Consider the following 115343-nt stretch of genomic DNA (forward strand, 5'->3'; position numbering starts at 1 on the left):
TAACGACCCGACCAATGAGATTACGGATGTTAACGACAACGGCGACGGTACAACAACGATTACCGATGTAAACGGTGGAACCGTAACGGTCGACAATGATGGAGTGGATAATGTTGATGATGCGGACAACGACCCGACCAATGAAATAACCGATGTCAATGACAACGGCGACGGCACAACGACCATCACCGATGTGAACGGCGGAACCGTAACGGTCGACAATGACGGAGTCGATAATGTGGACGATGCCGATAACGACCCGACCAATGAGATTACGGATGTTAACGACAACGGCGACGGTACAACAACGATTACCGATGTAAACGGTGGAACCGTAACGGTCGACAATGACGGGGTCGATAACGTGGACGATGCGGACAACGATCCGACCAATGAGATTACCGATGTTAACGATAATGGAGACGGCACCACGACCATCACCGATGTAAATGGTGGAACCGTAACGGTTGACAATGATGGAATTGATAACGTGGACGATGCGGACAACGACCCAACGAACGAGATTACCGATGTTGACGATAATGGTGATGGCACAACGACCATCACCGATGTAAATGGTGGAACCGTAACAGTGGACAATGACGGAGTCGATAATGTTGACGATGCGGACAACGACCCGACCAATGAATATAATACTGGAAGTGGGATTACCGCGGGTAGCCTTGAGCTGACCGATGGTGGAGGAACAGAATCTGTAGATTTAATCAGTGGTGATGCCAACAATGATATTGCTTTTGGATCTGACGGAGCACTTTATTTAAATGTAGCATCCGTAACCATTTCAGAGACGATTACCACATTGGCGGATAATGGCGATGGTAGTTTTACATATACGAACGAGAACGGAGCCCCCGTTTCTTTTCAGGCATCTACTATTACCGATAATGGTGATGGAACATCGACAATCAACCTTGCCGATGGCGGAACCGTAACGGTGGACAATGATGGGGTCGACAACGTGGACGACGCGGACAACGACCCGACCAATGAAATAGAGTTGCCAACAGGAGGAAATAATGGTCAAGTACTGTCGACAGATGGTACAGGTACATATTCTTGGATTGATCCAGATACAGGCCCTCAAGGTCCGCAAGGAGAAGTTGGTCCTCAAGGCCCGCAGGGAGATGCCGGAGCAACAGGCACACAGGGTCCACAGGGTGACGTAGGTCCCCAAGGCCCACAAGGAGATACCGGAGCAACAGGAGCACAAGGTCCGCAAGGTGAAGTTGGCCCACAAGGTCCGCAGGGAGATACCGGTGCAACAGGAGCCCAAGGTCCACAAGGCCCACAGGGAGATACAGGAGCAACCGGAGCTCAAGGTCCGCAAGGAGAAGTTGGTCCTCAAGGTCCTCAAGGTGATACCGGAGCAACAGGAGCACAAGGTCCACAAGGCCCACAGGGTGAGGTAGGTCCTCAAGGTCCGCAAGGAGAAACAGGCCCACAAGGTCCACAAGGTGAAGTTGGCCCACAAGGCCCGCAGGGAGATACCGGTGCAACAGGAGCCCAAGGTCCACAAGGTGAAGTTGGCCCACAAGGCCCGCAGGGAGATACCGGTGCAACAGGAGCCCAAGGTCCACAAGGTGAAGTTGGTCCACAAGGCCCACAAGGTGATACCGGAGCAACGGGAGCGCAAGGTCCACAAGGTGAAGTTGGCCCACAAGGTCCACAGGGAGATACTGGAGCAACCGGAGCGCAAGGTCCGCAAGGAGAAGTCGGTCCTCAAGGTCCACAAGGAGATACCGGAGCAACGGGAGCGCAAGGTCCGCAAGGAGATACCGGAGCAACAGGAGCCCAGGGTCCACAGGGTGACGTAGGTCCCCAAGGCCCACAAGGTGAAGTCGGTCCTCAAGGTCCACAGGGAGATACAGGAGCAACAGGAGCTCAAGGAGAAGTTGGTCCACAGGGTCCTCAAGGTGATACCGGAGCAACAGGAGCACAAGGTCCGCAAGGTGAAGTTGGTCCACAGGGTCCTCAAGGTGATACCGGAGCAACAGGAGCACAAGGTCCGCAAGGAGAAGTTGGTCCTCAAGGTCCACAAGGAGATACGGGAGAAACAGGTCCCCAAGGCCCACAAGGAGATACCGGTGCAACAGGAGCCCAAGGTCCGCAAGGAGATACCGGAGCAACCGGAGCACAAGGAGATACGGGAGCAACAGGAGCGCAAGGTCCGCAAGGTGAAGTTGGCCCACAAGGTCCACAAGGAGATACAGGAGCACAAGGTCCGCAAGGAGAAACAGGTCCACAAGGTCCACAAGGTCCACAGGGAGATACCGGAGCAACCGGAGCGCAAGGTCCACAAGGAGAAGTTGGTCCACAAGGCCCACAAGGAGATACGGGAGCAACAGGAGCCCAAGGTCCACAAGGAGAAACAGGTCCACAAGGTGATACCGGAGCACAAGGTCCACAAGGTGACGTAGGTCCCCAAGGCCCACAAGGAGATACCGGAGCAACAGGAGCAACCGGAGCTCAAGGTCCGCAGGGAGATACCGGAGCAACCGGAGCACAAGGTCCACAAGGTGAAACAGGTCCACAAGGTCCACAAGGTGAAGTTGGTCCTCAAGGTCCACAGGGAGATACCGGTGCAACAGGAGCCCAAGGTCCACAAGGAGAAGTTGGCCCGCAAGGTCCGCAGGGAGATGTAGGTCCAGCAGGTGATCCAGCAACGGATGACCAAACATTATCATCCAATGGCAATGCAGGTCATATAGCCATCTCTGGTGGGAACGCAATTACCTTAAATGTGAACGATGCGGATTCAGACCCAGGAAACGAATACAATACAGCTTTTGGAGTTGTTGGAAACAACCTAAGGCTAACTGATGGTGGAGGAAACCTAAATGTTCCTTTATCCGATATAGGTTCAGATGACCAATTTGATGACGAAGTTCCCTTAAGAACACCAATTGATGTTGATGAGGGTGGTGAAGCTTCTCCGACCGCCGAGACCAATGTACAAGAGGTGATTAATGCAATCGCTCCGATAACATCAAAGGCAGCTAGAATATTCTACCCGCCGTCAATTGCTGTAGATGCTTCAACTAATGGCACATTTACAATTGACCTTTATGCTCAATATATTGCGCAATATGGTAGTCCAACAGTAGCTAGTGCCGGTGCGCCTGCTGCGCTTCCTACTTATGGTGCGACTGAATTGTATTATTACGTTACGTACGCAGATCCAACAGTATTTAATACGGGAAGCATGATTATTAATGGCGATGGAGAGTTGACCTATGAGATAATCGGGCAACCAGCGGACTATAATGCATTGATTAATGTAGTCTTTATGGTGAAATAATATATAAATAGCTCAAGACCGATTTGAAAGCCACCTTAACATATAAATCCCTATTCCTCGGTGTCGTTTTTACGATGCTTGGGATTTTTGTTTCCCAAGCGCAATTTTTATTACAAGCCCCTAGTGCAGGTGATGAGACAAATTATCGCTGGTACGAGGCTACCGACCCTAGCACGGTCTTGGGTACCGACTCATTTTATGAGGCTTCTGAGCGTGGGGTTTACTATGCTACTTATGATGGTACGCTTTGTGGCAAAAATGCAACGGGCTATTTTATCATTACGAATTGCAATTCACCTTACAATGAGGTGACCTTAGATATTACTAGAAACCCGATACCTCCAGGAGCCACACTTACTTGGGTACCATCTGTTTCTGGAAATCAGAATAGTCCTACTGTTATTGCAACTCAAACGGTTATGAAATACACGGCTACGATTAATAAAGCTGGCAATAGCAAGAGCCTTCCGAACTTTACGGTTGTTTGTATCGATGAATCGGCAACCTTGGTTGATGATCTGGTGAGTACTGATGAAGATTTGCCTGTAATTGTTAATGTATATGACAATGATTCAGACTTGCCCAATTCAGGTTCTCTGAATATTTCAAGTAATCCGGATAACGGTAGCGTAACAATCGATAATAATGGTACGCCCAACGACCCTACTGATGATATAGTTACCTATACTCCGAACCCGAACTACAACGGGTCCGACTCTTTCAATTATACGGTGTGCAATACGTTTGGCGACTGTAGTACGGCCACGGTGAATGTGGATGTGAGGCCAATAGTAGACGCTATTGACGATGCCATTGCGACTACTGAAAATACCTCTATAGACATCGCTATTTTAGCTAATGATAATGATGTTCCTTCAAACGGTTCGCTTTCGGTGGATCGTTCTTCAAATGGTAGTGTAGTAATTGACGATGCAGGTACCCCAAATGACCCTTCCGATGATACACTAACATATACCCCTGACGATAACTATGTTGGGGCGGATACTTTTACCTATACACTATGTGATAGCCTATCAAACTGTAGTACGGCAACTGTTACTATTGTGGTTACGAATGCTGTTGATTTAGATGCAGATGACGACGGAATTCTTGACAATTTTGAAGATCTGAACCTTGATGGGGATAATGATCCATCTACCAACCCAACAGATAACGATGGTGATGGCATTGCAGATTATTTAGATATCGATAGTGACAATGATGGTATACCTGACAATGTAGAAGCACAATCTACCATAGGATATTTAGCCCCAAGTGGTCAAGACTTAAATGCTAATGGGTTGGATGATGCCTATGAAGCCAGTGGTAATTTAGGAATCATTCCTGAAGATACCGATGGTGATGGTCTTCCTGATTATGTAGATGAAGATAGTGATAATGATAATATTCCTGATAGAATAGAGGCCCATGACCACGATCAAGATGGTATACCCGAATTTGTCTTAATTGGATCTGATAAAGACAATGATGGTCTTGATGACGGCTATGAAGGTGAAACTGTTATTGACCGTGATGTTAACGATGAAATAGACGACCCTTATAATGACTTACCTAATACCGACGGTGATGGCGAATCGAATTATCGAGATACCGACGACGACGACGACGGAATCGAGAGTAAAAATGAAGATATAAACATCGATGGAGATTATTCAAATGATGATAGTGATAATGATGGCATTCCTGAATACTTGGAGCCGAACCGCGAAGAAGAGCAGATTGAAGTATTTAATGTAATTACACCCAATGGTGACGGAGTACATGATGTTTTGACTATTTCAGGTCTGGAGAATTATCCTGATAATTCCATACACATTTATAATAGATGGGGAGTCATTGTGTACAGTACTCAAGCATACAATACTCAAGGAAATACCTTTGATGGTACTTCAGAGGGTAGAGTTACGGTCGATGTAGACCGAAAACTGCCCGTAGGTACTTACTTCTATATTTTAGAGTACAAAACCGATAATGGAGAAACTAAAAATTTATCCGGATATATTTATTTAAACCGATAGTAAGAATGAAGACCCCGAATCTAAATATCATTACAAATAAATTATTGCTGTTCGTTATAGTATTGACTGCCGGATTAAATCAATTGACCGCCCAGCAAGACGCACAATATACGCAGTACATGTACAACACTGTGAGTGTAAACCCGGGGTATGCGGGGTCACGGGGCAACCTTAGTGTTGCGGCCCTGCACCGATCACAATGGATCGGTCTTGATGGAGCGCCCATTACTCAAACCTTTAATGTGCATTCTCCGATCGGGTATCGAGGGGTCGGATTAGGCTTGTCGATTGTTAACGATAAAATCGGACCAACTTCCGAGACATACTTCGATATTGATTTCTCGTATACGATATATACCTCTAATGAGGGTAGGTTAAGTTTCGGATTAAAAGCTTCGGCCCATTTATTGGATGTTCGATTTTCAGAGCTGAATCAAATTGCTCCAGATAACAGCTTACAAAATGATATAGACAATCAATTTTCGCCAAATTTCGGAGCTGGTATTTATTATCATAATGAAAGATTTTATGCTGGTATTTCGGTTCCTAGAATTTTACAGACCAAACATTTTCAAGAAGGTCCGGCACCTTCTACAGCCAAAGAGCAGATGAATTTTTATCTAATAACTGGCTATGTTTGGGATTTAAGTTCAAACTTCAAGTTTAAACCAACAATTTTGTCAAAACTAGTTCAGGGAGCCCCTTTACAAGTAGACTTGTCGGCCAACTTTATGTTGAACGAGAAATTTATTCTAGGTGCGGCCTATCGTTGGGATGCCGCCTATAGCGGAATGTTCGGTTTCAATGTCTCTAATAAGTTTCTTATCGGTATAGCCTATGATCGAGAAATAACCGAATTAGGTAATGCCGTATATAACGACGGCTCTTTCGAAGTCATATTTCGATACGACTTTATATCGACTCAGGGCAATTTAAAATCTCCTCGGTTCTTCTAAAAATTTATTAGCTTCTATTTGTATTTAATAGGATGATTCTAAGTATAAAGTAAGGTGCTTAAAGTCATAGCAGTTGATTGATGGCATCAATATATAAACTAATGGGAAGTATGATAATGATTTGTAGTTTATCCCGTTTGTCAATCCCATTGTCTATATAGGGATTTCCTTACTTTCTTTTAAAGCGCTTTGAGAGTGCTCCAAGGCGATAAATATGTACGTATAACGTATATTCTCCCGTTTGGGCAAGTATGAAATTATCTTTGCATCAGAATAGGTCCCAAATCTATTCCATGCATATATAAACGCTTAGCTCATGAAGAGTACCTACACTTTAGTTACCTATTTTAGAATTATATTTTTTCTTGGTGTAACCTTATTCACGACAGTTCAGCTTTTAGGCCAGGCCAATTCGATTAGAACGGGCGTAACCTTCAATTGGGCAGATACGCAGGCTACTGTAAGTGATGCTGCTAACCTACAATCTATTAGCATTGACGGGGTTGAGTATAGTACTTTCGTTGTGCCTTCAACTTACGAGATGACCAGGGTAGGCCCAGGCGGTGATGGCGAAAATAATATATGGTTGAATGGTTCTCGAGTTGTGAGTGGCAGCGATGACCCAAATTGGGAATCTGGGGCGTTAAACGCCTATCAGTCGCTAAATTTAAATCATTATTTTCAATCGGATAGTACGGGAGATAATTTCTGTGGAGACTACACGGTTCTTGCTACGACCAATGCTCAAATGCAGACCATTTCTTATAACCCCGGTATACCATCGAACCCCGATGGAGTCATTGCCATTACTGAACGGGGCGGTAACAATTGTATGTATGTTGAGTTGCACGGCATGCCAGCAGGTGGTGGGGCGGAACAATTACTGGGTAGAACATTTGTTCGAAATGAGACTAATCTGACCGGTGTGCTACCTCAAGCTGCACCCACGGCGAATAGCGATTATTGGAGTAGTGGTAGAAATAACGAGAACAATCAAATAATTGGTGTAGCCTTATATGAGTTATCTGAGCTTGCCCCGGTGGGCTCCATTATAACCTCTATCAGATATATGGGAGCAACGACTGATCATGGCGACGGAAAGTTCTTTTTGATGCAGACCTATGCTGAAGATGACAGTTTACGAATAAAATTAGATCGTGAGGGCAATGGTGATATTGCCGCCAACGATTTGGTGCCAGATGGTAGTACCTATACATTGACTTCAGGCCCATCCAACGGAACATTGATTTTTAATTCCAATGGAAATTTCAACTATATACCCAATGCCGGTTTTACGGGTAACGATACCTTTGAATATGAAGTTTGTCTGCCAGCACCCAATACAGGGGTGTGCGATACCGGTACGGCTATCATCGTGATTAAATTAGAAGCAATTTTCGATAGTGCAAATGTGGTGAACAACTCAACCGACAATAGTATCAATGTTCTTCAAAACGATAATTTTGGTAGTGCTGGCCCAAGACCGAATAATGCCATTACTAATTTCACTTTGCCTACTAATGGAACGATAGCTTTACAGGATAATGGTACTATAAACGATTCTTTTGATGACTATTTTACTTATACGCCGAATACCGATTTCGTCGGTACTGATTTTTTCAGCTACGAAATTACCGATGCCAGTGGTAGCACAGATATAACTTCTGTTTATATCACCACTGATTATGATACGGATAACGATTTAGTGGACAATAGAACAGATTTAGATGATGATAATGATGGTATTATAGATGGTGACGAGTCATTGGATTGTATTGATGATGATTATTTTGCATGGGAGTTTAACGCCCCAGTAGGCACAAGGGAAAGTGATTTTGTTCAGAACCCATCGATTAATTCATGGCTTATTTCGAATACAGGTAGTATCTCTACGGGTATAGGTATAGATGGTAATTCACCTGCCTCAGAATTACAGATCAGTAATATTGATGCAATTACCTATGAAGAAGCAGTGTTACAAAATGAATATGTAGAGGTCGATTTTACAACGGCAGACGGATTAATAAACCCGGTAATAGAGCGTATTGGTCTAAATTGGTTTCAAAATTCTGATGGAACCACTGTGGGCCATTCGTATGATGTGGCCCTTGAGATTTCTAATGATGGTTTTGTTACATCTATGTCTTTGTATTCTGATATCCGAATTCATTATCCTTCAGACGGGGTTTCTGAATTTTTTGATATAATGCCTTCAGGTTCTCAATTTAATTTAGAGGAAAATACTACTTATACTTTACGGGTCTATACTTACAATCAACAGAATGATGGTAACGTAGCTTATTCTGTATTTGATGACTTTACAGTACGGGTTTCTAGTTGTCAAGAACAAAATAGCGATAGTGACGGTATTGCCGACCATTTAGATTTAGATAGTGATAATGATGGTTGTGGCGATGCCATAGAGGCTGGCCATGAAGATGCTGATGGCGATTTATATTTGGGGAGTTCTCCAATTTCGGTAAATGTAGATGGATTGGTTCTAGGTCAAGGAGGTTACAGTGGTTCGTCAGATTCAGTGGTAACCCCAAATGGGGTAGCGGTGACGATAAATTCTTCTCCCAACGACCAACAAATACCAATCGCCGGGAATGCTATTTTTTCGGCAAACGTAAGCGGTTCTACGCTTTCCTATGTGTGGGAAGTAAGCACTGATTCCGGTACTTGGAGCCAGATAGCGAATGGCGGAATTTATGCCGGTGCGAACACGACTGAACTCTCGTTGTCAAATGTTCCGGTAACAGAAAGCGGAAATCAATATAGATTGGTAGCGACAAGTGCAGATAATCTCTGCCAACCTATTGCGGTGTCAGATAGTGCCATTTTAATTGTTGGAGAGGGTTCACCCGACACTCTAGATAGCGATGGTGATGGAATTACCGATAGTTTCGAAGACTTGAATTTAGATGGTGACGATAATCCGGCAACAAACCCAACCAATTCCGATAACGATGAATATCCTGATTATTTAGATATCGATAGTGATAATGATGGTATACCTGATAATGTAGAGGCCCAGACTACTTCAGATTACATTCCTCCCAGTAATCGAGATGAAAATGATAATGGATTAGATGATGCCTATGAAAATGATGGTATGCAGGGGCTGATACCTGTTAATTCAGATGGTGAAGATATGCCCGATTATTTGGATCTTGATAGTGACAACGATAATATTTTAGATTCTATCGAGGCACACGATCATAATCACGATGGCATACCCGATGTAGTATTTATTGGATCTGATAAAGATGATGATGGGCTTGATGATGGCTATGAAGGTGAAGAAATGATAGATGTTGACATCAATGATGAAATTGACAATCCAATACTTGATTTGCCGAACACTGATGGTGATGAAGAATCAGATTATCGAGATATTGACGATGATGGTGATGGTATTATGAGTAGAGATGAAGATGCCAATACTGATGGTGATTATTCTAATGACGATGAAAATGGAAATGGAAGACCTGATTACTTAGAGGCCCCATATACAGATGTAATTGTATACAACGTAGTAACTCCTAATGGAGATAACTTACACGATTACTTGACCATCACAGGTTTGGATGAGCGACCTGAAAATCATTTGCAGATATACAATCGATGGGGCATTTTGCTTTACGAAACCGAATCATACGACACATCTGGTAATCAATTTATAGGTATGACATCTGATCAGCTGTCGGAAGGTGTTGAAGAAAGACTTCCTTCAGGTACTTACTTTTATCTCTTTAATTACGAAGATACCGACGGTACACATAAAATGCTCAAAGGTTACCTCTACCTTAACTAGTTGTAGAGAGATATACTGCTTTAGATGTTGTTACAGGCCATTAACTATATTTTATAGTCCTCTTTTTATATTACTTGCTCAAAGGTGTTATTTTTGTGTAAAGCGCATTCTATGCGTTTTACTAAACAATTGCATTTGAAAGAAGAACAAGTAATCTTGGTAGACCAAGAAGATAATCAAATAGGCACTATGCCTAAAATGGAAGCCCATGAAAAGGCGCTTTTACATCGGGCTTTTTCCGTTTTTATTATGAACGGTAAGGGTGAGACCATGCTTCAGCAAAGGGCGGCACACAAATATCACTCTCCTTTATTATGGACCAATACCTGTTGTAGTCATCAAAGGGAAGGTGAACTTAATATTGAGGCGGGTAAGAGAAGGTTACAAGAAGAAATGGGGTTCGTAGCAGAACTTAAAGAACTATTTTCTTTTACGTATAAGGCCGCCTTTGATAACGGACTTACCGAGCATGAATTTGACCATGTTATGATGGGCGACTTTGAGGGCGAACCCAATATTAATCCTGATGAGGTCGCCGATTGGAAATGGATGAGGCCAGAAGACATCAAGTCTGATATGCAGAACAATCCTGAAATATATACAGAATGGTTCAAAATCATATTTGAAAAATTTTATAGTTATATTTCTCAAAAACCACTGGGCGATGAAGGTTAAAGTAAGTAGGAAAGCACATTTTAATGCGGCCCATCGTCTGTATCGAAAAGACTGGGAGCCTGAAAAGAACGATGCTGTTTTTGGTAAATGTAACAACCCTAATTTTCATGGTCATAATTACGAACTTATTGTAAGTGTAACTGGTGAAATAAATAAAGAAACGGGCTTTGTTATTGACATGAAGGTTTTAAAAGATTTGATCAAGAATGAAATTGAAGATGCCCTAGACCACAAAAATTTAAATGTTGAGGTACCAGAATTTCAAGATTTAAACCCAACTGCAGAAAATATTGCGATAGTTATCTGGCGTAAACTTAGACCTCATATTGACAATACCAAAGAAATCGAGGTAATCCTTTATGAGACCCCTCGAAACTTTGTTACATTTTCCGGTTAGCTTATGGGACTAAAAGTGGGTGACGAAATACCTGATTTTACATTGATCGATCAGTTCGGTAAAGTATTCGACAGTGCAAATTTTAAGGGTAAAAAACCGATGGTCATCTATTTCTACCCGAAAGACGATACTCCCGGCTGTACGAAAGAAGCATGTTCCTTTAGAGATAGCTATGAGCAGTTTAAAGATTTGGGTGTCGAGGTGATCGGTATCAGTTCAGACGACCAAAAAAGTCATTATAATTTTGCCGAAAAATATAAGCTTCCCTTTACCTTGCTCGCAGATAATAATAAAGTAGTGCGCAAAGCGTTTAATGTAGGAAAAAGTTTACTAATACTTCCTGGAAGGGAAACCTATGTTGTAGATTCAAAAGGAAAAATAATCATGGTTTTCAATAGCATGGGTGCTTCAGCGCACATTAGAGAAGCATTGAAGGCCATACAATCAATCAAACTATGATCTTTTACCCCTTAAAATTTCAACCAATACTCAAAGAACGTCTATGGGGCGGCACAAAATTAAAAGATGTATTGGGTAAACCGATCGAAAATGATATAACTGGCGAGAGCTGGGAACTATCTACGGTGTCTGGTGATATCTCCGTAGTCTCGAATGGTGAGCTATCAGGAAAATCTTTGCAAGAACTTATTGAAGAATTTCCGGAGCAGTTGCTGGGTAAGAGTGTTTTTGAAAGGTTCGGCACCGATTTTCCTATTCTTATCAAGTTCATCGATGCCAAAAAAGACCTTTCGATACAATTACATCCGAACGATGAGTTGGCCAAAGAACGGCATAACTCTTTTGGCAAAACTGAAATGTGGTATGTGATGGATGCCGATAATGATGCCGAGCTAATAGTCGGTTTCAATAAAGATGTTACGAAAGAGGAATATGCCAATAGCTTAGAGAACGATACATTGTTAGAACTTCTCAATTACGAGAAGGTTAATGAGGGAGATACTTTTTTTATTAATACCGGAAAAATCCATGCCATTGGTGCAGGCGTTTTATTGGCAGAAATACAACAGACTTCAGATATCACCTATCGAGTGTTTGATTTTAATAGGAAGGATAAAAACGGTAATCTACGGGAGTTGCATACAGATTTGGCACTAGATGCTATTGATTATTTAAAGAAAGACGATTTCAAGGTAAATTATTCGAATACGAAGGATAAGGTGAACGATATGGTCGAGTGCCCTTATTTCAAGACAAATTTTCTAGATTTGTCGCAAGACTTGATACTAGATATCAAGCAAAGAGATTCTTTTACAATTTACATGTGTGTAGGTGGTTCTGCTATGATTACAAACGACTTTGGTTCTGTAGATATAGAAAAAGGTCAAACTACGTTGGTAGCTGCCGCATCTGAATCGATTACAATCAAGACAGAAGGTGCCAAGTTATTGGAGGTAACTATTTAGAGTTGGTACCGTTGATCAAATGATTTAAAAAAAGGCTATTTTTGCAAAAAATAAATCCATATTATGGCAAGTGTAAGAGAATTAAAAAAAGATATCAATAATGTACTTGGCGATATCATCGAAGCGGTATATATCGTTGATGCGGCAAATAATAATCAAGAGTCTAAAGAGGGAGCCAAAATTATCGATGAGGCCATTGAAACTTTTGACGTTTTAATTGAGAAGGTTAATAATAAGAAAGTAGATAACAGAAAAAGCCACCTAAAAGAGGTACGCCAAGAATTGGAAACTAAGGCCAACGGTCTCGCTGAAAAGGTTAATAACCTCGGATAGTGTAGTTACCCGAATTTTGAATAAAAAAATCCCGTTATTAAACGGGATTTTTTTATTTCTTCACATTTTCTAAATGTTCTTTTAAGAGGGTGCCATATTTCGACTCGGCCACTTCAGGTGAAAGTGAATTGTAAATAGAATCTAAGTATATAACATTCGCATCAGATACATCGTTTAGAGCGATAAAAGGTGCTATATATGAATTCTTGTTGTTAAGGGCAAAGTTCAAGGCAAATGCATAACCTCGTTTTAGGTTTCTGTCACTAAGATCCTGCAGCGAATCTAACTGTAATGAATCTAATGGAACTTCTGGGTTACGGGCAATTTGCATAAGTTCGAGATTCTTCATGTTAAATCGCGACATTGTCTTTTGGTACTCTTTCAATTTTTTTTGAGTTTCAGAACCTTCGATTTTTGGGTTCATATCAAAAGTGTTCCATGAAGTGTTAATAGTTATAGTACCAGGTTCACCAAAAAAAGTAATTCTATCGTTGATATCGTTGGCATCTTCTTTCTTAAGGTAGAGGTAAAAAATTTCCGGACTCTCTAATTCGGTTTCAAAGTTGAATGTACCATCACCATCAACCTGCACCGAATCTATGGTTGTCAAGGTTGAATCTGGTATATGTTGTAGGTAGAGTGTACCTTTTTTGAGCCCCTTGACATTGCCGTTCACGATCATCATATTGGCATTGTTTCCTCCACAGGAAATCATTAAAAAAAGAATGGCACTTAAGAAGAATAGGTTTTTCATTTTATTTTTTTGGTGGCGCAAATATCCTAAAAAAAATCATTTTAACTGATGGTCGGCAGTTATAGTTTTGAAGCAACTTCCATAAGATAGGCACAAAGTAGGGCACCCCCAGTACCGACAACATAGCCAAAGACAGCTAACAATACACCAACAGAGGTCAATGACGGGTGAAATTCCGCGGCCACCACTGGTGCCGAAGCGGCCCCGCCTACGTTGGCTTGACTGCCAACCGCCAAGAAAAAATAAGGAGCTTTTATAAGTTTGGCCACCAATATCAATAAGCCGGCATGTATAGTAATCCAAATAAAGCCTATTGCGATAAGGCCGGGGTTTTCTAAAACTTTGCCCAAATCCATTTTCATACCTATGGTTGCCACTAGAATATAAATGAACATTCCGCCGATTTTACTGGCCCCTGCACCTTCGTAGTTTTTGGCCTTGGTAAATGATAATGAAATACCAACTACGGTAGCGATTACCACCATCCAAAAGAAACTGGAGCCTAAAAATGATAGAAAACTTTTCTTGTCACTGACGCTGTCGAATGTTGAAGTAAGAAAATTACTGATGTGATTTCCGAAAAAATGGGCTATTCCGGTCGCCGTAAAGGCAAAGAACAACATCATCATGTAATCTTTGAGCGTGGGAACCCTAGTAATTTTCTCGGCAAAAGCGGTAACCTTTACTTTTAGGGTTTCGATAGCGCTGGTATCTGCCCTGAGCCATTTATCGATACGCTTTGTTTTACCTACTCCGAGAAGAATAACGGCCATCCATACATTGGCAACTACTATATCGACCAACACCATGCCACCATATTTTTCAGGGTTGTACCTGAATATTTCTAGCATGGCCGCTTGATTGGCGCCACCACCGATCCAACTGCCGGCAATGGTTGCAAGTCCGCGCCAAATAGCATCAAAATCGTTGCCACCAACAGTTTCAGGTGAAAATATAGACACAATTAAAATGGCTATAGGCCCACCGATTATTATGCCTACGCTACCGGTCAAAAACATAATAAGCGCTTTTGACCCCAAATTGGAGATGGCCTTCAAGTCGATACTTAAAGTCATGAGAACCAATGCAGCGGGCAAAAGATATCTGCTAGCTACAAAATAAAGATTCGACGACTCATCGGAAATTATGCCTGAACTGGCCAATATCGCAGGCAATAAATAGCACATTAGAACAGCAGGCACTATTGAATAAAACTTTTTCCAGAACCCTTTGGTAATTGAGGAAGTATAAAATATGAAGCCTAGACATAGAGTTAATAAACCAAATACTACGGTGTCGTCGGTAATTAGGGGTTCTATCATAAAACGGACTTGCTTTTTACCAAATATAGTTAAAATACAAGATGCTCCTTTATAAAGCTGGCTACCCCATGTTCTGTGTTGGCAAGAGTAACTTCATTGGCAATAGTTTTGACTTCTTCTCTTGCATTGCCCACGGCCACACCTAAACCTGTATGTTGTAGCATCTCTATGTCGTTATAATTGTCACCGAAAGAGATGACATCCGAAAGCTCTTCATCATCTTTTAACAATAATTTTATCGCAGTAAGTTTTGAAACTGATTTTGGCGCAATTTCAATTAAGGTATCGTTTGAACGGTAAAGATTTAAATCTTCTGAAAATCGCTCTTCTAAAATAGGGAATATGGCATCTGAAGTATTCTTGGTACCCATAAGCATTATTTTATGTGCACCTAGTTCTCTAGACTGCCAGTCTGCTAGGGTGTCTTTAGTAGCTCTAAATACAGGTGTGGTTTGCGTATATCTAATTTCTTTACGTACGCGCTCGCTGTTCTCTTCAACATACCATTCATTACCATGGTATAGGCCCAATTTTATAGAGTGAACCATGGCCAAAGCATATACCTCGTTTAAAAAGGGAATAGTTATTTCAGCGGATGCGATTTTATTTTCACCGTCTAGTACCAATGCGCCATTATAACAGATCAAAGGTTGGTTTTCGATTCCCAGCCTACGTTGAAGATAGGTCATTGCACGGGGCATTCTTGCAGACACAAGAACAACCCTTACCTGACTTTTAATTCTATTGATTTCGGCTATAGTAAAATCAGATACATCGCTTTTTGAAGAAAGTAAGGTGCCGTCTAAATCGGAGCAAAGTATTTTATATTTCAATGATTTCAAGCTTTGAATGAGAACACAAAAATAAGAATTGAAAAGGGTTCGACCTAGTTCGAAACTTATTAGGGTGCAGAGTTGCGACCTTTGAATTGTTTTTTTCTTTTCTTATCAGGATTCTTGAACAAACGTTTGAAAAAGCCATCACGTTTGACCGGTTCGCAGTCTAGCATTTCGAGAACGAGGGGATCCGGTTTTTTAAATTGAGCTTTTGTTATGTAATTATATGAAGGATGCTTGTTCATTTCTTGCATAAATTTTGCAAAAATCGGTAACGCCGCACTTGCACCTTGGCCTAAACTGGTACTTCTAAAACCAATTTCGTGATTATCGAGCCCAACCCAGGTTACATGAACCAGTTCTGGGGTTAAGGCGACGAACCAGGCATCCTTATTATTTTGGGTAGTTCCCGTTTTACCCGCAATGGCATTATTCAATTTGTAAGTACCGCGAATGCGTGAAGCGGTACCTTTGTCGATTGTCGACTTCATCATCTCGACCATGATTTGCCGTGTCTGTTCTGAGAAGGCAGTTTCAACCGCCCGCTTGGGCTCGAATTTAACCAAAAGAGAATCTTTTTGGTCAGAAATAGAATTAATCAAATAAGGTAAAACAGCGCGCCCATTGTTCATATAGCTCGCATAGGCCCCTGCCAGTTCATTGAGGTATATTTCTCCCGTACCCAAAGCCAGTGAAGGCTCTTCTGGTAACTTGGTGAAAATGCCCATATTTTTAGCCATGGCAATTACATTGTTTATCCCCGTTTTCTCCATGACTTTTACCGCAACGGTATTCACGGAGTTGCTCAAGGCTTGCTCCATAGAATAGTTGAGGTAAGCTTCATCTTTTTCGCCAGAATTTCCTGGTGACCAACCCTTTAGGTTTTCATATTCTACTTCTTCCGCAGAAAAATAAGTGCAAGGTTCAATACCGGTTTCTAAGGCTGCGGTATACACCAAAGGCTTAAATGTCGAACCCACTTGTCTTTTACTCTGAGCGACGTGATCATATTTAAAGTGTTCAAAATCTACACCACCTATCCAAGTTTTTACAGCCCCAGTTTTAGGTTCAATGGCCAATGAGCCGGTATTGAGAAATTTCATATAATGTTTCAAACTATCAATAGAGCTGGCCTGAATAGTTTTTTTACCCTCCCAATCGACCAAAATCATCTTTTTCTTTTGGTTGAGCGAGTCCATAATTTGCTTTTCATCAAGACCGGAAGCGCTTAATTTTTTATAGATGCTTGATTGTTTGATCAGTTTATCGATCAATTTTTTATTGGTAGCCCAAGGCGCACTTTTTCCATAGCTTTTCTCGAAGCGTTCTTGAAGCGATTTCATATGATCTCTCATGGCTTTTTCGGCCCAGAATTGCATATTGTAATCAAGGGTGGTATAGATTTTTAGACCTGAGGTATAGATGTTGTACTCGTTACCTTCTTCTCGCTGCTCCTTGGTCCATTTTAGTAATTTCTTTCTTACCTCTTCCCTGAAATAGGGCGCCAATCCATCGTTATTATCGTACTCACGATAGTTTAGGGTCAACGGTAAATTAATTAAACTATCTTTTTGATTCTCAGGTAGCATTTCATTTTTGTGCATTGATGCCAAGACCAAATTTCTACGGTCCAAGCTTCTTTCAGGAAAAACCCTAGGGTTATACCCGTAGGTCGCCTTGAGCATGCCAACCAAAACGGCCGCCTCTTCAAGTTTTAAATCTTGAGTTTTTTTATTAAAAAACTTGAGTGAAGCACTTTCAATGCCAAAAGTATTGTCGCCAAATGAAACGGTATTTAAATAGTGCCCTAAAATTTCTTGCTTAGAGTAAATTTTTTCAATGCGCTTGGCAATGAACATTTCCTTAAGTTTATCGACTACAATATTGGTTTGCTTACGGTCTCTTCTAGGGTATAGGTTTTTGGCCAATTGTTGTGTAAGGGTACTTCCTCCACCTGCTGATTGATCTTGCATTAAAATGGTCTTTAACGCTACTCTACCCAAACTTTGGTAATCGATACCAGAATGTTCGTGGAAACGCTCATCTTCTATGGCCACTAATGCATTGAGTACGTTTTCTGGAATATCATCAAAGTCAATCGGTTGCCTATCGAAAAGATAGTATTTACCAATAAGCATGCTATCTGCAGTATAAACTTCAGATGCTCTCTGATATTGAAAATCGGAAAGGTCCTCTTTAGAAGGCAACTTGCCCCATAGCCCCCAGTTTACGCTCATTATGAAAACTACGGAGAAAATGAAAAGACCGACTACGGATAATATGCCAATTCTTAAAAACCTATTTTTTATTCCTTTTAGTATCAATACACAGATTTTAAGGCTTGCAATATCAAATTAAAAAATGAAAACGGAGTGCTCCTTAACATTAGATTAAACCACAATGGCTACATTTGACGACAAATTAGTGGTATGAAAAGAATAGCTTTCTTATTGATTTTTATCTCAAATTTCATTTTGGCAAATGATGGTGACTGGTCTAAGACCGGCCATAGGGCTGTTGGTCAAATTGCTGAAAAGCACCTTTCAAGAAAAGCCAAGAGAGCTATTAAAGAATTATTGAACGGCAGAAGTCTGGCCACGGTTTCGAATTTTGCAGATGATATTAAGTCTGATACGGCCTACCGAAAGTTCGGCCCTTGGCACTATGTGAATTTTCCGGCAGATAAGAAATATACGGATGTCAAGCCCAGTGAGCAGGGTGATATTATTATTGGTATAGAAAAATGCATCGAAATCGTAGGGGATGAAAATAGAACAACTGCCGATAAGGCCTTCTATCTTAAAATGTTGGTGCATTTAATGGGTGATCTTCATCAACCTATGCACGTTGGCCGATCGGAAGATAGGGGAGGCAATGATATTCAATTGCAATGGTTCAATGAAGGTACCAACCTTCATCGGGTTTGGGATAGCCATATGATAAACGATTATGGTATGAGTTACACCGAACTTTCTGCCTCGTTACCCAAGTTAAGTAAAGAAAGGGTCAGCTTGATTCAAAAAGGCAGTATTTATGAATGGGTAGAAGAGAGTCAAGATATTGCCAATGAGGTATATGATTCGGTAGAGGCCGGTGAAAAATTATATTACCGATATAGTTATGACTGGTGGAGTACTGTTGAGAAACAGCTTCAAAAGGGTGGAATACGGTTGGCCAAAGTTCTCAACGAAGTTTTTTCTTGAATAGACATACATAATTATAGGCTACACAACAATTTATCTGATAAAAATAAAATTTGAACGAATAGATGTACTTTGGAACACGTTTTGAAGTTATATTAATAAGAAGTTCAGTATGAGTATATTAATGGTATCGCCCGCTTATTAAAGACAGTACGGTTCTTCAGAAAAAAATATGGGCCAAGAAAAACGACCTCTTTCTAAGAGGTCGTTTTTTTATTTTATGATTCTAAAGGTCAGGTTTATGCGTTCGTCAAGAATTCTAGATGTTTTGGGTATTTGGTGTAACCAGTATTTCTGTGTTTTGCCCGACATGATCAATAAACTACCGGATTCCAATAGTAATTTGTACCGCTGAGCTTTGCAAGCCCTGTGTTTGAGATGAAAAAATCGTTCCTGACCTAAAGAAACAGAAGCTATAATCGGGTTTTTTCCCAATTCTTTCTCATTATCGGCATGCCAGCCATTGCTGTCTTTGCCATTTCTATATAGATTTATTAGACAAGTAGTAAAATCAACATTACAATGTTTATCTACTTTATTTTTTATTTTTAAAAGTTCACTGGAGAAAGTATGGGGTCTCATCGTAATATGAGAATAAGAATAACTCTTATTGTTGTTACCGTATAGTGCGGTAAGTCTAGGTTGTAAATATTCTTTTCCGAACACCTGAATTTTGTCTTGTTGCCAGCGCACCGTACTTCGTAAACATTTAAATAGCAAGTCAGCTTCATCACTACTAAAAAAATTTGGGTAGTAGTGTATAGTACTATCGACCAATTTTAAATCATTTTCTGTCGGTAAAAGCCGTTGCATTAATGTAGAACATTTTTTAACTCGTTTCTATACTCAGAGGGGTTTTGGCCCGTGAATGCCTTGAACTGTTTATTGAAATGCGAAAAGTTGTTAAAACCACTTTCCATACAAACTTCAGTTATACTCATAGGCTGTTCGGCCAATAGTTTTGAAGCATGCACCAATCTATACTCGTTCACAAATTGAACAAAAGTCTTATTAGTGATTTTTTTAAAGTATCGGCAAAACGAAGGTACTGTCATACTAACTAAAGATGCAATCTCATCTAAAGTAATTTCTTCTTTGAAATTGCTCTTCACATGATTAAAGACAATATTGATTCGATCATTGTCTTTGACCTCGGTTTCCATAGAGAAGCCTTCAGCGTTTAAAATCTTGAAATTTTTTGAAACCGCCAACTCGTTCAAGATATTTAGTATAGAAAGCAATCGCTGAAAATCGGTTTGGTATTCTAAAATGAGCAATTTCTCACCTAGCTTTCTTTTGGTCTTACCGGAGAAGGCAATACCTCCTTTAGCAATTTCGAACAAATTCTGAATGTTCTTCATTTCAGGAATCTTAAAGAAATCGTTTCCTAAAAAATCTTGCTTCATTTGTATAACCGTCTCCGATTCATTTCCGGTGAGCTTATCTGTAAAGCCACAATGTGGTAAATTACTACCTATTAATATAAGGTCACCGTTAGAGTAATACGAAACGTGGCTACCTATTTGTCTCTTACCAGAACCACCGTTTACATGCACTAATTCAATTTCGGGGTGGTAGTGCCAAATACTTTGTTTATTGTTTTTTGTGGCATCGAACTTCTGATAAGTATAAGAATGCCCAAAACTTGGCTCTATGGCCTCAAAAGCTGGCTTCTGAGAAAGGGAGATTTTCTTTTCCATAATGCAAATTTACAATAGCCCTAAAGAGCTAATCTTTGCAAAATTAACCAAAAAATGTTCAAAATTACCCTTTAATGAATAAGTGTTTATTCGCCATGTTAAAATAGCACATAAATAGGAAAAGTGTGTAGTAGTGAGGTGGGGTATTCGGTGGTATGTTTGTATCAGATTATTAACCAAACCTGTTGAGAGACTGGTTTAAAAACAAAATGTCATGAAAAAAGTATTTAGAACAGCAGCAATGATCGCCCTTATGTTCGGAACAATGACAGCTTCGGCCAGCGAAGGGAAATTAAGCCTTATTACCAACGAGAACACCAAAAGTGTAGTATTTGAACTGGAAGCAGATGCCGGTAAGACTACCATTAAACTTTTAGATAAAGAAAGTAACGTAATTTATTACGAAACTGTTGAGAAAGTTGGATATGCCAAAAAGTTTGACCTTCAAAACTTGAAAGATGGTCAGTACTATTTCTTGACTGACGATTCATTAAGAACCACTACCTATACTATTGATGTTGACGGTTCAAGTATTTCTATTCTTGATAAGAAAGAAGATACTAAGCCAGTTTACAGAAAAAAAGAGGGAGTTATATATTTCAACCATTTGAACCTTGATAAAAATAAGGTGAACGTTGATGTATTCGATAGTAGTAACCGCTTGGTTTTCTCTCAAGAATGGAAAGATACCATGGTTGTAGAAAAAGTTTTCAACTTCAAGACAGCTTTTAAAGATGTTTATACAGTTGTAGTTACCGATGGTAAAAAATCTTATTACGAAACTATTAGTGTAAAATAGTTGTTAAAATAGTAGTTTAAGTTGAGTTGAGTTAAGAGCCCCGCTGGTATTGCACCACGGGGCTTTTGAATTTTATAGGTAAGCAAACGCCCAGTACATTAATAAGAATTGTAATGGTAATCTAACCAACAACAGCCACTTGGGTAAGCCCATAGATGCTTTAGGGTCGCTTAGCATATAAAGGTGTACGGGTAAAAATGCAAAGAGCATTAAAATAATACTATAGAGAGCATAATTTTTTGTTGTTGTAAAGAGCATGGCCAAACCAAGTGAGATTTCTATAATACCACTTAGAATTACCAAAATTTTCGGATTCGGTAGGTAATTAGGTATTATTCGTTTATAAGTTCTTGGTTTTATAAAATGGTTAATTCCTGCAAGTACGTATAGTGTGGCCATTAGATAATAATGCCAAGATTCGTTCAAGTTCATAAAAATTTAAGTTTGCGTACTTAGGTTTTTTATAGAAAAATCAATTCTATAATTCAGCTCACCAAAATGTTCGAAAGCTTATAGGTGTTTTTGTAATTTATCTTTTTTGTATTGTGGTACTGAAGGGTTTGCCATAAATATATTTAGTAATTCTTTCGGTTTTTCTTTAAGATACAAAAGTTGATAGAACTGGTAAACGGTAAGTTCGTTTATTGATTCTTCGATTAATTCCATTTGATCACCTTTACGTACTTTATCTTCTTCTAGAATACGAACATAAGTACCAGGGTGGCCATGGTCGATAAATTCTTTTAAAATTTTTTGATTGTCGAAACGCACGCCTAGTTTATAACAAGGTTCACGGGGTTGAGATACTTGAACGAGTGCCGAACCTATTCTATAAATATTGCCGACGCGTATTTGCTTTTCGTCTAAACCTTCTACAGTAAGATTTTCACCGAACATACCCCAATCCCATTCAAGTTTTGGATACAGATTTTTCCAGTAGGGGTAGTGCAAGGTCGAAAAAAGATAGCAGGCTTTATTTTTACCGCCATGATGCACCCTGTCGATGATTGTGTCTTGGCCCACATCTTCTTTTCTAAGATAAATTGACTCTTCTACGGGATATTTAAAAATTCCAGTTTTTTCTTCTTTTCCGTTCCAGGTAAATGTTACCGGGTTTCCGATATTTGTTGAAATAATATGCATTCTCAAAGATAGCGAAGTCCGTTTTGAGTAGCAATGAAAATTTCATATCTCGATGAAGCAGAGCGTGCATTCTACTTTTGTAATCTCATCTTTCTTTGAGCACAGAAATTATTTGCTCATCACAAGTAATATAAAAAGATTTGAACTCCATAATATTTAGATATAGGGGTAAATCACCGATATTCTCTAAATCTTGAACCTTAGATTCGTTTGCGGCATTTATAAAAAATGTATCACCTTCGTTAAATTTATATAGGTTAATACTACCATCTTCACATCTAGATATAGAAAGACCTATACCCATTGATACAAGATTGTAGTTATTGATGATTTTCCTAAAACCCATTCTTTCTCCCGGTTGTAGAAAGATTTCCCATATACGTAGTGAATCATTCTCAAATAGAAGTGATTGGCCCAAATCAGTGGAGATTTGCTCTTCCTTAAGTTCATTTAGCTTTGAAGTTTCCCAAGATGTAAAATTTCCGGAGGCATTTATTTCCTGATATATCATTTTGACCACGGTTTGATTAGTATTAAAATAACTAAACTTGTTGTAGTTAAAAGGCTACAATATTAATGTCAAAGATGAGAATAATCTTTTATCTGAACAATTTCGATTAATTTGTAATTTATTGTTAATTAAGTATTTGCAATCAAAATCGATTATAAAACGTTTGCGTTTTAGATTTTTAGCTCATCTGTTGAATAATCTTTACATTATGCTCAAACAAGAGCACAATAATTATCATTTTCGAATTTGCCTATCAAAACTTCATAGTTGTTGGTAAAGGCCTTTAATTTTGTACTATTTACTTTGATATATGATAAAATACGAAATATTTTAATAGTAAGGTATTTAAGTTGGTTTGTTCGAGCTATGATATTTATCACATTGGTATCAAATAATGTTTTATTTGCTATGATTTGATGACCTAAATAAAATAGGGTATCTGATTTAAATTTTTGAGTGTTAAAGAGATAGAAAAGATAAAATTTAGTTTACTATCCTATAATTAAAAGTTGAATCTCTTGTCAGTTACCATAGGCTATAAATGTTGAAAAAAAATATATACATTTATCGCTATGGCTTTATTAACATTTTTAATATTTACGGGTTTCGTTGCTTTTTATGCAACCTATAAGCTCAGAAAAGATAAACTCGATACTCAAGACGGCTATTTTCTCGGCGGTCGTTCTTTAACGGGCATTGTAATCGCTGGATCACTTCTGCTCACGAATATCTCTACTGAGCATTTAGTAGGGCTCAATGGTTCTGCCTATCGAAACGGAGCGATAATAATAGCTTGGGAGGTGACTTCGGCCATAGCCTTGGTAATCGCCGCGCTTTACTTTGCGCCTCGATATTTAAAGATGGGGCTCACCACAATACCGGAGTTTCTCGAAAAGAGATTTGATGGGCTTACGCGAACACTTATAGCCGTCTTGCTGATTTTTTCATTCGTGGCAACCTTATTACCGATTGTACTATATACTGGGGCTTTGAATATTGAGGCCATTTTCGAGATTTCTAGCCTCCTCGATGTCAGTCAAGAGCGAGGTATTTGGATAACGATTTTGATAGTGGGTGTGATAGGCGCTATTTATGCCATTTTTGGAGGTTTGAAAATGGTAGCTTATACCGATACTATTAATGGATTTGGTCTATTGGTCGCTGGTTTATTGGTGCCCATTCTAGCTTTGTTAAGTATTGGTGATGGTAACGTATTTACCGGTTTCAGTGAGGTGTTCGACAATGCACCCGAAAAATTTAATGTGATAAGTGACGAGCCCGGAGTAGGCGAAGGGGCACGTAAGGCTATATTGCCATTCGAGGTGCTTTTTACCGGTTTCATGCTCAATCAAATTTACTTTTGGTGTATGCACCAGTCTATTATTCAAAGGGTTTTGGGGGCCGTGAACCTTAAAGAGGCACAAAAAGGGCTTCTCTTTACGGGATTGTTAAAAATACTGGTACCCATGGTAGTGGTTCTTCCGGGGCTTATCGGCTATTATTATTTTGGTGATAGTTTATATGCCAACCCCGATAGCGTATACCCATTATTGGTCAAAAAGGTACTGCCCTTATGGCTCACAGGTTTTTTTGTAGCCGTAATGATGGGCGCCATTCTAAGTACGTTCAATAGTGCGCTCAATAGTGCCGCTACTCTTTTCAGTTTGGGTATTTATAAGCGCTACATTAATAAAAATACAAGTGATAAAAAGCTGGTGATCATGGGAAAATGGACATCAGCCTTGTTGGCCGTTTTCGCAATAGGTATTGCACCGTTCGTGGCGAATGCACCAGAAGGCCTATATCAGCTTTTACAGCAGTTGAACGGAATTTTCTTTATTCCTATAGCAAGTGTTATTATTGCTGGATTTTTGTTCCCGAAGGTATCTGCAGGTGGTGCCAAAATAGGACTACTTTTCGGGTTGGTCTTTTATGTGATTATGGACCATGTAATCCAAGTAAACTTGCATTTTATCCATATTTGGGGAATAGAATTTGTGCTAAACATTATCGTGATGCATATTGCATCTGCACTAATGCAAAAAGAAGAACGATTTATAATGAAAGATGCCGGTGTTTTAGACTTAAAGCCCTGGAAATATGCCAAGCACTTTAGTGCTGTACTCGTACTTTTTGCAATTATTTTGTACATTGTACTGGGAAATGTGTGATTTTAACACTTTAAACGTTATTAGCATACAATAAAACTAAACTCACAGTAAACTTGAAACAACTCTAATGGAAAAGACTTTCAGAAATTATGAGGCCGTAGATGTAAAGGCTGCGGTGAAGGAGCATTATCGAAAAATGAGAACCAATCAAACAGTGGATTATGTGCAAAGAATGCACAAGAAATATTTGAAGTTCGATAAACCAATGCCCTTATTCGAAGCTATGGCCCACTTGAACAAATTGATAGATGTTAGTGATCCTGACCTTGATTTGCCGAATGTTCAGCATTTGATTCAAAGTGCAGAAGCGATCAGGGCAGATAATAGACCTGATTGGATGCAGTTGACCGGACTCATACATGATTTAGGTAAGGTGATGTTTATGTGGGGTAGCGATGAAGATGGAACCAGTCAAGATGAACAATGGGGTACGGTAGGCGATGTGTTCGTAGTAGGTTGTAAACTACCCGATACATGTGTTTATCCAGAGTTTAACAAGCTTAATGCTGATATGTCGAACCCTGAATACAATACTACGACAGGTATATATGAAGAAGGCTGCGGATTGGATAATCTAGATTTGGCATGGGGCCATGATGAGTATTTATATCGAGTGCTGGCTAATCACAAAGAGAATACCTTGCCAGAAGAAGCCATGGTAATGATAAGGTATCATTCTTTTTACCCTTGGCATACAGGCGGAAGCTATAAAGAGCTGTTGAATAAAAAAGATGAAAAGTACCTGCAGATTATAAAAGATTTCAATAAATACGACCTGTATACTAAATCTCAAAAAATTTATGATTTAGAAGATGTGATTGATTATTACAAGCCCATAGCAGATAAGTATTTAGGCACAGGCCCTATTTACTGGTAGGCGAAAGTTAGTAGAATTAAAAAAAGCTCCAAAAAATTATTTTTGGAGCTTTTTAGTTGGACTAGATGGCCGATTACTTCACCATCTCATAACTTCGATTGATAAAGTCTGTCAACTCTTCACCTTTTAAAAGCCCTTTGGAAAGCTTTGCCAAATCAATTGATTGATTGATCAAACGTTCACGCTTTTTCGCGGTCTTAGTATTAAGAATTTCACTTACCAATTCATGATTGGTATTAACAACGATGTTGTACATATCTGGCATATTGCCCATACCGAACATTCCACCGCCACCTGTCTGCTGCATTTCTTTCATTCTTCTCATGAATTCAGGCTCGGTGATAATAAACGGTGAAGAACCACTGTCCATAGCTTCTAGCTGAACGGTATAGCTCTTGTCGTCAATCACCTCTTCTAAACTGGTTTTGAGCTTTTCTTTTTCCTCATCTGATAATTTAGATATCTGGGTATCTTCTTTTTTAATAAGGTTGTCTATATGGTCGGCATCCACACGGGCAAAAGAAATTTTTTCTTTAGAAGTTTCAAGTTTTTGCATTAGATGGCCAATAATGGGCGAGTCTAATAACAAAACCTCATAACCTTTGGCTTTCGCCGCCTCGATATAGCTGTGTTGAGATTCTTTGTCAGAAGTATAAAGAATTACCGTCTTTTCGTCTTTATCGGTCTGATTATCTTTAATTTTTTCCTGTAATTCTTCAAAAGTGAAATTTTTACCATCAACGGTTGGGTATAGTGCAAATTTGTCAGCTTTTTCAAAGAACTTATCTTCAGAAAGCATACCGTACTCGATAACTATTTTAATGTCGTTCCATTTTTGCTCAAAATCTTCTCGATTGTTTTTGAACAATGAACTCAATTTATCGGCAACTTTTCGAGTGATATAAGAAGAAATTTTCTTTACGGCACCGTCGGCCTGTAGGTATGAACGAGAAACGTTTAACGGAATATCTGGCGAATCAATGACTCCACGAAGCATCGTCAAGAATTCAGGTACGATACCCTCTACGTTATCGGTAACGAAAACTTGGTTTTGATATAGCTGAATTTTATCTTTTTGAACATTGAGATCGTTGGTCAATTTCGGGAAGTAAAGAATACCGGTTAAATTGAACGGATAATCAACATTAAGATGAATGTGAAAAAGAGGCTCTTCGAACTGCATTGGGTACAGTTCTCTATAAAACCTTTTATAGTCATCTTCCTCCAGGTCTGTAGGTTGCTTGGTCCATGCTGGGTTAGGGTTGTTGATGATGTTATCGACTTCTTGGGTCGGTGCCGGATCATCTTCTTTAGCATCTTCCGGTTTAGGAAGCGTTTCTGTTTTCATGCCAAATTTAATGGGTATGGGCATGAACTTGTTGTATTTGCTTAATAATTCGCTAATACGGTTCTCTTCTAAAAACTCGGTAGAGTCATCGGCAATATGCAGAATTATTTCAGTACCTCGCTCTTCTTTCTCACCTTTGGTCAAAGTGAATTCTGGTGATCCGTCACAACTCCAATATACGGCCTCGGAACCTTCTTTGAAGCTTTTGGTTATAATTTCAACCTTGTGGGCAACCATAAAGGCAGAGTAAAAACCTAGTCCGAAATGACCTATGATTCCAGCATCTTTGGCCCCGTCTTCATATTTGTTCAAAAACTCTTCGGCACCCGAAAATGCAACTTCGTTAATATATTTTTCGACTTCGTCTTCGGTCATTCCTATCCCTTGATCGATGACATGAAGCTTTTTAGCATCTTTATCGATCTTCACTTCGATTCTAGGGCTGCCGTATTCGACCTTAGCTTCGCCAATAGCAGTTAAATGCTTTAATTTTAATGTGGCATCTGTGCCATTCGAAATAAGTTCCCTTAGAAAAATCTCATGATCACTGTACAAAAATTTCTTGATCAGTGGAAAAATATTATCTACTGAAACGTTGATTTTACCTGTTGCCATAAATTATACTTTTAATGTCTCTATGGAGACGTTATATATGTTTTTGGTTAATAACATCCATAAGTGGATTTACCTCTTCATTGGTGATATCTCTTGAAGTCAAAAAAAATACCACATAAGTATATGGTGACAAACTGACATCTTTTATCAGGCGTTTGTAATGATTGAATTTTAAGTAAGATTACTTTGTTTAATAATTTTTGTTTTTTATTAAACAAATTATTAATTTCGATGGGGGTTATAGAAAATTGCTATGAAAAAGTTTATTCTATACCGCACTACGAACAAATAGTTAGGTTATTTAAGAACGTGCCCTCTAAATGAGGGCATGTTTTTTATATAAAATTAAATTCTGCCACCGACCCATTTGAATCTTATATTCTACTTGTTAAAAATTGACTATCTCATATTGTAGTGAAGAAATCATTTGAACGGTCTCGACAGCGTACCGTAAAATAACTATCTTGGCATACATTAATTACGAATTTAATAGTAATTCTTATCTACTTTTGTATTTCTTTATTTGTATTCATGTAAATAGAAGATTGTTTTACGAATACATCGGAAAGAGATGAACTAAATTTTTTGTATAATTATAGATTATGTACAACTCAAAAATTACAGGGCTCGGTTATTATGTTCCAGATAATGTCGTATCGAACGATGATTTATCAAAAATCATGGATACAAACGATGAATGGATTCAAGAACGAACCGGAATTAAGGAAAGAAGGCATGTGGTTCCCGAACAAGACACGACTACAAGTATGGGGGTCAAAGCTGCGAAAGTAGCAATAGAAAGAGCTGGTATAGATAAAGATGACATCGATTTTATTGTATTTGCCACATTAAGTCCTGATTATTATTTTCCAGGTCCGGGGGTTTTGGTACAACGTGACCTAGGTATAAAGACAGTTGGTGCTTTAGATGTTAGAAATCAGTGTTCGGGCTTTGTTTATGCACTATCTGTTGCAGATCAGTACATAAAAAGTGGTATGTACAAAAATATTTTGGTTATTGGTTCCGAGTTGCATTCAAGAGGTCTTGATATGACAACTAGAGGTAGGGCCGTATCAGTAATTTTTGGTGATGGTGCCGGTGCTGCGGTCCTAAGCCGTGAAGAAGATACGACCAAGGGTGTGCTATCTACACATTTACATTCTGAAGGTCAGCATGCAGAAGAACTCTCGTTGATTGCACCGGGCATGGGTAAGCGATGGGTGACCGATATATTAGAGGAAAATGACCCTCAAGACGAATCGTACTACCCGCATATGAATGGTCAATTTGTTTTTAAGAATGCTGTAGTTCGTTTTAGTGAGGTTATTTTAGAAGGATTGAAGGCCAACAACCTTCAGCCAACGGATATCGATTTATTGGTGCCACATCAAGCTAACTTGAGAATTTCTCAATTTATTCAGAAACAATTTGGTTTAGCTGACGATCAGGTTTTTAATAACATAATGAAGTACGGTAATACTACGGCAGCATCTATACCAATAGCTTTGACAGAGGCTTGGGAAGCCGGTAAAATTAAAAGCGGAGACTTGGTGGTTCTGGCAGCATTTGGCAGTGGTTTCACATGGGGTAGCGCTATCATAAAGTGGTAGAAAGTATAGAACACAAAACCCCGATGTCTCCATCGGGGTTTCTGTCATTGACTCCACTATACTAAACACTAACCATTAACTATAAATTATAGCTTCATCAACAACTTTTATCATATGGTTTCAACTATAGCCTATTATTATTAGACGATGGTGAATCTTAAAAGTTACAAATATTCGTAAACTTTAACATACCTCTATATAGATGAAAAAAACACTTGTTCTTGGCGCCTCCCTAAAACAAAATCGTTATAGTAACCTTGCTGTGAACCGTCTTGTAGAGCATAATATTGATACTGTAGCATTTGGTCTGAAGGAAGGTAAAATCAGAGACATACAAATAAAGACCAATTTTGATGATTTTCAAAATGTTCATACTATTACTTTATATATTGGTGCAAAGCGTCAGCCTGAATATATCGACAAAATCTTACAACTGAAACCAAAGCGCGTTATTTTCAATCCAGGAACTGAGAACCCAGAATTTTATAAAAAACTCGCAGAAAATGGGATCAAGGCAGAGGTCGCCTGTACTTTGGTACTTTTAGCAACCGGCCAGTATTAAATTCTCTGACAGAAGAATCAGTACGATTTTTCGCATCAAAGTTTAACATTTGAAGTTCTCTCATTCTCAAAATTCTATTAGTCCTTTTTTCGAATGAACCATAAACCTATGAAGGTTAATAGCCCATTGATGGGTAGTAGTTCATAGCCAATTTGATATCCGCCCAGTGCATCTGAAGGTATTGATGCAATAGCATAGATTAAAATAACTACGAATACGGCTACAAGCCATACATACCGGTCTTTTAATTGATATTTGGTGAAAATTCCGAAAGTGAACAAGCCTAATAAAGGGCCGTAAGTGTAGGTTGCCACCTGTAATAGGCCGTCTATGACATTGGTGTCTAGAATATGCTTGAACAAGATTACTACCAATATAAGTAAAAGACTCATTGCTACATGAGTGGTTTTTCTAATCTTTTTTTGGCTCGCTTCGGGTCTTCTTTCGATACCTAAAAAATCGACACAAAATGAGGTGGTCAACGATGTTAAGGCACTATCGGCGCTGCTGTAAGCGGCAGCGATCAAGCCTAGCATAAATGTTATGGCCACCACGATACCCAATCCACTATTTAAAGCTATTTCAGGAAAAAGTAAATCTGATTTTGCTTGACCGTTCATTAAAGGTGTAGCAATATTGAATTTATCGGCATAGATGAAAAGCAACGCTCCCAACAATAGAAAGATAAAATTGACAATTACTAAAACAAGACTAAGTGAGACTACGTTCTTCTGTGCATCTTTTAATGAGCGACATGTTAAATTCTTCTGCATCATATCTTGGTCAAGACCTGTCATACAAATGGTAATGAACATACCTCCTAAAAATGATTTGACAAAATGGGTCTTTCCGAAGAAATCATCGAAGAATATCATTTTACTGTACTGCTTTAATTCATTAGAACCTAAAAATTCAGAAACGGTCCAATCAAGTTTTTGGTTGATAAAATAAATAGATAGTCCGACAGATAGAAGCATGAATGTGGTTTGTAAGGTATCCGTCCATACAATAGTTTTGATTCCGCCCCTAAATGTATATATCCATATTAACAAAATAGAGAGTATAACAGTTACTTCAAACCGTACACCGAGGTCATCAAAAACAAATTGTTGTAGTACAATGGCAACCAGAAATAATCGAAAAGATGCTCCAAGAACACGAGAGATAAAAAAAGACACCGCTCCTACCTTATAACTTACCGTACCGAAACGTTTTTCAAGGTATTCGTAAATCGAGGTCACATTTAGATTATAGTAAATGGGGAGTAGTACATAGGCGATTACAAGATAACCGGCTAGATAGCCAAAAACTACTTGCATGTAACTGAACTCAGAAGTGGCGACCCAACCAGGCACCGAAATAAAGGTTACTCCCGATAGCGACGCGCCGACCATGCCAAAAGCCACAAGGTACCAAGGTGATGACTTGCCTGCTTTGAAAAAGTCCACATTAGAATCATTTTTTCCAGTGAAATAGGAAATTAATAAGAGCAGTAAAAAATAGGCTCCAATTAGAATAAGAATGTGGATGGCGGTCATGAAACTTTAATTTCGCCACAAATTACGAAAAGTTGAATAGTAAAATTTACTAATGAATAATTGAAATCTTAAAAGAAGTACCTGTTAAATTCCAAATTCATAAAAATGCATCCTCCATGTATTTTATCGATTAATCACAACTTTTTAACGATAATTTAACGTGTTGATAGGTATCGTAGCAGAGGAGAAATACTACATTCACATGTTAATTTATGTTAACGTTAACTAAAAAGAAACTAAATTATGAGGGGAACAATCTTAAAAAGCTTTCTGCTTGTCGGGGCATTTTTATGTTATGGCATCAGTATGGCGCAAACAGTAAGTGGAAACGTTTCAGATGAGACCGGCCCGTTAGCCGGTGCGAACGTTTTAGTAAAAGGTACCACTAATGGTACCCAGACCGATTTTGATGGTAACTATACCATATCGAATGTAGGCGGAGACGCTACAATAGTATTCAGTTATATTGGATACAAGTCTTCAGAAATTCAAGTAAACGACAGGTCCGAAATCGATGTAGTTCTTCAGCAAGACGCTTCTGAACTAGAGGAAGTAGTGCTTATTGGTTACGGTAGTCAGAGAAAGTCTGACCTTACCGGTGCAGTAGGGCAGGTCGATGCTGATGAGCTTCAAGAAAGACCGGTACAATCGTTGAACCAATCGCTGGCCGGTAGAATTGCCGGTGTTCAGGTAAATACCAACTCAGGTCGTCCGGGAGGTAAAACCAATGTAAGGATCAGGGGGTTCAGTTCGATTAATTCTTCGAACAATCCACTTTATGTAGTCGATGGGGTGCAATTACCTCAGGGAAACTTAGATCAATATAGTTCTGCAATAGATTTTTTAAATCCGAATGACGTCGTGTCCATTGAGGTATTAAAAGATGCTTCTTCGACGGCAATTTATGGGGCCCGAGGGGCGAATGGGGTTATTTTAGTAACAACAAAGAGAGGTCGTGCCGGCCAAGGTCGAATAAGCTACAGTGTAGAATACAATGTCAAAGAGTTCGGCCCTAATAGAGCTGAAGTTTTAAATTCTGAAGAATATTTAAGGGTAGAACAGCTATCTTGGGAAAATACACAAAAATTCGACCCTGAAGGATGGGCCAATGGCAACTATGCGCAATACGAGCCTAGATTGAAAAGGGCCGACCCCTTAATTGCACCATTATTCGATAGTAATGGTAATGCCCTTTATGACACGAACTGGGCAAAAGAGGTACAGCAACATAGATTGTCTCAAAATCATCAGTTGGGCTTTTCTGGAGGTAATGAGAGAACCACCTACGCACTTTCTATGGGAATCAATGATGAACAGGGATTATTGAAAAACACCTATCTAAAACGTTATTCCGGTAGGTTTTCAATCGATGATCAAATTAAAGAGTGGGTCAAAATCGGCGGTACATTAAGTTATAATTATCAAACGGAAAATTTGGCCGACACAAATGATCAGGTACCACGAAGAATGGTAGAAGATTTTCCGTTTCTACCGGTTCGCTATCCTGCGGGTCACCCTAGGGAAGGTATTTTTGCAGACAACAGAGATTATCCCTTTGCCGAGGGTACATTTAGTTCGGTTCACCGCCTAGATGGCCAACAGTATATTCTAAATACCCAGACCGCATCGGGTAGTGCATATTCCAATATCAGCTTTACCGATGAACTTCAAATGCGATCAGTGGTCGGTGCAAATGTTATTACTCAAGAAAACCCGGAATTTCGTGATGCTACTTTGGCAGGCAACAGTCAGGCTTTTGCGTCTTCAAGTAGCAATAAAGAGATTTTCTGGTCTATTGAAAACTACCTGACCTACGATAAACAAATAAACGAGAACAACTCATTAACGGCTTTGTTAGGTCTATCTTGGCAGCAAACGAACTCTTTTTTCTTTAATGCCGAGGCCAATAATTTTCCTACTGATTACTTTGAATATAATAACCTTGGGGCAGGTTCCAACAATATTCGGGTGGGTTCAAATTCTGAAAGAGAAGCATTGAACTCTTACTTTGGTAGAGTTAATTATAACCTACACGGCAAGTATCTTTTCACCGTTACGGGTAGGGCAGATGGTTCCTCGAAATTTGGAGACAACAATAAGTTTTCTTTCTTTCCTTCTGCGGCGGTTGCTTGGAGAATTTCTGATGAAAACTTTTTGGTTGACAGCGAAACCATATCGAACCTAAAGTTAAGAACGAGTTACGGTTTAACAGGTAATTCTGAAATCGCCCCATACAGTTCCTTGTCATTATTAGGTTCGGATTATCAGACCATTTGGGGAGGTAGTTTAGTTGGAGGCACAGGGTTGAATAGACTGGAAAACCCAGATTTAAAATGGGAGAAAACAGCACAGTACGATGTAGGTCTCGAAGTCGGCCTGTTCAATAACCGTATAGGTATTGAAGCGGATGTATATTATAGAAAGACTACCGATATGCTGTTAGATGCTCCGGTGCCGAATACTTCGGGTTATACTACTATAAAGAGAAATGTAGGCTCTATGGAAAATAAGGGGCTTGAAATTTCGCTAAATACGGTTAATGTAAACTTAGACGATTTTAATTGGACTACAAATTTCAATATTACAATGAATCGTAATAAGGTGCTTTCGCTTGCCACGCCTTCCGATATTTTTGGGGTAGGGGGGCCTGGTATAACCAATCCCACAAACGTAATTCGTATTGGTGAACCTGTCGGTTCATTCTGGGGGCTTACGCGATTGGGCGTGTGGGGTACAGATGAGGCGGAAGAAGCTGCCAGTTTTGTCAGTTATAGAAATGGTTTGACCTTATTGCCTGGAGATATTAAGTATAAAGATTTCAACGGTGATAAAATCATCAATGATGAAGACCGAACAATTATAGGTAATGGCTATCCTACAGCTTCCGGTAGTTTTATTAATAATTTCACTTATAAAGGATTGGATCTAACTGTTGATCTTCAATACTCATGGGGTAACGATGTGATGGATATGAACCTTCACTCCAGTGAAGACCGACAGGCTTTGGCCAACAGTTATAGAACTGTACTTAATGCGTGGACCCCTGATAACCAAAATACTATGATTGCTCAAGTGCGTGATACTCGTGCAGGGTATGTGACCACTGTAGATTCTCATTGGATTAAAGATGGCTCATTTCTAAGAGGTCGAAATCTAATCTTGGGCTATTCTTTTCAACCCCAATTGTTGGAGAGATTGTATTTGAACAAATTAAGAATTTATGCCTCGACACAAAACTTCTTTTTATGGGTAGACGATGAATTGATCGGGGATCCTGAAGTAACGCCTATACGCGGTAATGAAGGTAGTAATGTATTTTCACAAGGTATGAAATGGCACGAGTACCCGAGGTCTACCACGTTTGTATTAGGTCTTCAGGTGGGTATTTAACAAATCAAAAAAGAAAAGATATTATGAAAATAAATATAAAATATTTTACAACGAAAACTATGGGGCTAGTTGCCCTGTTCTTAGGAGCCGTAAGTTGTTCTGATTTTCTAGATGAGCAAGACCCTTCTAATTTACAACCAACAAGTTTTTATACAACAGCTACTCATGCAGAAGCCGCCATAGCCGCTGTATATGCCGATGCGAGATTTATTGGTGATGGGGCCGGTATATTCTCTTCTAACTGGCAATTTTTGATGGCTCCTACAGGAACCACAACAACGGAGACCGCGCAAAACTCTGATTTAAACAACCTGTATTCGCTATCTTTTGACGACAACACCTTGCATATTAGAAATTGGTGGCGCGGTATCTATAAAGTAATCGCGAATGCGAATTTAGTACTGGAGAATGTTCCCGGTATAGATATGGACGATGCCCAGAAGAACCAAGTTTTAGGCGAAGCGAAATTTTTAAGGGCATGGGCCTACTTTTATGCTGTTCGTATTTGGGGTGATGTGCCATTGATAACTGCTCCTCAGAAGAGTGCTGAATCTGAAGACTTTTTCCCTACTAGGGCATCTCAACAAGAAGTTTATACGCTAATCGTATCTGATTTATTGGAAGCAGAGAACGCAGGATTGCCATGGACCAATGATTCTGGCCGTGTATCACAATCGGCAGTTAAAACTTTGTTGTCGAAAGTATATCTAACGATGGCAGGTGCACCGATCAACGAAACGGCACGGTATGCAGATGCAGCTGCCAAGGCGAAAGAAGTTATTGATAACGCCGGTCCACTTCGTTTGTTCGATACCTATAATGAAGTACATCTTGAGACTCTAAATAATATGGGAGAACATATTTTTAGCTTACAGTACAACGATTTAGTCGCGGGCAATCCTATGGGTAATATGTTTCCTAATTTTCAACCGGTAACCTATCGGGGTCCGTCAGGTACAGGTAGTACTATACCCGATATCGATTTTTATAATTCTTTTGAAGATGGCGACCTAAGAAAAGAAAATCAGGAAGGTTGGTTTTATACAAGTTATTTCGAAAATGGTAGTGGAGATTCCATTAACCTGGGCAAACCTTATATTTTCAAGCATTTTAATGTGATTGCCAATGGTAGTCAAGGAGTAGAGGGCACTGCAAAGGATAATTTAAACCTGCCAATTTTTAGATATGCAGAGGTGCTTCTGATTTATGCGGAAGCTGAAAACGCGGTTAATGGACCAGGGCAAGAGGCGTATGATGCCCTTAAGGCTATAAGAGATAGAGCTGAGTTAGACACGCCCGCATTAGGCTCGTTTAACCAACAATCTTTTCAGGAAGCAGTTTGGACGGAAAGATGGCATGAACTCTGTTTTGAAATGAAAGTTTGGTTCGATATGGTACGCCTGAGAAAGGTGTACAATAGTACGACGGGAGGCTTTGATGATTTTATAGGGCATGTTAACCTGAATTCAGATCAGGCGTTACAAGAGAAGCATTTGTTGTTCCCCTTACCGGAACAAGAAATTATCAATAGTCCTAATCTGACACAAAACACGGGTTACTAGACTTTCTTTTAATCACTTCTAAAGAAAGGTTTCTCAATTGATATCAAAAAAGCGGGGCAATGCCCCGCTTTTCTATTTTAAGAACGTTGGTGTAGATAGTAAAATCTCTTCCATGAATATAAGAACACATATAAAATTGTAATTTTGTTTCGAAAATTGACGAAATGGATTTTTCCTCCAAACTTCTTGAAAATGCAGTTTATGAAATGTCGCAGTTGCCCGGTATCGGTAAACGTACGGCATTGCGATTGGTGTTGCATTTGCTAAAACAGCCTCAAGATCAAACTACTAGATTGGTGTCGGCCTTAGAAAATTTGAGAAGTGAGATTAAATTCTGTGAAAATTGCCACAATATATCTGATTTACCCATATGTGAGATTTGTTCAAACCCCCGGCGCGATAAAAGTTTGGTGTGTGTAGTTGAAGATATTCGAGATGTAATGGCTATCGAAAATACGAGTCAGTATAAAGGACTTTACCACGTTTTAGGCGGTAAAATTTCACCGATGGAAGGAGTTGGTCCGCAAGATTTGACTATTTCTTCTTTGGTGGGTAAAGTCAAGCAGGGTGAAGTGAAAGAACTTATTTTTGCATTAAGTTCAACAATGGAGGGCGATACGACCAATTTTTATATCTATAAACAATTGGAAGGGCATGAGGTGAATACATCGACTATAGCAAGAGGTATAGCCGTTGGAGATGAATTAGAATATGCCGATGAGGTTACTTTAGGAAGGAGTATCTTGAACAGGATTCCTTTCGAGAATTCTTTAAAAGCAAATTAACGAATGCGGTAAATGTAATACACTGCTAGTTTTTTTAGTATTTTTGCAGCAAAATTCAAATATTACAAGTATAAAATAGGAATATGTCAAAATTTGAACTGAAATTACCACGCATGGGTGAAAGTGTTGCTGAGGCCACCTTAACAACATGGCTCAAAGAGATCGGTGATACCATTGAATTAGATGAGCCTATTTTTGAAATAGCTACCGATAAAGTCGATTCTGAGGTACCCAGTGAGGTCGAAGGTGTTCTCGTTGAAAAACTGTTCGAGGTTGATGATGTTGTCAAAGTGGGGCAGACCGTTGCTATCATTGAGACTGATGGTACAACTGAAGATGTGAGTGAAGGTGATGAACACAGTAGCGAAAAGTCTTCTGCCGCCGAGGCGACTGCCGCTGTTGCAGAAAGGGTCGAAGTGGCTAAAGAAGTAGTGTCTTCGCCCGTTCGTAAAGAACAAGGTACGAACGGCACAGAAAGATTTTATTCCCCCTTGGTAAAAAATATTGCAAAGCAAGAAGGTATCTCTGTACAGCAATTAGATTCTATACAAGGTACAGGCAAAGAAGGCAGGGTAACCAAAAACGATATTCTGGCCTATGTTGAAAACGGACAGACAGAGACCGCTGTGGCAAAAGCTCCTATTGAGCATACAAAAGAAAAGGAGATTTCTTCTGTTGTTCCTGAAAAGAAAGAGCAGAAAGAATCGAATGTATCCGCTAACTCTAATACCACCAATGGTGAGGTTATTGAAATGACCCGCATGGGCAAGTTGATAGCCAAACACATGTCGGATAGTGTTTCTACCTCGGCGCATGTGCAAAGTTTCATAGAAGTAGATGTTACCAATATCGTCAATTGGCGTAATTCGGTAAAAAGTGATTTTGAGAAGCGTGAAGGTGAAAAGTTGACGTTCACCCCAATCTTTATGGAAGCTGTAGCCAAGGCATTAAAGAAGTATCCCATGATGAATATTTCTGTTCTTGGTGACAAAGTCATAAAAAAGAAAAATATAAACATCGGTATGGCGGCAGCTTTACCAGATGGTAATCTGATAGTTCCCGTGATTAAAAATGCCGACCAGCTCAATCTGGTAGGTATGGCCAAAGTAATTAATGATTTGGCCGACAGGGCGAGAAGTAATAATCTAAAACCCGATGAGGTTCAAGAGGGTACGTATACCGTTACGAACGTAGGAACTTTTGGTAGCGTATTTGGTACGCCTATCATCAATCAACCGCAGGTAGGTATTTTGGCATTGGGTGCCATTAGAAAAATTCCTTCTGTCATAGAAACTAAAGAAGGTGATTTTATAGGTATTCGAAGTAAAATGTATTTATCACATAGTTATGACCATAGGGTGGTGAACGGAGCATTGGGAAGCATGTTCGTAAAAGCGGTTGCCGATTATTTGGAAGCGTGGGATACTGAAAGAGAAGTGTGAAAAATCGCGTTAAATAGAGAATAATATAATTGTAAATTGATTATCAGCTTTTTGGCTATTGAATTTTAGGCGAAAAGCTGATTTTATTTTGATTTTCCCGATTAACAATTTTCTAACAAAATTTTATACCTGTAGAAATTAACTTTGGTGCTTACCGACCAAAAAATGCCAAAAAACCGAACTTACCTATTCAAGGGTTTCCTTGTTAGCTTCGTTAATTGCTCTTTATTTTTAGCAACTTCATTAATCTTGGCCCAAGAAGAAGTCGATAAAAAAGCTCCCATGCGTCTTTTTATCGACTGCAACTGCGATAAGAACTTTCTAAGGCAAGAAATTAAATATGTGGGTCACGTTCGGGATCAAGCTCAAGCTAATATAAAGCTGTTCATATACGATATTACCAATGGTAGCGGTGGTCGAACCTTTGATTTAGAATTTGAAGGAAAGGGTGATTACAAAAATATTTCGAATAGATTATCCTATGACACTACTGCAAACATGACTTCTGATGAGGTCAGAAAAGGGTTGTTGAAAAAGGTACAGTCGGGTCTTCTAGAATATGTTCTCAAGTCAGGTCTGGCAGATGATATCACATATACGGTCAACCAAAGCGGTATGACCGAAGTACAAGAAATTGATTTTACAGATCCTTGGAACAACTGGATTTTTGAAGTCTTTGGCTCCGCTGATCTGGGGAGAGAGTCAAGTAGAAAAGATTTTAAATATAGGTTGGGTTTTGAAAGTGATCATGTGACCGAAAATTGGCGTATAAGAACCGATTTGGGGCTGTTCAAATCAGATAGTGAATATGAAACCGATGGCGTAATCTATACAAGTGAAAGGTTTCGATATTTTGCAGATGGTAGCATCGTGCGAAGTCTTTCCGACCATTGGTCTACAGGTATTTTTACAGGTTTGAGACACGATACCTTTACTAATTTAGATTTTAGGTATTATTTGCAACCTGCAATCGAGTTTAACATCTACCCCTATAAAGAGGTGCTTAGGCGTGAGATAGTTTTCGCTTATAAAATCGGTTATTTTCACAATGATTACATAGAAACTACGATTTTCGACAAATTAGAAGAGGGTGTTTATAACCATTCTTTAGATATGCAAGTGCGTTACCGTCAACAATGGGGCAATTTATATGCGAGAATAATTGGTTCGTCATTTCTTAGTGATTTCAGTAAGAACCGATTACAACTGAACAGTAATGTTAATGTTCGGCTATTAAAGGGTCTTGCCGTTCGCTTTGCAAGTAGATATGAAATTATCAGAGATCAAATTAATCTGCCTGGTGGAGATGCCTCGATCGAAGATGTGCTACTGCAACAAAAGCAGATTGCGACTGCCTATCAACTTGGTTTTAGTGTGGGTTTAAGTTATACTTTCGGTTCGGCGTTCAACAATATTATCAATACCAGATTATAGAGGAACGGTTTACCGATTAAATGGGGTTTCATTTTTCCTATTTAGTGTAAAACCTATCTTTGCAGAAAACTACCTATTGCTATGGAGCTTAATTTATCAAGGCCGATTTGCTTTTTTGATTTGGAAACGACCGGAACCAATGTCGCAAAAGACCGAATCGTAGAAATATCAATTTTGAAAATTTTTCCGAACGGTAATAAAGAAAGTAAAACTTGGTTGGTAAACCCCGAAATGGAAATACCTGCCGAAGTGGTCGCCATTCATGGTATCTCCAATGAAAAAGTGGCCAATGAGCCTACTTTTAAAGAACTTTCAAAAGAAGTTTACCAGATGATCAAAGACTGCGATTTAGGTGGTTTTAATTCCGATCGTTTCGATATTCCGCTACTCGCCGAAGAATTGCTTCGTGCCGAGGTTGATTTTGATATGAAACGAATGGTTTCTATCGACGTACAGACCATATTTCATAAAATGGAGAAAAGAACCTTGGGGGCGGCCTATAAGTTTTACTGTGGAAAAGAGTTGACCGATGCCCATAGTGCCGAAGCGGACACGCAAGCTACTTACGAAGTGTTGTTATCACAATTAGACAGATATCCTGACCTTGAAAATAATGTCAAAAAATTAGCCGAATTTTCAACGCACAGACAATTTGCAGATTTTGCCGGTTTTCTAGGTTACGATAAAGAGGGCAACGAAACATTTGCGTTTGGTAAACACAAGGGTAAAAAGGTTCTTGATGTGCTAGATAAAGAACCGGGCTACTTCGGGTGGATTTTAAATGCCGATTTCCCCCTTTACACCAAAAAAGTGTTGACCCAGATTAAGTTGAGTCAGTTCAGCGGAAAATTGGGTTGATTTTTAAAGGTCTGTATACTACCGTTAATAGTCTAAAAACTTTATATGAAACTAATTTGTATCGGTCGAAATTATACCGAGCACATAGAAGAATTGAATAATGAGCGGCCAGACGAACCTGTGGTTTTTATAAAGCCTGATTCGGCCATATTACCGAACGAACAAGATTTTTATATTCCTGATTTTTCCGATGATGTACATTATGAAGTCGAGCTCCTTGTAAAAATTAATAAGGTGGGTAAACATATCGAAGAAAGGTTTGCGCACAAGTATTATGACGAAGTCGGATTGGGTATAGATTTTACCGCAAGAGATTTGCAGTCTCAGCTAAAGCAAAAGGGGCTTCCATGGGAAAAAGCAAAAGGTTTTGATGGTTCTGCGGTGATAGGAAAGTGGTTGTCGAAGAATAATTTAGATAGTATTGACGATATAAATTTTTCTCTTTTTAAGAACGGCGATGAGGTTCAGAAGGGGAGTACCAAGCTCATGTTATGGAAGATAGATGAGTTAATTGCCTATGTTTCTAAATTTTTCACACTTAAAAAAGGGGATGTCATATTTACAGGAACACCTGCCGGTGTTGGAAGAATACAGGCAAATGACTATCTTTCGGGTATGATGGAAGGGCATGAACTCTTTCATATAAATGTAAAATAATGATTTACAATCTTGATAAAATCAATGAAATGGCGGAAGGGGATGAAGATTTCATCAATTCTGTAATTTCTGTTTTTCTTGAAGAGGTACCCCAGGATCTTGAAGAATTAGAAAGTGCCTTAGAACAGCATAACCACGACAGGGTTTATAAATTGGCGCACAAGATAAAGCCCAATGTTGATTTGTTGGGCATGGAGCAAACTCGGGCCATTGCGCTACAAATGGAAACCTTGGGTAAGAACAAGGCTAGTATGTCAGATATTAAGCAGGTTTTTCCGTTGTTGAAGAAAGACATTCATCAAGTCGTAGTCGAACTTCAAAATGATTTTAATCTCTAATTTACTTATTAGTTGTTCTAAAGATTTTTGAATGAACACATTTCTAGCTGAGATTATCACTGTCGGTGATGAGATTCTTATCGGTCAGATAGTTGATACCAATTCGGCATTTATTGCCAAAGAATTAAACAAAATCGGTATCTCGGTATACCAAATAACGTCTGTTCAAGATGATAGACAACATATGTTGCAGGCCTTCGATGAAGCGCGCCAGCGTGCTCAGTTGGTTATCGTAACAGGTGGTTTAGGGCCTACTAAAGATGATATTACCAAAACAACATTCTGCGAGTTCTTTAATGATGAGCTCATTCAAAATGATGAGGTCTTAGAAAATGTAGAGCAGTTGTTCAAAAAGCATATTAGCAATACCCCAATTTCTGATATCAACCGCAAGCAAGCACTAGTTCCCTCAAAAGCTCACGTTCTTCAGAACTTATACGGCACAGCTCCGGGAATGTGGATGCAACAAGACGGGGTAGTCTTTGTTTCTCTGCCGGGGGTTCCGTTCGAGATGAAGAATTTGATGACCGATAAGGTATTGCCAAAGATTGTCGCAGAATTTAAACGGCCGTATATTCTTCATAAAACCTTGGTGACCTATGGTATGGGAGAGAGCTCCATAGCCGGTCGATTAGAGGCTTGGGAAGACAATCTTCCACCCTATATAAAATTGGCTTACTTGCCGAGTCTTGGTAAGGTGAGGTTGCGATTATCGGCCAAGGGACCAGATCGTGAACAACTCGAAGATGCAGTTGAAAGGGAATCTCTTAAATTGCATGAACTTATAAAAGATATCTTGTACGGTATCGAAGATGAAGAAACCTTAGAGCAGGTAGTGGCCAAATTGTTGACGCAGAGAAATATGACCTTGGCAACCGCTGAAAGCTGTACCGGAGGTAGAATAGCGGAACAAATAACTGCATTGCCAGGTGCATCTGCCTATTATAAGGGAACGGTAGTAAGCTATTCTACGGAGGTTAAAATCGATGTTCTTAAGGTTCAAAGAGATGCAATCAACGAACATTCTGTGGTTAGTGCTGAGATTGCCGTTCAAATGGCCGAAAGCGTGAAGCATTTGATGCAGTCCCATTTTGCGATTGCCACAACGGGCAATGCAGGCCCTTCGAAAGGCGATTCCGATGCTGATATAGGAACGGTCTACATAGCAATAGCCACTCCAAAAGACATAGTGGTCGAAAAATTCAGCATGGGAAACCATCGGGAAAGAATCGTGCAAAAGACCGTACACAAGGCCTTGGAGATGTTGCAAAAAGAAATTTTAAAATTCTGAAATATTCTTTTGTCTGTCCCATAAAAATGATATAAATTTGCACCCTGTTTAAAGAAAAATCAGCGCAATGTCAAAAGTTTGTGAAATTACGGGTAAGAGAGCGATGTTCGGAAACAACGTTTCGTTTTCCATCAACAAGACCAAAAGAAGGTTCAACGTTAATTTATCTAAGAAGCGTTTTTATATTCCTGAAGAAGATCGTTGGGTGACGCTTAAGGTTTCTGCAAAGGCGTTGAAAATAATCAACAAAAGAGGGGTTTCTGCAGTTTTGAAAGAAGCTAGAGCGCAGGGATTGGTAAAATAAGCTAGACTACTACAATGGCAAAGAAAGGAAATAGAATTCAGGTTATTTTAGAGTGCACAGAGCACAAAGATTCTGGTAAACCAGGTACTTCAAGGTACATAACTACCAAGAACAAAAAGAATACTCCTGAAAGAATGGAGATTAAAAAATTCAACCCCATTCTTAAGAGAATGACGGTTCATAAAGAAATTAAGTAAGAACGCTTCTGCGATACGTAGAACGCTATAAAATAAATTAGTCATGGCAAAGAAGACGGTAGCAAGTTTACAGACAAGTTCAAAAAGACTGACAAAAGCCATTAAAATGGTGAAATCGCCAAAAAGTGGTGCTTATACTTTCGTAGAGTCTGTTATGGCTCCAGAAGCTGTAAGTGAATGGTTAGCTAAAAAATAACTTTTGCTAAGAAATTCAAAGCCTCTTTCGAAAGAAAGGGGCTTTTTTTTGCTTTATATTGTAAAAACAGGAGGGGCAAGTACTTATGAACTTGACGCTGACTTTCTTATATTTACACCTACCAATTAAAGAACGATGAGCTTATTCAAAAATATATTCTCTTCCAAAAAAAAGGAAACTTTAGATAAAGGGCTTGAAAAATCAAAAACTTCATTCTTTTCTAAATTAGGTAAGGCCGTTGCCGGTAAGTCTAAGGTCGATGACGATGTTCTTGATAATTTAGAAGAGGTTCTTGTAAGTTCAGATGTTGGCGTTAATACTACGCTGAAAATTATTGAAAGAATAGAAGCTCGGGTTGCCAAAGATAAATATTTGGGTACCGAAGAGCTGAATGTAATTCTTCGTGAAGAAATAGCAGGTCTCTTGTCTGAAACCAATGTGGGCGAAGAAACAGATTATACCGTTCCCATAGATAAGAAACCCTATGTGATTATGGTAGTTGGGGTAAATGGTGTGGGTAAGACTACTACGATAGGCAAGTTGGCGCATCAATATAAAAAACAAGGTCTCAAAGTAGTTTTAGGTGCTGCAGATACTTTTCGGGCCGCTGCAATAGATCAATTGCAGGTATGGGCCGACAGGGTAGATGTACCGATCGTCAAACAGAAAATGGGAAGTGATCCGGCATCCGTGGCTTTTGATACTTTAAGTTCAGCCGTGAATCAAGATGCAGATGTCGTTATTATAGATACCGCAGGCCGTTTGCATAATAAAGTTAATTTAATGAACGAATTAACGAAAGTGAAGCGGGTAATGCAGAAAGTGGTTGAGAATACGCCACATGATGTTTTGTTGGTCTTGGATGGTTCTACCGGGCAAAATGCATTTGAACAGGCAAAGCAGTTTACCAAGGCTACCGAGGTTACATCTTTGGCCGTTACAAAATTAGACGGTACGGCAAAAGGGGGAGTGGTAATCGGTATCTCGGACCAATTTCAAATACCTGTAAAATTTATTGGGGTTGGTGAAGGTATTGAAGACTTACAGGTCTTCAACAAGCACGAGTTTGTCGATTCATTTTTTGGATAACTCTAGATTCAGTCTTTATCGGTTATAGAACTGATTCGTTCCCATAATGTTTCATCAAAACTAGAAGGCCCTAATTGGCTTGCTCCCGTATCGTCTCCAAATCGTACTACAACCAATTTTTGACTGGGAACCACATATAGTTTTTGGTCAAAAGCGCCTAAGCCTGCTATTAAATCGTCAGGAGCGTTATTTATTAGTTTTCCGTTAAATTCTAATTCAGAGCTAGGTGCGCGGTAGGTATCTTTTCCGTTAAGCCACCAAAGATATCCGTAAGCAGGGTTCAATTCTTGAGAGGTATTTGTCATATTTGTGAAATACTCAGTATCCTCTAGAATCGGTGTTCCGTTCCAGTTGCCTTGGTTCAGAGCAAGTAATCCGTATCTGGCCATACTTCTAATATCACTGAAAAATAAGTTGTTGTAGCCAACTTTTACCCATTGGCCTGTCATTCCTATTTTACTTCCGATACGGTCTTTAAAGTAATCTTTAAAATTTATATTAGTAGCATTGCTCAAAACTTGGTCGAGCAAGGTATAAGGGGCATTATGATAGTACCAAGTTGTGCCGGGTTCGTTGAGGTAGGTGAGGCATTCGGGATCGTAGCAAAATATTTCATCGGTATAATCGAGCCCGCTGGTCATGGTCAATTGGTTTCTAACGGTTATATTTTGTTCTTGTTCGATAGTCATCGATGACCACCCTTCGCCTAAGAAATCAGATGTTGGATCTTCGATATTTAAAAAGCCTTCTTCTTGCGCTATCCCTACCATCATCGCGGTCAAGGTCTTGGCGGCAGAGTTCCAGGTGTGGTTCGAATCTTTATTGAACTCTCCAAAATACCATTCTACGGCAATTTTTCCGTTCTTTAAGATTATAAAAGCATCTGTGCCGTTACCTTCCAATAAATCATAGAGTGGCTGTTCTTCCATTTCGTTCCAATCAAGAGTTTCAAAAGTTATCTCCTCCCAGATATCAGCATCGGTAGGTGGAAAATATAGACCTTCCTCCGTTGGTTCTGGTTCTTCCGTAGGTTGAGGGTTTTCCATATCTTCAGGAACAATAACTTCTTCACTATCACTATTTGCATCCGAAGAACAAGAAACTGTAAACGAAAAGAGAAGACTTATTAAAAAATAAATAGAATTCTTCATAAGGTGATGTATTTCCATTTTGGTTGGTTATACATAAGGTTTAACGTTAAAAAGCAAGAAATCGTCTTAAATGTGCCTTGATACTATATTCAAGTCGTATTTTTGCATCCCAATAAAATAAAATGCGCACTAAATCCCTTAAAACAAACCGAATCAACGTGGTAACCCTAGGTTGCTCGAAGAATCTATACGACTCAGAAGTGCTCATGGGGCAGTTGCGAGCCAATGATAAGGATGTTGTTCACGAGGAAGATGGTAATGTAGTGGTTATCAACACTTGCGGATTTATTGCCAATGCTAAAGAAGAAAGCGTTAATACCATTTTGGAATATGTTCAAAAGAAGGAAGCTGGTGAAGTAGATAAGGTGTTTGTAACTGGTTGTTTAAGTGAGCGTTATAAGCCGGACTTGCAGGCAGAGATTCCGAATGTTGATGAATATTTCGGTACGAGCGAACTGCCAAATCTATTGAAAGCACTTGGTGCCGATTACAAGCACGAATTGATTGGTGAGCGATTGACCACGACGCCGAAAAACTACGCTTATCTTAAAATAGCCGAAGGTTGTGACCGGCCTTGTTCTTTTTGTGCGATTCCGTTAATGAGAGGTAAGCACAAAAGTAAGCCCATAGAAGAATTGGTCACCGAAGCTGAAAAATTGGCCACAAAGGGTGTAAAAGAACTGATTTTAATAGCGCAAGATCTCACGTATTACGGATTAGACCTTTATAAGAAGAGAAATTTGGCCGAATTATTGGAGAACCTGGTCAAAGTTGAAGGTATAGAGTGGATTAGATTACATTATGCTTTTCCTACCGGTTTTCCTGTCGATGTGCTCGATGTGATGAATAAAGAACCCAAGGTCTGCAATTACATTGATATACCTCTGCAACATATTTCCGATAGGATCTTAAAAAGTATGCGAAGAGGTACTACCCAAGAAAAAACGACCAAGTTATTACGTGAGTTTAGGGCGACTGTACCTGAAATGACCATTAGAACCACTTTGATTGTTGGTTATCCTGGGGAAACCGAAGAAGATTTTCAGACTTTAAAGCAATGGGTATCCGATATGCGCTTCGAACGCCTCGGCTGTTTCACCTATAGCCATGAAGAAAATACGCATGCCTTTAATTTAGAGGATGACGTTCCTGAGGAAGTAAAACAGGAGCGAGCCAATGAAATAATGGAAATTCAATCACAAATCTCTTGGGAACTTAACCAAGAAAAGATGGGTAAGACCTTTCGATGTATGATCGATAGAAAAGAAGGAAATTATTTTGTCGGTCGTACTGAGTTCGACTCGCCCGATGTCGATAATGAGGTATTGATAGACGCTACCAAATATTATTTGAAACAAGGTGATTTTGCCAATATTCGAATTTATGAGGCTGCCGATTTTGACCTTTACGGAGAACCGGTCTAAACGAATCTATCTTCGTTCTTGCTATTCGGGTTGAAGTTGAAACCTAATAGGACCCCACAAATGGTTGTCATTCTTATGCTTCAAAATTATTCATTACTTTAGGGGGAATCAACTTATGCTTTTCTACTAAGGTTTTTTCTTTGGCAGAAGGGCCAAACTACTTCCTTTAGATGAATGACCTGAGAATTGAAAATATTGAACTTTTCAAGGTGCCGCCTAGATGGCTATTTCTAAAAATTACTACTAAAAACGGACTGATCGGTTGGGGTGAACCAGTCATTGAAGGCAAAGCCTCTACTGTCGAAGCTTGCGTTAATGAACTTTCAAAGTTTATTATCGGTCGTTCCGCAAACGATATCGAAGACATTTGGCAAACACTTTATGCCGGAGGTTTTTATAGGGGCGGTCCTATTTTGATGAGCGCACTTTCCGGTATAGACCAAGCGTTGTGGGATATTAAAGGGAAACACTTGAATGTTCCGGTTTATGAACTATTGGGCGGTGCCGTTAGAAAGAAGATGAAAATGTACTGCTGGATCGGGGGTGATCACCCTGAGGTCGTTCTTGAACAAGCCAGGGAGAAAGTGTCTCAGGGATTCAAAGCCGTAAAAATGAACGCTACAGGTGCATTTACATGGATCGATTCCCTCGATAAAATAAAAACCGTTTCCAATAATATCAGATTACTACGCGAAGAATTTGGTGATAGCCTCGATATTGGTCTAGATTTTCACGGTCGTATTCATAAGGGTATGGTCAAAAGACTGATTGATGAACTGGCTCCCTATTATCCTATGTTTATCGAAGAACCTGTTCTGAGCAACAATAACGAGGCGCTAGATCATATTTATCCCTATACCTCGATTCCTATTGCTACGGGAGAGCGCATGTTTTCCCGTTGGGATTTCAAACAACTGTTACACCGTGGAACTGTCGATATTATTCAACCCGATTTGAGTCATGCCGGCGGTATTTCTGAGGTACGAAGAATTGCCTCGATGGCAGAAGCTTACGATGTGGCCCTGGCACCGCACTGCCCTTTGGGCCCTGTAGCTTTGGCTTCTTGCCTTCATGTAGATTTTACTTCAATCAATGCATTTATTCAAGAAAGTAGTTTAGGTATTCATTACAACCAAGGTTTTGACTTGTTGCATTATATGGATAATCCGGAAGTATTTGAACTCACTGATGGATATATAAACTTACTTGACAAACCTGGATTGGGAGTTGAAATTAATGAAGAGAAATTGAGGGAAGGTCAAAAAATCGGTCATGACTGGAACAATCCGATATGGAGGAATGAAGACGGTAGCTTTGCAGAGTGGTAAACCACCCGTTTCATTGATAGTATTTTTTTAAAAATAATTCAACTGAAGATATGATTTATGTAATTGCCCTTGTATTGGCCCTGACCTTTATAGTTGTTGGTATCGTTCGCTGGAAAATTCATCCATTTTTTGTTCTGCTTTTGGCAGCCGTTGCATACGGCTTTATTACAGGTATGAAGGTAGAGCAGATTATATCTTCTATTAATGACGGTTTCGGAAGTATCATGGGAAAAATCGGGCTTATCATTTTTTTCGGTGTGGCTATTGGTACCATCTTGGAAAAATCTGGAGGTGCGATGGTTATTGCGAGTCGCATGATAAAACTGATAGGGGAGAAGTCTATTCATTTAGCAATGATGTTAACCGGTTATTTGCTATCTATTCCCGTATTTGCCGATAGTGCGTTTATCATCATGAATTCATTAAATAAAGCGCTCTCCGATAAAGCTAAAGTGTCTTATGCGGGTACAACTGCTGCCTTGGCCTTGGGCCTAACGGCCACGCACGTTATGGTGCCACCAACTCCGGGGCCTATTGCCGCCGCCGGTATTTTAAATGCCGATTTGGGCAGTGTTATTCTATGGGGCCTTATCATTAGCTCGCTCTCGCTTATCAGTTGTTATTTCTTTGCAACAAAAATTGCTGCTAGAGTTAATGTTCCCATTCAAATGGCAACTTCTTCAGACGCCTTGCATAAACCCAAACTACGTTTGTCCCTTTTATGTATTGCTGTACCTATCGTGTTAATTGTTTTGAAATCGGTTTTTGATTACCCTGAGCTACAATTGACGGGTTCGTCCGTTTATCCGGTAATAGCTTTTATTGGCAGCCCTGTAATCGCTCTTTTAATAGGTGTAATCCTGTCTTTATTATTACCTGAAAAATTAGATGAAAAAGTATACTCGGCAACCGGCTGGTTGGGCGATGCTGTTCGAATAGCAGCGCCCATTATATTGATTACTGGCGCTGGGGGAATTTTTGGAGCCATGCTTCAGAATTCAGGAATTGCCGACTTGATAACCGATAGTTTTTCGGGCATGTCAATAGGCCTCTTTTTTCCGTTTTTGTTGGCGGCATGCCTAAAGACTACTCAAGGTTCTTCCACTGTGGCCTTGATTACAACTGCATCCATAGTTGCTCCCATGATGCCTGCCTTGGGTTTAGAGGATGCTTTTATGAAAACAATGACAGTTTTGGCAATAGGGGCGGGTTCTACGGTAGTTTCACATGCAAATGATAGCTTTTTTTGGGTATTGACTCAACTTACGGGCATGGATGTCAAACAGGGCAACCAGGTACAGACAGTCGGTACCTTAGTTCTTGGTACTACCGCGATTTCTTTAATATATATTGTTTCAAAAATTATGATGTGAATTAATCAAAGTTCGCATCAATGCTATTTATAGTTAATTGAAATGTCAATCTTCTAAAATCATAAATATGAAAAAGTTAGGTGTGTTAATGGTTTTTTCGGTTTTTAATTTAGGGTTGTTTTCCCAAGAAATGAAACAGAACTCTAGAATAGAGATTCTAGATGAAGAAGCATTACAATTGATTGACAAAGATGCCGATATTGTAATAGTTGCCGATGGTTTTAAATGGACGGAGGGACCCTTATATGTTGAAGATGGTGATTACCTTTTGTTTTCCGATATTCCGAACAATACGGTTTTTAAGCTTGATTCTGAAGGTCAACTATCGGAGTATCTTAAACCTTCTGGATATTCAGGAAATGATGAATACGGTGACGAACCCGGCTCGAATGGTTTGCTGTTAAGTTCGAATGGCGAGCTTATACTAATGCAACATGGCAACAGACAAGTGGCTAGAATGAAGGGGGCGTTGACCTCACCTAAAGCAGAATACGAGACTCTTATGGATAAATATCAAGGGAAACGGTTGAATAGCCCCAATGATGGTGTTTTCGATGCTGAGGGTAATCTCTATTTTACCGATCCACCATACGGTCTTCCCAAGAAAATGGAAGACCCGAACAAAGAGTTGGATTTTCAAGGTTTATATTGCTTAAAGAAGAATGGAGAGATTATTCTTGTTGATAAACTTTCCCGGCCCAATGGGGTGGCACTTTCTAACGATGGGTCAAAACTCTACGTGGCGGTGTCCAATCCAGACCATGCGGTTTGGTACGAATATGATGTTCTTGAAGCAGGGAAAGCCGTTAACAAGCGAATTTTTTATAATGTAACCGAACTTATCGGAAAGCAGGGAGAACAAGGGCTACCCGATGGAATGAAAGTGCATAGCAAAGATTTTATTTTTGCTACAGGCCCCGGCGGAGTTTGGATTTTTAATTTGGAAGGAAAGGCGTTAGCACGAATTCACACAGGGGAAAAAACTGCAAACTGCACTTTTGATTCAAATGAGAAGTGGCTGTTTATGACTGCTGATGATTTTATTTTAAAGGTAGGCCTGAAGTAAACCTTTACTATGCCATATCTTCCTCATTAGCTACTTTAATAACCACATTGCCCGTTTTTTGACCTGAGGCTACATAGTCATAGGCTTCAATGATTGCATCAAAAGAGTAGGTTCGGTCTATTACCGCAGTAAATCTGCCTTCTCTGATGAGTTGCTTAATTAGTTTAAGACTTTGCTTAATTTTTCTTGGTACTGGAAACTTAACCCTTTTTCCATCCATTAGTGGAGTGGTAAGTGATAACCATACATTGGAGCCGTACGGCCCTAGTTCTGATGAGATATAAATGCCTTTTGGTTTAAGCAATAGCTTACACTTTGAGAAAGTGCTCTTTCCCACGGTATCAAATATAAAATCATAGGTATCTGAAACTTTAGTGAAATCTTCTTTTGTATAATCAATGACTCGGGTTGCTCCTAACGATTCTATCAACGCTATATTTTTAGTGTTAGCCGTTGCCGTTACTTCCAAACCTTCGTTTCGCAATAACTGAACGACTGCACTACCAATGGCACCTGTTGCTCCGTTGACCAAAACTTTTTGACCTTTAAGCAGTTTCACTTTATATATGAAGTTTAAAGCATAGTGGGCGCCTTCACAACTAGCTGCTGCCGATTCATAGCTTAATCCGTTCGGTATATGAACTATGCCCGCCCCTTCATCGATTGAAAGGTATTCTGCGTGTGAACTGAGAATTTCATCATTAAACCCAAAAACCTTGTCGCCAACATTCAAAGTGCTGACGTTCGACCCCTTTTTAATTATTTCTCCAGCAAAATCTGTACCTGGCACTTGATTTTTAGGCCTGAATATACCAGTGAATAGGCGACTGACGAAATAGCGGGCAGTAACCAGGCCTTCGTCAGTTCTATTGACTGTTGTGGCGTAAACTTTGACGAGAATCTCATTTTCTTTGGGAAGGGGGTTATCAACATCTTTCAATTTAAAGATTGATGAAGGTTTGCCATAGTTCTCATAAGTCAGGGCTTTCATACTCTTTATATTTATAAGTATGACGCCTATGCAGTTGTAATGTTACTGAACTACTGACTAATTACCATTGTAAGTATTTCGGTATCTCCCGTGCTCATTTTTAATCTGAGATAGTAAATACCACTGCTCAAAGTTGAGACTGGTACTTGGTAATCGCCCATGGAGTTAATGGTAAAATGAAATGAGTTTAACAGCTTTCCGGTAGAATCATGTACGTTTAGTTCCGAAATATAAATCTCCGCAGGTTGATTGATGAGTAAAACTCTGGCACTTCCGTTTTGGGCGGGATTAACTTCGAGAATTATATCTGGTTCACCATTTACTATTTCTTCTAAATCAGTAACCGTAATAGTAATTTGAGTCGTATCCGACATATTATTGGAATCGGTAACGGTCAGAGAAACCTGATAGGTGCCAACTGTATCGAATAGGTAAGTTGGGTTTGTTTCCGATGAATTATCCTCATTTCCAAAATCCCATAAATAGCTTAAAACACCCTCACTACTCATTGATTCTGTTCCGTTAAACTGAACTTCCAGTGGTGTTGGGCCACTCACTATATCCGCTGTCGCTTTTGCAATTGGCACTTCCGTTACAACCATTTCCGGATTTACGGTAACCGTAACCTCGTCGGAGGCAGTTTTGTTCTCGTCATCGGTTACCGTTAATCGGAAAATGTATTCCCCTTCAATCAAGTTGCTTGCTGAAAGGTCTTTTGTATCTTCGTTGGATAAGGAAGAGTTGTTCGGTCCACTGACTTGTGTCCAAAGAAAATCTACCGATCCACCATCTGGGTCGTTCCCCGAACCGTTTAACGTAATAGAGTTCGTTGGAAGGGTAATCGATTGGTCTGCTCCAGCATCGGCAGTCGGTTCTTCGGTCATAACTATTCCCGGATTTACGGTAACCGTAACCTCGTCGGAGGCGGTTGTGTTCTCGTCATCGGTCACCGTTAATCGGAAAATATATTCCCCTTCTATCAAGTTGCTTGCCGAAAGGTCTTTTGTGTCTTCGTTGGATAATAAGGAGTTGTCAGGTCCGCTTACTTGCGTCCAAAGAAAATCTACCGATCCACTATCCGGGTCGTTACCCGAACCGTTTAGGGTAATATTGTTCGTTGGAAGGGTAATCGATTGGTCTTCTCCAGCATCGGCAGTCGGTTCTTCGGTTATTACTATTCCCGGATTTACGGTAACCGTAACCTCGTCGGAGGCAGTTTTGTTCTCGTCATCGGTCACCGTTAATCGGAAAATGTATTCCCCTTCAATCAAGTTGTTTGCCGAAAGGTCTTTTGTGTCTTCGTTGGATAGAGATGAGTTGTTCGGTCCACTGACTTGTGTCCAAAGAAAATCTACCGATCCACCATCTGGGTCGTTGCCCGAACCGTTTAACGTAATATTGTTCGTTGGAAGGGTAATCGATTGGTCCGCTCCAGCATCGGCAGTCGGTTCTTCCGTTACAACTATTTCCGGATTTACGGTAACCGTAACCTCGTCGGAGGCAGTTGTGTTTTCGTCATCGGTCACCGTTAATCGGAAAATGTATTCCCCCTCTATCAAATTGCTCGCAGAAAGGTCTTTTGTATTTTGGTTGGATAGGGATGAGGTGTTGGGCCCACTAATTTGCGTCCATAGAAAATCTACCGATCCACCATCCGGGTCGTTACCCGAACCGTTTAACGTAATATTGTTCGTTGGAAGGGTAATGGATTGATTATTTCCGGCGCTAACAGTAGGTGGGTCATTGCTGGTAGTTTGCGTGGTGTTCTCAAAAATTCGGGGGATAATGTTATCCCATCCTATTGAAACTATGTCAAAGTCTCCATCATTATCAATATCTACTACTCTTGCCCCATCGTGATGATCAAACCCTGTGCCTCCCCCATTAATGGTATGGCGAATAAAATTCCCAGAGTCGCACAAGTCATTTTCAAAGGTAATCAGGCGGTTGTTTCCTTTCCATTCACCTACAGTAATATCATCATCACCGTCTTTATCGATGTCTTCGGCAAACACGCTCAAACTACCTCTAATATCTGAGGCAAGTAAGTGTTTGGTCCAGTTTTGTGAAGAGTTGGATGGATTCTCCCACCAAGCAAACTCCATTCTAGCGGCAGTTGTCGAATTTCCCGTCAATTGTCCCACAGCGGCATCGAGGTCACCATCTCCATCGAAATCAGATAGTTGTACCCTGTCTGGGGTGGTGGCGTAATCTATACCCGTATTAATGGTGGTCCAGGTACCATTTCCGTTGTTGCGCAACCAATTTTTCGATTGAAATAAATCGAGATCTCCGTCATTATCAATATCCCCTTTTTGAAGGTCTTCGCCCAAAGAACTGTTACTAATATTTTCAATAGGCCACTGGGTGTTAACCGGGTCTGCAGGTACTGTCAGCATTTGTACCGGAGAATTGGTAGATTCTGCTCCGTTCCAGTTAATCGCTATTTGATAGGTGCCATTGTCCTGAAAATCGTCCCCTGCGATTCCCGCAATAAAAGGCTCATGATAGCTTGTGTCTCCTGAAGGTATATTGTTATGAATCGTAAAACTGCCCGATCCATTGTTCTCAGCCCAAACTAAGTCAGACCCTCTGTAAGTGCCAGTAGTCCCTAAAAGATCAAGGTCGCCATCACCATCAAAATCATGAATGTGGGCCATGTTATTAAATGTGGCTCCTATGGTATTTCTAACCCAATTACCAGATGCCGACCCCGGGTTGCGATACCACCAAGCGCCCGTAACGATATCTTTGCGACCGTCACCATCAATATCAAAATCGGCATATATATAAACCAAGCGATAAGAAAATTCACTGCTCTCTAACTGATGTACCTGCCACTGGTCTGGGAAGGGGGTAGAGTTACATTGCGCCCCAATTTGAAAAAAAGAAAAAAGCGCAAAGCCTAGCATTAGAAAGTCTATGCCTCTTTTGAAAAATGTAAAATCTGAAATAATGGAATGAAGAAGTGGATTGGAAAAATACCTGTTTTTCATTTTCAAGCTTTTACGAGGGGGCAATACTACCATATTTTGACGGTTCTAAAAATGTAACTGGACAAGAATGACCATTAAAGCGATAAAGCGCTATTGTAGTATATACGTTAGGTAAGTAAAAATTGTTGGGCACTAATTCACCAAAAATAGAGCGTTTGCAAAGATGAGCTTGCCGTTCTCCCAAAACCCTCGAAATAAAGGGTTGTCGACCATATATATAACTTGGCCTTGACCATAATTTTCTACCCCGAAGATTAGGGTCTCCTGAATGTTTTTCTGCGCCTCACTACCGGCAAAACCTGAAACAGGCACAGTGCTTTGGCCATCTAAAAAAGCAACGGTTCCGCTTTCTAAATAGTCAAAGGCATCATTTCCTAATTTAAGGGAAAAGTAGGTGTCTGGATACCCGAAAGCTAAGGGGTGGGTATTATCAAGCTTACTTTTAAAAATAGCCCCTGTAATCGCCTGTTTGATTTGCTCCCTTTGATTTCCTTCAAAGTATGCAATGGCTGAACTACTGTCTTTTTGAATTACTTTGCTTCTAAGTCCGAATGTCTTGCCGGCGGCAAAGGTTTTCAGTGCTCCTCCCATGGCTATGAGCTTGCCTCCTTGATCGACCCATTTTTTGATTTTTTCTATATTGGTTTTCTCTAGAAACTTGGAGTAATGCTCACCATCGGGTAAGATGAGTACTTCATAATCAGAAAGGTTGATACTGTCGAAATAATAATTTTCTAGTACAGTAATCGGGTAGTTCAATTGCTGTTCGAAAAAATGCCATACTTCACCAAAACGAAGGGTAGATGTGGGTTCTCCGGAAAGTACGGCTATTTTAATGTTTTCGATAACCTTTACTGAGCCAGAACCAAAATCTTTACCTGCCTCAACGAAACCTGTGGTTGTTGAAGTTAGTTTCTTTGAATGTTCTTCTGAGATTTTAAAAAGTACTTGATGAAAATCGTCTTTCTGTAAGTTGTCCGCTTGCGTTATTATGAGCGTGCCACGCTGATATTTCTTGTTATCTAGAACAAAGGGTTGGGTCGAATAGCGAACGCGAATATTCTCTTTCAATAGGTCGGTCAAAAATTGGGCATCGCTAAAGCTGTTCCATTTGGCCAAATAGGCAAACGTGTTATTGTCAAAAGTTGTATTGGTAATGGTATCGTTTTTATCGTCTGTCGTATAGGCTACTTTTGATTCAGAAGCAAGGGCATCTAAGCCGTATGCATACGGAAGCGACCATGCGGTTATATCATAGGTTAGCGAATCGCTTAATTTGGCATTGGGCTCAAACAAAACTTTCACCAAGGTTCCCTTTTTTTGGTCGACAGGTACCACTAAACTATGTTTGGATGTTTTTAAACTTCCGTTTTTTCCATCTGTGTATAAAAAACCTTTCGCCGAACTGTTGGTAGCCCAACCATATTCAATTTCATGCTGCTTCAATAAATTGGTCAATGATTTAATTTTGTCCGTATCTCCGTTTAGCACATAACTCTTATGTTTATAATTTTTCTCCCTATGAAATTTCTCAAATTCCACATTTAATTTTTTAGAATTATTTGCCGCTATTTCTATGGTAGACAGTCCTGTGGTATGATGATGTTCAATTCTATCTTTAAGTGTGAGCGTGTCGCCAATACCGGTAACGATGGCCAGACCGGCACGGCCACTGCCCCCTTGTTCATAGGTCATGCCTATGCTGCCATTATAGGTAGGGAAGGTGTCGCCGTAGCTAGGGTAGAGCAGGTCAAAAACTTCTTTGGTAAAATAGAACCAGCCTTTGGCATCGAAATATTTAGCGTGGTTTTTGCCAACGGTAACTTGAAATTCACGCTGAAAATCAGTGATGACCTCATGAAAAGGTTCTGCTGCAGGGGCAAAATAGTAGGGGCTATCTACTGACTGTTCATGAAAATCTACATGAATATGCGGTAGCCACTTGTTGTACACTTTAATTCTTTGTTGACTTTCCTTTTGGGTAAGCCATGCCCAATCACGGTTTAAATCGAACATATAATGGTTGGCCCTACCGTTCAGCCAAGGTTCGTGATGTTCTTTGCTGTTGGGGTCGAGCTGATGAGGTGTATTTTTAAATTGATTGTACCAATTTACATAGCGCTCTCTTCCATCGGGGTTTACGCAGGGGTCAACGATTATGAGCGTATTTTCGAGATACTTGTTTTTCTTGGTTAAGATTTCATGCACGGTTTGCATTGATGCTTCTGTACTCACACTTTCATTGCCGTGTACATTATAGCTCATCCAAACAATCGCAACTTCAGGACTGCCCTTTCCTTCGCGGTTGTCAAGATGGGCCTGTCTGATGTTTTCTATGTTAGAGATGTTCTCCGCTGAAGAGATGTAGGTCAAATAAAGAGGGCGGCCTTCATACGTTTCTCCGTATTGTTGAAGCTGTACGCGTCGACTGTCGGCTTTTGCGAGATGTTGGTAATAATCTGTTACACGATGGAAAGGAGTGAATTTAGTACCTAATTCGTAACCTAAAAATTGAGAAGGTGATTTTAAATCTTGACCTAGGGAGGTTAGGCTATAAATGCTAAGGCAGAAAAATAGAAAAATTCTTAAATGCATATGATTGAGTGCGTAGAGTAGTCTAATGTGTATCTCAAATTTAATTATTCTATGCGAGGTTTGCGCTGTTTCATCCATAATATGATCATTAATCGGATGAACGTATTAACGAATTTTTAGGACGCCCAAATTGGGAAGAGTTTTATATTTACACCTCTATGAATATTGACTGTCTACCTTTCGACCGAACAGGGTACTTTACCGATTTTATTTGCGATTATATTGCCCAAAAAGAGGAGGTTAAGCCTTTTTATAACAGATTTCCGAACTTAGAAAATTTTGAGGATCAGTTAAAAGAAAAGGCAACCCACTTTCCTGACGCTCATCGCGAAGTGCTCTACTCGGTCTTGCAAGAACAGTATAAGGGTTTTGAGGTAAGTGAAGAGACGAACATCCATCTTAAAAAATTAAAGGAGCCTATTACATTTACAGTGGTAACGGGGCATCAGTTAAATCTTTTTACCGGACCGCTTTATTTTCTTTATAAAATTATATCGACTATCAACTTGACGGTCGAGCTGAAAAAAGCTTATCCAAAATATAACTACGTGCCGGTTTATTGGATGGCTACGGAAGATCATGATTTCGAGGAAATCAATTACTTCAATTTTAAGGGAAAGAAAATACAGTGGAACCCTGAGGATGATAGGTCAGGTGCGGTTGGTCATTTTGACACGGATGGCTTAAAGGAAGTTTTCGAAATTTTCGCATCACAATTAGGCACCACAATTCAAGCCCAAGAACTTAAAGATCTTTTTGAAGAAGCATATCTAGAACATCGTAGTTTGGCCGATGCAACTAGATTTTTGGCTAACGAACTATTTGGAAATCAAGGCCTTGTTGTGGTAGATGGAGATAGTCGTGAGCTGAAAAAGCTTTTGGTGCCCTATGCCAAGAAAGACATTTTAGAGCATGTAGCACATAAAGTGGTCGAAGAGACTATTTCAAAAATAGAAGAAGCGAGTTTTGGATACACGATTCAGGTGAATCCTCGTGAAATCAACTACTTTTATCTTAAAGATGGTTTACGGGGGAGATTAATCAAGCAAGAGGGTTCATTCTTTGTGCTTGATACCGAAATAAGCTTTTCTAGAGAAGAGTTGATCGAGGAGTTAGAAAAACACCCTGAGCGATTTTCGCCGAATGTTATTGCCCGGCCTTTATACCAAGAAGTGATACTGCCAAACCTTTGTTATATCGGCGGCGGTGGCGAAATAGCCTATTGGCTAGAACTGAAATCAATGTTCGAGACAATGCAAGTACCTTTTCCTATATTATTATTGCGAAATTCGGCTTTGGTCATAACTGAAAAGCAAGGTGGCAAATTGAAAAAGATGAATCTTTCAGTTGCGGATCTGTTCATGAAGCAGAGTAGTTTTATCAACAAGAAAATTCGAGAAATATCAAATATCGATATTGATTTTGGGCCTCAGAAAAGGCATCTAGAAGAGCAGTTTGAAACACTTTATGATCTAGCTGAAAAAACCGATAAATCGTTCTTGGGCGCAGTCAAGGCTCAGGAAGTAAAGCAAAAAAAAGGACTCGATAATCTAGAAAAACGTTTATTAAAGGCCCAGAAGCGAAAACTTGAAGATCAAGTATTAAGAATGACCGAAATACAGAACGAGTTATTCCCTAATCAATCTTTACAAGAGCGAAACCTTAATTTTTCTGAGTTGTACTTAGAAATGGGCGATAAGTTAATTCCAATGTTAGGGGATGCTTTGAAACCCCTAAGTCATGAATTTGCCATAATCAAAGTCTAAGCGTGTTTTAAGGCACCATAAACTTACCTTCCCAAGAACCGTTTTCTTTTAAGAAACTGGCTCGTATATGGTTCGGACGCTTTAGTTTGAGATATTCTATCTTGTGGGGCTCTATTTCAACGGGGCAAAAATAATTTTTGTCAGCGAGGTACTCAACTTCATCAGGGTTGTCAATGAAAGTACCCGGAGCAAGATGAGTGGTGTAATCTTTTTTATTGTTTTCCGGTACTTCTGCCCATAAGCCTTTTATTCGTTGCGGGTCATTCAGAGCACTTGCTCTGCCTACAATTTTAATTTGAAGAAGTTTTTCAGGGTTATAAAATAATAGACTAGCCTTATTGTTCTTTTTGATTTCGAGTACCTTCTGTGAGCGTTTATCGGTGTAGAATATAGGGTTTAATTCAGCTGATATATGACGTAGAACCACCGTTCGCATTTGAGGAGAATTTTTAGTCTCGACAGAAGCAAAAGTGCAAAATCGAAAGGGATGCCCTTTTTGAGTCACTCCCAGCATTAATTCCTCTTTTAAATCTTCCCAGAGTTTGTCGGTCATAAATAGTATGTTTAAAGTAAAATTAAAAAAACCTAGTGAACAGGGTAGGGTATTTTGTGACAACGGTGTTATAAATATAAATTGCTATGAAGAAGAGTCAATCTTTGAATTAGTTTATGTGTTTAGGTTGGTTTTTTGATTTTGATGTAAAGCCTGGGTTTGGTAGCCCGGGCTTTTTTTGTTTTTAGTAACTAGTTGATTCTAATATTTGAACCTTGCTTTCCTTTTGTAATTCTTCATTTTATAATTCTTCATTTTTCTCTTATCCTTCAATTAAATTTCGTGCTGTTTGGCATTGGCATTGCATTTGTTTTTTTCTCCCATCTCTGCGACATAGTTCGCCTTAAAAACATAAAAAATTATGCATTTTGTATTTTGTAGGAATTAGTTTAAAAAACTTAATACCAGATTTTTAAATATATTTATATAAAGTTATACTTGTCTATATGTGAAAGCTAATTTTATTGTTTTTTTTTAGTTGGTTTTATTGCTTTTTCTATTTTTATTTTATCATTATATAGATGTTTAAATCTTAAAAATCACAGAGCCGAGTTGTTAATTTCGAAGTCTGCTGTATGATTTTTGCAATACTTTTTTTAGATATCGGTTTTTGATGATAATTGTTGAAAACACATAATAAATATGTCGAAGTAGGCTTTTTGAAATTTTGGAAATAACTATTTTTGCCCATGCAAAACAACGTCCTAATTTTAGACTTCGGGTCTCAATACACACAACTCATCGCTAGAAGGGTAAGAGAGCTGAATATTTTCTGTGAAATCAAACCATATAACAAGCTGCCTGATGACTTATCAAAGTATAAGGCTGTCATACTTTCGGGGTCTCCGTTTTCAGTAAGGGCCGAAGATGCTCCCCATCCTGATTTGTTACAAATTAAGGGTAAAGTACCTTTATTGGCTGTTTGCTACGGTGCACAGTATTTAGCACATTTCGGTGGTGGTAATGTTGCACCTTCCAATACTAGGGAGTACGGCCGGGCAAATCTTTCTTTTATTAAGCCTGATGAAGTTTTTTTCAAGTCTATTTCCGAGGGCAGCCAGGTTTGGATGAGCCATAGCGACACTATTCAAAAACTGCCTGATGGGGCTGTTGTTTTGGCAAGTACGCACGATGTTGAGAACGCAGCGTATAAAATTGAAAATGAGAACACTTATGCGATTCAATTTCATCCAGAGGTTTATCACTCAAAAGATGGTAAACAGTTGCTTGAAAACTTCTTGGTGAACATTGCGGGTATAGAACAAACTTGGACGCCCGATGCATTTGTAGATATCACTGTAGCAGAATTAAAAAATAAAATAGGTGATGATAAAGTAATCTTAGGGCTCTCGGGCGGGGTCGACTCAACAGTGGCTGCCGTTCTTTTGCACAAGGCTATCGATAAGAACTTACACTGTATTTTCGTCAATAACGGTCTGCTTCGAAAAAATGAATTCGAAGAAGTTCTTGACCAATATAAAGATATGGGTCTAAATGTCAAAGGTGTCGATGCTTCGGCACGCTTTTTGGACGCTCTGAAAGGAGAAAGCGATCCCGAGAAAAAACGCAAAATTATCGGTAGGGTATTTATTGAGGTATTCGATGATGAGGCACACTTGGTAGAAGACGCCAAATGGCTTGCACAGGGTACCATATACCCTGATGTAATTGAATCGGTTTCGGCTACAGGCGGACCGTCAGCGACCATAAAAAGTCACCATAACGTAGGAGGGTTACCCGATTTTATGAAGTTGAAAGTGGTTGAGCCACTTAAGATGTTGTTCAAAGATGAGGTAAGAAGAGTAGGTAGAAGTATGGCAATTGGTGATGAGCGCTTAGGGCGTCACCCTTTTCCCGGTCCAGGGTTGGCCATTCGAATTTTGGGCGACATAACCCCTGAAAAGGTGGCCATTTTACAAGAAGTAGATTATATTTTTATTAAGGGTTTACGAGATTGGGGACTTTACGACAAGGTTTGGCAGGCCGGAGCGATGCTTTTGCCCGTAAATAGTGTGGGGGTCATGGGTGATGAACGAACTTATGAAAAATGTGTAGCTTTACGTGCGGTAGAAAGTACCGATGGTATGACTGCTGATTGGGTTAATCTACCTTATGAATTTCTCCAAAAAACATCAAACGATATTATCAATAAAGTACCGGGTGTGAACAGAGTAGTGTATGACATTAGCTCAAAACCACCTGCAACTATAGAATGGGAATAAAATGAACCGATTTTTCAAGAATATTGCTGTACTTCTTTTACTGGTTTCGGTAAGTGGCTGTAAAGCACAAAAATTTACTACACACTCTGTACAGAAGGGAGAGACTTTGGAAAGTATCGCCAAAGACTACAATGTCACTCAGTATTCCATCTTGCAATTGAATAAAGAAATTAAGCAAGGTGACGCTTTACGGGCGAATACTATTTTAGTTTTACCAAAATCAACAGGTAATGCTGTTTCAGATTCACGGCCGAGTACGGGTGGTAATTCAAAAGCTCCTGTGGCAACCCAGGAAGAACCGATTGGCTTTACTTCGCACAATGTTCGAAAGAGGGAGACTTTATATGGAATAGCGAAACGTTTCAATATTACCGAAGAAGATATTAAAAAGTACAATACAGAATTATATTCAAGTCCGCTTAAAAAGAAAATGACCTTGAAAATTCCTCAGTACAGAAGAACAGAAATTGCTGAGGTTAATGAGGGAGATTTTGAAACCTATACGGTTGCCCCAAAAGAGACCCGTTGGAGTATTGCGCATAAATACGGTATTACTGTAGATAGCCTATTGGTTTTGAATCCAGAGCTTTCAAAAGCGAACAATTACCTTGCTTCCGGTCAAGAATTAAAAATGCCCAAGTTACCGGGCAGTACGGTCGATAACCAAAAGACCCAACTTTACCTTTCGTATACCGTACCCCCCAAAATGAACTTCTTTCAACTGAAACAGAAGTACGGTGTTGAACCTGATGAAATTGTGCGTTTGAATCCTGAGATTACGGAGCGCGGTGGTCTAAAAGAGGGGATGGTTATTCGTATTCCGCAACAAAAATTTGATGCGGGCGACGTGAATACCGATAATTACAATTTTTATGAGGTAAAGCCCAAGCAGACCGAGTTTTCTCTAACAAGAAAGTTCGGCGTTTCCTATGAGGAATTATTAAAGCTAAATCCGGATTTAAGGGAAGGATTAAAAGCGGGTATGGTTCTAAAATTACCCAAGAGTCAAGAGGGAGATTTTGAAGTGCGTAATTCACTGGTGCTCGATAAAATTAATCTGGTAGACAGCGTTAACCGCCAAAATAGGCCAAAGCTTATGTTTTTGCTGCCTTTTCGATTAGATAGGTTAGATTTAGAAGATAAATCGGAAGTGGCTAGTGTTATCGATAAAAGAAACAGTCTTAAATATAGCCTAGGTCTTTATTCAGGTGCGTTAGTGGCCATAGACTCTATTGCCGACCTTGGCATATCGGTAGATGTGAAAACTTTCGATAATGAACTTAAACTGGCTAGGACCAAAGAGATACTGCAAAAAGAGAATCTGGCCAATGTAAGTGCAATAGTAGGGCCTTTAGACCTGGCATCTTTAAAAGAGACGGCGGTTCGTGCCAATGGCAAACAAGTGCCGGTTATAGCTCCCATACCTGCGGAAAGTGACCTTAGCTTGTCCAATGTATTTTATTCCTATACTCCTCCGAAGGTTTTAAGGGAGCACATGATGGATTATTTAGCTGATAAATTTGAAAATCAGAATATAGTTATAATCGCAGATTCGGCCCACGCCGCTGTACGTGATTCTATTTTGTATCGTTTTCCTGATGCGAAAGTTGCCGAGGTAGCTGAAGAAGAGAAAAATATCGGGGTGAATATCGAAAAGTTAAGACAACTACTCTCCGATGAGGAAGAGAATTGGGTGTTTTTAGAAACCAAGAACTTTAAGTTGGTGTCTAGTGTGACTTCGATTTTAAACTCTTTTCAAAACTCGTTGATGGATATTGATAAGCCTCAACGAGGTAAAATTAAGTTGCAAATGTTCACGACGAACCAAAATAGTGCTTTCGAGAACGATGTTATTTCTAACACACATTTGAGCAATATCAAGTTCACCTACCCTTCCGTATATAAAATGCCGGATAGTAATTCATTTTCAAAAAGATATGAAAAGCGCTTCGGAAGTTTACCCGATCGTTATGCAGTTCGCGGATTTGATCTGACTTTTGATCTATTACTTAAGTTGGCTTACAAGAACAACCTGATGGAAGCTTCAAAATTTGTCGGTGAAACGGCATACTCAGGCAATAAGTTCGATTATGAAAGAAATGGTGCTTCAGGTTACTCTAATCGTTCATCATATATCATGACGATTGAAGATTTACGAATTAAAGAGGCGCAATAAAGAGCACGTCATTCTAAATTATTTATATGACATCAAAAATCACTTATACCGGAGAGTTAAGAACGACTTGCGAGCATGTTCGGTCGGGTAGCACCTTCATAACCGATGCGCCCGTTGACAATAATGGTTTGGGTCAGGCATTTTCCCCTACAGATACGGTTGCCACGAGTTTAGGTAGTTGTATGTTGACGATGATGGGTATCAAGTCGAAAGGTTTAGGTCTTGATTTAAAAGATTCGGTGGTTGAAATTACCAAGCATATGGCTGCAGATCCGAGAAGAATTTCTAAAATAGAGGCCAAGCTTATTTTGCCTTCGGGAGTTTCAGAAAAAAATAGAAAAATTTTAGAACACACGGCAAACACTTGCCCGGTATTGTATAGCCTTCACCCCGACATCGAAAAGGTAATTACGTTCGACTGGAAACTTTAGGTCGGTTTGGTTCAATTTTTGAAGTGGTTTTGCAAATGAATCACCAATAGTTTTTGATGGGGTTCTCTAATTCATAAATTGAATGCTTTTCAGATTTTTTATAGGGATGTTTTTTTTCTTGATGACGCTGTCGATCGGGGCGCAAGAAGAAACCATACCCTGGAGTGCAGATAGAAAATTGCAATGGTCAGACTTTAAAGGAGATTACCTGAAGACCGAATGGGCCGCAGCCACAACGGCAAGCAGCATAAGCTACAAATTTTCCACATTTGCAAGGGGCGGACAATTATACGTCGACTTTGAAATAGGATGCGAATTTTACCCTCAGAAATCGTGGTACCGACCAGATTTGGTAGATTCAGTGATTTTGAGTCATGAGCAACTGCACTTCGATATCGCCGAATTGCATGCTAGAAAGATGAAGAAACGACTCGCGGAAACGCAATTCACGACTGATATTAAAGAGGAAGTCAAGAAAATATATAAAGAGGTCTTGAAAGAACTTTATATATTTCAGAATAAATATGATAGGGAGACTAACTTTTCAAGAGATCGACAGAAACAATTGTTCTGGAATAAAATGATTGCCGAGGCATTGTTCGAAACGAAAGAACCTTCCCCATAAATTAATAATGAGAAAGGTTCTTTTGATTTAGGCTTACTTTTTTAAAACCTAAAGGAAGCACCTATGGTCAAGTAAGCGGCGCCATAACCGGCTTCGGCAAAACCTGCAAAACTTTCTGAAAAGTACCACCGACCTCCGACAAATGCGCCTGCTCCTGGTCGGCTTCTATAATCGCTGTAATCATCACCGCCGTAGATTCTAAACGATACCATTGCACCCCCGTAAACGTCAAGATTGTCGATGTCAAACCCCGTATAATGGTATGCACCTCTAACACCAACGGTGGTGTACGACCAGCTATAGTTATCGTTAAAGAAGGTATCGTCGTAACTGAACCTTTTATATCCGATATAACCTCCTAGGCTTACCACACCGGGCCCAGGTACATCCCAAATGCCACGTTCGTAACTTACACTAAATACAGGACTTTGATTCGATAGACTTCCTCCGTAATAATAACCACCAAAACCAATACCGGCATTAATGACGTTAGTGCCTTGACTAAATTCTTGGGCTTGGGTAAACGAAAGGGTTAAAAAAGTAATTGCTAGATAGATAATTGATTTTTTCATGTTGATTGTTCTAATTTAGAATATGTTGATGAATTGTTTTAGCAAATATATATGCAAAATGTGTGTTAGATTATATCATCGATTGTATTTGTTCGCGACCTTACTGCCACCTAATAGTTCCATCAAGTGTAAGTATAACCCCAGTTTCAGTATTCGAGACCGTGGTGCTATCAAAAACCATTTCTTTCTCTTCAAAGTTGATGTTGTAGGCTTCTCCACAATCGGTGAATGTACCCCCTGGTGGAACGGAACAACCAAACCTGTATTCAACACTGTCAATAAAGATTACCATCGAAATGTCTTTTACTACACCATCATCTGAAAGTGTGTCTAGGTCGTCACCTCCGATGAGAACAAAACCTTTGTTAAAGTTTTTTGGATCCGGACCCTCTTCGGTAATTGGTGTGTTTTCATCAGTTAATATAACCGATTTCGTAGTGCCTGTTAAATCTGCGCGTCCGACAGCTATATGGGCCACTTCAAGGCTAGTGCCAACATCTGACGTTTCATCGCCCGTCAACGTTATAGTGCCTAATATATCCGTGGAATTTTCTTCTCCCACCTCATCTTCTTCATCTTCTTCGTTTTCTTCCTGCTCTTCCTCAGGCTCTTGTTCTACTTCCTCTTCCTCAATTTCAGGCTCTTCTTCCATCGGTACTTCTGTTTCAACCGGTGTTACGGGTGAATCATCAGGCGATTCGCCATCGGAGCATGAGGTTGGTAGTGAAGTCAAAAGGATTAGAGCGAATAAGGCCAGCCAGGGTGTTTTCATGAATTTAATGAGATAAGAATATTTCTAATTTAATCATCTGAACAGTTATCTCTGTAAAACTCAAGTTGTGCTCTATCTTCTGCATCAATGAATTCACTACATCGTTTTAAAATCTTATCAATATCTGAACTTATTTCGGAGCAGTCTTTGTCTTCACGATCATACTCTTCATCAATTTTTATCAAAAGCTCGGCGCAGTCTAATGCATCAAGCGTGTCTTTGGCATCATCTACGATATCACAGCTTGAAATTATAAAATTGGCAGTAGTAGCTAAAAGAAGTAGTTTGATGTTTTTCATGTGTGTTGGTGGTGTTAGGGTTATTTATGTTGAATTTGCAGAGGAATATCCGTAAATATACCCTCGGTTACTAAATACTCCAATCCGGTTTCTTCATCAATGGCGGTATAATTAAATATGCCGGATATTATTTGTTTGTCGTAGTCAATTTTGTTGATTTTTAAATAAACTTCTTCATTGGTGTCGGTCATTAATGGTTCTACACCCCAATTTTCTTCGTCATAATGATTTACGCTGCCTTGTATGCCCTCATCAAATAAATTATCTTGATCATGAATTGTGCTATACTCCGTACCAACAAGAAATTTATCTAAATCGAGAAATGATATAAACAATGAAATAGTGAATCCCTTTTCTGGTTTATATCGAGTAATTTTAAATCCAATCAGATAAAAGAATACATACTCTGTGTCGGGGTAATTTTCTATTACGGCCTTAACTTGTATAATTTCAGAAATTAAATCTGTAGCCTCATAGTTGTTGGTCTCAAAATCTTCACCATTAATTTTGGCAGTCATTTTACCAGTTACGGTAACCTCGTCTTCATCATTATCAGATTCATCCGTTTCTTCGTTTGAGCTATCATTTTGGTTTTCTTCTCCTTCACTTTCTTGATCATGGTCATCTGATTTTGAGTCTACGATTTCCTCTCCAAAAACATCTTCAAGATGATTTTCTACAGCACTTTTAGAGCAAGCAGATAGAAGTATAAGTAGAAAAATAAGATTTCTTGTAAGAAGAAGAAATGGTTTTAGACATTTCATGGTTTATGGGTTAGGGTTGGTCGAATGAAAGTACTTCTAAAAAATCGCTCGACCCATATCTATTTATTGAATGGGATATATGGTTGATAACCGTAACACTTGCATTATGGAACGTTAAATCGTACCATTTTTGATTTACATTGGGGACAGAAATTCAGATAACTTTAATAATCTTTAACGGATTATAGTTTTCTGTAGTGGGAATAGTTAAATTTATACTCCCCCGATTAAATAGACACAATTCTTTTGCGTATGAAATTTAGTTGGGTTCCCCTGATTTTATTGATATCATTCCAGACTTTTTCCCAACAACGGCAAATAGATTCCATTAGGCAAGTCTTAGATCTTCATTCCCAAGAAGACTCGTTAAGATTATCTCTACTAAACGAGTTGGCTTATCTTCATTATTCAATAGATCCTGAAGCAGGGCTGAAAATAGGCGATAGTGCCTTGGCATTGGCTTCTCTTTTGAAAGATTCTACAGGTCTGGCCACGGCCTATTCTTATAAGGGTCATAACTATAGTGCTTTAGGAGTAGATTCGATGGCCTTGGAAATGTACGATATCGCGCTAAACCTCAAAAGATTAAAAAAGGATAGAGTAGGTGAGGCACGCCTAATTTATAATAAAGGTCTAGTGTATTTCAATCAATCGGATTATCGTAGAGCGAACGACTGTAATAAAAGGGCATACGAGGTGTTCAAGGTTGAAAAGGATAGTTTTTTAATGGCGAAAATGTTGAACAGTATGGGGATTAACCATATGTACCTTTCGCAATATACACAGTCACTAGACTCTTATTTAGAAGCCAAGAATATTTATGAAGATCTACAACTAACTGATGATTTGGAGTATGTGAACATCAATTCGAATATAGGATTATTATATGCGCACCTTGAGAAATTCGAGTTGTCGGAAGAATTTCAAAAATATGCCTTAGCAGGATATAAAAAGCAAGGTTTTAAGGTCGGTGAGGCCAATGCCCTTACGAATTTGGGGCGTTTGAAAACGGAAAATGGTAAAGAAAAAGAAGCCATAGCACTCTACGAAAATGCTTTCAAGATTATGGAAGAAATTCATGACCGCAGAGGTCAGGCCAGTGCTCTTACTAATATTGGCATAGCCCATGTATCGCTTAAATCATTCAAAGAGGCTATATCTTTTTTTAAAAGAACCCAAAAAATTTATGAGAACCTGAACAATCACAATAACCTTGCAATTGTTCATCAGAATCTAGGGGATTGTTATCTTAATTTAGAAGGTACTTTAAATCTTGAGCAGGCTGAAAAGCACTATAGGGCCTCTTTAGAATACGCGCTAGAAGTTCACAATTTAAGTTTGCAATACAATGCTTTTGAAGGGCTTTCAGAAGTGCAAAAAGCTAAGGGTGATTTTGAAGATGCCTTAGAAAGCAAATCAATGGCAATTGTGGTTCGAGATAGTTTCAATTCTACGGAAAAGAGAGAAGAGATAGCTCGTTTAGAGGCTGAATATAAGTATGAGGGGGAGAAGGCTTCACTACAGGCCGATTTTGAAAAAAAACAGGCTCTATCTATAGCTGAGGTAAGGCAACAGCGATTGATCAATAAATTAATTCTGTTCAGTGCCTTGATTTTTTTACTGACCGCTTTGGTCGCATTTATTCTATATAAGAAACGTAGTGATGCCGTAGCCGAAAAGAAATTGGCTGAATTTAAGGCCAAGGTCGCAGAAACTGAATTAAAGGCCTTACGCTCACAGATGAATCCACATTTTATTTTTAATTCGTTAAATTCTATTAGGGAATATATGGCTACGAATGATAAGAATAGGGCTGAAACCTATTTATTAAAGTTTGCAAAATTGACAAGGGCCATTCTAGAAAATTCAGAAAAAAAATGGATAACCCTAAAGCAAGATTTGGAACTCATGAAAATTTATATCGATATCGAGGCCATGCGCTTGAACCATTCTTTAGAGTATTCAATTCTAGTAGATGATGAGGTAGATGCAGAAAATACCTTGGTGCCCCCAATGCTATTGCAACCTTTTATCGAAAATAGTATTTGGCATGGTATTGCCAAGAAAAACAATAATGGCAGGGTCGATATTAAGGTAAAGGCCGATGGTGATTTCTTGATATGTTCGGTAGATGATGATGGCGTGGGCCGCCAAAAGAAAATCGATACCATAAAGACCAATAATTCAATGGGTTTAAAAATAACCAAGAATAGACTAGAGATTATGAATCAATTAAAGAATAAAAACGGCAGTTTTCAAGTGCATGATAAAGAGTTCGGTACTCGAGTAGAGGTGAAATTGCCTTTAGAACTTCAATTTTAGATTTATATGTTGAAAGCAATTATTGTAGATGATGAGCAACATTGCATTGAAGCTCTCGAAAGATTAATACTTCAGAATAAGGTAAATATCGATTTAAAGGCTTCTGTTTCAGAGGTGGAGGAAGCAATAAAAGCTATCGAACTTTATGATCCAGATGTGGTTTTTTTAGATGTACACCTTAGAGATGGCACTGGTTTTGATTTGTTGAGGCAACTTGGGCATATCGACTTTTATATCGTTTTTACGACAGCTTATGAAGAGTATGCGGTCAATGCCTTTAAATATTCGGCCTTTGATTATTTGTTAAAGCCAATCGATCCCGAAGAATTTCAAGAAACTATTAATAGACTACATGAAAAAAGAAATGAAGAAAGTCACTCTAAACGGTTAGAAGTGCTGTTTCATAATTTTCAAAGCAAGTTTGAAGGAATTAAAAAAATTGCCATCCCCACTATAAGAGATTATACTTTTTTGAATATACCAGATATCGTTAGATGTGAATCTGATGGCAATTACACCAAGATATTTTCATTAAAGGGTAGAAAGCTCACCTCTACGAGAACCCTGAAATACTTTGAAGATTTTCTAGGTGATATTCAGTTCTTTCGAATTCATAAATCTCATTATGTTAACTTGACCCATGTAGAAAAATATATAAAAGGAAAGGGTGGGTATGTAGTTATGTCTGACGGAACAACTCTGGAAGTGGCGGTAAGACGAAAAGAAGAATTCTTGAAAAGACTGAGCTATTAACGTCAAATTTAATACTCTATAAAACTCAAGAAATTCTTCTTTTCATGCTTGATCCAATATTGTTCTAAACATCACAAATAGTAACCCCTTCTTTTAGGGCAGCTATCTTATCGTCCCAAGTGGGAATAAATTCTTGGGCCACGTAACCCTTAAAGCCAGTATCTAAAATGGCTTTCATTATGGCTGGGTAAAATAACTCTTGGGTATCATTAATTTCGTTACGACCGGGGTTACCGCCCGTGTGGTAGTGACCGAAGTATTGATGATAGTCTTGTATATTTCTGATGATATCACCTTCCATAATTTGCATATGGTAAATATCATAGAGCAGTTTAAAGTTATCGGAGCCTATTTGCTTACAAAGTTCTACGCCCCAAGCACTGGTATCGCACATGTAGTCGGCGTGGTCTACTTTAGAGTTCAATAGTTCCATTTGTATAACAACACCATGTTTCTCGGCATCTGGCATGATTTGTTTGAGGCCTTCAGCACAGTTTTTGAGTCCGACTTCATCATCCATGCCATTGCGGTTTCCGCTAAAACAGATTAGGTTGGTGTAACCCGCTTCGGCTACTAGGGGTATTACCCTTTTGTAATCGGCTATAAGTTCTTCATGTAGTTTAGGGTCGTTCCATCCTTCGAGAATTCCTTTTCCCGCACCCCAGCACATTGAGGCGTGAATGCCATATTTTTTCATGATAGGCCAATCTTCAGGGCCGGTAAGGTCCATCGCCTTTATACCGAGTTCATTGAGATTCTTGAGAAATTCTTCCATCGGAATCTTACTATAGCACCATCTGCAAACACTATGATTAATGTTTCCCTTTAACTTTTCGGTAGTTTCATCAGAGGTGGTCGCCATAGCATTTGTACTTTTGCATGCGACGAGACCAACTGATGCTGCAGCGGAGGTACTAATGAATTTTCTTCGTTCCATATTCTATAAATGTTAAACTTTTTAAAGATATATATTTAGTTTTAATAATGGATGTATCCCCGGATAAACAAAAACTAATTGAACTGGCGCACTATAAAATGCCCTTCGGAAAGTTCAAGAACAGATATTTGGTCGACCTACCCGAACCTTACTTGGTCTGGTTCAAACAAAACGGATTTCCTGATGGAAAGTTAGGATTTTTACTGCAATCGATGTTGGAAATAAAGGTAAACGGACTAGAGCCTTTGGTGAGAAAAATTCAAAAAGATTTTCCACGCCATAAACTGTGATATCTTTAGGCAATTTGTATCTTTGTGCCCCGTAACAAAGAACCCCATTATGTCTCAGACAAAGTATATTTTCGTTACGGGAGGTGTTACTTCTTCTCTAGGGAAAGGTATTATAGCCGCATCGCTCGCCAAATTGCTACAGGCTCGTGGCTACAAGACCACCATTCAAAAACTGGATCCGTATATCAACGTAGACCCTGGTACTCTAAACCCGTACGAACACGGCGAATGCTATGTTACCGACGATGGTGCCGAAACAGATCTCGACCTTGGTCATTACGAACGGTTTCTTAATGTGAGGACTTCACAGGCCAATAATGTAACTACAGGTAGAATTTACCAAAGCGTAATCGAAAAAGAACGCCGTGGTGAGTTTTTGGGCAAGACCGTGCAAGTAGTGCCCCATATTACCAATGAAATAAAAGAACGTGTTCAGGTTTTGGGCAATAGCGGTGAATATGATATCGTTATTACCGAAATCGGGGGTACCGTGGGTGATATCGAGTCGCTACCCTATATTGAAGCGGTAAGACAGTTACTTTGGGAGCTTGGTGAAAACAATGCAATTGTAATTCATTTGACCTTGGTTCCATTTTTATCTGCTGCCGGTGAACTAAAGACCAAGCCAACACAGCACTCCGTAAAAACTCTAATGGAAAGTGGTATCAAGGCCGATATTTTGGTCTGCCGTACCGAGCATCAAATTTCAGATGAGATAAAAGATAAACTGGCACTTTTCTGTAACGTTAAGCGCGAAGCGGTCATACAATCGATAGATGCCTCGACCATTTACGATGTGCCTATTTTGATGCAAGAAGAAGGGTTAGATAAGGTAGTGCTACAAAAATTAGCTTTGCCTAATATATCTGAACCTAACCTAACACGGTGGAGCCAATTCTTAGAAAAACATAAAAACCCGCAACATGAAGTTTCTATCGGTCTTGTGGGTAAGTATGTCGAGTTGCAAGATTCGTACAAGTCGATTCTTGAATCGTTCATTCACGCAGGTGCTGCCAACGAGGTCAGAGTGAATATCAGATCAATTCACTCAGAACACTTGTCCGATAGTAATTTGCAGAACAAGCTTAAAGGTTTAGATGGCATTTTGGTCGCCCCTGGGTTTGGAGAAAGGGGTATCGAGGGTAAAGTGAATGCGGTTCGTTATGCCCGTGAAAACGGGATTCCGTTTTTAGGTATTTGTTTGGGCATGCAAATGGCGGTGATCGAGTATGCCAGAAATGTACTTGGGTTGAAAGATGCCAATTCTACCGAAATGAACGGTAATTCTGAAAATCCGGTCATTAATTTGATGGAAGAGCAAAAGAACATCACCAATAAAGGCGGTACCATGCGTTTGGGCGCTTGGGACTGTGAACTTGAAGATGGCAGTTTGGCGAAAGAAGTTTATGATGGGGCCACTGAAATATCAGAGCGGCATCGTCACCGCTATGAGTTCAATAATGAGTATAAATCTACTTTAGAAAATGCCGGTCTCAAAGCAACGGGTATCAATAAAGCCACAGGTTTGGTCGAGATAGTCGAATTGGCGAACCACCCTTGGTTTGTCGGTGTTCAGTACCACCCTGAATATAAGAGCACCGTGGCAAACCCACACCCCCTGTTTGTCAGCTTTATAAAAGCGGCTCTGGCATACAAAAAGAAACAAACTAATGCCACTATGGCATAAACATGGTTTTTGGGCATATATTTGCAGATTGCCACTCACAAACCAATACATAGTTGTAAGCCTTTTTCAATCAGAGGCTTAAGTAATTAAATTTCAATGGAAGAAAAAAAGTTTGATATCAACTCCATCATCGGCTTCGTGCTGATTTTTGGAATACTAATCTTCATGTTTTATCAAAACAGGCCAACGCCTGAAGAACTTGAAGCACAAAAGGCAGAACAAGAGCGTGTAACGCAAGAGGAGGAGGCCAATACCCTTCAGAGTAATGATAGCCCTGAAGAAGCAACTATCAATTTGCAAGATTCTACGGCCGTAGCCAATTATAAGAATAAGCTCGGGGCATTTGGTTTTACCCAGCCGAACGATAAAATCACCAAGTTAGAAAATGATTTGGTGTCGCTTGAAATTAGTAACAAGGGCGGTCAAATCGTAGAGGCGCGTATGAAGCAATTTCATACCTATGATTCCATTCCGGTGTATTTGGTCAAAGATGGCAATGCCGCATTCGGCTTGAATTTCACGACCTCGGATAATAGGGTTTTGAATACCAAAGACCTTTATTTTGAACCTTCACTGACCGAAAGCAACGGTAACCAAGTACTTTCGATGAAAGCTAAGGCGGGGCCTAGTTCTTTTCTTGAGTATCGATACGAAATGAAAGAAGACGATTATCTCGTTGATTTTACCATACGTTCCCAGGGTCTTAACGGTGTAATTGATGGCAGTAGGCCCGTAGAGCTAGAATGGTCTCTTAAAGGCTTTCGTCATGATCAGAGTGTAGAGTACGAAAATCGCTATACCGAGCTGACTTATAATTACGAAGATGATAAAATCGATTATTTGTCGGTTAGCAGTGATGATGAAGAAACAGAAGAAGACGTCAAATGGCTTTCTTATAAACAGCATTTTTTCAGCTCTATTCTGGCCACTAACAAAGGTAACTTTAAAACTGTTGATTTCAGTTCAAAAAATTTGGTCGAAGAAGAGAGTAAAGAGACCAAGTATACCAAGTCGTTCCGTTCGGTAATACCTCTAGAAGTAGTAGGTGGTGAATTGGTGCAAAATATGCATTGGTATTATGGCCCTACTGATATCAAGGTTTTAGAGCAGTACGAAGAATTAGGGCTTGACGATTCAATTTCCTTCGGATGGGGTATTTTCGGTTGGTTGAACCGTTACGTGTTCACACCTTTCTATACCTTTCTAAGTTCGTTCTTGCCCTTTGGTCTCGCAATTGTGGTCATGACTATTTTAGTTAGGTTGGCCATGTCTCCCGCTACGTACAAGTCGTATTTGTCACAGGCAAAGATGAAAGTTTTGAGACCTGAAATCAACGAGCTGAACGAAAAGTATAAAGACAATGCCATGAAAAAGCAGCAAGAGACCATGAAGCTGTATGGTAAAGCGGGTGTAAGCCCTATGAGCGGTTGTGTGCCAGCTGTTTTACAGATGCCTATTTTCTACGCCTTGTTTATGTTTTTCCCAACCTCTTTTGCCTTAAGACAAAAATCGTTCTTATGGGCCGAAGATCTTTCATCATACGATACCATTGCTGAGTTGCCTTTCAGTATACCGTTTTATGGTGACCACATCAGTCTTTTCCCGATTTTGGCTTCTGTGGCTATATTCTTTTATATGACGATGACTACCGGGCAGAACATGCCACAACAGCCGGGTATGCCCAACATGAAGTTTATCATGTATTTAATGCCGGTAATGATGTTATTTTTCTTTAATAACTATGCGAGTGGCTTGAGTTTATATTATTTTGTCTCAAACCTGATTACCATTGGTATTATGTTGGTCATTAAGAACTTTATACTTGATAACGATAAGATTCATGCTCAAATTCAAGAGAATAAGAAAAAGCCAAAAAAGGAGAATAAGTTCCAGAAGAAAATGAGGGAGATGATGGAAGAAGCGGAACGTCAAAAAAAGACAGGTAAATAATAAATTAAAGTAGCGTTTAATACAAAAGTAAAAACCCCGATAATTTCTTGTCGGGGTTTTTTAGCATTAGTTAGGTTGGTTTGGTAAGATTTGGGACCGTAAAGATGCGACACAAGAAGGCTATAAAAAAAAGAGAGTTGTCAAGAGCATTAATTTGTATGCTAACTCAGAATAATTAGTGGTTAGCATTTAAGTGATTCGTTGCAAGCCATTTTAGAGAACGGTTTTATACCTAGTAAGATGCAACAAGGCCGCTCAAATTAGCGGCCTTGTTCATACTATAATTGTAGTGGGAATTAATTCTCTGTATTCGGAATCAGAACCATATCTATGGCATGTACAACTCCATTGATGGCTTGTACAATTGCCTTGACAATAGCAGTGCCCATATTTCCGGCACCGTCAGTTATGGTAAAAGATCCATCAGTCTCTGTAAAGCTTACCGTATCGCCCTCTAAAGTTGCAGGAGACACCAGGCCGTCACTTAAATCTCCTGATACAATATTCGCTTCGGCAATCACGTGGTGGTTCAATACCGCTGTTAAAGTTTCGCCTTCAGGCACTTCATCCAAAGCTTCAAATGCACTATTAATCGGTGCGAATACGGTGAAAGGTGTATTGTCGGTGGTAGAACTCAATACCGATACAAAGTCGGGCTGGCCTTCGGCGGTAAGTGCGCCTACTAAGCTCGAGAAATTTTCACTATCGGCTACCGCAAAAGTGACCACTGTAGGCAGGTCGATTACGGTATCAACAGCATGAATGATACCATTGGTAGTTACCACATCGCTTATAATTACGCTACTTTGTCCGTTCAATTGTACACCATCGTCAACATTTACGTAGATACTTAAATTATCTCCGTCTTCATTGGTCGCTGCAGTATTGGCGTACATGTTCGATAAATCAGCTGCTGCTAACGATGAACCGGCAATTACGTGATTGGCCAATATCATATTCAAATCGTTAGAATTAGAGTTTTCAAAAGATGTGAATGCTTCGTTTGTAGGAGCGAATACCGTAAACATCTGCTCGCCATCACTTAATAAATCGGTAAAAGTGGTATTATCCTCCATAGTAAGGGCACTCACTAGTTCTGAGAAGTTGGCATTGTAAACGGCATGGTCAACAATGTTAGGTAAGCCTATTACTTGATCGACAATATGAACTACTCCGTTAGAAGCATCAACATCTGCGGTGGCTACGGTAGCACCGTTTATTTTTACGCCGTCTGTAGTATCGACATAAAGGCTGATATTCATCTCATTTACTCCGGCAGTGGACAATGAACTTACGTAGGTCGTCGATAAATCACCGGACATAAGGTCGCCCGATACCACGTGGTTTAATAATACCTGTTCTAGTACATCATCAGGTATGTCTTCTAACGAGCCAAAATTGTTATCTGCCAGAAAGGCCTCAAAGGCTGCGTTTGTAGGAGCAAAAACTGTAAACGGACCATCACCTTGCAAGGTTTCGACCAATTCAGCTTCTGTAAGCGCATCGACCAAGATGCTCAAATCTGCCGTAGCAACGGCTAAATCAACAATTGTTGATTGTTGTTCTTCTACTTCTTCCTGTTCTTCCATTTCTTCTTCCATTTCAGGATTGTTGATGGTTACGCCATTGTCGTCATCACTACAAGAGACCACAAAGAACAAGAGAAGGGCGAACGGGATCATGAATTTAATTGTGCTGAGTTTCATAATATTTCAATTATTAGTTAATAGTTTATAGAAAGCATTTCATTATAAAACGATTTTACTACGTATTTGAGTTAGCAATTTAGATGCACTTACAAAAAGTGTTTAACTTATTTGAAAAAAAGTTGAACATTTTTAAAACGAGAATATAGGAGAAGTGTTATAATTGTGCTTTTGATCCTCACAGTTTTGTGCAATCTTTAAGTAGGTTTTATGCTTAAATTTAATACGTGCTAAAGTTGTCTGTTATCACCAGTCATCTCAAATGAAATAATATATAGCTGAAGAGCACAGTTAGCTAATTCATATATCAAATTTGAATGATATAACACCAATACGCTTAAATAATATTGGGTTGTAAATAATTATGTGTTGGCTCCCATAGTATAGTACAGATGAATAGTAGAAATAAAGATATATTAGTAGGTGGCATATTTTTAACTCTGACAATTACGTTCATTGTGATTTCAATGACCTACAAACCTTTCTTTGATTGGGTTTTTGAACGACACCATAACCAATGGAGTTGGTATCTAAGACCATTATTTTTACTTCCATTTTGCTATTTCGCTTATAAGAAAAGCTTTGCTGGAATGATGCTCTCCATTTTTGCCTTATTCACAAGTATGTTTTGGTTTCCAAAGCCCGAAATTGTGAGTAAAAACGTAATAGATTTTTTAGAATTTGAGAAAGAGTATCTCCACGGCGAATGGAACTTGAGCAAAATACTACTGTCCTTCACAATTCCTATTTCATTTATTGCTTTAGGATTGGCTTTTTGGAAACGAAGTTTAATAATGAGCATTGCAGTAGTACTTCTTATGGCAACAGGTAAAATGGTGTGGAGTATTCAAAATGCGGGTGAGTCAGGAAAATCAATATTGATACCAGCAATTCTTGGCTTATTGATTTGTTGTGGTCTAATTTTCTATGGATTTAAAAGGTTGGAAAAAAAATAATTAAATTCCAATACTGTATATAGCAAATAAGGCTTTAAGTGATTTTTGAAAGTATAGTGCTCTCTATAAACACCACCTAGTCGTTAGATTACCCCATTGGGAAATATTTAAAAATTTATCCCTTAAGGATGAATAATTTAAAACAAAATAGAGCGCTTGGCTACGAGCACATACGGAAACGAAAATGTTTCCTTACTGCCCTACTTGCTATCGCCGCGCTATGCCAGATTGCAATGGCTTTAGGGTAAGGGACCATCATATTTTTATCACCTTCAGGCGCCATCGAGGAAAACTGTACATATCAACAGCTATATGCAATATGGTGTGCTTATTTGTATTTTTCCTTTTGACGTACCTTGTCGGTACGACAAACAAAAATAAAAACGCACGACTACATATAGCCCTGCGTTATGCGTAAGCTGAAAAAAATCCGTGGTTAACAACTGACATAATAAAACTATCTGATTTGGCTTGTGAAAAGCCTAATTTGACTACATAAAAATATAAGTGTTATTTGAACTTTGTGGCTCACAAAAAACGTAATCAAATGAAAATAACGCTTACAAGTTCATTAGGAAATATCGGAAAAAGACTTGCTGAAAACCTAATCAAAAAAGGTCACGAAGTAACAATTATAAGTCACTCAGTAAATCGAAAAACGGAAATTGAAAGTATTAATGGGATACCGCAAATAGGCTCTTTACTTGATTTGGACTTTTTAGTTTCTACTTTTTCTGGTGCAGATGCTGTTTTCTTAATGAATCCACCTGACTACACACAACCTGATATTCGTGAATATTACAGACAAACAAGTGCTAATTTTGCAAAAGCGATTGAAAAAACAGGAGTTTACAGAGTTGTACTTTTAAGTAGTTTTGGAGGACATTTAAATTATGGAACAGGTCCAATATTAGGTTCTCATTTTTCTGAAGAAATCATTAAACAAATACCGAAAATAAGTCTGACGATTTTAAGACCAACCTATTTTTACTATAATCTCAATAACTATATTGATATGATAAAATACACAGGTCAAATTTTAGCCAATTACGGTACTACTAAATTCCCACTTGTATCGCCAAAAGACATTGCAGAGGTGGCAACTTACGAATTGGAAAGTAGTAAAAGTAACTTATTTAGATATATAGCAAGTTCGGAACACACAGGACAGGAAATTGCTACGGCGTTAGGTCAAAAAATTGGAAAACCAGATTTGAAGTGGACAATTGTGTCAGACGAAGACATAAAAAAAGGAATGGAACAGAATGGAATACCTACTAATATAGCCAGTCTGTTTACTGAAATGTATCGCAGTCTAGAGAATGGTCGTCTGACTGAAAACTACGACAACAATAAACCTGCAAAAATGGGTGATCAGAGTCTTTTGGACTTTGGGAGTGAATTTGCCACTTTGTTCAATAAATAAAGTCGTAAATGTCAAAAAAAATTGTTCATATCAATAGTATTAGCGCATACCATAAAGTCAATAATCTCTCCAGCCCACAACATCCCTTAGTGAGCGTGATTAATTTTGAGGATATTAAACACAAAGCTGGTACTTCTATAAATTTAACTCACGGTTTTTATTGCATCGCATTGAAACGTTTGTACGCAGGTAAAATGAGATATGGACAACAAGAGTATGACTTTGACGAAGGCGTTCTGGCATTTGTAGCACCAAATCAAGTTATGTCTATTGAAGTCGAAAATGCAAACGAACTACACCATTCTGGATGGTTACTTATATTCCATCCAGATTTTTTGTGGAATACAGCTTTGGTTAACAAAATTAAAAATTATGACTTTTTTGAATACCAGCTAAACGAGGCATTGCATCTTTCCGAAAAAGAGGAAAAAATGCTTATTCGGATTATGGAAGATATCTATCAGGAGTACAACTCAATTATTGATAACTTTAGTCAAGACGTAATTATTTCCCATTTAGAGCTTTTACTAACGTATTCAAAACGGTTTTATCAACGTCAATTTATTACGCGCAAAAAGTCTAACCACAAAATTTTGGAACAATTTGAATTTACTTTAAATGATTTCTTAAAAGATGAAGTGTTAAAACTTTATGGCTTACCGACAGTTGAAAAAATAGCTAATCAATTGAATCTATCCCCAAATTACTTAACAAGGCTTTTAAAAACAATCGCAGGAAAAAGCACACAGTCTTTTATACACGAAAAAATAATAAAACTGGCAAAGGAAAAACTATCAACTACAGAACTGTCCGTTAATGAAATAGCATACGAATTAGGATTTGAACATCCACAATCTTTTGGAAAATTATTCAAAAAAAAAACAGAAATGACACCATTAGAGTTTAGAAAAAGCTATAATTGAATTTGGTTGAAAAAACTGAACATGTTAAGCCAGCGCATAACAACGGCTCCTATGAAAAGCCCTAGTCCAGTTCTCCAAAGTTAATATTTAATTTTTTAATTACCTCATAATGTTGTTTTTGGGGTGTTGAACCGTTGATAATTCCGATAGGATTATCAATCATTCAACACCTATATAACTTGCTCCGCATCCTATTTGCGATACACCTGTTTTATTAGGGTTTACCGGCATCTGTATAATCATAAATTATAATAGACCTGATCACTTGCTATAAAGATGTGATTTCAACTTATCGAATCACCCACGTTGTTTTGTGGTACGGGTCTCACTACTATTCTGTGAGCTTTGTTATTGTTCCTTGATCTTTGTCCTATTCCAATACACCTATAGCGTAAGGCGTTCCCGCCCTTTGCGATTCCGTGAATCACCACTTCGATAAACTCAGCACAGGCTTCGGGCCTTGTCAGATTACATGGGCCGTAGGATAAGTGGACTATTTTCCGGAACCGCTGTCATGGCTCAACTACTCGACATATCAACCGCTATATGCAATCTGGTGTGCTTCTTTGTATTTTACTTTTTTATGTACCTTGTCGGTACGACAAACTAAAATAAAAACGCACGACTACACATAGCCCTGCGTTACCTACCAGAAAACCGTACAAATAATATAATACGAAAATCAATCAACCTTTTTGCCATTTGACAAATTCCCAATAAAATGCAATGACAACCTTTGTGACTATGGACAAATTAATAAACTACCTGTTGGAATTTGGGCAGTTAAATCAACAGCAAATTGACTTGATAAAGGGAAAAATACAGGTATTGGAGTTGAAAAAGGGCGATTACTTTTCCGAAGCAGGAAAAATACCAAAACAAGTAGCTTTTATTGAAGAAGGTATTTTACGGGTATGTTACTATAACAGCCAAGGGGATGAAATCACCAAATACTTTATTGATGAAAACAATTTTGCAGTGGACATAAACAGCTTCAATCAAAAAATTCCCTCTTCAGAATATGTACAGGCTGTAACAGATTGTACACTACTAGTATTTTCTACAGAATCACTCAACGATTTGTCAGCTACTATTATTCAATGGGACGGTATTATAAATAAAATAACCGAAAAAGCATTGGTTGAAAAGGTAAATAAACTAAGCCCCATGCTAGCCGAAGATGCTACAACTAGGTATCTAAATTTTATTGAAAAGTTTCCGAGTTTAGCCAACAGAATTCCGCTTTCCTATCTCGCTTCTTATTTAGGAATCACGCAATCATCGTTAAGCAGGATTCGAAAAAGCATCTGAAAAGAGGACCGAAGGCTTTCGGTACGAATTCCATGTAACCCTAAAATGAATTAAATATACATGAATTCATTATTTGCCAAATGGCAAAAGTTTTTGCTTTTGAAGTGCTGAGCTTTGCTTCATCATTTTAATAGAAAACAAAAAATATGGATTCAATTATTATTACAGGTGCAACCAGTGGAATTGGCTTTGAGTGTGCTTTACAAATGGCCCGGATGGCCAAAAACGAACAAATTATCATTGCTGCCAGAAACATGAATGCAGGGCAAGAAGTAAGGGAAAAAATAAAGGCCCAAACAGGACATAAAGACTTAAAATGTTTGGAATTGGATTTGGCTTCTTTAGCATCTATCCGAAAGTTCTCTGAATCTTTTGCCAAAGAAAAAAACAACTCCATTTCTATTTTGATAAATAATGCAGGAGTACAAAATATTGGCGAAACACAATATACGGCAGATGGATTTGAGCAAACATTTGGTGTAAATCATTTAGGTGCATTTGCCTTGACGATGCAATTACTTCCTTTTATGAAAAATGACGGGCACATAACATTTACATCTAGCGAAACACACGACCCAGCACTTAAAACTCCAATAGAACCCCCAATGTATACCAGTGTTCAAGAGCTTGCTTTCCCAAAAGAAACTTCCGAAAAAACGAACACAGTTGGACAAAGGAGGTATTCTACTTCAAAATTGTGTAACATAATGACCACTTATGAATTACAAGAGCAATTAAAAAGCACAAACATTAGGGTAAATGCCTATGACCCAGGATTAACACCAGGTACAGGGCTCGCCAGAACTTACACACCTGTTATGCGATTTTTATGGAAAAACGTATTCCCTATTTTGACCCTATTAAAAAGCAATATCCATACACCGGCTCAAGCAGGAAGAAATTTAGCAAAACTTGCTTATTCTGAAAAGCACAAAAACTTAAAGGGAATTTATTTCTCGGATGGGAAAGTTGTTAAAACATCTATTGATTCTTATAACAAGGTTTTTCAAAAAGACCTGTGGAAGGGGAGCCTTGAACTTACAAAAACCAAATTTAACAAAAAAATATAAAGGAATTTCTGAAAAAAATGGTAGCAGGTAACAAAGAACTGAGGTAAAAAGCAAACAAATTCTTCTTTGATCTGAAACCATACTTTTCTAGGCCCATAGATTCTAAAATCGGTTTCTTTGAGCTTTTTTCATTCGATTCATCTTCTATTTATCCAGGCAATACGGAAACATAAGTTTCGTCATAGGGCCTTCCGGACTTTGCAATGGCAAAGGACTGTTTAAGCAGTTTGTTGGCCACTGCTATCAATGCCAATTTCTTGCCCTTCCCCATGTTCACAATCCGCTCATAGACCTCCCTGCATGCCCTTTTGTGCCTGCAGCGTTAAAGGAATATAGAAACAATAGATTGCGGAGCTTTCTATTGCAGACCTTGCTTATCCGGGCTCTACCTCTTACACTGCTCCCCGACTCACGTATCGTTGGGGTTATACCGACATAACTACACAGCTGAGATGCCGACCTTGCCATAGCCAATGCCGTTAACACCAAATAAGAACACCCCTCCAAAAAATACATGCGTTCTACTTAATTTAACATCCCTAAAAAAATAAAACTACTTGCGTAGTTAAATGGCTTCATATATATTTGTAGTCAAATAACTTCATAATGAAATTAAGAAGAGACATATTTCAGGCAATTTCCGATCCGACAAGACGAGCGATACTCGTTCTATTAACTTCACAAGCCATGACTGCAGGGGCAATTGCAGAGAATTTTGATGCAGCACGACCTACCATTTCAAAGCACATTCAAATTTTGAACGAGTGCGAACTGGTTGAAGCTACCCCACAAGGGCGAGAAATATATTATGAGCTGAAAATCGAAAAAATGAAAGAAATAGATAAATGGTTGGAACAGTTCAGAAAAATTTGGGAAGATCGATTCGACCAACTTGACAATTTATTATTAAAACTTAAAAACAATAAAAATGAAAAGTAATCTGCAATTCGACTTTACTGTGAACAAAAAAAACAACACGGTTCATGTTCAACGTGAGTTTGACGCAAGTCTTGAATTGGTTTGGGAAGCATGGACAAATCCGGAAATACTCGACCAATGGTGGGCACCAAAACCCTATCAAACTAAAACCAAATCAATGGATTTTAGAGAAGGCGGCAGTTGGCTTTACCAAATGTATAACACACAAAGTGAAAAACAACAAGAATGTCATTGGTGTAAAAATGACTATCTCAAAATTGTCAATCAATCAATGTTTTCGGGCTTAGACGCATTTTGTGATGAAAATGGAACAGTTAACCAAGAGATGCCCAGAACACAATGGACAAATGTCTTCACGGAAAATGTTGATACAACACTGGTAACGATTACAGCAACCTATGAAAGTCTTTCAGACCTAGAGAAAATTATTGAAATGGGCTTTAAAGAAGGATTTACAATGGCAATGGAAAATCTTGACCAATATTTAGAAGCGCAATTTCAATTAAGAAAACAAAATAAGCCCAACAACAAATCTAGGGTAACCACTTATTTAAATTTTTCTGGAAACACAGAAGAGGCATTTATTTTCTACAAATCAGTTTTTAAAACTAATTTTATAGGTAATGGCATTCAACGTTTCGGTGATATCCCTGCTGATGCAGCATATCCACCAGTTTCAAATGTCATCAAGAACATGGTACTACACGTAGAGCTTCCCATTCTTGGTGGACACATTTTGATGGGAACAGATGCCCCGAAAGAAATGGGTTTTACGCTCAAACAAGGAAACAACATGCACATTTGTCTTGAACCCGAAACAAGAGAAGAAGCAGACAGACTTTTTAATGAACTCTCTGTTGAAGGCAATGTTACTATGCCAATGGCAGATATGTTTTTTGGCTCTTATTTTGGAGAATTTTCCGATAAATATGGTATTAACTGGATGATTAACTATCAAAACAAAAACTAATGAAAAAGACAATAATTTTTATTGTAAGCCTGCTTTTTGGACTTATGTTCATAAACGCAGGGCTAAATAAGTTTCTAAATTACATGCCAATGCCTGATGACCTGCCCGAGAAAATGATTAAGGTAATGACCGCATTTATGGAAATAAACTGGCTTATGCCATTGGTTGGTTTTGTTGAGATTCTTGGCGGAATATTATTTATTGTTCCGAAAACAAGAGCGCTGGGTGCAATTGTGATTTTTCCAATAATGATAGGCATACTTCTAACAAACATTTTTTATGCACCCAGTGGATTACCTATCGCTATACTATTGCTTTTAATTGATATTTGGGTAATGTATGAGAATAGAGGTAAATATTTATCATTGGTGAAATAAAAACTACTGATGACACCGTGTATAAACGTTGCTAGTAATTGCAAAAATGAGAGGTCGGTACTTGTTTACAAAAATCGCCAAATTTTCAAATTTCGCTTTTCGAATAGAAAAGTAAAAACAAAAAATAAAAATTCAGTTTGTGTTCATCTGAAAAGTAACTGCTTATTTTCGGCGCTACGTTTCATACAAAAACCGCAATGCCCAATCTAATCCAATCAGAATATGACAGCTAAAAGATTTTTATTTATACTCTTTTTTGTTTCAGTAAATCAATTCGGTTTCTCTCAAGCAAATAATGTTGAGTCTTACTACGTGCCTGCTGTCAATGGAACCAAGTTGGCTATCGATGTTTACTTCCCAGATAATTATAAAAATAGAAAACTTCCTGTGCTCTTTGAATTTACCCGATACTGGAGGGGCAAAGAAGACCCGAAAACAGGAACGCCAATTGCTTCACTCGGAAAAGTTGACAAGAACTTTCTTGACCATGATTACATCCTCGCAAAAGTTGATGTCAGGGGAACAGGTGCTTCATATGGAGTTCGGACAGGAGAATACACGCCTACAGAAGTTAAAGATGCTTGGTACATTGTTGATTGGGTCGTGAACCAACCATGGTCTAATGGTAAAGTCGGTGCCTATGGCACCTCTTACTCTGGTACAACGGCCGAACTTTTATGTGCTATCCAACACCCAGCCATTAAAGCGGTTATACCTGGGTGGTCAGATTTTGACGTATATGAAAGCCCAAGTCGACCCTATGGAATGCTTGCCACAAGTTTTATAGCGGCATGGAGTCAATATGTTAATTGGTTGGACCAAAATTCCGTGGAGAATCTCGGTGCTAGTGTGAGGCGTGTGGGTGAAGATTTTCCAATAGATGCAATCAAAGAACATAAAAACAACCCAATTGTATTAGAAGCCCTGACTGCAGCACCATACAAAGATTCCAAATTTGGGGATTTTAAATTCGAAGAACTTGACCCCGTGCATTGGAAAAAGGAAATTTCAGAATCAAATGTACCCATGCTCGTTCTTACAAGTTGGTTGGACGCTGGTACGGCAGAGGGTACTTTATTGCGATTGCAACATTTTGATAATCCGCAGAAAGTAGTCATGATGCCAACTTCACATGGCGGAGGTTCTCATGCCAGCCCTTTTATTGTTTCCGATAAAATGGTAGATCCTGTTCCTTCGGCTAATGAACAACTTAAACTTCGATTGGACTTCTTTGACCATTACCTAAAAGAAAAAGACAAAGGAGTAGAGGATTGGCCGACCATTAAGTACTATAATTTTGGAGAAGAATCGTTTAAACAATCTGATATTTGGCCGCCCGAGAACCAAGAAAGAATTAAATACTATTTAAATGCCGACGGAAAATTAGATAATTTAGAACCTGATGAACCTCAGGGTATGGATAAATATCTGGTTGACTTTTCGGTAAGTACGGGCACAAACAATAGATGGACAACCCAAATGGGAAAACCAATTCTTAACCTTGATAATCGCAATGCTGCCGATTCTTTAATGCTAACGTATACGACCACACCTCTTAAAGAATCGCTTCAAATCACAGGAACACCGGTAATTTCTCTTAGTCTGTCGTCTACACACCAAGAAGGGGGCATTTTTGTCTACTTAGAAGATGTTGACCCAGATGGAAAAAGCAGATATATCACAGAAGGAGGGCTTTTGCTCGAACACCGAAAATTAGCTAAAAATGATATGTTGGATAAGATACCGTATCATTCATTTAAGAAGTCGGATGCATCACCTATGCCCATTGATGAAATTGAAGAAGTTAGCTTTAAATTGCATCCAACATCTATTCTCATCAAGAAAGGACATGCTATAAGAATTGCGCTTGCTGGAGCGGATAAGGATACGTTTAACAAAGTTCCGACCGAAGGAATACCAACTTTGAGTATTTATAGGAATAAAACATACCTATCATTTTTAGAATTACCAATAATTAAATAAAACATGTGCATAATGCCGTATAAAATTAGTTGCCAGTACGAGCCTTCTTTGGAACTTGCTGCGGATTTTCAAAGTTGGTGTGTACTTGCAAGGTTGAGTGCTAAACCACTAGCCAAAGCCGTTACCTACAACCTCTAAAGATCAACCGAGTTGATAAAACGAAAAGTATTTGTTACATCAGTTTTTATTATTGGAACGATTTTATTGATTTCTTGTAATAAAAAAATAGTAAGTCCGTCTCATTTCAATGCGAAAACAGACTCAAAAACTGCCCGAAAAAAGCCTTATTTAATCTTAATTTCCCTTGATGGTTTGAGATGGGATTATGTGGAAAAATATCAGCCTCCAAATTTGAGTGCCTTCATTAAAAATGGTGTTAAGGCAGAATCATTGATACCCTCGTTTCCAACCAAAACATTTCCAAACCATTATACCATTGCTACTGGGCTTTATCCTGACAGGCATGGGATCATAGGAAATATATTTTATGATTATAAGAAAGACACGCTTTTTAATAAAAGAAGTCCGGGAATGGCAGAAGATGGAAGCTTTTATGGAGGTTCACCGATTTGGGTAGAGGCAAATAAGGCAAATATTGTAACTGCCAGTTATTTCTTTGTAGGTACAGAAGCAGCTATTCAAGGAATACGACCTACATACTATTATACATTTGATAGTAGCGTCACAAATGATGAAAAAGTCGACCAAGCAATACATTGGTTGAACTTGAAAGAGAAATCCAGACCACATTTTATTACATTATATTTTGGTGATATGGATAAAGTTGGACACGATTACGGTACTAATGATGACGAGAAACTGAAAACGGCATTGTTTGAATTAGATAAGAATTTAGGCGATTTATTTGAAGCAATTTCGGAAACCGGTCTTCCTGTAAATATGATGATAGTCTCTGATCATGGCATGGGAAACCAGTCTACCAACAAAATAATACCAATAGATGCTATCGAAAACGATGACTTGTTCATGACAATTGAAAATGGTACTATAGTAAATATTCATCCGAAAAAAGATGTTGAAATAGATTCTGTACTACAGTATTTAAAAAATAAGGAAACTAATTTCAAAGCTTATAAAACTGAAAATGTACCAGGTTTTGAGTACATCCCAAAAAATAAAAACTGGGGTGCAATACAGTTAATCCCGGATTACGGTTATCATTTTTGGAATCAAAAACGCAAAGACGCTCTTATCGAAGAGGGTGTTACAACCTTTGGAGTTCATGGTTATGATAGCAAATACAAAGAAATGCATGGGATATTTTATGCTAATGGACCTGCCTTTAAAAATGGTTATGAAATACCTTCGATAAAAAACATTCATCTCTATCCATTAATGTGTAGGATATTACGAATAGAAATCCCAAAATTAATTGATGGAGATATAAATCAAATCGAAAGCGTTTTGAAAGAATAATATACAAACAAGAAGAGTAAATAAGGGCAGCAGGTAACACAAACTAAATACAAAATGGGCTGAGTTTTTAAACACATCGTTTCCGTATTTTGCGGAGCATTTAGCCAAGCATAAAATAATATTTTTAGGCATTTTATAATAGGAACACCATGTTAATCTAAATCATTAAAATTCAATTATTTATGATATTTTTAATTTAAGTCTAAAAAATTTAATAGTTTAGATATTTTAATAAAGCAAGTTAGTTCCCCTAGTATTTGTTGGCAGATACATTATTCCCCCATTTGTTGTAAAATAACCAATTGAGTAGAATAATAACCAATACCTATATATTATGAGAACAATTAAGAAGATTATGCTTTTTACGCTTGCTGCACTTTTCACTCCGTCAATCTTTAGCGCACAAGAAATTTCAGCTACTATGGAGTTCGAGAACGCCGAAACCAATGTGGCCACCGTATCGAATTACGTAAATGCACTTCAAAACGAAGATCTGCAAACTATGGTAGCACAATTAGCAGATGATGCAAAAATCTATGGATTAACTGGAGGTTTTTCAAACGAAATGAACCCCACACAGTTATCTGAATATTATAAGGAAAGTTTCGCAACCACTAAACATACGATTGACAAAAACACCTCATATGCACCCATAAAAGTAACTGGTGGAATAAACGAGGGCGAGTGGGTCATGGTTTGGACTACCGATACCATTAGCCATAAAGAAACAGGTCAAGAGATTGCGATACCCGCCCAGGTAACCTGTTTTTTAAAAAATGGTAAAATTGCGATGATGGCCCATTATTACGATCAATTGAATGTGATGACGTCTATGGGCTACACACTACAACCCCCTTCGGGGAAATAAATAAACTTTTCCTATTTATTTTTAAACCCAGAAATTTTTTCTGGGTTTTGCTTTTAACATATGATCGTCTGCACGGTCTTTAACAGATTTTACAAAGGTAAAATTAGCAGGAAAACTGGCCATAGCACCGGTAACCGTTGCACCAGTACTTGATCTCTTAAAAAATTGAACGGTTGTGAGACTCTTCACGAGGCTTTTCGATTTTATACAGGTATTAGCAGTCTCATCTTTGAGGGGCTATCAGGACCATTTCAGAGTGTGTAGATCGTAGGATGAGAAACCATCAACTATTTAGCACTTTCAGGTGCCATCGAGGAAAAATGTGCAAATCAATGCCCATTGGCGTTCTGGCGTGCTCCCCTGTATTTCCGTTTTTACGTACCTTAGGGTACGTCAACAAAAATTCAACCACATGGGTATACATGGCCCTGCGTTGTACGGCAATTTTATACCTGCATATATGAAAATTAACGATATGATTATAAAACATGGCATGATTAGACACTTCTTCTTGCTTGGATTAAGCCTCATCTTGACTCTTAATTCTTGTCAATCAAACCAAAAGAATAAGACTGAAAATCAATTGGAGGCAAATGACAATATTGATAGTACAGCCAAGGCAGAAACAGTAGAAGAATCAAAACAGGCAGATACCGATACATTAACTGTGCAAGACGGGCAATTAGAGGATGAACGTTCCCAGAGTCATATAAAGCTCGATTTTGCAAAAGCTATAGTTCATATTAATGATACATCCCAAGTGCGATTGATTGATGAAATCTGTGCGATTTCAGTGATTCCAGATACATCATGGATTAATAAAAAACAATTAGAAATGGGCGATAATTGGGATGAAGTCGTTAGTGACAATCAATATTATGAGCAGGTGGCTATTGATACGTTAGAAAAACTAGATATTCCAACATTTTACGCACCGAGAGAGAAAAGATATATCAGATTAATTAAGGCGGACGAGTCTGACTTTACTATTGATTTGACGAAAATGGAAAAAGCTTGGGGTTTGATTTTATTCAACGGAAATGACAACCCAGTTTTATGGAGTGGTACTGAGATTGATGCCGAATTAAAAGAAATATATAAAAAGTAAACACCGTTCATACACAACTTAAGACAATTGGGGTTCTGCGGTTTGCGAGTATTTGTTTTTCAAATCAACTATTCCCATGGCAGACACGAACATGCTTCAAAACTCCGACCGATTCCAATTATAAAACGTTACCGCGCTCGGGTGGTAATAAAAAATCACCACAAGTAACTGTAAAACAAGGCATTGAGTTCAATAACAAAAATTCAATCGTATGACTTCACATAGTACAGCACTGCCATTCATTGGCATCAAACTGAACGGAAACAATAATTGAACCAAATGAGAAACCTAAAACATCTATTAATTCTGACCTCGGTAATGCTTTTCTCTTCTTTGGCAAAGCCGATTTTTGCACAGGAAAGTGACTTCATCAAAGAATATCTAGAACGATTGGAAAAATCGAAGGAATATTTAATTCTTATAGCGGAAACGATGCCAGAAAATAAATATGAATTTAAGGCAACCTCTGAATCAATGAGTTTTGCGGAGAATTTAATGCATATTGCGTGGGCGATGGATTGGCACAGTGAATCATTAATGGGAGGGCGTGAAGCGAGAGATTGGGAAACCGATACAGAACTAAAGGTCGATGAAAAGTCGAAGAAAGAGATGATTGCAAAAATCAGTGAGACATTTGACAAAACGATAGAGTTCATTGCAAATTTTGACCCGAATAGACTTGAAGAAAGATTGGACTATTTTGGTGCGGACAGAACAAAAAGGCAGATTTTGTTATTGCTTGCTGACCATATAACCCATCATAGAGGGCAAATGCTTGTTTATATGCGACTTAATGGACTTCAACCACCTAGATATGTTTTATATCAATAAATTAAATAGATGCCGCAAGATTATGTTCTCACGATAGATCCATTGAATATAGTTAAAAACTTATGGCAAAAGAAAATATCGAAATACATGAAACAGCGTTCATGACTTCTACTTTCAGGTCTATGGACGAAAGTTTAAGTCAAGACAATTTTGCGAGATTGTGGCAAAACCCAAAAACGGGAAAGTGGGTCGATAAATATCTTGACCAAGTTTCTTCTGAGGAATCTTATACTCATTGCCTTAGAAACAGATACTTCTTAAAGGTAATAAGAAATTTGGTGCAAAGACAAGAAATTCAAGTATTGATAAATTTTGGAAGTGGGTTTAGCATGTATCCTTTTTTATTGAATGAAAGTTTGATTCACATAGAAATCGATAAGCCTGAAATAGTTGATTTCAAGAAGGATAAAATCCAAAATTGGCAAAAGGAAAATATACTGCCAAAAAGAAATATTCATTTTATCGGTGTTGATTTTAGCAAAAATTACGAAGAGGAATTATTATCGAAAATTAATGCTATAAAGGTCAATATGTCGAGTTTCATTCTGGTCGAAGGGGTTCTGTTTTTTTTAAATAGAAAAGAAACGGATAATTTATTTACCTTTTTTAATGCAATTCAACAAAATGGAGATTATATAGGCAGTGCTTCGTTTCAGGAAACAATAAAGGAAACTCAAGCTTTTAAAAATTTATTGAGTTTTATGAACCAAAATGTTTCAAAGACCAGCGAAAGTGCTTGTCAAACTGTCGAAGACAACTATTACCGCTGCCAGAAAAACTATAAATTGATTGACCATCAAGACTATTTTAGCCTTTCAAAAAAGTATGGGAACAAGGTAAGACAAGCTAAAGAGTTGATTTTAAACGAAAATTTCTATTTGCTCAAAAAGATTTAGCACAGAGCTTTCCACTATTTCGAGTAGCCGCTAAATATCCATGCTTTAAGAGACGGTCTTACTGTAGCCTTCCCCTAATAAGAAAGCCTTCACCCGAAATAATGTAACTATTTTTTTACGATAAGATTTTTCCTATATTTAGACTGTAATCCTTTGGATTAAAAACTCTCCCCCCAGCATATCAAATTAGCAACCATATGATTATATGTTGATTATTTTGAAATACAAAACACCAGAATTTTAGATTTGGATAGTACCAAAATACAGACGCATAGATATTGAGGAGTTTGAGGTATCTAAGTGTTGTGCGTAATTTGAACAAAAAAAATGAAATTTAAACCAATAATAGTTCTAATTATTTTAATCGTACCACTTTTGATTTACGTCTTATTTAAAGATAGTATTAAACCAATTTGGAACGAATTTGATACAATATTTACTATTTCTTCTTATTCGATTTCGGTAATTCTTTTACTATATAATCTTAACTTAAAATTTCATTTTGCAATTAACCGAATTTTTCAATGGTTTAAGCAAGACCATACTTTTTGGAGGTTTTCATATTTTATTGAGCAAGAAAATGAATTTGACAAAATTCTATTTATAAAAAATTTAAAAAGATTGAATATTTCAATAAACAAAGAATATGAGGATTTTATTGAGTTTATCTATAAAGACAGCTACTTATTCAGATTGCAAATCACAAATAATGAAACTTCTAGAATAAATTTATTTTCAACTAGGTTAATAGTACCGACTAAAAGAATAAAACCTACAATAAACGAATTAATTGAGGTTACTGAAGTAATTGAAAACTCATTGAGTTCAATCATTAGTGATTCCAAAAAATTTGATTTGATTATCGAATATCCTAAAACAAGTCCTTTTTACAGTTATTGGATAAAAAAATTACCAGAACAATCAATTTATAATTTTAACTTTTCTATTAGAATTCCAAACAATGAGAATATTGTAAGTGTCAATAAAAATCAATTAATAATAAAATCTAACTCAATAAATAAGCTTTTTGACACAACCAAAGATTATTTGAGTTTACAAATTGAGATATGAATACATACAGATTAGTAAATATTTTAAAGTTTCCTAGTATTCATACAGGTCAAGAAAGGCATAAAAATTATAATTTGACACTTCCTGGATTTACAGAGGAAAAACAAACTTCCATTCGAAACATAGCTACTGCATATCACGGGTTTGAGTATTACGAAATAGAGCACGAAATGCTTATTAAGGATAAAGGATTAGCTTTTGGTTTTGTTGACAATCAACCCGTAAAAATGGAACTTAATGGATACAAAAAAACTTTTACGGTTAAAATGTATTGCAATCCAGAAGAAGGATATGCATATTTATGTGAGAGCAGTAATGTAATCAAAGATTTACTTAGGACTTTTAAAAAGGATTCCTCATTAGGGATTGAGTTAAAAGAAATAGAATTAGACCTTAACCAATTACATAAACATACTGAACAATATACAGGTGCTTGGTTTAAAGGAGTAAGTTCAAGAGTGTCTTCGTCAGCACTTTTTGGAGCTGATTTAAAAAATGAACCTCTATTTGAACAATTGAAAAATGATGGCGCTGATTTATCCAGTATAACAATTCCCTACAAAGGTATGCAAATACAAATGAGTAAAAATGGCGGAATTAGTTCGCATCAAAATCTAAAAGATGTGAAAAATCAACTAGCATTAATTAAACAAATTAAAGAAGAAATATTAAATCATCTTATTGAATAAAGAACTACGCCCACCTATGGCTCCTATAAAAGGCCTTATTCAATTTCTTTAAATTCAATTTCACCCCATTTCAACCTCAACCGAAAATTCCCCAAGAATCCTTAATTTTGCCTTTTAATTCTAACGCAATGAAAAAGGTAGTTGTTGGGCTTTCCGGAGGTGTAGATTCAAGCGTAACCGCTTATCTCTTAAAAGAGCAGGGGTATGATGTAATCGGCCTTTTTATGAAAAATTGGCACGATGATTCCGTGACTATTTCTGAAGAATGCCCCTGGTTGGAGGATAGTAACGATGCACTAATCGTTGCGGAGAAGTTGGGCATTCCTTTTCAAACGGTTGATTTAAGCGAGCAGTATAAAGAACGTATCGTAGATTATATGTTCGATGAATACCAAAAGGGGAGAACCCCAAACCCCGATGTGCTCTGTAACCGTGAGATTAAGTTCGATGTCTTCATGAAGATAGCACTTCAATTGGGGGCCGATTACGTAGCTACGGGCCATTATTGTCGAAAAGGTATTTTGACCAATGCTAATGGAGAAGAGACTTTTCAGTTGTTGGCGGGTGTAGATGGCAATAAGGATCAATCGTACTTTTTATGTCAATTATCGCAGGAGCAGTTGTCACGTACACTTTTTCCGATAGGGGAGTTGACCAAACCCGAAGTACGTAAAATCGCTGCAGATAATGATTTGATAACAGCAGATAAAAAAGACTCACAAGGGCTTTGTTTTATCGGGAAGGTAAGACTTCCTGAATTTTTACAGCAGAAATTGAAGCCCAAAAAGGGAGTAATCGTTGAAGTACCATCTGAAACGGCCCAATATCAAAAAGAAACACCCCAATTTCTTTCCAAGGTAGATGAGTTGGCTTTTAATGCTACCAAACCCGTCTACCATATAGAGGATGGGAAGATTGTAGGCATGCATCAAGGGGCTCATTATTTTACAAAAGGGCAACGCAAAGGTTTGGATGTTGGTGGTACAAAAGAACCGCTATTTGTGATTGAAACCGATGTCGATGAGAATGTAATTTATACCGGTCAAGGCAAGTCGCATCCTGGGTTGTATCGCAGAACCCTTTTCGTAAACGATGATGAACTGCATTGGGTACGAACCGATTTGGCTTTGCAGGTAGATGGACAGATGGAGGTGATGGCACGCATTCGATACCGTCAACCGCTACAAAAAGCCACTTTATACAAAATTGATGGGGGCATGTACGTAGATTTTGAAGAAAAACAATCTGCCATTACAGAAGGGCAGTTTGTAGCCTGGTACCAGGGCGATGAGCTTTTGGGTTCGGGAGTGATCGCTTAAGGTTAGACGATAACACCTCGAACGTAGTCTAGAGGTCATTTTGGATATTTAAAACCGATTGGTGTCCCCTCGAGCGCAGTCGAGAGGTTATTGTTTCACAGTTTGATGAGGTCTCGACTCCGCTCGACCAGACATTTTTTGGTCATCAAGTTTGTGCAGTTATTTTGTAATTTCCCAGAACTGATTGCTGTCGCCTCGAGCGCAGTCGAGAGGTTATTGTTTCACAGTTTGATGAGGTCTCGACTCCGCTCGACCTGACATTTTTTGGTCATCAGGTTTGTGCAGTTATTTTGTAATTTCCCAGAACTGATTGCTGCCGCCTCGAGCGTAGTCGAGAGGTATTGTTTTTTACCCAATTTGCGGAGGTCTCGACTCCGCTCGACCTGACAAGTATTTTCACGTAAATAAAATTTTTACCCATGCCCAATAAAATCACTGAACTTTTTGAAATTGAATACCCGATTGTTCAGGCGGGTATGGTCTGGGCCAGTGGTTGGCGATTGGCTTCGGCGGTTTCCAATGCAGGCGGATTGGGTGTTTTGGGTGCGGGAAGCATGTATCCCGAAGTTTTACGGGAACACATACATAAATGTCAGCAGGCGACCACGAAACCTTTTGGAGTCAATGTGCCTATGCTTTATCCTGACGTGGATAAACTGATGGCGATTATTGTAGAACTCGGGGTTAAAATAGTCTTTACTTCCGCAGGAAATCCTAAAAAATGGACTTCTTTTTTACAGGATAAGGGCATTACGGTGGTGCACGTGGTAAGTAGTGTGAAGTTCGCCCAAAAGGCAGAAGAGGCAGGTGTAAATGCTATAGTGGCCGAGGGTTTTGAAGCTGGTGGACACAACGGTAGGGATGAAACAACGACCTTGACCCTCATACCGGCTGTGAAGGAAAAAATTAAAATTCCCTTGATTGCGGCAGGTGGAATAGCTACCGGAAGAGGCATATTGGCTACCATGATTTTAGGTGCTGATGGCGTGCAGGTGGGCAGTCGATTTGTCGCCAGCCAAGAAGCTTCTTCCCACGACCTTTTCAAGCAAAAGATTATTGAAGCGAAAGAGGGTGACACCCATTTGACACTTAAAGAATTGGCTCCCGTTCGATTGCTAAAGAATAAGTTCTATGAGGATGTTCAACAGACTTACGCCCAGGGTGCATCTATTGAAGAGCTTAAAAATATATTGGGAAAGGGGCGTGCCAAACGCGGAATGTTCGAGGGTGATATGGAAGAGGGTGAACTTGAAATCGGTCAGGTATCCTCAATAATTAACGACATCAAACCAGCTGCCACTATCGTAGCCGATTTGATGTCGGAATTTAATTTGGCCAAAAAGGAAACTGCTGGCTTATGAGGCCGGTTCTTGTTTTTGCCCAGAAAGAAACTCGATCAAATCTCGTAACTCTCTTTTTGTAATCATTTTTCCCATGGCGGGCATTGCTGATGGCATGTTTTCACGCTTATCGATTCGTGAAATGGGAATTTCTAACGGTTCGGCATCATTGGTTCTTAAGATCAACTCGTGCTCATTTTCTTGTTCTAGAAGTCCGTTTACTACTTGCCCATCTTTCAAGGTCAACGAAACACTACCATAACCCGGGGCCAATCTTTTACTTGGTTCGATTAGAGATTCAAGAATCTGCTCTCTTGTAAGAATGTTTCCGATATTCTCTAACGGAGGGCCAACATTACCCCCTGCGCCACCAATAGCATGGCAACGGGTACACTGTGCGGTGGGATTGTTGTTAAAAACTCTAGAACCCGCTCTATAGTTGCCACCTACCAAAGTTTCTTTGAAGGCTTCTGTAGAATTTCCGTCGCCTTTCAATTCTTCCATTTGGGCGATAAGTGGTTCCGATTCTGTGCTTTGTACAGCCTCGATAAGGTCGAGTATCACACTCTGGTCCAATTTTTTGCTTTTGGCCTGAGCAATTAGACCTTCTAGTACATCGCCACTTTTCTCAAGTGGTAATTCACCTAGTACCCCTAACATTCTTTGCTGCTCACGTACCGAACCGCTCTTGAATATGGGGTTGACCACATTGGGTAAATTTTCTTTTGAGATGTCTAAATGTGGAATAAGACCTACTGCTGTAGTACGAACTGCCACGTCATTATCTTTCATTCCCAATTGCATGGCACCCTCGATTTTATCGAATTCCAACTCTCCCAATGCCTTCAAAATTTCGGAACGTACCTCTGGAGATTTATTCGATTTCATGATGGCATACAGCTTATCGTTGTAGCTATCAACTCCTAAATTTGCCAATGTCTTGGAAATACCGATCAAGATTTCCGGATTTCTATCTTCTATAAAGTCCGGTATATCTTTTTCAATTTTCTCTTTTACAGTATTGACCTCTCTTTTGATTTCGCCTCTATATCTACCATCTACACGGTCAAGAACAGATGGCTCAGCCCAAGTTCCGATTGTGGCCAAGGCCTCACCCCGTAAGGCATTCGAAATATCCTGTCTCTTGGCAAAAGCGATCAAATTTTCAAGTTCTTTATCGCCACCAACACGTAGGGCTGCATTGATAGCCCTTCGTTGCAACGGCTCTGAAGTAAATTCTTTTGAGTTGAGCATTGCTGCCAAGTCTGGAAGCGCCTCTTCAATAGACCAGTCATCGTTAATCGCCCTTGCCGCTTCCGTTACGATATATTCGTCTTTGTCGTTCAAGAACATTTTAACTTGTTCATTCTCTAATCTTCTAAGTACGAGTACTGCGGCAATACGTAAGCTTTTATTCTCGTTGTCTGCTAAGGCAACTAAAGGTTCGGTTTTTCCTATTCGGGTCAAAGCGAGTACACCTGCATGTCTTAAATAAAGATCTTCGTCATTATTTTCGGCAATCATATCCAATAGTGGTTGAATGGCTGCATCATGCTTGATTCTGCCCAACGCTTGAGCTGCAAAAAACTTGACCCTGGCATTCTCGCTTTTCAATAAAGAAATGAAGCTTGAACCACCTTCACTGTATTTTACATCACCTAAAACCTTTAGGGCCTGGGCGGTTATTTCCTTGTCATTATCATTAAGAAGATTCATTAAAACCGTGGCTTTATCGATATCTTCTGCGGCAAGTTGCCCAATACCCCATATGGCATGAATTCGGGCCATTTGATTTTTATCGGTTTTGGCAGTTTCTTCAAGTGCCTTAAATCCGTCAGAGCCATTTTTCACCAATTGAAATTGGGCTCTTTTGCGAATTCGCATATCTGGGTAGGCGAGAAGCTCAACCAATTTTTCAGTCGATTGTTCCGCATAATCGAGCACCATAAGCTTTTCGGTCTCTTTTCGTTGGGCCTCCAAATCGTCTTTGCCATCGGCAACATCCAATTTCCAGACTCGACCGTAATTTTTTGTTCCCCATCCATTGATCCAATCTGCCAAATATAACGCGCCATCAGGGCCGAACTGTATACCTGTTGGCAATACACCGCTCAGAATACTTTGGTCGGTATCAAGCTCAAAAGATGCGCCCTTAGGCTTTAAATCGAAAGACCAAATGTTCGAGCGATCGGGATTACCGACAAATTCTACCAAGAAGAATTTATCTAACCAATCTTTACCGAGAGCTGTGCCCGGGTTATAAATCATACCCGTGGGGCCATTATGAAAATTTTGAATAGGTGGAATGATATAGGCAGCCTGACCTTCCCAACGCGGAACATAAAGTTTCTCGTCCATCCAGACGCTATAACCATTATTCTTGTCGTCGGTATACTTACCATATTGCCAATTGGCGCGCCACCCTGCATCGGAACCCTCAACAATATGCACTAAACGTTCGCTTTCACCGGCATGGTCTCCATCATTATCAGAAGAAATAATGTTTCCGTAGGCATCGAAAACAAATTCATGGGTATTTCTAAGTCCTCTTGCAAAAACCTCGAAGTTGCTACCATCAGGGTTGCTACGTACAATAACCCCTTGGTTAGGGTATTTGTGTTTTTCGCCATCTACTGTAGTCAGGTTGGCACCGATATCACCAATGCCCCAATAAATCTTGCCATCTGGGCCTTCAATCGCGCCCGACATACCGTGACCACCAAAACCGATGTGTACCGCAAAACCATTGGCTATCGAAGTTTTTTCATCTAGAACCAAATCGTCATTGGTGTCGGTCAAGCGCCACATATCTGGGCCTACACCTACAAAAACATCTTCGTCACGTACCAAAAGAGCTCCGGCAACATCTGTGATTTCATCATTGAAATCTTCTAAAATTCGAGTGGCTTTATCGGCAATTCCGTTGTCATTACTATCTTCAAGCATCCAGACTTCTTCCTTTTCTACGGCAAGGTCTTTCCAGTCATGGCTGCCATCTCCATTTAAATCTTTTAGCCATTCGTTCTCCTCACTTTTTTCAGGTGCGAAAGTTTGATGAAGAAATTCTCTTCGATCTTCAGGAGATTCAAGTGCGATGGAGGGCGTCATCCAATCTCTATATCCCCTAATATCAAATTCAGAATTTTTTTGTCTGTTGGTACGGGTTAGGTAAACCCTACCATACTTGTCCATTTGCATGGCAATCGGGTCGGGAGCCAAAGAATCGGAAGCCCATAGGCTTAGTTCAAGGCCCTCCGCAACTTTAGGAGTGATGCTTTCAAGAATCTCTTTAGCCCTTGACACTTCGGTCAGCGAGTCTTCACGAATAACTAGTGGAGATTCTTTTGGTTTTTCGGGTTTTGAATCACATGAGGCTAATAGTAGAAATAAGGCGCTAATAGATAGCAGATAGTTGAGTCTGGTGGTAATTCTCATTGAATTGAATTTGGTTTTTGAATGCACTTAGCCGATAAAAATAGGGAATTCTTTAGAGATAGTTCGAGTTTTCGACAACGTTATCGTTAATCTGCTTGCTGGGCAGAAATGGCCCTCACGATCATCATGGCCTTATCAAATTGATCTGTGTGAACAAATACTTCTAATGCACCATCGACATTTGCCGCAAAACCCGCCAATCTAGCAGATTCCGATTCATCTTTTATCACCGCTTTTATATCAACTTCTTGTAGTTTAGCCTCAATTCGCTGTACAGTAAATCGGTTGCCTGAATAAATTTTCTTAAAGCTTGAATCCATAACTTCTATACCATTTTAGTTGAAGTATTAAGATAGGAAATAGCTTTCAGGTTTGTCAAAATTATTTTGACTCAAATGAACTTGTATAAGTATTCTCTGCCTTGGGTATTCTTTCGTTTTTATCAAAGTTATAGGGGCAAGATTGAAAGTAGTCTTGAATACTAAACTTACGGTCTTCAAAGTGCTCTTGAAGAATTTTAAAATGTTGTACACGGTCTAAACGAAAGGCCCTGTATTCGTTTCTAAGGTGGCACCATGCAATTAAAATCCATTTTTGGTCGGTGGAGAAAAAAGAATAAGGTTCAATTTTACGAAACGATATATGAGTGTCGTTCGCTTTTCTATAATTGATTTCTACGTAATTAAGATGGGTTATGGCCAACTGCAATTCAGATAGTGCATTGCTGGCAATTTCTTCTTGCGGTCTAGAGAATACATGGATTTTAGTATTCAATATTTCGCTTTTTTCAAGAATTGTAGATCTAAACACCGATTTAATCTTAATCAAGGCTTCTTCAAAATCATTGACAAATGAAGAATCTTTACTCTTATTCACTAAATGTTGGGCGGTAATCAGGGCGTTGGCCTGTTTTTCGGTGAATTGAACGGGTGCTACGGTATAGCCTTCCATTAAAGAATAGCCTCTTCCTTCGATGGTCATTACAGGTACGCCAGACTCTATGAGTTTTTGAATGTCGCGATAAATAGTGCGAATGCTAACATTGTATTTATCGGATAATTCGCTTGCCGTTAAAATGCGTCTCGATTTTAACAAGGTGAGTATACTGATAAGTCTTGAGAGTTGAGACATAATCTTTAAAGGTAAGAAACTGGTTGAAGTTATAAACCATCATCTTAGGTACTTTCGTTTGAATTCGAAATGTACCTAAGATGGGTTGAGGTGCCTTATAAAACTAGTTCCAAGAATGGAAAGCAATTTTATTGCCCTCCGTATCGAGAAAATGGGCCATATAGCCGTTTTCACCGATATCGGTTTTAGGAATAAGTACTTTACCCCCCGCTTTTTCTACACGAGCCAAAGGAGTAGCAAGGTTGTCACCACCGTTTAAATAGACCGTTACACCTTCGTCAGATGGTTCGGCACCATTCATTTGCATTATGGCACCTCCGACTTTATTATTGTCGGAGTCATAAGGGAAAACCCCGTATTTGCTATCGGGCATAGGAATCTCATTAATTTCTACAGCTAATACTGTAGCGTAAAACGATTTTGCCCTCTCGAAATTTTTGACCGGAATTTCGAACCAGTTAATTGCATTGGTCATGATGTTATGTTTTTAAGATTAAACTTGACACAAAGATATTTTGACCAATGACAGAACATGTCAGGGGTGGTTTTAAGAATGAAAAATCTATTGAAGATTCAAGAATCAGCAGTTCTTCAGTCTTTCTTCTGACTGAAAAGCCATTCTAATTTACCGGGTGTCTCATCAACTTTTCGCCAAACATCATGGCCTACCCCTTCAAATTCGAAATATTTGGGTCTGCCTCCGACCTGTCGCATACCTTCTATCATGTCTCGGGAAAGTTGCACGGGAACATTCGAATCTTCTTCGCCATGAAAGGCCCAAACGGGAATGTTCGCCATATTTTTGGCATGTTCGGGGTTTCCGCCACCACAAATAGGTATGGCCGCAGCAAATAGATCGGGGCGGGTACCCGCCAGATGCCACGATCCGAACCCACCTAAAGAAACCCCCATCACATAGCGTCGCTTTGCGTCTATTTTATATTTCTGTTCCAATTCGGCTATTGCCCCTAAAACCAGACCATCTATTTTCGGATAGTTGGGAATGCCCCCAAAACTAGACCCGGGAGGAGCCTGTGGAACAAAAATAAAGGTCGGATACTTTTCTCGGTTTTTGGGCTCGGAAAGTGTTTGGGCAAGCTCAGATGTGGCTATCTGAATGATATTCTCGGTTCCGTTGCCACCGCCATGATGTAAGCAGACAGCTAGCGGATATGCTTGATCGGGATTATAATTTTTAGGTTTAAGCAAGCGATACGGAAGCTTTGCGCCCGTACTATCGATAAATATATGTGGCTCGAATGGAGAAGCAAGCTTTTTTTGCCATTCAGAAGGAGTCTTATTCCGTAAATTATTTGAGCTATAGTCATGCAAAAGGTTTATGGTGGGTATAAACACTAAAATTGCTATAAATAGCAAAGAAATCTTTAAAATTGGTGAAGGGCCTATTTTCTGTTCTTCTACATCCTTTAATTCATCGTTGAAATTCAAGATAAAGGGAAGCGGAGTGAGCCAAAGGAAAACGAGAATTATACCATGTACCTCGTCTAAAGAACGCCTTAAATCAAAGTCTTTTAGATTAAGGCTCCAAATAAAAGTTATCGTAAGTGCAATTCCGATAAGAAAGATAAATATACCGGCAACTTTCAGCCAATACTTTTCGCGGGCCTTTGAAAATAATAAACTGATACCAAAAAGTAGAAAAGACAATAGAACGATAATATAGGCCGATATGAATCGACCTTCAAGCCTTTGTTCCGTAAGCATAAAATAGTTGACTACTAAAAACCAAAAGCTCGCTAGACCTAATAAAATAGTGGCTAGAAAGGCTACGTAATATTTTTTATGAAAGTAATAGAAGACTAAACAAAATAGACCGGTAAAATAAATGGCACCTGATGTTAACAACCAAATGGGATAACTCTCTAGATATTTTGTAATAATACCCCCTTGTGTAAGTGCAATGCTCAGGCAAAAATTTAATATTACCGAAACAGACAAAAAAAATGTGGCCAGTAGATAAAATGTTCTGTTCAGTTGGCCTATGCGCATATTACATTTAGATAATATCTTGTCTAGTTATGGTCATTGGCATAATGTTCTTTTAAAACATCTTCGCCAAAGTCATTTTCAAAATCACGAACCACGGTGTGCACATGGTTATTATTGTTCTGTGTATTATCATATTCAATTAATAGGGTAGGGCCCTGAATACTATAATAATGTCCCTCACCGCGTTCAAGACTTCCCGCCCACGCAAATGATAACTGTTGCATTCCACCTTTATCGATATTCTCTTTAAAGGTCTTTGAAAATTTTGCTTCAAAATTATCTAAATACAGTTGTAAAAGTGTTTTGAAGGCTTCTTGTTGTTCTGAATTCAATTCAGAATATTTTATTCCCGAATGACCTAATTTTGAGGCCTCACTATGATTACTGGTAAACATATCGTAAGGCGCCTTTTCGGAAAATTGGGCCACTTTTAGTTGTTCAGGAGTAAGCGAATTTACTAGGGCATAACCTAAATCGGTCTCTTTTTTTAAGACCTCATGACCTTTTTGTTCTCCTTCGAGCACCTTGCCGGGGTTAGAACCTAGAAAGAAAGGAGTACTAGATACAAGAGTGCCTTCAGATGCGACGAAATTCAGTGATATATGATGACCTTCAAAACGCCAGCCCCAAAATTGGTCTTGAGCTGGTTTGCCAAAAATCCAGAAATGATAGTTCAACGCATCTCGCTTTGCTGAACCGTCAGGCATTTTTGGATCGTTCTCCAATACCAATAAGATATTTTCCAACTCCATAATTTCTTGAGTCTTTTTGTAGGCCTCAGAACTTATCGAGGCACGAAGCAAGGCTAGGGCAGCAGTTTGCTGTTCTTCGTTGTATTCTTTTAAAGTCGATCCTTTTCTGTATACAGGAGTGTAATAAAATTTCTCACGCTCTTCTGAGGTAAGTTCGAATACCGTCTTCTTTTGTAGTTCGGGTGATAAAGTTTCTAAGAAAGTTTCTGCCAGTAGATGAAGCTCTTGCCCGTTAACTCCAGAATAAAAAAATAGTTGAACTATTAAAAGTGGTATAAACTTGATTTTCATAAGTTGGAAGGTATTACTTTTTAAGCGCTAAAAGGTACTAAAAACTAATCAATTAGTTATTGTTGCCTTAGACCAAAATAGTTGGGGGCAATGCCATAATTAGATTAGAAAACGTTACTTATAAATTACTTTAAATATCGATGGCCCTATTGTATTGCAATAGATTTAGCTTAGGCCGCTCGACCAATTCCAACATATCGGTATAACCGGCTCTTTTAAAGTTTCGCAGTAATTTCGCAAAGCGGTTTCCGCTTGTAATAAGCTTCAATTGATACTCTTCACACTTAATATTAATACGGGTCTCTGAAATTTTGTATTCTGATGGGTAGACTTTTAAGTGTCTTGATATCCTATTCGGAATTCCTAATTTTGATAAAATGAACATAGGGGAGAGGTAAAAGGTATCTACAATTTCTTTGCCCCTAATAATTGTAATTGATTCAATTTCATTTTTGAGAATTGGAATGATAGTATCATTTTCGGTAAAATTGCCGACAACCATAACCCCTTGAGGTAGTATTTCTAGATTACATTTGGTTTGTCTCAATAAAAAATCAGTTTTATGCTGCTTGTTCTTAAAATCGACAAGTCTAAAATTTGATTTTTGCTTTCGCCCTATCAGCTTAGATAGAAATCTTAAATTGCCCGACTGTTTGCTAGATAAGCCTTTCATTTTCATGAGTTAGGTTTAGTTCTGTGATTTGATAGAAACGGCAACTTTGTACCTTTAGGGGATGGCTAATTTATAGATTAATAATTAATTTTTTTCTCCATTTTGGGTAATCTGAAGGTCGAAAGAAAAAAGGTGAGTGTGTACTTAATCGATTGAGTAGCGGTATTTTCAGGGGCAGTTTACCTCGAGACCATGGCAAAAAGTTATTAACAAATTCAATAATTACGATATTCTGTAAATCTCGATTGTATTTTTAAAATATTCGAAAGTTATTGGTTGTAGTGTTGGAGTGGTTTGTTCGTAACGTGCAAAAACCTATAATATATTAGATAAGGCCCCTTGCCTTAATTTCTAGATACTTATTGATGGTCTTTAGGGTAAGGTTTGCCGGTTTGGTAAGTATGGTTTGAATTCCGTATTTCTGAAGCTCTTTTTGCATAAGTTGTTTTTCAAAAGAAAACTTTTCGGCGACGGACTTATGATAGATATCTTGAATATCTTCTGTATCACTTGTAATTAGGTCCTCGAGCTCTGTATTTTCAAAAAATATGACTACCAAAACATGTTTTTTAGCTAGAGCAAGTAAGTAAGGTAGCTGCCTTCTAAGAGCAGAAATATGTTCGAAATTAGTGTAGAAAAGAAGTAGACTTCTGTGGCTTACCTTCCTTTTTACATGTCCATAAAGCAGTCCGAAATCAGAATCGGTGAAAGAGGTATCGATGCCGTATAGCTTTTCAAGTATGGTATTTAGATGTGTTATCTTTTGAACTGCGGGCAAATGGGTTTCAATACCTTTTGAAAATGTTATCAAGCCGGTTTTGTCGTGCCGTTTTAAGGCTACGTTCGAGAATGCCAAGGTAGAATTAATCGCATAGTCCAGCAATTTAAGGTCGTTAAAGGGCATTTTCATGACACGCCCAGTATCGATTATCGAATATACAGGTTGCGATTTTTCATCTTGATATTGATTGACCATCAAATTATTTTGTTTTGCGGTCGCTTTCCAGTTTACGGTACGAATGTCGTCACCTGATACATATTCTTTTATCTGTTCAAACTCTTGGGTTTGCCCGATGCGACGCATTTTTTTGAGTCCCATTTCGGTCAAATGGTTGCTGATGGCCAGAAAATCGTACTGTTGCATCTGAATGATGCTCGGGTAGACCGGTACTGTTCGATATTTCTCAAAAGCATATTTACGCTTAATTATTTTTAAGGGGGAAGAGGCGAACACAATGAGACTGCCGAAATGATACTCACCACGTTCGACCGGTCTTAGACTATACTCAAATTGGTAATCTTCATTTTTGTCAAGAACACTTCGATGTTCAAAATCCCTTTTCTGAAATTGAACCGGTAATTCATCGATAATACTTACATAGGTCTTGAAATTATAGCTTGAGCGGTAATTTACTTTTAGGGGGTTGTAATCGCTATTGGAGAGCTTTTTTGGCAGTACTCTTTTGGCCATTATAGCCGAATGGGGCCGGTAAAGCAAATAGATATCGAATAAGAATAGGGAGAAGAGCAGAAGTGTCAATAACCAAGAAATGGGATATATGACCGGAAACCAATACGACAAAACGAAACTAGCCGCAAGAACGGCTATATATCTAAAAAACGTATTATGTATGTAAAACGATTTTAGAAACTTCATGTATCAACGAGGAATTTCTACCGATTCTGTGATCATTTGAATAACGCTCTCTGGGGTCATGCCTTCCATCTCACGTTCTGGGGTCAAGATGACCCGGTGGTTTAGTACAGGGGCCAAGGCATTTTTAATATCTTGGGGTATAACAAAATCACGACCGTTTATGGCCGCAAAAGCTTTTGCGGCATTCAATGTCGCTATAGAAGCCCTAGGAGAGCCGCCGAGATACAAATGGGGGTGATTGCGCGTTTTTGTTATAATTTCCGCTATGTATTTTATAATCTTTTCTTCAACGATTACTTCTTGAATTTTGGATTTGAACTCAGCAAGTTCTTCAGTATTTAAAATGCCATGTATCGTATCTTGAGGTTTGACCCCTTTTCTTTCATGATGACTTTGAATTATTTTCACCTCGTCTTCAAGTGATGGATAGTCGACTTTTATTTTAAATAGAAAGCGATCTAATTGTGCTTCAGGTAGTGCGTAGGTGCCTTCTTGTTCTATGGGATTTTGGGTGGCGAGCACCATAAAAGGGGCTTCCATGGTATAGGTATGCCCATCCATAGTAATTTGACGTTCTTCCATAGTTTCAAAAAGGGCGGCTTGGGTTTTGGCGGGTGACCTATTGATTTCGTCAATAAGTACTATGTTCGAAAAGATCGGACCTTTTTTATATTCAAATTCAGAGGTTTTTGTACTGAAGATAGAAGTACCTAAGATATCGCTAGGCATAAGGTCGGGCGTGAATTGAATACGACTGAAATCGGTCTTTAAAGTTTTGGCGAACAGCTTGGCGGTTACCGTTTTTGCAATACCTGGTACACCTTCTATTAGAACGTGGCCATCGACCAAAAGAGCGACAATCAACAGCTCGATAAAGTTTTCTTGACCTACAATGACTTGACCAAGTTCTTGCTTAATATTAGCTACCGCCGCCTTTAGGCCTTCTAGGTCTATACGGTTATTAAAATTTAGGTCTTCGTTAGAAGCTTCATTATTTTCCATGGGCTTGCTTTTTAAATTTTTCTATGGATGAATTCAGTTTTTGAAGTTCATCGTTTGAGGTATTTTCTCGATTTCTCAAGTGTTCGATAAATGAAAAAAGTTTCTCTATTTCTTCAGGGCTATGAGAGCTTCTAGCCGCTAGGTTATGATAAAACTCTTTTTCGTTTCCTATAGAGCCCAAATAGAATTTAGACCGTATGTACTCCATAAAATAATCGATTTTATGTTCGGCCATCGCTTTGCTATCGCCCTTTTCATAATACATGTCGGCGATGGTTCGGGTAAATGCCAAAGTCTGGTTCTTTAAAGGTAGAACCACGGGAATCGGTCTTTGCTTTCTCTTTCCTTGGAACACGATATAGAGTACAACACCTATAAGTACCAGATAATAAGCCCATTTGAATTCTTTCGTATTCAGAAAAATGTACATGGGAGAGGTATAGACCGATTTGCCCGATTTATAGTAATTGTCTATATAAATGGTTCGTGAAGAATCAAGATAGGAGAGTAATCCGGCAGTATAATTTCTATTCTCTTCCTTTAAGATAAAATAATTGGTAAAAGCCTTCGGGAAAGTGCTTAAAATCACCTCACCTTCACCATAAGAACGTTTGATGACATTATAGAATTTTTCGGTCTTTATTTCATCTTCATCGGTGTTGGTCATAGTACCGATGATAGTCATTGGAACATCCCCTTGATTCTGAAAATAGGTTGCGTAGTTATCTTTTTCAAATAAATACTCTTTTTGCGGATTCAAAAGCGGATTAACCAATTGATGCTTATGTGAGTACATATGATCCAAACCACTGTAAAGCCTTTCGTTTTTTAGCTCGAGAGTATCTAAAAGTTTTTCTTCAAAATTATCAGCGGAAATAAATAGGCGGTTTCCTTCAGAAACCCAGTCCAACAGATTATAGAGTTCGGTTTCACCGAATTCTATTTGGTCGTTGACAAAAAAATAGGTGCCCTTTGCGTCTGAATTATCGTTCAAAAATTCGAATGGTGGTATGTTTACCTCTTTTGTTTTATCGCCAAATAGTTGCTGGAGTATATCGTTTAAAACCACTGTGCCATAGGGAATCTTGTGTTTCGACACATAAGAAGGAAACCAATTGACTTCTTTAGGCTTGGTGTACTGCATCAGCATAAGCAGCCCTACGGTCAGAACCATAATTACGATATATACGCCACCTTTTTTACCCATTGGATTCTAAGTTGAGTTTTAGGCTTTGAAATTCTTTTTCGGCTCTCTGAAATTTACTTTCGTCTATTGCAAAATCACCATACCAGATATAATCGTATAAACGGGTGATTTTAGAAAACTGTTGTTTCAAATTTTCGAGTTCGATTTCTTTTAGATAGTCGTTATTGGTCTTTTGAAGCTCCCATACGATCAGGTCTTTTTCACTGAGCAGTCTTAAGACGTAGAGGTAATAGTACCTTATTGCCAATCTAAAATTTTTGGTGGCAACGGCATCATTGATTAACTTTTGAATATTTTCATTTTTGATGATATGCTCTTCCTCTGACAGGTTGACCAGATTTTTAGAACCTTTGGTATGTTTTAGATTGTTAGCATTAAGTTTTAAAAAGAATTTAATCAGCAAATAAATAAGTAAGATTAATAAAAGGTAGGGTACTAATTCTAAAAACATAGATAGAAAGCCGGAGGCTTTTTCCATGCCGAAAATACTTTCAAAAACACGGAGCAATACATTGCCCAGCCAAGCCGTAAAATCATTCCACCAAGTGGGGTCAGAGGTTACGATTTCATAATTGAAATCTGGATCAATCCTATACTTTTGTAAATCCGCATTTGTAATTTCCTGAATTTCTAGAGTAACCTCGTCATAAGAGACGGTCGTCGAATCTTGCTGACCATATAAGGGTGCCAGCAAAAAAAAAGCTATATAAAATACGAAGAGCGGTAAGCGCATAAAGGTTATTCGGTTCCTCCTAAATTTTTGATACGTTCGTAAGTGCCCGTGAAATTCTTTTTTTCGTTTAAATCGAAATAAATCAGAACACTGGCCACCATAGTAATAATATTCAAAAGAAATTGAGCCAGTGTACTAATACTGCCTAAAAGTATCGATATAGGGTCGGCGGTTGTAAAATTTTCAGCATCGATTTCTCCTGAGAGAATACCCATTTTTGCATAATTATAAATCGTTGCAGGTATAGCGAATGCTAAACTGGCTACATAAACAATAATACCGACGACAAAGAGGGCTGCGAAAGTGTTCCACCAATGGTCTTTTACCAAATTAAAACTATAGCTGAACGCATCCGATACATTTTTTTGGCTGAAAACCATAATACTAAACGATAATACCAAGGGAACATAGAGATATACCCCAGGAATAATACAGAACATAAAACCGACCCCTACACATAGACCTACTAAAATACCCAAGCCGATAAAAGACCAAAAAGAAGCATAGACCTCTTTTTTGACTGTATCAAAAACGACATTACCGTTGTTGTTCGAATATGATTTGATGTAATGCAGGGTGGTTGACTGGGCAAGTACATAAGTCGCTATTATTGAAAGTACGAATGCAGCGCCGATAGCAAAAAGTAAAAAGACGTTGACAACTTCGTTTGAAGACGTTATGCTAAAATTGAAAAAGTCTCCGACTTTGTACATGTAAAGCCCATAACAGATAAGCATCACTACTAAATACGGACCAATAATCTTGAAAAATGTAGTAAAAAAAGGCTTGAACTCATTACGTAGAAAAGCGAATGTATCTGAAAGTATTTCCCCTAAATCACGTTGCTTTTTAAATTCAATATATTGTTTCATTCTATATCAGTTGTTTAGAACGGATGTTTTCAGTAATGGACAAAACGTCTTATTGACCACATCTTTATTATTTAATAGGCTCTAGGGCTTTAGACCTTGTATTCTTCTATGAAGCCGTCGTGGATATATAACGTAGTAATAAAGAATTAGTACGAGTGAGCATAAAATTATTAAGATGGCCAAAAAGTCTGGCATTTCGGTATGTCGTGTAACAAAACCTTCAAGAAAGCCAGCTATGATGAAGAACGGCACGGTACTCAGCATAATTTTTAACCCGTCTTTGACTCCTCTTTTAAAAGATTCAAGTCTTGTATATGTGCCTGGAAATAGCATGCCATTGGCTAAAACCAAGCCAGCGCAGCCGGCAATAATAATAACCGATATCTCGATAGTACCATGAATCCATATAGTTCGGGCAGATTCCCACAGTAGTCCTTTTTCATAAAAGAAGTATTGAAAACTACCCATCATTATGCCATTGCGCATCATTACGTACAAGGTGCCGATACCCAATAAAATGCCCATGGCAAAGGCCATTAACGCTACTCTTATGTTGTTGATAGTAATGCCCAAGAACATATTGAATTCACCCATTTGTTTGTACACCGCCATGGGGTCACCTTTTTCGATGTTTTCCAAAGTCATATTCACATAGCCATCGCCTAAAATGGAACGAACAAAATCACCCTCGTTGGCCGAAGAAAAAGCACCTACCAACGAAAAGAAAAGAAATACCAAAAAAGAAATGAGCAGTTCACGTTGGTAACCGAAAAAGAGTAGGGGAAACTCTGTTTTCCAGAACTCGACAATACGGTTTTTCGGTTCTCGTTTTGTTTTATAGATTTTTTGGTGGGCCTCAGAAGCGAGAGTGTTCAAATAGAACTCGGTGTTGCTACCAGAATAAAAGGTTTTGGCGAAGCTAAGATGGTCGGTAATCTCAATATAGAGATCAGACAATTTATCTGGTGAAAGCGTCGTTTTGTTTGACAGGGCATTTTCAAAAGTAGCCCATTTGTCTTTATTTTGCTTTACAAAGGCGGCCTCGCGCATGCATACCGGGTTAGTACCCAAAGAAACAAAACTATGGAACAATTTCAAATAGAAACTGCCCAAAATATCACTATCGACCAGAATACGGCACACTTGGGAGACCGCATGGTGGCGTATCTTATCGATAGTTTCATCGTAATCGCCTATCTCATACTTATGTTTTTGATACTGTCATCTTTAGACGTAGATTTTGGTGATTCATGGGCATTTTATCTCATAATGTCTCTCCCGGCATTTTTATACTATGTTCTTCTCGAAATGCTCTTGAACGGTCAAACGATAGGTAAAAAACTGATGCAGGTGCGTGTGGTTAAAATAGATGGATCCAAGCCCAGTTTTTCGAGTTACTTGATCCGATGGGTATTACGAATTATAGATGTAGGTATTTCATCGGGAGGTGTCGCGGTATTGACCATTTTAATTCGAGGAAAAGGGCAGAGAGTGGGCGATATCGCTGCGGGAACGACAGTAATAAGCGAGAAGAAAAAAGTTTCGTTACGAGACACCTTGCTAAGAGAGCTACCGGAAGACTACAAGCCTTCTTTTCCGCAAGTGACCGTCTTTAAAGATCGTGAGATTCAAACCATAAAAGAACTGTATGATTCGGCCAAAAGAAATGGTGATCACAATGTAATTCTTTCATTGAGCGATAGAATTAAAAAAGTTGCTGATGTACAGACGGAGTTAAAACCAGTCGACTTTGTCGACCTGGTCATAAAAGATTATAACTACTATACCCAAAACCTCTAATTTACTACGGTACAATTGTCTTAAAAAATCTTCAATCGTAATGTAATTGCTTAGGTAAACTATACTTTTGCCATCAGTGTAAATTGCAGTGCTATGTTTTATTTTCTCATTGATATCTTAGGGACTGTGGCTTTTGCCATATCAGGGGTTTTAGTGGCAATGAACAAAAAGTTAGACCCTTTCGGTGTTTTTATAATCGCTTTTGTAACTGCTGTTGGTGGTGGTACTTTGCGAGATGTGCTTATTGGTAGTACGCCTGTACTTTGGATGCGTGAAAGTATTTATATGTATGTTATAACCGGAAGTGTGATTTTTGCCATCATCTTTGTCAACAAGTTGAGGTATCTACGAAAAACTCTATTTTTGTTCGATACTATCGGCATTGGTCTCTTTACCATGCTAGGTATCGAAAAAGGATTGGGTGCAGACCTTACACCGATGTTATGTATCGCCTTAGGTACCATAACCGCTTGCTTCGGAGGGGTAATACGTGATATTCTTTGTAACGAAATACCCGTGATTTTTAGAAAGGAAATTTATGCGACCGCATGCATTTTAGGCGGATCCAGCTATTTTCTATTGATACTTCTACCCTTTGACGGAGCTTATGCCTACGTAGCCGCGATTTTGATTATTATCATCGCCCGTTCGTTAGCGGTGAAATTTAAAATTAGTTTACCCAACATTTACGGCAAACAGAAAGTTTAAAATTTTAAGGGTTTAGTTATTCTATAATTTCGGCCTTTTCAATATACACATTCTGTTGGGGCCAATCGCCATCGCCAACTTCGACATGATTGATTTTATCGACCACATCCATGCCTTCTATAACTTTACCGAAGGGCGTGAAATCTCCATCTAAGTGATAGGAGCCTGGATCGGTAACGACGATAAAAAATTCATAGGGCGAGGCTAGCATATGCGGGTTGTCGATTTCACTGCTGGGCATCGATATGGTACCTCGGTGATGACTATATCCTTTTCGGGTATCAGGGGGTAAAAGGTAGCGACCGATTTCCTTTCTTTTGCGTGCAGTTTCTTTATCATCTGAACTTCCGCCCTGAATAATAAAATTTTTCACGACACGGTGAAATTGTGTGTCGTTGAAGTAACCTTGCCGGGTAAGGTAAATGAAATTTGCCTTATGATAGGGTACATTGTCATAAAGTTGAATTGTAAAGCTCCCAAAAGTAGTGGTAATCTTAACCTTATCGACCTTTAACTCTTTTTGATAATCAAAAAAGAAGTCGATGGCATTGTCTTCGGTAAGCACGAATTTTTCAACTTCTTCTTTTTCAGCTTTTGTAGAATCTACTTGAACCGAATCTTTTATGATTTCGGTATTGGAATTCTCTGTTTGTTTCTTTGGGGTTTCACCGCATGAAGAGATAAAAAATAGTGCTAATATTGCGAGAGTAATGACTTTTCCGATTTTCATGAACTTTGATGAGTTTTCCTTAAGGATTCCAAAAATAAAAAATCTACCGTTACCCGGTGAAGCATCCCATTTAAAAATGGCACCGCAATTCAGGCTTGAAGAATTGAGACAAGCGAGACAAAAGAGCAAGAACCCAAAAAGGGCCGGGGTTATGGCCTTATTTTACCCTGATTCGGACAATAAGACCCAGTTTCTCTTGATTTTAAGAAAGAGCCATCCTAAAGATGTTCATTCTAATCAAGTAGGCTTTCCCGGGGGAAAGGTCGAAAAGGGTGATTCAGATTTAATGGCCACCGCCCTGAGAGAAACTTATGAAGAAGTCGGGGTAGAGCCTTCGGATGTCGAGGTAGTAAGATCGTTAAGCGAAATTTATATTCCACCAAGTAATTTTGAAGTGCATCCTTTTGTGGGGCTATATGCGAAGGTTAAGCCTTTTGTGCCCCAGACTACAGAGGTAGCTTCTATTTTAGAGGTAAAGCTTGAAGATTTTATGAGCGACAATAGCCTTTTTACAGAAAACCTGTCTACCTCTTATGCCAAAAATGTCGATGTACCCGCCTTTAAACTAAATGGTTATACCGTTTGGG

Annotated in this window: 98 protein-coding genes and 2 pseudogenes (1 of these 100 running past the window's edge); 63 read left to right on the forward strand and 37 right to left on the reverse strand. The window is 38.8% G+C overall.

The genetic code is table 11. From position 1 onward, the window contains the following. The 9 genes and pseudogenes from IV512_RS16320 to IV512_RS16360 form a co-directional block, all read left to right on the forward strand. Positions 1-3319, forward strand: a pseudogene (locus tag IV512_RS16320) (hypothetical protein); the annotation flags it as partial. Between the two features lie 74 nt (positions 3320-3393). Next, positions 3394-5358 carry a gliding motility-associated C-terminal domain-containing protein gene (locus tag IV512_RS16325; protein WP_209405293.1) on the forward strand — a complete coding sequence of 655 codons (1965 nt, stop codon included), beginning with the start codon at positions 3394-3396 and terminating at the stop codon, positions 5356-5358. Positions 5359-5363: 5 nt separating this feature from the next. After that, the gene (locus IV512_RS16330; protein WP_209405294.1) at positions 5364-6314 is read left to right on the forward strand and encodes a type IX secretion system membrane protein PorP/SprF; all 951 of its coding nucleotides are present in this window, start codon (positions 5364-5366) and stop codon (positions 6312-6314) included. A 316-nt stretch (positions 6315-6630) separates the two neighbouring features. Then, the gene (locus IV512_RS16335) at positions 6631-10131 is read left to right on the forward strand and encodes a gliding motility-associated C-terminal domain-containing protein (protein ID WP_209405296.1); all 3501 of its coding nucleotides are present in this window, start codon (positions 6631-6633) and stop codon (positions 10129-10131) included. Positions 10132-10242: 111 nt separating this feature from the next. Continuing rightward, on the forward strand, positions 10243-10806 hold the full coding sequence (idi, locus tag IV512_RS16340; protein ID WP_245224893.1) for an isopentenyl-diphosphate Delta-isomerase: 564 nt from the start codon (positions 10243-10245) through the stop codon (positions 10804-10806). Beyond that, positions 10796-11203, forward strand: a complete 408-nt coding sequence (locus IV512_RS16345; RefSeq protein ID WP_209405298.1) for a 6-carboxytetrahydropterin synthase — start codon at positions 10796-10798, stop codon at positions 11201-11203. The genes idi and IV512_RS16345 overlap by 11 nt, the downstream gene beginning before the upstream one ends. Before the next feature lie 3 nt (positions 11204-11206). After that, positions 11207-11662, forward strand: a complete 456-nt coding sequence (locus IV512_RS16350) for a peroxiredoxin (RefSeq protein WP_209405300.1) — start codon at positions 11207-11209, stop codon at positions 11660-11662. Beyond that, on the forward strand, positions 11659-12627 hold the full coding sequence (locus tag IV512_RS16355) for a type I phosphomannose isomerase catalytic subunit (protein ID WP_209405302.1): 969 nt from the start codon (positions 11659-11661) through the stop codon (positions 12625-12627). Before IV512_RS16350 ends, IV512_RS16355 begins: the two co-directional genes overlap by 4 nt. A 63-nt stretch (positions 12628-12690) precedes the next feature. Next, on the forward strand, positions 12691-12960 hold the full coding sequence (locus tag IV512_RS16360; protein ID WP_209405304.1) for a hypothetical protein: 270 nt from the start codon (positions 12691-12693) through the stop codon (positions 12958-12960). A gap of 52 nt (positions 12961-13012) precedes the next feature. Here IV512_RS16360 and IV512_RS16365 read toward each other — a convergent pair whose 3' ends face one another. The 4 genes from IV512_RS16365 to IV512_RS16380 all read right to left on the reverse strand — a co-directional run bounded on the left by IV512_RS16365 (position 13013) and on the right by IV512_RS16380 (position 18196). Beyond that, entirely contained in the window at positions 13013-13714 is a 702-nt protein-coding gene (locus IV512_RS16365) for a DUF4369 domain-containing protein (protein ID WP_209405306.1), read from the reverse strand. A 59-nt stretch (positions 13715-13773) separates the two neighbouring features. Next, entirely contained in the window at positions 13774-15036 is a 1263-nt protein-coding gene (locus tag IV512_RS16370) for a DUF819 domain-containing protein (protein ID WP_100871339.1), read from the reverse strand. Between the two features lie 29 nt (positions 15037-15065). Next, the gene (locus IV512_RS16375) at positions 15066-15869 is read right to left on the reverse strand and encodes a Cof-type HAD-IIB family hydrolase (protein WP_209405308.1); all 804 of its coding nucleotides are present in this window, start codon (positions 15867-15869) and stop codon (positions 15066-15068) included. A gap of 68 nt (positions 15870-15937) precedes the next feature. Continuing rightward, on the reverse strand, positions 15938-18196 hold the full coding sequence (locus IV512_RS16380) for a penicillin-binding protein 1A (protein WP_245224895.1): 2259 nt from the start codon (positions 18194-18196) through the stop codon (positions 15938-15940). Positions 18197-18301: 105 nt separating this feature from the next. On the opposite strand from IV512_RS16380, the gene IV512_RS16385 reads away from it, so the two are divergent. Next, complete coding sequence (locus tag IV512_RS16385) at positions 18302-19075, forward strand: S1/P1 nuclease (RefSeq protein WP_209405310.1); 774 nt, start codon at positions 18302-18304, stop codon at positions 19073-19075. Between the two features lie 213 nt (positions 19076-19288). Here IV512_RS16385 and IV512_RS16390 read toward each other — a convergent pair whose 3' ends face one another. Beyond that, positions 19289-19888 (reverse strand): alpha-ketoglutarate-dependent dioxygenase AlkB, encoded by a 600-nt coding sequence (locus tag IV512_RS16390; RefSeq protein ID WP_209405312.1) that lies wholly within the window; start codon positions 19886-19888, stop codon positions 19289-19291. Further along, entirely contained in the window at positions 19888-20775 is an 888-nt protein-coding gene (locus IV512_RS16395; RefSeq protein ID WP_209405314.1) for an AraC family transcriptional regulator, read from the reverse strand. Before IV512_RS16395 ends, IV512_RS16390 begins: the two co-directional genes overlap by 1 nt. A gap of 214 nt (positions 20776-20989) precedes the next feature. Between IV512_RS16395 and IV512_RS16400 the strand changes: the two genes are divergently transcribed. Then, positions 20990-21574, forward strand: coding sequence for a hypothetical protein (locus IV512_RS16400; protein WP_209405315.1), 585 nt, complete (start codon positions 20990-20992; stop codon positions 21572-21574). A gap of 72 nt (positions 21575-21646) precedes the next feature. On the opposite strand, the gene IV512_RS16405 is transcribed toward IV512_RS16400, so the two are convergent. The 3 genes from IV512_RS16405 to IV512_RS16415 all read right to left on the reverse strand — a co-directional run bounded on the left by IV512_RS16405 (position 21647) and on the right by IV512_RS16415 (position 23228). Further along, positions 21647-22006 (reverse strand): MauE/DoxX family redox-associated membrane protein, encoded by a 360-nt coding sequence (locus IV512_RS16405; protein WP_371743309.1) that lies wholly within the window; start codon positions 22004-22006, stop codon positions 21647-21649. Positions 22007-22084: 78 nt separating this feature from the next. Further along, entirely contained in the window at positions 22085-22717 is a 633-nt protein-coding gene (locus IV512_RS16410) for an MOSC domain-containing protein (RefSeq protein ID WP_209405317.1), read from the reverse strand. A gap of 85 nt (positions 22718-22802) precedes the next feature. Continuing rightward, positions 22803-23228: a hypothetical protein gene (locus tag IV512_RS16415; protein WP_209405318.1), complete on the reverse strand. Its 426-nt coding sequence runs from the start codon at positions 23226-23228 to the stop codon at positions 22803-22805. A gap of 572 nt (positions 23229-23800) precedes the next feature. Here IV512_RS16415 and IV512_RS16420 point away from each other — a divergent pair. Both IV512_RS16420 and IV512_RS16425 read left to right on the forward strand, forming a co-directional pair. Continuing rightward, complete coding sequence (locus IV512_RS16420; RefSeq protein WP_209405320.1) at positions 23801-25399, forward strand: solute:sodium symporter family transporter; 1599 nt, start codon at positions 23801-23803, stop codon at positions 25397-25399. 67 nt (positions 25400-25466) lie between these two features. Continuing rightward, entirely contained in the window at positions 25467-26276 is an 810-nt protein-coding gene (locus IV512_RS16425) for an inositol oxygenase family protein (protein ID WP_209405322.1), read from the forward strand. A 73-nt stretch (positions 26277-26349) separates the two neighbouring features. Here IV512_RS16425 and htpG read toward each other — a convergent pair whose 3' ends face one another. After that, positions 26350-28239, reverse strand: a complete 1890-nt coding sequence (gene htpG, locus IV512_RS16430) for a molecular chaperone HtpG (protein WP_209405323.1) — start codon at positions 28237-28239, stop codon at positions 26350-26352. Positions 28240-28841: 602 nt separating this feature from the next. Between htpG and IV512_RS16435 the strand changes: the two genes are divergently transcribed. Then, a complete protein-coding gene (locus IV512_RS16435) occupies positions 28842-29849 on the forward strand; it encodes a 3-oxoacyl-ACP synthase III family protein (protein WP_209405325.1) in 1008 nt (335 codons plus the stop codon). A 202-nt stretch (positions 29850-30051) separates the two neighbouring features. Then, a complete protein-coding gene (locus IV512_RS16440; protein WP_209405327.1) occupies positions 30052-30411 on the forward strand; it encodes a CoA-binding protein in 360 nt (119 codons plus the stop codon). Between the two features lie 77 nt (positions 30412-30488). Here IV512_RS16440 and IV512_RS16445 read toward each other — a convergent pair whose 3' ends face one another. Then, the gene (locus tag IV512_RS16445) at positions 30489-31949 is read right to left on the reverse strand and encodes a sodium:solute symporter (protein WP_209405329.1); all 1461 of its coding nucleotides are present in this window, start codon (positions 31947-31949) and stop codon (positions 30489-30491) included. A 243-nt stretch (positions 31950-32192) separates the two neighbouring features. On the opposite strand from IV512_RS16445, the gene IV512_RS16450 reads away from it, so the two are divergent. The 13 genes from IV512_RS16450 (at position 32193) to ftsY (ending at position 45492) form a co-directional block, all read left to right on the forward strand. Then, positions 32193-35339 carry a TonB-dependent receptor gene (locus tag IV512_RS16450; RefSeq protein ID WP_209405331.1) on the forward strand — a complete coding sequence of 1049 codons (3147 nt, stop codon included), beginning with the start codon at positions 32193-32195 and terminating at the stop codon, positions 35337-35339. A gap of 23 nt (positions 35340-35362) precedes the next feature. Then, positions 35363-36901, forward strand: coding sequence for a RagB/SusD family nutrient uptake outer membrane protein (locus tag IV512_RS16455; protein WP_209405333.1), 1539 nt, complete (start codon positions 35363-35365; stop codon positions 36899-36901). Between the two features lie 164 nt (positions 36902-37065). Then, positions 37066-37686, forward strand: a complete 621-nt coding sequence (gene recR, locus IV512_RS16460; protein ID WP_209405335.1) for a recombination mediator RecR — start codon at positions 37066-37068, stop codon at positions 37684-37686. Between the two features lie 83 nt (positions 37687-37769). Continuing rightward, entirely contained in the window at positions 37770-39128 is a 1359-nt protein-coding gene (locus IV512_RS16465; protein WP_209405337.1) for a dihydrolipoamide acetyltransferase family protein, read from the forward strand. A 249-nt stretch (positions 39129-39377) separates the two neighbouring features. Further along, positions 39378-40562: a DUF481 domain-containing protein gene (locus tag IV512_RS16470; RefSeq protein ID WP_209405339.1), complete on the forward strand. Its 1185-nt coding sequence runs from the start codon at positions 39378-39380 to the stop codon at positions 40560-40562. Between the two features lie 81 nt (positions 40563-40643). After that, the gene (locus IV512_RS16475; RefSeq protein WP_209405341.1) at positions 40644-41420 is read left to right on the forward strand and encodes a 3'-5' exonuclease; all 777 of its coding nucleotides are present in this window, start codon (positions 40644-40646) and stop codon (positions 41418-41420) included. 45 nt (positions 41421-41465) lie between these two features. Continuing rightward, positions 41466-42077: a fumarylacetoacetate hydrolase family protein gene (locus IV512_RS16480; protein WP_209405343.1), complete on the forward strand. Its 612-nt coding sequence runs from the start codon at positions 41466-41468 to the stop codon at positions 42075-42077. After that, on the forward strand, positions 42077-42415 hold the full coding sequence (locus IV512_RS16485) for an Hpt domain-containing protein (protein WP_209405345.1): 339 nt from the start codon (positions 42077-42079) through the stop codon (positions 42413-42415). The genes IV512_RS16480 and IV512_RS16485 overlap by 1 nt, the downstream gene beginning before the upstream one ends. A 31-nt stretch (positions 42416-42446) precedes the next feature. Beyond that, positions 42447-43706 carry a competence/damage-inducible protein A gene (locus tag IV512_RS16490; protein ID WP_209405347.1) on the forward strand — a complete coding sequence of 420 codons (1260 nt, stop codon included), beginning with the start codon at positions 42447-42449 and terminating at the stop codon, positions 43704-43706. A 67-nt stretch (positions 43707-43773) separates the two neighbouring features. Beyond that, a complete protein-coding gene (gene rpmB, locus IV512_RS16495) occupies positions 43774-44010 on the forward strand; it encodes a 50S ribosomal protein L28 (protein ID WP_100871362.1) in 237 nt (78 codons plus the stop codon). 14 nt (positions 44011-44024) lie between these two features. Continuing rightward, a complete protein-coding gene (gene rpmG / locus IV512_RS16500) occupies positions 44025-44207 on the forward strand; it encodes a 50S ribosomal protein L33 (protein WP_100871363.1) in 183 nt (60 codons plus the stop codon). A 43-nt stretch (positions 44208-44250) separates the two neighbouring features. Beyond that, on the forward strand, positions 44251-44403 hold the full coding sequence (locus IV512_RS16505) for a DUF4295 domain-containing protein (protein ID WP_100871364.1): 153 nt from the start codon (positions 44251-44253) through the stop codon (positions 44401-44403). Positions 44404-44538: 135 nt separating this feature from the next. Continuing rightward, positions 44539-45492, forward strand: coding sequence for a signal recognition particle-docking protein FtsY (ftsY, locus tag IV512_RS16510; RefSeq protein ID WP_209405349.1), 954 nt, complete (start codon positions 44539-44541; stop codon positions 45490-45492). Positions 45493-45500: 8 nt separating this feature from the next. Here ftsY and IV512_RS16515 read toward each other — a convergent pair whose 3' ends face one another. Beyond that, positions 45501-46643 carry a serine hydrolase gene (locus IV512_RS16515; RefSeq protein WP_245224897.1) on the reverse strand — a complete coding sequence of 381 codons (1143 nt, stop codon included), beginning with the start codon at positions 46641-46643 and terminating at the stop codon, positions 45501-45503. Positions 46644-46765: 122 nt separating this feature from the next. On the opposite strand from IV512_RS16515, the gene rimO reads away from it, so the two are divergent. From rimO to IV512_RS16535, 4 genes are all read left to right on the forward strand, one after another. After that, complete coding sequence (gene rimO, locus IV512_RS16520; RefSeq protein ID WP_209405352.1) at positions 46766-48067, forward strand: 30S ribosomal protein S12 methylthiotransferase RimO; 1302 nt, start codon at positions 46766-46768, stop codon at positions 48065-48067. Between the two features lie 179 nt (positions 48068-48246). Further along, on the forward strand, positions 48247-49395 hold the full coding sequence (gene dgoD / locus IV512_RS16525) for a galactonate dehydratase (RefSeq protein WP_371743312.1): 1149 nt from the start codon (positions 48247-48249) through the stop codon (positions 49393-49395). A gap of 50 nt (positions 49396-49445) precedes the next feature. Beyond that, complete coding sequence (locus IV512_RS16530; RefSeq protein ID WP_209405356.1) at positions 49446-50768, forward strand: GntP family permease; 1323 nt, start codon at positions 49446-49448, stop codon at positions 50766-50768. Between the two features lie 67 nt (positions 50769-50835). Then, entirely contained in the window at positions 50836-51834 is a 999-nt protein-coding gene (locus IV512_RS16535; RefSeq protein WP_209405358.1) for an SMP-30/gluconolactonase/LRE family protein, read from the forward strand. Between the two features lie 7 nt (positions 51835-51841). Here the strand turns inward: IV512_RS16535 and IV512_RS16540 are convergent, their stop codons facing one another. The 3 genes from IV512_RS16540 to IV512_RS16550 form a co-directional block, all read right to left on the reverse strand. Beyond that, positions 51842-52825 (reverse strand): NAD(P)-dependent alcohol dehydrogenase, encoded by a 984-nt coding sequence (locus IV512_RS16540; protein WP_209405360.1) that lies wholly within the window; start codon positions 52823-52825, stop codon positions 51842-51844. Between the two features lie 50 nt (positions 52826-52875). Further along, positions 52876-55821: a PKD domain-containing protein gene (locus tag IV512_RS16545; RefSeq protein WP_209405361.1), complete on the reverse strand. Its 2946-nt coding sequence runs from the start codon at positions 55819-55821 to the stop codon at positions 52876-52878. A gap of 132 nt (positions 55822-55953) precedes the next feature. Further along, on the reverse strand, positions 55954-58416 hold the full coding sequence (locus IV512_RS16550) for a M14 metallopeptidase family protein (RefSeq protein ID WP_209405598.1): 2463 nt from the start codon (positions 58414-58416) through the stop codon (positions 55954-55956). 158 nt (positions 58417-58574) lie between these two features. Here IV512_RS16550 and bshC point away from each other — a divergent pair, with 158 nt between their 5' ends. Then, positions 58575-60182 (forward strand): bacillithiol biosynthesis cysteine-adding enzyme BshC, encoded by a 1608-nt coding sequence (gene bshC / locus IV512_RS16555; protein ID WP_209405363.1) that lies wholly within the window; start codon positions 58575-58577, stop codon positions 60180-60182. Positions 60183-60189: 7 nt separating this feature from the next. On the opposite strand, the gene IV512_RS16560 is transcribed toward bshC, so the two are convergent. Continuing rightward, positions 60190-60735, reverse strand: coding sequence for a pyridoxamine 5'-phosphate oxidase family protein (locus IV512_RS16560; RefSeq protein ID WP_209405365.1), 546 nt, complete (start codon positions 60733-60735; stop codon positions 60190-60192). Between the two features lie 689 nt (positions 60736-61424). On the opposite strand from IV512_RS16560, the gene guaA reads away from it, so the two are divergent. The 4 genes from guaA (at position 61425) to IV512_RS16580 (ending at position 66189) form a co-directional block, all read left to right on the forward strand. Then, on the forward strand, positions 61425-62957 hold the full coding sequence (gene guaA / locus IV512_RS16565) for a glutamine-hydrolyzing GMP synthase (protein ID WP_209405367.1): 1533 nt from the start codon (positions 61425-61427) through the stop codon (positions 62955-62957). 1 nt (position 62958) lies between these two features. Continuing rightward, positions 62959-65133 (forward strand): LysM peptidoglycan-binding domain-containing protein, encoded by a 2175-nt coding sequence (locus IV512_RS16570; protein WP_209405369.1) that lies wholly within the window; start codon positions 62959-62961, stop codon positions 65131-65133. A 26-nt stretch (positions 65134-65159) separates the two neighbouring features. Beyond that, on the forward strand, positions 65160-65564 hold the full coding sequence (locus IV512_RS16575; protein WP_209405371.1) for an OsmC family protein: 405 nt from the start codon (positions 65160-65162) through the stop codon (positions 65562-65564). Between the two features lie 82 nt (positions 65565-65646). After that, complete coding sequence (locus tag IV512_RS16580) at positions 65647-66189, forward strand: DUF922 domain-containing protein (RefSeq protein WP_209405373.1); 543 nt, start codon at positions 65647-65649, stop codon at positions 66187-66189. Between the two features lie 41 nt (positions 66190-66230). Here IV512_RS16580 and IV512_RS16585 read toward each other — a convergent pair whose 3' ends face one another. From IV512_RS16585 to IV512_RS16600, 4 genes are all read right to left on the reverse strand, one after another. Continuing rightward, positions 66231-66761 carry a hypothetical protein gene (locus IV512_RS16585; RefSeq protein WP_209405375.1) on the reverse strand — a complete coding sequence of 177 codons (531 nt, stop codon included), beginning with the start codon at positions 66759-66761 and terminating at the stop codon, positions 66231-66233. A 100-nt stretch (positions 66762-66861) separates the two neighbouring features. Next, on the reverse strand, positions 66862-67533 hold the full coding sequence (locus tag IV512_RS16590) for a hypothetical protein (protein ID WP_209405377.1): 672 nt from the start codon (positions 67531-67533) through the stop codon (positions 66862-66864). A gap of 29 nt (positions 67534-67562) precedes the next feature. Then, entirely contained in the window at positions 67563-67832 is a 270-nt protein-coding gene (locus tag IV512_RS16595) for a hypothetical protein (protein ID WP_209405379.1), read from the reverse strand. A 20-nt stretch (positions 67833-67852) separates the two neighbouring features. Beyond that, a complete protein-coding gene (locus tag IV512_RS16600; protein ID WP_209405381.1) occupies positions 67853-68596 on the reverse strand; it encodes a hypothetical protein in 744 nt (247 codons plus the stop codon). Between the two features lie 252 nt (positions 68597-68848). On the opposite strand from IV512_RS16600, the gene IV512_RS16605 reads away from it, so the two are divergent. Further along, complete coding sequence (locus tag IV512_RS16605) at positions 68849-70918, forward strand: tetratricopeptide repeat protein (RefSeq protein WP_209405383.1); 2070 nt, start codon at positions 68849-68851, stop codon at positions 70916-70918. 6 nt (positions 70919-70924) lie between these two features. After that, positions 70925-71671, forward strand: coding sequence for a LytTR family DNA-binding domain-containing protein (locus IV512_RS16610; protein WP_209405384.1), 747 nt, complete (start codon positions 70925-70927; stop codon positions 71669-71671). Positions 71672-71735: 64 nt separating this feature from the next. Here IV512_RS16610 and IV512_RS16615 read toward each other — a convergent pair whose 3' ends face one another. Continuing rightward, the gene (locus tag IV512_RS16615; RefSeq protein WP_209405386.1) at positions 71736-72608 is read right to left on the reverse strand and encodes a hydroxypyruvate isomerase family protein; all 873 of its coding nucleotides are present in this window, start codon (positions 72606-72608) and stop codon (positions 71736-71738) included. Positions 72609-72655: 47 nt separating this feature from the next. On the opposite strand from IV512_RS16615, the gene IV512_RS16620 reads away from it, so the two are divergent. From IV512_RS16620 to yidC, 3 genes are all read left to right on the forward strand, one after another. Further along, on the forward strand, positions 72656-72898 hold the full coding sequence (locus tag IV512_RS16620) for a DUF3820 family protein (protein ID WP_100871384.1): 243 nt from the start codon (positions 72656-72658) through the stop codon (positions 72896-72898). Between the two features lie 49 nt (positions 72899-72947). Then, on the forward strand, positions 72948-74585 hold the full coding sequence (locus IV512_RS16625; protein ID WP_209405388.1) for a CTP synthase: 1638 nt from the start codon (positions 72948-72950) through the stop codon (positions 74583-74585). Between the two features lie 96 nt (positions 74586-74681). After that, the gene (gene yidC / locus IV512_RS16630; RefSeq protein ID WP_209405390.1) at positions 74682-76535 is read left to right on the forward strand and encodes a membrane protein insertase YidC; all 1854 of its coding nucleotides are present in this window, start codon (positions 74682-74684) and stop codon (positions 76533-76535) included. Positions 76536-76831: 296 nt separating this feature from the next. Here yidC and IV512_RS16635 read toward each other — a convergent pair whose 3' ends face one another. After that, positions 76832-78241 (reverse strand): fasciclin domain-containing protein, encoded by a 1410-nt coding sequence (locus IV512_RS16635; protein WP_209405392.1) that lies wholly within the window; start codon positions 78239-78241, stop codon positions 76832-76834. A gap of 392 nt (positions 78242-78633) precedes the next feature. On the opposite strand from IV512_RS16635, the gene IV512_RS16640 reads away from it, so the two are divergent. The 5 genes from IV512_RS16640 to IV512_RS16660 all read left to right on the forward strand — a co-directional run bounded on the left by IV512_RS16640 (position 78634) and on the right by IV512_RS16660 (position 83927). Beyond that, positions 78634-79197 carry a hypothetical protein gene (locus IV512_RS16640; protein ID WP_209405394.1) on the forward strand — a complete coding sequence of 188 codons (564 nt, stop codon included), beginning with the start codon at positions 78634-78636 and terminating at the stop codon, positions 79195-79197. Positions 79198-79744: 547 nt separating this feature from the next. Further along, positions 79745-80623: an NAD(P)H-binding protein gene (locus IV512_RS16645; protein WP_209405396.1), complete on the forward strand. Its 879-nt coding sequence runs from the start codon at positions 79745-79747 to the stop codon at positions 80621-80623. 8 nt (positions 80624-80631) lie between these two features. Then, positions 80632-81546 (forward strand): AraC family transcriptional regulator, encoded by a 915-nt coding sequence (locus IV512_RS16650; RefSeq protein ID WP_209405398.1) that lies wholly within the window; start codon positions 80632-80634, stop codon positions 81544-81546. Between the two features lie 744 nt (positions 81547-82290). Continuing rightward, a complete protein-coding gene (locus tag IV512_RS16655; protein ID WP_209405400.1) occupies positions 82291-82857 on the forward strand; it encodes a Crp/Fnr family transcriptional regulator in 567 nt (188 codons plus the stop codon). A 146-nt stretch (positions 82858-83003) separates the two neighbouring features. Then, a complete protein-coding gene (locus IV512_RS16660) occupies positions 83004-83927 on the forward strand; it encodes an SDR family NAD(P)-dependent oxidoreductase (protein ID WP_209405402.1) in 924 nt (307 codons plus the stop codon). 148 nt (positions 83928-84075) lie between these two features. Here IV512_RS16660 and IV512_RS16665 read toward each other — a convergent pair. Next, positions 84076-84386, reverse strand: a pseudogene (locus IV512_RS16665) (transposase); the annotation flags it as partial. A 147-nt stretch (positions 84387-84533) separates the two neighbouring features. Between IV512_RS16665 and IV512_RS16670 the strand changes: the two are divergent. The 13 genes from IV512_RS16670 (at position 84534) to IV512_RS16730 (ending at position 97776) form a co-directional block, all read left to right on the forward strand. After that, positions 84534-84866 carry a metalloregulator ArsR/SmtB family transcription factor gene (locus IV512_RS16670; RefSeq protein WP_100871393.1) on the forward strand — a complete coding sequence of 111 codons (333 nt, stop codon included), beginning with the start codon at positions 84534-84536 and terminating at the stop codon, positions 84864-84866. Positions 84867-84885: 19 nt separating this feature from the next. Beyond that, the gene (locus tag IV512_RS16675) at positions 84886-85836 is read left to right on the forward strand and encodes an SRPBCC domain-containing protein (RefSeq protein ID WP_371743310.1); all 951 of its coding nucleotides are present in this window, start codon (positions 84886-84888) and stop codon (positions 85834-85836) included. Continuing rightward, positions 85836-86213: a DoxX family protein gene (locus IV512_RS16680; RefSeq protein WP_209405406.1), complete on the forward strand. Its 378-nt coding sequence runs from the start codon at positions 85836-85838 to the stop codon at positions 86211-86213. The genes IV512_RS16675 and IV512_RS16680 overlap by 1 nt, the downstream gene beginning before the upstream one ends. Before the next feature lie 222 nt (positions 86214-86435). Then, positions 86436-88196, forward strand: a complete 1761-nt coding sequence (locus IV512_RS16685) for a CocE/NonD family hydrolase (RefSeq protein WP_209405408.1) — start codon at positions 86436-86438, stop codon at positions 88194-88196. A gap of 150 nt (positions 88197-88346) precedes the next feature. Continuing rightward, complete coding sequence (locus IV512_RS16690; RefSeq protein ID WP_245224899.1) at positions 88347-89633, forward strand: ectonucleotide pyrophosphatase/phosphodiesterase; 1287 nt, start codon at positions 88347-88349, stop codon at positions 89631-89633. A gap of 334 nt (positions 89634-89967) precedes the next feature. Next, positions 89968-90501: a nuclear transport factor 2 family protein gene (locus IV512_RS16695; RefSeq protein ID WP_209405410.1), complete on the forward strand. Its 534-nt coding sequence runs from the start codon at positions 89968-89970 to the stop codon at positions 90499-90501. A 460-nt stretch (positions 90502-90961) separates the two neighbouring features. Beyond that, entirely contained in the window at positions 90962-91609 is a 648-nt protein-coding gene (locus tag IV512_RS16700) for a hypothetical protein (RefSeq protein ID WP_209405412.1), read from the forward strand. A gap of 279 nt (positions 91610-91888) precedes the next feature. Beyond that, complete coding sequence (locus IV512_RS16705; RefSeq protein ID WP_209405414.1) at positions 91889-92440, forward strand: DinB family protein; 552 nt, start codon at positions 91889-91891, stop codon at positions 92438-92440. Between the two features lie 62 nt (positions 92441-92502). Beyond that, positions 92503-93336 (forward strand): class I SAM-dependent methyltransferase, encoded by an 834-nt coding sequence (locus IV512_RS16710; RefSeq protein ID WP_209405416.1) that lies wholly within the window; start codon positions 92503-92505, stop codon positions 93334-93336. A 327-nt stretch (positions 93337-93663) separates the two neighbouring features. Next, positions 93664-94407: a hypothetical protein gene (locus IV512_RS16715; protein WP_209405418.1), complete on the forward strand. Its 744-nt coding sequence runs from the start codon at positions 93664-93666 to the stop codon at positions 94405-94407. Then, positions 94404-95096: a hypothetical protein gene (locus IV512_RS16720; RefSeq protein ID WP_209405420.1), complete on the forward strand. Its 693-nt coding sequence runs from the start codon at positions 94404-94406 to the stop codon at positions 95094-95096. The genes IV512_RS16715 and IV512_RS16720 overlap by 4 nt, the downstream gene beginning before the upstream one ends. Before the next feature lie 128 nt (positions 95097-95224). After that, on the forward strand, positions 95225-96415 hold the full coding sequence (gene mnmA, locus IV512_RS16725; protein ID WP_209405422.1) for a tRNA 2-thiouridine(34) synthase MnmA: 1191 nt from the start codon (positions 95225-95227) through the stop codon (positions 96413-96415). A gap of 419 nt (positions 96416-96834) precedes the next feature. Beyond that, complete coding sequence (locus IV512_RS16730; RefSeq protein WP_209405424.1) at positions 96835-97776, forward strand: nitronate monooxygenase family protein; 942 nt, start codon at positions 96835-96837, stop codon at positions 97774-97776. Here the strand turns inward: IV512_RS16730 and IV512_RS16735 are convergent. From IV512_RS16735 to IV512_RS16795, 13 genes are all read right to left on the reverse strand, one after another. Continuing rightward, positions 97771-101190, reverse strand: coding sequence for a HEAT repeat domain-containing protein (locus IV512_RS16735; protein ID WP_209405426.1), 3420 nt, complete (start codon positions 101188-101190; stop codon positions 97771-97773). The genes IV512_RS16730 and IV512_RS16735 overlap by 6 nt on opposite strands. 86 nt (positions 101191-101276) lie before the next feature. Beyond that, positions 101277-101510: a putative signal transducing protein gene (locus IV512_RS16740; protein WP_209405428.1), complete on the reverse strand. Its 234-nt coding sequence runs from the start codon at positions 101508-101510 to the stop codon at positions 101277-101279. Positions 101511-101571: 61 nt separating this feature from the next. Next, complete coding sequence (locus IV512_RS16745) at positions 101572-102321, reverse strand: YafY family protein (RefSeq protein WP_209405430.1); 750 nt, start codon at positions 102319-102321, stop codon at positions 101572-101574. A 103-nt stretch (positions 102322-102424) separates the two neighbouring features. Then, positions 102425-102796, reverse strand: a complete 372-nt coding sequence (locus IV512_RS16750) for a VOC family protein (RefSeq protein ID WP_209405433.1) — start codon at positions 102794-102796, stop codon at positions 102425-102427. A gap of 116 nt (positions 102797-102912) precedes the next feature. After that, positions 102913-104331 (reverse strand): dienelactone hydrolase family protein, encoded by a 1419-nt coding sequence (locus tag IV512_RS16755; RefSeq protein ID WP_209405435.1) that lies wholly within the window; start codon positions 104329-104331, stop codon positions 102913-102915. A gap of 23 nt (positions 104332-104354) precedes the next feature. Further along, positions 104355-105374: a DUF3500 domain-containing protein gene (locus IV512_RS16760; protein WP_209405437.1), complete on the reverse strand. Its 1020-nt coding sequence runs from the start codon at positions 105372-105374 to the stop codon at positions 104355-104357. A 130-nt stretch (positions 105375-105504) separates the two neighbouring features. After that, a complete protein-coding gene (locus tag IV512_RS16765; RefSeq protein WP_209405438.1) occupies positions 105505-106047 on the reverse strand; it encodes a hypothetical protein in 543 nt (180 codons plus the stop codon). 325 nt (positions 106048-106372) lie between these two features. Further along, positions 106373-107704, reverse strand: coding sequence for a DUF58 domain-containing protein (locus tag IV512_RS16770; protein ID WP_209405440.1), 1332 nt, complete (start codon positions 107702-107704; stop codon positions 106373-106375). A gap of 3 nt (positions 107705-107707) precedes the next feature. Continuing rightward, positions 107708-108706 (reverse strand): MoxR family ATPase, encoded by a 999-nt coding sequence (locus IV512_RS16775; RefSeq protein ID WP_209405442.1) that lies wholly within the window; start codon positions 108704-108706, stop codon positions 107708-107710. Beyond that, on the reverse strand, positions 108696-109913 hold the full coding sequence (locus IV512_RS16780) for a DUF4350 domain-containing protein (protein WP_209405444.1): 1218 nt from the start codon (positions 109911-109913) through the stop codon (positions 108696-108698). Before IV512_RS16780 ends, IV512_RS16775 begins: the two co-directional genes overlap by 11 nt. Then, positions 109906-110646, reverse strand: a complete 741-nt coding sequence (locus IV512_RS16785; protein ID WP_209405446.1) for a DUF4129 domain-containing protein — start codon at positions 110644-110646, stop codon at positions 109906-109908. The genes IV512_RS16780 and IV512_RS16785 overlap by 8 nt, the downstream gene beginning before the upstream one ends. Before the next feature lie 5 nt (positions 110647-110651). Further along, entirely contained in the window at positions 110652-111518 is an 867-nt protein-coding gene (locus tag IV512_RS16790) for a hypothetical protein (RefSeq protein ID WP_209405448.1), read from the reverse strand. A gap of 81 nt (positions 111519-111599) precedes the next feature. Next, positions 111600-112568: a stage II sporulation protein M gene (locus IV512_RS16795; RefSeq protein ID WP_209405450.1), complete on the reverse strand. Its 969-nt coding sequence runs from the start codon at positions 112566-112568 to the stop codon at positions 111600-111602. A 33-nt stretch (positions 112569-112601) separates the two neighbouring features. Between IV512_RS16795 and IV512_RS16800 the strand changes: the two genes are divergently transcribed. Beyond that, positions 112602-113318 carry an RDD family protein gene (locus IV512_RS16800; protein ID WP_209405452.1) on the forward strand — a complete coding sequence of 239 codons (717 nt, stop codon included), beginning with the start codon at positions 112602-112604 and terminating at the stop codon, positions 113316-113318. 93 nt (positions 113319-113411) lie between these two features. Further along, on the forward strand, positions 113412-114026 hold the full coding sequence (locus IV512_RS16805; protein WP_209405454.1) for a trimeric intracellular cation channel family protein: 615 nt from the start codon (positions 113412-113414) through the stop codon (positions 114024-114026). Positions 114027-114042: 16 nt separating this feature from the next. Here the strand turns inward: IV512_RS16805 and IV512_RS16810 are convergent, their stop codons facing one another. Continuing rightward, positions 114043-114756 carry a peptidylprolyl isomerase gene (locus tag IV512_RS16810; protein WP_209405456.1) on the reverse strand — a complete coding sequence of 238 codons (714 nt, stop codon included), beginning with the start codon at positions 114754-114756 and terminating at the stop codon, positions 114043-114045. On the opposite strand from IV512_RS16810, the gene IV512_RS16815 reads away from it, so the two are divergent. Beyond that, positions 114737-115343, forward strand: the 5' portion of a protein-coding gene (locus IV512_RS16815) for a CoA pyrophosphatase (protein ID WP_371743311.1). Its footprint extends 56 nt past the window's final position; 607 of the gene's 663 nt are visible here — the first part of the coding sequence; it begins with the start codon at positions 114737-114739; its stop codon lies off the right edge, out of view. The two genes, IV512_RS16810 and IV512_RS16815, sit on opposite strands and share 20 nt — an antisense overlap.

Origin of the sequence: Pseudozobellia sp. WGM2, from assembly GCF_017810075.1 — a bacterium.
In the GTDB taxonomy this organism is placed as follows: Bacteria; Bacteroidota; Bacteroidia; order Flavobacteriales; family Flavobacteriaceae; genus JADNYK01.

What these genes read in the sequence shown, in the direction of transcription:
- idi (WP_245224893.1), top strand. Translation starts at nt 10,243, where the DNA reads ATGCGTTTTACTAAACAATTGCATTTGAAAGAAGAACAAGTAATCTTG.
- IV512_RS16355 (WP_209405302.1), top strand. Translation starts at nt 11,659, where the DNA reads ATGATCTTTTACCCCTTAAAATTTCAACCAATACTCAAAGAACGTCTA.
- rpmG (WP_100871363.1), top strand. Translation starts at nt 44,025, where the DNA reads ATGGCAAAGAAAGGAAATAGAATTCAGGTTATTTTAGAGTGCACAGAG.
- IV512_RS16345 (WP_209405298.1), top strand. Translation starts at nt 10,796, where the DNA reads ATGAAGGTTAAAGTAAGTAGGAAAGCACATTTTAATGCGGCCCATCGT.
- IV512_RS16350 (WP_209405300.1), top strand. Translation starts at nt 11,207, where the DNA reads ATGGGACTAAAAGTGGGTGACGAAATACCTGATTTTACATTGATCGAT.
- IV512_RS16330 (WP_209405294.1), top strand. Translation starts at nt 5,364, where the DNA reads ATGAAGACCCCGAATCTAAATATCATTACAAATAAATTATTGCTGTTC.
- IV512_RS16585 (WP_209405375.1), bottom strand. Translation starts at nt 66,761, where the DNA reads ATGAAAAAATCAATTATCTATCTAGCAATTACTTTTTTAACCCTTTCG.
- IV512_RS16385 (WP_209405310.1), top strand. Translation starts at nt 18,302, where the DNA reads ATGAAAAGAATAGCTTTCTTATTGATTTTTATCTCAAATTTCATTTTG.
- IV512_RS16635 (WP_209405392.1), bottom strand. Translation starts at nt 78,241, where the DNA reads ATGAAACTCAGCACAATTAAATTCATGATCCCGTTCGCCCTTCTCTTG.
- IV512_RS16415 (WP_209405318.1), bottom strand. Translation starts at nt 23,228, where the DNA reads ATGATATATCAGGAAATAAATGCCTCCGGAAATTTTACATCTTGGGAA.
- IV512_RS16540 (WP_209405360.1), bottom strand. Translation starts at nt 52,825, where the DNA reads ATGAAAGCCCTGACTTATGAGAACTATGGCAAACCTTCATCAATCTTT.
- IV512_RS16535 (WP_209405358.1), top strand. Translation starts at nt 50,836, where the DNA reads ATGAAAAAGTTAGGTGTGTTAATGGTTTTTTCGGTTTTTAATTTAGGG.
- IV512_RS16410 (WP_209405317.1), bottom strand. Translation starts at nt 22,717, where the DNA reads ATGCATATTATTTCAACAAATATCGGAAACCCGGTAACATTTACCTGG.
- IV512_RS16455 (WP_209405333.1), top strand. Translation starts at nt 35,363, where the DNA reads ATGAAAATAAATATAAAATATTTTACAACGAAAACTATGGGGCTAGTT.
- IV512_RS16485 (WP_209405345.1), top strand. Translation starts at nt 42,077, where the DNA reads ATGATTTACAATCTTGATAAAATCAATGAAATGGCGGAAGGGGATGAA.
- IV512_RS16775 (WP_209405442.1), bottom strand. Translation starts at nt 108,706, where the DNA reads ATGGAAAATAATGAAGCTTCTAACGAAGACCTAAATTTTAATAACCGT.
- IV512_RS16750 (WP_209405433.1), bottom strand. Translation starts at nt 102,796, where the DNA reads ATGACCAATGCAATTAACTGGTTCGAAATTCCGGTCAAAAATTTCGAG.
- IV512_RS16505 (WP_100871364.1), top strand. Translation starts at nt 44,251, where the DNA reads ATGGCAAAGAAGACGGTAGCAAGTTTACAGACAAGTTCAAAAAGACTG.
- IV512_RS16795 (WP_209405450.1), bottom strand. Translation starts at nt 112,568, where the DNA reads ATGCGCGAGGCCGCCTTTGTAAAGCAAAATAAAGACAAATGGGCTACT.
- IV512_RS16715 (WP_209405418.1), top strand. Translation starts at nt 93,664, where the DNA reads ATGAAATTTAAACCAATAATAGTTCTAATTATTTTAATCGTACCACTT.
- IV512_RS16685 (WP_209405408.1), top strand. Translation starts at nt 86,436, where the DNA reads ATGACAGCTAAAAGATTTTTATTTATACTCTTTTTTGTTTCAGTAAAT.
- IV512_RS16425 (WP_209405322.1), top strand. Translation starts at nt 25,467, where the DNA reads ATGGAAAAGACTTTCAGAAATTATGAGGCCGTAGATGTAAAGGCTGCG.
- IV512_RS16605 (WP_209405383.1), top strand. Translation starts at nt 68,849, where the DNA reads ATGAAATTTAGTTGGGTTCCCCTGATTTTATTGATATCATTCCAGACT.
- IV512_RS16645 (WP_209405396.1), top strand. Translation starts at nt 79,745, where the DNA reads ATGAAAATAACGCTTACAAGTTCATTAGGAAATATCGGAAAAAGACTT.
- IV512_RS16600 (WP_209405381.1), bottom strand. Translation starts at nt 68,596, where the DNA reads ATGAAATGTCTAAAACCATTTCTTCTTCTTACAAGAAATCTTATTTTT.
- IV512_RS16760 (WP_209405437.1), bottom strand. Translation starts at nt 105,374, where the DNA reads ATGAAAATCAAGTTTATACCACTTTTAATAGTTCAACTATTTTTTTAT.
- IV512_RS16595 (WP_209405379.1), bottom strand. Translation starts at nt 67,832, where the DNA reads ATGAAAAACATCAAACTACTTCTTTTAGCTACTACTGCCAATTTTATA.
- rimO (WP_209405352.1), top strand. Translation starts at nt 46,766, where the DNA reads ATGCGCACTAAATCCCTTAAAACAAACCGAATCAACGTGGTAACCCTA.
- IV512_RS16730 (WP_209405424.1), top strand. Translation starts at nt 96,835, where the DNA reads ATGCCCAATAAAATCACTGAACTTTTTGAAATTGAATACCCGATTGTT.
- IV512_RS16480 (WP_209405343.1), top strand. Translation starts at nt 41,466, where the DNA reads ATGAAACTAATTTGTATCGGTCGAAATTATACCGAGCACATAGAAGAA.
- IV512_RS16745 (WP_209405430.1), bottom strand. Translation starts at nt 102,321, where the DNA reads ATGTCTCAACTCTCAAGACTTATCAGTATACTCACCTTGTTAAAATCG.
- guaA (WP_209405367.1), top strand. Translation starts at nt 61,425, where the DNA reads ATGCAAAACAACGTCCTAATTTTAGACTTCGGGTCTCAATACACACAA.
- IV512_RS16360 (WP_209405304.1), top strand. Translation starts at nt 12,691, where the DNA reads ATGGCAAGTGTAAGAGAATTAAAAAAAGATATCAATAATGTACTTGGC.
- IV512_RS16580 (WP_209405373.1), top strand. Translation starts at nt 65,647, where the DNA reads ATGCTTTTCAGATTTTTTATAGGGATGTTTTTTTTCTTGATGACGCTG.
- rpmB (WP_100871362.1), top strand. Translation starts at nt 43,774, where the DNA reads ATGTCAAAAGTTTGTGAAATTACGGGTAAGAGAGCGATGTTCGGAAAC.
- IV512_RS16390 (WP_209405312.1), bottom strand. Translation starts at nt 19,888, where the DNA reads ATGCAACGGCTTTTACCGACAGAAAATGATTTAAAATTGGTCGATAGT.
- IV512_RS16435 (WP_209405325.1), top strand. Translation starts at nt 28,842, where the DNA reads ATGTACAACTCAAAAATTACAGGGCTCGGTTATTATGTTCCAGATAAT.
- mnmA (WP_209405422.1), top strand. Translation starts at nt 95,225, where the DNA reads ATGAAAAAGGTAGTTGTTGGGCTTTCCGGAGGTGTAGATTCAAGCGTA.
- IV512_RS16785 (WP_209405446.1), bottom strand. Translation starts at nt 110,646, where the DNA reads ATGCGCTTACCGCTCTTCGTATTTTATATAGCTTTTTTTTTGCTGGCA.
- IV512_RS16770 (WP_209405440.1), bottom strand. Translation starts at nt 107,704, where the DNA reads ATGAAGTTTCTAAAATCGTTTTACATACATAATACGTTTTTTAGATAT.
- IV512_RS16560 (WP_209405365.1), bottom strand. Translation starts at nt 60,735, where the DNA reads ATGACCGACAAACTCTGGGAAGATTTAAAAGAGGAATTAATGCTGGGA.
- IV512_RS16735 (WP_209405426.1), bottom strand. Translation starts at nt 101,190, where the DNA reads ATGAGAATTACCACCAGACTCAACTATCTGCTATCTATTAGCGCCTTA.
- IV512_RS16755 (WP_209405435.1), bottom strand. Translation starts at nt 104,331, where the DNA reads ATGCGCATAGGCCAACTGAACAGAACATTTTATCTACTGGCCACATTT.
- IV512_RS16625 (WP_209405388.1), top strand. Translation starts at nt 72,948, where the DNA reads ATGTCTCAGACAAAGTATATTTTCGTTACGGGAGGTGTTACTTCTTCT.
- IV512_RS16670 (WP_100871393.1), top strand. Translation starts at nt 84,534, where the DNA reads ATGAAATTAAGAAGAGACATATTTCAGGCAATTTCCGATCCGACAAGA.
- recR (WP_209405335.1), top strand. Translation starts at nt 37,066, where the DNA reads ATGGATTTTTCCTCCAAACTTCTTGAAAATGCAGTTTATGAAATGTCG.
- IV512_RS16400 (WP_209405315.1), top strand. Translation starts at nt 20,990, where the DNA reads ATGAAAAAAGTATTTAGAACAGCAGCAATGATCGCCCTTATGTTCGGA.
- IV512_RS16700 (WP_209405412.1), top strand. Translation starts at nt 90,962, where the DNA reads ATGAAAATTAACGATATGATTATAAAACATGGCATGATTAGACACTTC.
- IV512_RS16650 (WP_209405398.1), top strand. Translation starts at nt 80,632, where the DNA reads ATGTCAAAAAAAATTGTTCATATCAATAGTATTAGCGCATACCATAAA.
- IV512_RS16765 (WP_209405438.1), bottom strand. Translation starts at nt 106,047, where the DNA reads ATGAAAGGCTTATCTAGCAAACAGTCGGGCAATTTAAGATTTCTATCT.
- IV512_RS16620 (WP_100871384.1), top strand. Translation starts at nt 72,656, where the DNA reads ATGGATGTATCCCCGGATAAACAAAAACTAATTGAACTGGCGCACTAT.
- htpG (WP_209405323.1), bottom strand. Translation starts at nt 28,239, where the DNA reads ATGGCAACAGGTAAAATCAACGTTTCAGTAGATAATATTTTTCCACTG.
- IV512_RS16655 (WP_209405400.1), top strand. Translation starts at nt 82,291, where the DNA reads ATGGACAAATTAATAAACTACCTGTTGGAATTTGGGCAGTTAAATCAA.
- IV512_RS16660 (WP_209405402.1), top strand. Translation starts at nt 83,004, where the DNA reads ATGGATTCAATTATTATTACAGGTGCAACCAGTGGAATTGGCTTTGAG.
- IV512_RS16710 (WP_209405416.1), top strand. Translation starts at nt 92,503, where the DNA reads ATGGCAAAAGAAAATATCGAAATACATGAAACAGCGTTCATGACTTCT.
- IV512_RS16695 (WP_209405410.1), top strand. Translation starts at nt 89,968, where the DNA reads ATGAGAACAATTAAGAAGATTATGCTTTTTACGCTTGCTGCACTTTTC.
- IV512_RS16545 (WP_209405361.1), bottom strand. Translation starts at nt 55,821, where the DNA reads ATGAAAAACAGGTATTTTTCCAATCCACTTCTTCATTCCATTATTTCA.
- IV512_RS16465 (WP_209405337.1), top strand. Translation starts at nt 37,770, where the DNA reads ATGTCAAAATTTGAACTGAAATTACCACGCATGGGTGAAAGTGTTGCT.
- IV512_RS16530 (WP_209405356.1), top strand. Translation starts at nt 49,446, where the DNA reads ATGATTTATGTAATTGCCCTTGTATTGGCCCTGACCTTTATAGTTGTT.
- IV512_RS16810 (WP_209405456.1), bottom strand. Translation starts at nt 114,756, where the DNA reads ATGAAAATCGGAAAAGTCATTACTCTCGCAATATTAGCACTATTTTTT.
- IV512_RS16705 (WP_209405414.1), top strand. Translation starts at nt 91,889, where the DNA reads ATGAGAAACCTAAAACATCTATTAATTCTGACCTCGGTAATGCTTTTC.
- IV512_RS16440 (WP_209405327.1), top strand. Translation starts at nt 30,052, where the DNA reads ATGAAAAAAACACTTGTTCTTGGCGCCTCCCTAAAACAAAATCGTTAT.
- IV512_RS16575 (WP_209405371.1), top strand. Translation starts at nt 65,160, where the DNA reads ATGACATCAAAAATCACTTATACCGGAGAGTTAAGAACGACTTGCGAG.
- IV512_RS16445 (WP_209405329.1), bottom strand. Translation starts at nt 31,949, where the DNA reads ATGACCGCCATCCACATTCTTATTCTAATTGGAGCCTATTTTTTACTG.
- yidC (WP_209405390.1), top strand. Translation starts at nt 74,682, where the DNA reads ATGGAAGAAAAAAAGTTTGATATCAACTCCATCATCGGCTTCGTGCTG.
- IV512_RS16720 (WP_209405420.1), top strand. Translation starts at nt 94,404, where the DNA reads ATGAATACATACAGATTAGTAAATATTTTAAAGTTTCCTAGTATTCAT.
- IV512_RS16395 (WP_209405314.1), bottom strand. Translation starts at nt 20,775, where the DNA reads ATGGAAAAGAAAATCTCCCTTTCTCAGAAGCCAGCTTTTGAGGCCATA.
- IV512_RS16640 (WP_209405394.1), top strand. Translation starts at nt 78,634, where the DNA reads ATGAATAGTAGAAATAAAGATATATTAGTAGGTGGCATATTTTTAACT.
- IV512_RS16615 (WP_209405386.1), bottom strand. Translation starts at nt 72,608, where the DNA reads ATGGAACGAAGAAAATTCATTAGTACCTCCGCTGCAGCATCAGTTGGT.
- IV512_RS16370 (WP_100871339.1), bottom strand. Translation starts at nt 15,036, where the DNA reads ATGATAGAACCCCTAATTACCGACGACACCGTAGTATTTGGTTTATTA.
- IV512_RS16740 (WP_209405428.1), bottom strand. Translation starts at nt 101,510, where the DNA reads ATGGATTCAAGCTTTAAGAAAATTTATTCAGGCAACCGATTTACTGTA.
- IV512_RS16335 (WP_209405296.1), top strand. Translation starts at nt 6,631, where the DNA reads ATGAAGAGTACCTACACTTTAGTTACCTATTTTAGAATTATATTTTTT.
- IV512_RS16610 (WP_209405384.1), top strand. Translation starts at nt 70,925, where the DNA reads ATGTTGAAAGCAATTATTGTAGATGATGAGCAACATTGCATTGAAGCT.
- bshC (WP_209405363.1), top strand. Translation starts at nt 58,575, where the DNA reads ATGAATATTGACTGTCTACCTTTCGACCGAACAGGGTACTTTACCGAT.
- IV512_RS16550 (WP_209405598.1), bottom strand. Translation starts at nt 58,416, where the DNA reads ATGCATTTAAGAATTTTTCTATTTTTCTGCCTTAGCATTTATAGCCTA.
- ftsY (WP_209405349.1), top strand. Translation starts at nt 44,539, where the DNA reads ATGAGCTTATTCAAAAATATATTCTCTTCCAAAAAAAAGGAAACTTTA.
- IV512_RS16780 (WP_209405444.1), bottom strand. Translation starts at nt 109,913, where the DNA reads ATGGGTAAAAAAGGTGGCGTATATATCGTAATTATGGTTCTGACCGTA.
- IV512_RS16790 (WP_209405448.1), bottom strand. Translation starts at nt 111,518, where the DNA reads ATGAAACAATATATTGAATTTAAAAAGCAACGTGATTTAGGGGAAATA.
- IV512_RS16590 (WP_209405377.1), bottom strand. Translation starts at nt 67,533, where the DNA reads ATGAAAACACCCTGGCTGGCCTTATTCGCTCTAATCCTTTTGACTTCA.
- IV512_RS16805 (WP_209405454.1), top strand. Translation starts at nt 113,412, where the DNA reads ATGTTTTATTTTCTCATTGATATCTTAGGGACTGTGGCTTTTGCCATA.
- IV512_RS16450 (WP_209405331.1), top strand. Translation starts at nt 32,193, where the DNA reads ATGAGGGGAACAATCTTAAAAAGCTTTCTGCTTGTCGGGGCATTTTTA.
- IV512_RS16365 (WP_209405306.1), bottom strand. Translation starts at nt 13,714, where the DNA reads ATGAAAAACCTATTCTTCTTAAGTGCCATTCTTTTTTTAATGATTTCC.
- IV512_RS16515 (WP_245224897.1), bottom strand. Translation starts at nt 46,643, where the DNA reads ATGAAGAATTCTATTTATTTTTTAATAAGTCTTCTCTTTTCGTTTACA.
- IV512_RS16800 (WP_209405452.1), top strand. Translation starts at nt 112,602, where the DNA reads ATGGAACAATTTCAAATAGAAACTGCCCAAAATATCACTATCGACCAG.
- IV512_RS16325 (WP_209405293.1), top strand. Translation starts at nt 3,394, where the DNA reads ATGCTTGGGATTTTTGTTTCCCAAGCGCAATTTTTATTACAAGCCCCT.
- IV512_RS16475 (WP_209405341.1), top strand. Translation starts at nt 40,644, where the DNA reads ATGGAGCTTAATTTATCAAGGCCGATTTGCTTTTTTGATTTGGAAACG.
- IV512_RS16405 (WP_371743309.1), bottom strand. Translation starts at nt 22,006, where the DNA reads ATGAACTTGAACGAATCTTGGCATTATTATCTAATGGCCACACTATAC.
- IV512_RS16680 (WP_209405406.1), top strand. Translation starts at nt 85,836, where the DNA reads ATGAAAAAGACAATAATTTTTATTGTAAGCCTGCTTTTTGGACTTATG.
- IV512_RS16420 (WP_209405320.1), top strand. Translation starts at nt 23,801, where the DNA reads ATGGCTTTATTAACATTTTTAATATTTACGGGTTTCGTTGCTTTTTAT.
- IV512_RS16570 (WP_209405369.1), top strand. Translation starts at nt 62,959, where the DNA reads ATGAACCGATTTTTCAAGAATATTGCTGTACTTCTTTTACTGGTTTCG.
- IV512_RS16490 (WP_209405347.1), top strand. Translation starts at nt 42,447, where the DNA reads ATGAACACATTTCTAGCTGAGATTATCACTGTCGGTGATGAGATTCTT.